Source organism: Streptomyces kaniharaensis (genome assembly GCF_009569385.1).
GTDB lineage: Bacteria > Actinomycetota > Actinomycetes > Streptomycetales > Streptomycetaceae > Kitasatospora > Kitasatospora kaniharaensis.
Genome location: NZ_WBOF01000001.1, coordinates 57,672 through 170,713, shown reverse-complemented (window position 1 = coordinate 170,713; position 113,042 = coordinate 57,672). Strand labels below are relative to the sequence as shown.

General features: G+C 73.2%; 101 protein-coding genes and 3 pseudogenes (1 of these 104 only partly in view). 45 read left to right on the top strand and 59 right to left on the bottom strand.

The window, feature by feature from the left end; all coding sequences use genetic code 11:
- Positions 1-4: 4 nt before the first annotated feature.
- The 3 genes from F7Q99_RS00730 to F7Q99_RS00720 form a co-directional block, all read right to left on the bottom strand.
- On the bottom strand, positions 5-1,381 hold the full coding sequence (locus tag F7Q99_RS00730; RefSeq protein WP_326846108.1) for a sensor histidine kinase: 1,377 nt from the start codon (positions 1,379-1,381) through the stop codon (positions 5-7).
- On the bottom strand, positions 1,378-2,058 hold the full coding sequence (locus tag F7Q99_RS00725; RefSeq protein WP_153459597.1) for a response regulator transcription factor: 681 nt from the start codon (positions 2,056-2,058) through the stop codon (positions 1,378-1,380). The genes F7Q99_RS00730 and F7Q99_RS00725 overlap by 4 nt, the downstream gene beginning before the upstream one ends.
- A gap of 104 nt (positions 2,059-2,162) precedes the next feature.
- Positions 2,163-3,119, bottom strand: a complete 957-nt coding sequence (locus F7Q99_RS00720) for a helix-turn-helix transcriptional regulator (protein ID WP_326846107.1) — start codon at positions 3,117-3,119, stop codon at positions 2,163-2,165.
- Positions 3,120-3,179: 60 nt separating this feature from the next.
- On the opposite strand from F7Q99_RS00720, the gene F7Q99_RS00715 reads away from it, so the two are divergent.
- Positions 3,180-3,656: a hypothetical protein gene (locus F7Q99_RS00715; RefSeq protein ID WP_153465651.1), complete on the top strand. Its 477-nt coding sequence runs from the start codon at positions 3,180-3,182 to the stop codon at positions 3,654-3,656.
- 104 nt (positions 3,657-3,760) lie between these two features.
- On the top strand, positions 3,761-5,230 hold the full coding sequence (locus F7Q99_RS00710; protein WP_153459596.1) for a glutamate synthase subunit beta: 1,470 nt from the start codon (positions 3,761-3,763) through the stop codon (positions 5,228-5,230).
- Positions 5,231-5,330: 100 nt separating this feature from the next.
- Here F7Q99_RS00710 and F7Q99_RS00705 read toward each other — a convergent pair whose 3' ends face one another.
- From F7Q99_RS00705 to murQ, 3 genes are all read right to left on the bottom strand, one after another.
- Positions 5,331-5,900 carry a hypothetical protein gene (locus F7Q99_RS00705; protein WP_153459595.1) on the bottom strand — a complete coding sequence of 190 codons (570 nt, stop codon included), beginning with the start codon at positions 5,898-5,900 and terminating at the stop codon, positions 5,331-5,333.
- 256 nt (positions 5,901-6,156) lie between these two features.
- Entirely contained in the window at positions 6,157-7,590 is a 1,434-nt protein-coding gene (locus tag F7Q99_RS00700; RefSeq protein WP_153459594.1) for a TolB-like translocation protein, read from the bottom strand.
- Positions 7,591-7,792: 202 nt separating this feature from the next.
- A complete protein-coding gene (gene murQ / locus F7Q99_RS00695; protein ID WP_153459593.1) occupies positions 7,793-8,692 on the bottom strand; it encodes an N-acetylmuramic acid 6-phosphate etherase in 900 nt (299 codons plus the stop codon).
- Positions 8,693-8,759: 67 nt separating this feature from the next.
- On the opposite strand from murQ, the gene F7Q99_RS00690 reads away from it, so the two are divergent.
- Positions 8,760-9,419 carry an endonuclease gene (locus tag F7Q99_RS00690; RefSeq protein ID WP_153459592.1) on the top strand — a complete coding sequence of 220 codons (660 nt, stop codon included), beginning with the start codon at positions 8,760-8,762 and terminating at the stop codon, positions 9,417-9,419.
- Between the two features lie 138 nt (positions 9,420-9,557).
- Here the strand turns inward: F7Q99_RS00690 and F7Q99_RS00685 are convergent, their stop codons facing one another.
- From F7Q99_RS00685 to F7Q99_RS00675, 3 genes are all read right to left on the bottom strand, one after another.
- Positions 9,558-10,604: an NAD(P)-dependent oxidoreductase gene (locus F7Q99_RS00685; protein WP_230210119.1), complete on the bottom strand. Its 1,047-nt coding sequence runs from the start codon at positions 10,602-10,604 to the stop codon at positions 9,558-9,560.
- 80 nt (positions 10,605-10,684) lie between these two features.
- Positions 10,685-11,365 carry a DUF6445 family protein gene (locus tag F7Q99_RS00680; RefSeq protein ID WP_153459590.1) on the bottom strand — a complete coding sequence of 227 codons (681 nt, stop codon included), beginning with the start codon at positions 11,363-11,365 and terminating at the stop codon, positions 10,685-10,687.
- Between the two features lie 178 nt (positions 11,366-11,543).
- Positions 11,544-12,188, bottom strand: coding sequence for a TetR/AcrR family transcriptional regulator (locus F7Q99_RS00675; protein WP_153459589.1), 645 nt, complete (start codon positions 12,186-12,188; stop codon positions 11,544-11,546).
- 178 nt (positions 12,189-12,366) lie between these two features.
- Here F7Q99_RS00675 and F7Q99_RS00670 point away from each other — a divergent pair, with 178 nt between their 5' ends.
- Entirely contained in the window at positions 12,367-13,788 is a 1,422-nt protein-coding gene (locus F7Q99_RS00670; RefSeq protein ID WP_326846106.1) for an MDR family MFS transporter, read from the top strand.
- A 71-nt stretch (positions 13,789-13,859) separates the two neighbouring features.
- A complete protein-coding gene (gene mca / locus F7Q99_RS00665) occupies positions 13,860-14,750 on the top strand; it encodes a mycothiol conjugate amidase Mca (RefSeq protein WP_153459588.1) in 891 nt (296 codons plus the stop codon).
- Positions 14,751-14,820: 70 nt separating this feature from the next.
- Here the strand turns inward: mca and F7Q99_RS00660 are convergent, their stop codons facing one another.
- The 3 genes and pseudogenes from F7Q99_RS00660 to F7Q99_RS40745 all read right to left on the bottom strand — a co-directional run bounded on the left by F7Q99_RS00660 (position 14,821) and on the right by F7Q99_RS40745 (position 16,729).
- The gene (locus F7Q99_RS00660) at positions 14,821-15,552 is read right to left on the bottom strand and encodes a YdcF family protein (RefSeq protein ID WP_153459587.1); all 732 of its coding nucleotides are present in this window, start codon (positions 15,550-15,552) and stop codon (positions 14,821-14,823) included.
- A 50-nt stretch (positions 15,553-15,602) separates the two neighbouring features.
- Positions 15,603-15,941, bottom strand: a pseudogene (locus tag F7Q99_RS40750) (hypothetical protein); the annotation flags it as partial.
- Positions 15,920-16,729: a TetR/AcrR family transcriptional regulator gene (locus F7Q99_RS40745; RefSeq protein ID WP_153459586.1), complete on the bottom strand. Its 810-nt coding sequence runs from the start codon at positions 16,727-16,729 to the stop codon at positions 15,920-15,922. The gene F7Q99_RS40745 and the pseudogene F7Q99_RS40750, both read right to left, overlap by 22 nt.
- Positions 16,730-16,917: 188 nt before the next feature.
- Between F7Q99_RS40745 and F7Q99_RS00645 the strand changes: the two genes are divergently transcribed.
- Positions 16,918-18,480, top strand: a complete 1,563-nt coding sequence (locus F7Q99_RS00645) for an MFS transporter (protein WP_153459585.1) — start codon at positions 16,918-16,920, stop codon at positions 18,478-18,480.
- 25 nt (positions 18,481-18,505) lie between these two features.
- On the opposite strand, the gene F7Q99_RS00640 is transcribed toward F7Q99_RS00645, so the two are convergent.
- From F7Q99_RS00640 to F7Q99_RS00600, 9 genes are all read right to left on the bottom strand, one after another.
- Complete coding sequence (locus tag F7Q99_RS00640; RefSeq protein WP_153459584.1) at positions 18,506-19,318, bottom strand: lysophospholipid acyltransferase family protein; 813 nt, start codon at positions 19,316-19,318, stop codon at positions 18,506-18,508.
- Positions 19,315-20,199, bottom strand: a complete 885-nt coding sequence (locus F7Q99_RS00635; RefSeq protein ID WP_153459583.1) for a GNAT family N-acetyltransferase — start codon at positions 20,197-20,199, stop codon at positions 19,315-19,317. Before F7Q99_RS00635 ends, F7Q99_RS00640 begins: the two co-directional genes overlap by 4 nt.
- A gap of 249 nt (positions 20,200-20,448) precedes the next feature.
- Positions 20,449-21,846, bottom strand: a complete 1,398-nt coding sequence (locus F7Q99_RS00630) for a serine hydrolase domain-containing protein (protein WP_407697724.1) — start codon at positions 21,844-21,846, stop codon at positions 20,449-20,451.
- A 42-nt stretch (positions 21,847-21,888) separates the two neighbouring features.
- Positions 21,889-23,253, bottom strand: a complete 1,365-nt coding sequence (locus tag F7Q99_RS00625; RefSeq protein ID WP_153465648.1) for a M1 family metallopeptidase — start codon at positions 23,251-23,253, stop codon at positions 21,889-21,891.
- Positions 23,250-27,140, bottom strand: a complete 3,891-nt coding sequence (locus F7Q99_RS00620) for a Pls/PosA family non-ribosomal peptide synthetase (RefSeq protein WP_153459582.1) — start codon at positions 27,138-27,140, stop codon at positions 23,250-23,252. The genes F7Q99_RS00625 and F7Q99_RS00620 overlap by 4 nt, the downstream gene beginning before the upstream one ends.
- A gap of 392 nt (positions 27,141-27,532) precedes the next feature.
- Entirely contained in the window at positions 27,533-28,399 is an 867-nt protein-coding gene (locus F7Q99_RS00615; RefSeq protein WP_326846105.1) for an NmrA family NAD(P)-binding protein, read from the bottom strand.
- Entirely contained in the window at positions 28,396-28,878 is a 483-nt protein-coding gene (locus tag F7Q99_RS00610; RefSeq protein ID WP_153459581.1) for a hypothetical protein, read from the bottom strand. Before F7Q99_RS00610 ends, F7Q99_RS00615 begins: the two co-directional genes overlap by 4 nt.
- A gap of 105 nt (positions 28,879-28,983) precedes the next feature.
- Entirely contained in the window at positions 28,984-29,505 is a 522-nt protein-coding gene (locus tag F7Q99_RS00605) for a MarR family winged helix-turn-helix transcriptional regulator (RefSeq protein ID WP_153459580.1), read from the bottom strand.
- A gap of 56 nt (positions 29,506-29,561) precedes the next feature.
- Positions 29,562-30,737: an FAD-dependent monooxygenase gene (locus tag F7Q99_RS00600; protein ID WP_153459579.1), complete on the bottom strand. Its 1,176-nt coding sequence runs from the start codon at positions 30,735-30,737 to the stop codon at positions 29,562-29,564.
- Positions 30,738-30,896: 159 nt separating this feature from the next.
- Here F7Q99_RS00600 and F7Q99_RS00595 point away from each other — a divergent pair, with 159 nt between their 5' ends.
- Both F7Q99_RS00595 and F7Q99_RS00590 read left to right on the top strand, forming a co-directional pair.
- Positions 30,897-31,514 (top strand): TetR/AcrR family transcriptional regulator, encoded by a 618-nt coding sequence (locus tag F7Q99_RS00595; RefSeq protein WP_153459578.1) that lies wholly within the window; start codon positions 30,897-30,899, stop codon positions 31,512-31,514.
- A gap of 122 nt (positions 31,515-31,636) precedes the next feature.
- Positions 31,637-33,013: an IS1380 family transposase gene (locus tag F7Q99_RS00590; protein ID WP_326846080.1), complete on the top strand. Its 1,377-nt coding sequence runs from the start codon at positions 31,637-31,639 to the stop codon at positions 33,011-33,013.
- Between the two features lie 292 nt (positions 33,014-33,305).
- Here the strand turns inward: F7Q99_RS00590 and F7Q99_RS00585 are convergent, their stop codons facing one another.
- The gene (locus F7Q99_RS00585) at positions 33,306-33,980 is read right to left on the bottom strand and encodes a TetR/AcrR family transcriptional regulator C-terminal domain-containing protein (RefSeq protein WP_153459577.1); all 675 of its coding nucleotides are present in this window, start codon (positions 33,978-33,980) and stop codon (positions 33,306-33,308) included.
- 136 nt (positions 33,981-34,116) lie between these two features.
- Here F7Q99_RS00585 and F7Q99_RS00580 point away from each other — a divergent pair, with 136 nt between their 5' ends.
- Positions 34,117-34,449 carry a hypothetical protein gene (locus F7Q99_RS00580; RefSeq protein ID WP_153459576.1) on the top strand — a complete coding sequence of 111 codons (333 nt, stop codon included), beginning with the start codon at positions 34,117-34,119 and terminating at the stop codon, positions 34,447-34,449.
- A 167-nt stretch (positions 34,450-34,616) separates the two neighbouring features.
- Positions 34,617-36,239, top strand: a complete 1,623-nt coding sequence (locus tag F7Q99_RS00575) for an alpha/beta hydrolase (RefSeq protein ID WP_230210118.1) — start codon at positions 34,617-34,619, stop codon at positions 36,237-36,239.
- Positions 36,240-36,424: 185 nt separating this feature from the next.
- On the opposite strand, the gene F7Q99_RS00570 is transcribed toward F7Q99_RS00575, so the two are convergent.
- A complete protein-coding gene (locus F7Q99_RS00570) occupies positions 36,425-36,808 on the bottom strand; it encodes a hypothetical protein (RefSeq protein WP_153459575.1) in 384 nt (127 codons plus the stop codon).
- 427 nt (positions 36,809-37,235) lie between these two features.
- Between F7Q99_RS00570 and F7Q99_RS00565 the strand changes: the two genes are divergently transcribed.
- The gene (locus F7Q99_RS00565; RefSeq protein WP_153459574.1) at positions 37,236-37,487 is read left to right on the top strand and encodes a hypothetical protein; all 252 of its coding nucleotides are present in this window, start codon (positions 37,236-37,238) and stop codon (positions 37,485-37,487) included.
- Between the two features lie 256 nt (positions 37,488-37,743).
- On the opposite strand, the gene F7Q99_RS00560 is transcribed toward F7Q99_RS00565, so the two are convergent.
- Complete coding sequence (locus F7Q99_RS00560) at positions 37,744-39,051, bottom strand: MFS transporter (RefSeq protein ID WP_326846104.1); 1,308 nt, start codon at positions 39,049-39,051, stop codon at positions 37,744-37,746.
- Between the two features lie 77 nt (positions 39,052-39,128).
- Here F7Q99_RS00560 and F7Q99_RS00555 point away from each other — a divergent pair, with 77 nt between their 5' ends.
- On the top strand, positions 39,129-39,680 hold the full coding sequence (locus tag F7Q99_RS00555) for a CGNR zinc finger domain-containing protein (protein WP_153459573.1): 552 nt from the start codon (positions 39,129-39,131) through the stop codon (positions 39,678-39,680).
- Positions 39,681-39,893: 213 nt separating this feature from the next.
- On the opposite strand, the gene cynS is transcribed toward F7Q99_RS00555, so the two are convergent.
- Together cynS and F7Q99_RS00545 are read right to left on the bottom strand one after the other, a co-directional pair.
- Complete coding sequence (gene cynS, locus F7Q99_RS00550; protein ID WP_326846103.1) at positions 39,894-40,364, bottom strand: cyanase; 471 nt, start codon at positions 40,362-40,364, stop codon at positions 39,894-39,896.
- A 108-nt stretch (positions 40,365-40,472) separates the two neighbouring features.
- On the bottom strand, positions 40,473-41,066 hold the full coding sequence (locus tag F7Q99_RS00545; protein ID WP_153459571.1) for a carbonic anhydrase: 594 nt from the start codon (positions 41,064-41,066) through the stop codon (positions 40,473-40,475).
- Positions 41,067-41,192: 126 nt separating this feature from the next.
- On the opposite strand from F7Q99_RS00545, the gene cynR reads away from it, so the two are divergent.
- On the top strand, positions 41,193-42,101 hold the full coding sequence (gene cynR, locus F7Q99_RS00540; RefSeq protein WP_153459570.1) for a transcriptional regulator CynR: 909 nt from the start codon (positions 41,193-41,195) through the stop codon (positions 42,099-42,101).
- 67 nt (positions 42,102-42,168) lie between these two features.
- Here cynR and F7Q99_RS00535 read toward each other — a convergent pair whose 3' ends face one another.
- Positions 42,169-42,630 carry an AAA domain-containing protein gene (locus tag F7Q99_RS00535; protein ID WP_326846102.1) on the bottom strand — a complete coding sequence of 154 codons (462 nt, stop codon included), beginning with the start codon at positions 42,628-42,630 and terminating at the stop codon, positions 42,169-42,171.
- Between the two features lie 137 nt (positions 42,631-42,767).
- Positions 42,768-43,652, bottom strand: coding sequence for a metallophosphoesterase family protein (locus F7Q99_RS00530; protein WP_153459569.1), 885 nt, complete (start codon positions 43,650-43,652; stop codon positions 42,768-42,770).
- Between the two features lie 319 nt (positions 43,653-43,971).
- Here F7Q99_RS00530 and F7Q99_RS00525 point away from each other — a divergent pair.
- Positions 43,972-44,328 (top strand): annotated as a pseudogene (locus F7Q99_RS00525) (phosphorothioated DNA-binding restriction endonuclease); the annotation flags it as partial.
- A gap of 163 nt (positions 44,329-44,491) precedes the next feature.
- On the opposite strand, the gene F7Q99_RS00520 reads toward F7Q99_RS00525, so the two are convergent.
- Entirely contained in the window at positions 44,492-45,523 is a 1,032-nt protein-coding gene (locus tag F7Q99_RS00520) for a medium chain dehydrogenase/reductase family protein (protein WP_153459568.1), read from the bottom strand.
- Between the two features lie 99 nt (positions 45,524-45,622).
- On the opposite strand from F7Q99_RS00520, the gene F7Q99_RS00515 reads away from it, so the two are divergent.
- The 3 genes from F7Q99_RS00515 to F7Q99_RS00505 all read left to right on the top strand — a co-directional run bounded on the left by F7Q99_RS00515 (position 45,623) and on the right by F7Q99_RS00505 (position 48,596).
- A complete protein-coding gene (locus F7Q99_RS00515; RefSeq protein WP_153459567.1) occupies positions 45,623-46,315 on the top strand; it encodes a TetR/AcrR family transcriptional regulator in 693 nt (230 codons plus the stop codon).
- 368 nt (positions 46,316-46,683) lie between these two features.
- Positions 46,684-48,249: an FAD-dependent oxidoreductase gene (locus F7Q99_RS00510; protein ID WP_326846100.1), complete on the top strand. Its 1,566-nt coding sequence runs from the start codon at positions 46,684-46,686 to the stop codon at positions 48,247-48,249.
- Between the two features lie 71 nt (positions 48,250-48,320).
- Positions 48,321-48,596 carry a hypothetical protein gene (locus F7Q99_RS00505; protein ID WP_153459565.1) on the top strand — a complete coding sequence of 92 codons (276 nt, stop codon included), beginning with the start codon at positions 48,321-48,323 and terminating at the stop codon, positions 48,594-48,596.
- A 28-nt stretch (positions 48,597-48,624) separates the two neighbouring features.
- On the opposite strand, the pseudogene F7Q99_RS00500 reads toward F7Q99_RS00505, so the two are convergent.
- Positions 48,625-48,857: pseudogene (locus F7Q99_RS00500) on the bottom strand (ABC transporter ATP-binding protein); the annotation flags it as partial.
- A gap of 68 nt (positions 48,858-48,925) precedes the next feature.
- Between F7Q99_RS00500 and F7Q99_RS00495 the strand changes: the two are divergent.
- Positions 48,926-49,120, top strand: a complete 195-nt coding sequence (locus F7Q99_RS00495; RefSeq protein WP_407697723.1) for a hypothetical protein — start codon at positions 48,926-48,928, stop codon at positions 49,118-49,120.
- Positions 49,121-49,128: 8 nt separating this feature from the next.
- On the opposite strand, the gene F7Q99_RS42410 is transcribed toward F7Q99_RS00495, so the two are convergent.
- Together F7Q99_RS42410 and F7Q99_RS00485 are read right to left on the bottom strand one after the other, a co-directional pair.
- Positions 49,129-49,305 (bottom strand): hypothetical protein, encoded by a 177-nt coding sequence (locus F7Q99_RS42410; RefSeq protein ID WP_153459564.1) that lies wholly within the window; start codon positions 49,303-49,305, stop codon positions 49,129-49,131.
- A 150-nt stretch (positions 49,306-49,455) separates the two neighbouring features.
- Positions 49,456-51,006 carry an AMP-binding protein gene (locus F7Q99_RS00485; protein WP_195910963.1) on the bottom strand — a complete coding sequence of 517 codons (1,551 nt, stop codon included), beginning with the start codon at positions 51,004-51,006 and terminating at the stop codon, positions 49,456-49,458.
- 124 nt (positions 51,007-51,130) lie between these two features.
- Here F7Q99_RS00485 and F7Q99_RS00480 point away from each other — a divergent pair, with 124 nt between their 5' ends.
- The 8 genes from F7Q99_RS00480 to F7Q99_RS00445 all read left to right on the top strand — a co-directional run bounded on the left by F7Q99_RS00480 (position 51,131) and on the right by F7Q99_RS00445 (position 59,275).
- A complete protein-coding gene (locus F7Q99_RS00480) occupies positions 51,131-51,775 on the top strand; it encodes an AAA family ATPase (RefSeq protein ID WP_230210117.1) in 645 nt (214 codons plus the stop codon).
- Between the two features lie 360 nt (positions 51,776-52,135).
- Positions 52,136-52,888, top strand: coding sequence for a thioesterase II family protein (locus F7Q99_RS00475; RefSeq protein ID WP_153459561.1), 753 nt, complete (start codon positions 52,136-52,138; stop codon positions 52,886-52,888).
- An 84-nt stretch (positions 52,889-52,972) separates the two neighbouring features.
- Positions 52,973-54,220, top strand: a complete 1,248-nt coding sequence (locus F7Q99_RS00470; RefSeq protein ID WP_153459560.1) for a styrene monooxygenase/indole monooxygenase family protein — start codon at positions 52,973-52,975, stop codon at positions 54,218-54,220.
- 141 nt (positions 54,221-54,361) lie between these two features.
- Positions 54,362-54,802: an archease gene (locus F7Q99_RS00465; protein ID WP_153459559.1), complete on the top strand. Its 441-nt coding sequence runs from the start codon at positions 54,362-54,364 to the stop codon at positions 54,800-54,802.
- A gap of 21 nt (positions 54,803-54,823) precedes the next feature.
- Positions 54,824-56,251 carry an RtcB family protein gene (locus F7Q99_RS00460; RefSeq protein WP_326846099.1) on the top strand — a complete coding sequence of 476 codons (1,428 nt, stop codon included), beginning with the start codon at positions 54,824-54,826 and terminating at the stop codon, positions 56,249-56,251.
- A 116-nt stretch (positions 56,252-56,367) separates the two neighbouring features.
- The gene (locus F7Q99_RS00455) at positions 56,368-57,285 is read left to right on the top strand and encodes an ABC transporter ATP-binding protein (protein WP_195910962.1); all 918 of its coding nucleotides are present in this window, start codon (positions 56,368-56,370) and stop codon (positions 57,283-57,285) included.
- Complete coding sequence (locus F7Q99_RS00450; RefSeq protein WP_153459557.1) at positions 57,282-58,115, top strand: ABC transporter permease subunit; 834 nt, start codon at positions 57,282-57,284, stop codon at positions 58,113-58,115. Before F7Q99_RS00455 ends, F7Q99_RS00450 begins: the two co-directional genes overlap by 4 nt.
- Positions 58,116-58,225: 110 nt before the next feature.
- Positions 58,226-59,275: a TIGR03617 family F420-dependent LLM class oxidoreductase gene (locus F7Q99_RS00445; protein ID WP_153459556.1), complete on the top strand. Its 1,050-nt coding sequence runs from the start codon at positions 58,226-58,228 to the stop codon at positions 59,273-59,275.
- Positions 59,276-59,323: 48 nt separating this feature from the next.
- On the opposite strand, the gene F7Q99_RS00440 is transcribed toward F7Q99_RS00445, so the two are convergent.
- The 3 genes from F7Q99_RS00440 to F7Q99_RS00430 form a co-directional block, all read right to left on the bottom strand.
- Positions 59,324-59,956, bottom strand: coding sequence for a phosphatase PAP2 family protein (locus F7Q99_RS00440; RefSeq protein ID WP_153459555.1), 633 nt, complete (start codon positions 59,954-59,956; stop codon positions 59,324-59,326).
- Positions 59,957-60,030: 74 nt separating this feature from the next.
- Complete coding sequence (locus F7Q99_RS00435; protein ID WP_153459554.1) at positions 60,031-60,912, bottom strand: class I SAM-dependent methyltransferase; 882 nt, start codon at positions 60,910-60,912, stop codon at positions 60,031-60,033.
- A gap of 224 nt (positions 60,913-61,136) precedes the next feature.
- Positions 61,137-61,679 carry a PadR family transcriptional regulator gene (locus F7Q99_RS00430; protein ID WP_326846097.1) on the bottom strand — a complete coding sequence of 181 codons (543 nt, stop codon included), beginning with the start codon at positions 61,677-61,679 and terminating at the stop codon, positions 61,137-61,139.
- A gap of 160 nt (positions 61,680-61,839) precedes the next feature.
- Between F7Q99_RS00430 and F7Q99_RS00425 the strand changes: the two genes are divergently transcribed.
- Positions 61,840-63,210, top strand: a complete 1,371-nt coding sequence (locus tag F7Q99_RS00425; RefSeq protein WP_153459553.1) for an MATE family efflux transporter — start codon at positions 61,840-61,842, stop codon at positions 63,208-63,210.
- Positions 63,211-63,321: 111 nt separating this feature from the next.
- Here the strand turns inward: F7Q99_RS00425 and murJ are convergent, their stop codons facing one another.
- The 7 genes from murJ to F7Q99_RS00390 all read right to left on the bottom strand — a co-directional run bounded on the left by murJ (position 63,322) and on the right by F7Q99_RS00390 (position 68,766).
- Entirely contained in the window at positions 63,322-64,101 is a 780-nt protein-coding gene (gene murJ, locus F7Q99_RS00420) for a murein biosynthesis integral membrane protein MurJ (protein WP_153459552.1), read from the bottom strand.
- 23 nt (positions 64,102-64,124) lie between these two features.
- On the bottom strand, positions 64,125-64,358 hold the full coding sequence (locus F7Q99_RS00415; RefSeq protein ID WP_153459551.1) for a hypothetical protein: 234 nt from the start codon (positions 64,356-64,358) through the stop codon (positions 64,125-64,127).
- A gap of 183 nt (positions 64,359-64,541) precedes the next feature.
- Entirely contained in the window at positions 64,542-65,390 is an 849-nt protein-coding gene (locus tag F7Q99_RS00410) for a PhzF family phenazine biosynthesis protein (RefSeq protein WP_153459550.1), read from the bottom strand.
- Positions 65,378-66,271, bottom strand: a complete 894-nt coding sequence (gene nadC, locus F7Q99_RS00405; protein ID WP_153459549.1) for a carboxylating nicotinate-nucleotide diphosphorylase — start codon at positions 66,269-66,271, stop codon at positions 65,378-65,380. The genes F7Q99_RS00410 and nadC overlap by 13 nt, the downstream gene beginning before the upstream one ends.
- A gap of 81 nt (positions 66,272-66,352) precedes the next feature.
- Positions 66,353-66,664: a winged helix-turn-helix transcriptional regulator gene (locus tag F7Q99_RS00400; RefSeq protein WP_153459548.1), complete on the bottom strand. Its 312-nt coding sequence runs from the start codon at positions 66,662-66,664 to the stop codon at positions 66,353-66,355.
- 81 nt (positions 66,665-66,745) lie between these two features.
- Positions 66,746-68,164 (bottom strand): MFS transporter, encoded by a 1,419-nt coding sequence (locus F7Q99_RS00395; RefSeq protein ID WP_153459547.1) that lies wholly within the window; start codon positions 68,162-68,164, stop codon positions 66,746-66,748.
- Entirely contained in the window at positions 68,161-68,766 is a 606-nt protein-coding gene (locus tag F7Q99_RS00390) for a TetR/AcrR family transcriptional regulator (protein WP_153459546.1), read from the bottom strand. The genes F7Q99_RS00395 and F7Q99_RS00390 overlap by 4 nt, the downstream gene beginning before the upstream one ends.
- A 74-nt stretch (positions 68,767-68,840) precedes the next feature.
- Here F7Q99_RS00390 and F7Q99_RS00385 point away from each other — a divergent pair, with 74 nt between their 5' ends.
- Entirely contained in the window at positions 68,841-68,981 is a 141-nt protein-coding gene (locus tag F7Q99_RS00385; protein WP_195910961.1) for a hypothetical protein, read from the top strand.
- A gap of 66 nt (positions 68,982-69,047) precedes the next feature.
- Here the strand turns inward: F7Q99_RS00385 and F7Q99_RS00380 are convergent, their stop codons facing one another.
- Positions 69,048-69,224 (bottom strand): antitoxin, encoded by a 177-nt coding sequence (locus tag F7Q99_RS00380; protein ID WP_153459545.1) that lies wholly within the window; start codon positions 69,222-69,224, stop codon positions 69,048-69,050.
- A gap of 497 nt (positions 69,225-69,721) precedes the next feature.
- Here F7Q99_RS00380 and lpdA point away from each other — a divergent pair, with 497 nt between their 5' ends.
- From lpdA to F7Q99_RS00340, 8 genes are all read left to right on the top strand, one after another.
- Positions 69,722-71,128, top strand: a complete 1,407-nt coding sequence (gene lpdA, locus F7Q99_RS00375; protein WP_153459544.1) for a dihydrolipoyl dehydrogenase — start codon at positions 69,722-69,724, stop codon at positions 71,126-71,128.
- 363 nt (positions 71,129-71,491) lie between these two features.
- Positions 71,492-72,901: a family 2B encapsulin nanocompartment shell protein gene (locus tag F7Q99_RS00370; protein ID WP_153459543.1), complete on the top strand. Its 1,410-nt coding sequence runs from the start codon at positions 71,492-71,494 to the stop codon at positions 72,899-72,901.
- Entirely contained in the window at positions 72,888-74,435 is a 1,548-nt protein-coding gene (locus F7Q99_RS00365; protein WP_407697722.1) for a SufS family cysteine desulfurase, read from the top strand. Before F7Q99_RS00370 ends, F7Q99_RS00365 begins: the two co-directional genes overlap by 14 nt.
- Positions 74,436-74,632: 197 nt before the next feature.
- The gene (locus tag F7Q99_RS00360) at positions 74,633-75,637 is read left to right on the top strand and encodes a DUF1702 family protein (protein WP_153459542.1); all 1,005 of its coding nucleotides are present in this window, start codon (positions 74,633-74,635) and stop codon (positions 75,635-75,637) included.
- Between the two features lie 118 nt (positions 75,638-75,755).
- Entirely contained in the window at positions 75,756-76,727 is a 972-nt protein-coding gene (locus tag F7Q99_RS00355) for a DUF1702 family protein (RefSeq protein ID WP_407697721.1), read from the top strand.
- 3 nt (positions 76,728-76,730) lie between these two features.
- The gene (locus F7Q99_RS00350) at positions 76,731-78,698 is read left to right on the top strand and encodes a CRTAC1 family protein (protein WP_153459541.1); all 1,968 of its coding nucleotides are present in this window, start codon (positions 76,731-76,733) and stop codon (positions 78,696-78,698) included.
- Positions 78,699-78,703: 5 nt separating this feature from the next.
- Complete coding sequence (locus F7Q99_RS00345) at positions 78,704-79,735, top strand: RnfABCDGE type electron transport complex subunit D (RefSeq protein WP_230210116.1); 1,032 nt, start codon at positions 78,704-78,706, stop codon at positions 79,733-79,735.
- Positions 79,732-81,099: a cytochrome P450 gene (locus F7Q99_RS00340; RefSeq protein ID WP_153459540.1), complete on the top strand. Its 1,368-nt coding sequence runs from the start codon at positions 79,732-79,734 to the stop codon at positions 81,097-81,099. Before F7Q99_RS00345 ends, F7Q99_RS00340 begins: the two co-directional genes overlap by 4 nt.
- Before the next feature lie 57 nt (positions 81,100-81,156).
- Here the strand turns inward: F7Q99_RS00340 and F7Q99_RS00335 are convergent, their stop codons facing one another.
- Entirely contained in the window at positions 81,157-81,879 is a 723-nt protein-coding gene (locus F7Q99_RS00335) for a helix-turn-helix transcriptional regulator (RefSeq protein ID WP_153465639.1), read from the bottom strand.
- A gap of 501 nt (positions 81,880-82,380) precedes the next feature.
- Here F7Q99_RS00335 and F7Q99_RS00330 point away from each other — a divergent pair.
- From F7Q99_RS00330 to F7Q99_RS00300, 7 genes are all read left to right on the top strand, one after another.
- The gene (locus F7Q99_RS00330; protein WP_153465638.1) at positions 82,381-82,911 is read left to right on the top strand and encodes a DUF5987 family protein; all 531 of its coding nucleotides are present in this window, start codon (positions 82,381-82,383) and stop codon (positions 82,909-82,911) included.
- Entirely contained in the window at positions 82,908-84,560 is a 1,653-nt protein-coding gene (locus tag F7Q99_RS00325) for an FAD-dependent oxidoreductase (protein ID WP_153459539.1), read from the top strand. Before F7Q99_RS00330 ends, F7Q99_RS00325 begins: the two co-directional genes overlap by 4 nt.
- Before the next feature lie 94 nt (positions 84,561-84,654).
- A complete protein-coding gene (locus F7Q99_RS00320; RefSeq protein WP_153459538.1) occupies positions 84,655-85,659 on the top strand; it encodes a carboxymuconolactone decarboxylase family protein in 1,005 nt (334 codons plus the stop codon).
- A 263-nt stretch (positions 85,660-85,922) separates the two neighbouring features.
- The gene (locus F7Q99_RS00315; RefSeq protein ID WP_326846096.1) at positions 85,923-91,724 is read left to right on the top strand and encodes a type I polyketide synthase; all 5,802 of its coding nucleotides are present in this window, start codon (positions 85,923-85,925) and stop codon (positions 91,722-91,724) included.
- Positions 91,724-92,185, top strand: coding sequence for an acyl-CoA thioesterase (locus tag F7Q99_RS00310; protein ID WP_153459536.1), 462 nt, complete (start codon positions 91,724-91,726; stop codon positions 92,183-92,185). Before F7Q99_RS00315 ends, F7Q99_RS00310 begins: the two co-directional genes overlap by 1 nt.
- Positions 92,182-92,733, top strand: coding sequence for a flavin reductase family protein (locus tag F7Q99_RS00305; protein ID WP_326846095.1), 552 nt, complete (start codon positions 92,182-92,184; stop codon positions 92,731-92,733). Before F7Q99_RS00310 ends, F7Q99_RS00305 begins: the two co-directional genes overlap by 4 nt.
- 65 nt (positions 92,734-92,798) lie before the next feature.
- Positions 92,799-93,164, top strand: a complete 366-nt coding sequence (locus tag F7Q99_RS00300; RefSeq protein WP_153459535.1) for an NAD(P)H-binding protein — start codon at positions 92,799-92,801, stop codon at positions 93,162-93,164.
- Positions 93,165-93,218: 54 nt separating this feature from the next.
- On the opposite strand, the gene F7Q99_RS00295 is transcribed toward F7Q99_RS00300, so the two are convergent.
- From F7Q99_RS00295 to F7Q99_RS40725, 8 genes are all read right to left on the bottom strand, one after another.
- Entirely contained in the window at positions 93,219-94,418 is a 1,200-nt protein-coding gene (locus F7Q99_RS00295; protein WP_326846094.1) for a M6 family metalloprotease domain-containing protein, read from the bottom strand.
- A gap of 120 nt (positions 94,419-94,538) precedes the next feature.
- Positions 94,539-95,732 (bottom strand): M6 family metalloprotease domain-containing protein, encoded by a 1,194-nt coding sequence (locus F7Q99_RS00290; protein WP_153459534.1) that lies wholly within the window; start codon positions 95,730-95,732, stop codon positions 94,539-94,541.
- 26 nt (positions 95,733-95,758) lie between these two features.
- Entirely contained in the window at positions 95,759-97,033 is a 1,275-nt protein-coding gene (locus F7Q99_RS00285; RefSeq protein ID WP_326847167.1) for an alpha/beta fold hydrolase, read from the bottom strand.
- Positions 97,033-98,067: an ABC transporter ATP-binding protein gene (locus tag F7Q99_RS00280; RefSeq protein ID WP_153459533.1), complete on the bottom strand. Its 1,035-nt coding sequence runs from the start codon at positions 98,065-98,067 to the stop codon at positions 97,033-97,035. The genes F7Q99_RS00285 and F7Q99_RS00280 overlap by 1 nt, the downstream gene beginning before the upstream one ends.
- Positions 98,064-98,879: an ABC transporter ATP-binding protein gene (locus F7Q99_RS00275; RefSeq protein WP_153459532.1), complete on the bottom strand. Its 816-nt coding sequence runs from the start codon at positions 98,877-98,879 to the stop codon at positions 98,064-98,066. Before F7Q99_RS00275 ends, F7Q99_RS00280 begins: the two co-directional genes overlap by 4 nt.
- On the bottom strand, positions 98,876-99,868 hold the full coding sequence (locus F7Q99_RS00270; RefSeq protein WP_153459531.1) for an ABC transporter permease: 993 nt from the start codon (positions 99,866-99,868) through the stop codon (positions 98,876-98,878). The genes F7Q99_RS00275 and F7Q99_RS00270 overlap by 4 nt, the downstream gene beginning before the upstream one ends.
- A complete protein-coding gene (locus F7Q99_RS40730; protein ID WP_326846093.1) occupies positions 99,865-100,746 on the bottom strand; it encodes an ABC transporter permease in 882 nt (293 codons plus the stop codon). Before F7Q99_RS40730 ends, F7Q99_RS00270 begins: the two co-directional genes overlap by 4 nt.
- Positions 100,743-102,428 (bottom strand): ABC transporter substrate-binding protein, encoded by a 1,686-nt coding sequence (locus tag F7Q99_RS40725; protein ID WP_230210115.1) that lies wholly within the window; start codon positions 102,426-102,428, stop codon positions 100,743-100,745. Before F7Q99_RS40725 ends, F7Q99_RS40730 begins: the two co-directional genes overlap by 4 nt.
- 98 nt (positions 102,429-102,526) lie before the next feature.
- On the opposite strand from F7Q99_RS40725, the gene F7Q99_RS00260 reads away from it, so the two are divergent.
- Positions 102,527-103,501 (top strand): LysR family transcriptional regulator, encoded by a 975-nt coding sequence (locus F7Q99_RS00260; protein ID WP_153459530.1) that lies wholly within the window; start codon positions 102,527-102,529, stop codon positions 103,499-103,501.
- 23 nt (positions 103,502-103,524) lie between these two features.
- On the opposite strand, the gene F7Q99_RS00255 is transcribed toward F7Q99_RS00260, so the two are convergent.
- The 3 genes from F7Q99_RS00255 to F7Q99_RS00245 all read right to left on the bottom strand — a co-directional run bounded on the left by F7Q99_RS00255 (position 103,525) and on the right by F7Q99_RS00245 (position 109,232).
- Positions 103,525-104,493: a hypothetical protein gene (locus F7Q99_RS00255; RefSeq protein ID WP_153459529.1), complete on the bottom strand. Its 969-nt coding sequence runs from the start codon at positions 104,491-104,493 to the stop codon at positions 103,525-103,527.
- Positions 104,494-104,507: 14 nt separating this feature from the next.
- A complete protein-coding gene (locus F7Q99_RS00250; RefSeq protein ID WP_326846092.1) occupies positions 104,508-105,320 on the bottom strand; it encodes a papain-like cysteine protease family protein in 813 nt (270 codons plus the stop codon).
- A 339-nt stretch (positions 105,321-105,659) separates the two neighbouring features.
- A complete protein-coding gene (locus F7Q99_RS00245) occupies positions 105,660-109,232 on the bottom strand; it encodes a hydantoinase B/oxoprolinase family protein (RefSeq protein ID WP_153459528.1) in 3,573 nt (1,190 codons plus the stop codon).
- A 110-nt stretch (positions 109,233-109,342) separates the two neighbouring features.
- On the opposite strand from F7Q99_RS00245, the gene F7Q99_RS00240 reads away from it, so the two are divergent.
- Complete coding sequence (locus tag F7Q99_RS00240) at positions 109,343-110,500, top strand: Rossmann-fold NAD(P)-binding domain-containing protein (protein ID WP_153459527.1); 1,158 nt, start codon at positions 109,343-109,345, stop codon at positions 110,498-110,500.
- A gap of 3 nt (positions 110,501-110,503) precedes the next feature.
- Here the strand turns inward: F7Q99_RS00240 and F7Q99_RS00235 are convergent, their stop codons facing one another.
- The 4 genes from F7Q99_RS00235 to F7Q99_RS00220 all read right to left on the bottom strand — a co-directional run.
- Positions 110,504-111,121 (bottom strand): hypothetical protein, encoded by a 618-nt coding sequence (locus tag F7Q99_RS00235; RefSeq protein WP_153459526.1) that lies wholly within the window; start codon positions 111,119-111,121, stop codon positions 110,504-110,506.
- Between the two features lie 105 nt (positions 111,122-111,226).
- Positions 111,227-111,955, bottom strand: coding sequence for a TetR/AcrR family transcriptional regulator (locus F7Q99_RS00230; protein ID WP_153459525.1), 729 nt, complete (start codon positions 111,953-111,955; stop codon positions 111,227-111,229).
- Positions 111,956-111,994: 39 nt separating this feature from the next.
- The gene (locus F7Q99_RS00225; RefSeq protein WP_153459524.1) at positions 111,995-112,627 is read right to left on the bottom strand and encodes a copper resistance CopC family protein; all 633 of its coding nucleotides are present in this window, start codon (positions 112,625-112,627) and stop codon (positions 111,995-111,997) included.
- Positions 112,624-113,042 carry the 3' portion of a hypothetical protein gene (locus F7Q99_RS00220; RefSeq protein ID WP_153459523.1) on the bottom strand. Its footprint extends 127 nt past the window's final position, so 419 of the gene's 546 nt are visible here — the last part of the coding sequence; the start codon falls outside the window, past its right edge; it ends in the stop codon at positions 112,624-112,626. Before F7Q99_RS00220 ends, F7Q99_RS00225 begins: the two co-directional genes overlap by 4 nt.

Genomic DNA, 113,042 nt, shown 5'->3' with positions numbered 1-113,042 from the left:
GTCATCAGTCGTCCAGCGTGAAGCCGATCACCGCGCCGCCGCCGTCCCGGTTGACGGCGAAGGCGGTGCCGCCGTGCGAGTGGGCGACCTCGTGCACGATGGCCAGGCCGAGCCCGGAACCGGGCAGGCTGCGCGCGGCGGTGGCCCGGTAGAAGCGGTCGAAGACGTGCTCCAGATCGGCCGGGTCGATCCCCGGGCCGCGGTCGCGCACCTCGACCCGGGGGCCGCGCACCACCACGTCGATCGGGGCGGCGCCCGCCGGGTCGAACTTGGCCGCGTTGTCCAACAGGTTGCCCACCGCGCGGGCCAGCGCGTCCGCGCGGGCGGTGACCACGGTGTCGTCGGCCTCGACGGTGATCTCCCGGCCGGTGCGCCGCCGGGCCTGGGCGGCGGCCTCGCGGACGATGTCGGCCAGCACCACGTCGACCGGCTCCTCGTTCGCCTTCTGCTCGGCGGCGAGCGCCACCAGCTCGTCCACGAGCGCGGTCAACTCCCGGGCCTCCTCCGCCAGATCGTCCATCAGCGCGATCCGTTCGGCGGGTGGCAGCCGGTCGAGGCTCGGGAGCACGGCGAGGTTGGTGCGCAGGCTGGTCAGCGGCGTGCGCAGTTCGTGCCCGGCGTCCTGGACGAGCCGGCGCTGGTTGTCCTTGGCCGTGGCGAGCCGGCCGAGCATCCGGTCGAAGGCCCGGCCGAGCCGGCCGACCTCGTCGTTCCCGGCGGCGGGCACCGGGACGTCCAACCGGCCGTTGGCGGCGACCAGTTCTGCCACGTCGGTGAGGCGCACCAGCCGTCCGGAGATCCGCCGGGCGAGCAGCCAGCCGGCCCCGCCCGCGGTCACCACGACGGCGGCCACCACGCCCGCCATCCGCTCCCGCAGGGTCGCCAACAGCTCCTCGACCTCGCCGAGTTGCTGCACGATCTGGACCGCGCCCCGGCCGCCGCCGAGCGAGATCACGGCCACCCGGTAGCTGTCGCCGTCGAGCCGGCGCAGGCCGATCAGCGTGCGGGCGGGGGTGCCGGACCGGGCGAGCTCGCGGTCGCCCGTCGTGGACGGGAGGTTGAACCGGGCGGTGGCCGGGAGCATGACGCCGTCGGGGTTGAGCGACTGCGCGGTGACCCGGATCGGGCGCAGCAACTCCTCGTTCAGCCCGCTCGGGCCGTTGAAGTCCCCCGGGAACAGCGTCTCCCGGCCGACCTGGTCGCGCACCGAATGGACGGCGGCGGTGAAGTCGGCCTTCTCGTCGTCGCGGATCAGCCGGGCGGCGGCGTGGTAGCCCAGCGCGCCGATCAGCACCGCCACCAGCGCGGCCATCGCGGCGAACGCCAGCGAGAGGGTGGTGCGCAGCCCCGGGCGTAGCCGGAACCGGCCCGGCCCGGTCACGACTCACGCAGCGTGTAGCCGACGCCGCGGACGGTGTGGATCAGCGGTGCCAGGCCGGGGCGGTCGAGCTTGCGGCGCAGGTAGCCGATGAAGACCGCGAGGTTCTTCGAGCCGGGGCCGAAGTCGTAGCCCCAGATCCGCTCGTACACCGTGGCCTGGTCGAGCACCGCGCCCGCGTTCCGGGTCAGCAGCTCCAGCAGGTCGAACTCGGTGCGGGACAGCTCCAGTTCCGCACCGGCGCGCCAGGCCCGGCGGGCGACCGGCTCGACCCGCAGGTCACCGACGGCGAGGACGTCCTCGGCGGGCTCCGGCGGGTGGCGGCGCAGCAGCGCCCGCAGGCGCGCGAACAGCTCGCCCACGTCGAAGGGCTTGACCAGGTAGTCGTCCGCCCCGGCGTCGAGCCCGGCGATCCGGTCCAGCACCTCGACCCGGGCGGTGAGCATGAGGACCGGCGTGCGGTCACCCGCCTCGCGCAGCCGGCGGCAGATCTCCAGGCCGTCCGGGGCAGGCATCATCACGTCCAGGACCAACAGGTCCGGGCGCTGTTCGGCGAGGGCGGCGAGCGTCTGGACGCCGTCCGCGGCGGTGCTCACGCGGTAGCCCTGCAGCTGCAGGGCGCGGGTGAGGGAGTCGCGGATGGCGCGGTCGTCCTCGGCGATCAGCACGGTGTGGGTCATGCGTCAGATTCTCCCTGGCGTGTGCACGGCGGCTTCAGGTGGGGCGGTGGTTGCGGGCGCGCTTGTGGTGGGTGGCCGGCGGTGGATTCGGGCGGGGTGAGGGGTCAGGTGCCGGTGTACCGGTGGGCGAGGGCGCGGGCGGTGTCGGCGAGGCGGGCGCGCAGCTCGGGCGGGGCGAGGACCTCGACGTCGGTGCCGAGCGCGAGGAACGCGGCGTGCGCCTGGTCGAGCGACTCGATCGGCAGCACCACCCTGGTCCGGCCGTCCGGCTCGGGCGTACCGGTGGCGCCGGCCGCCCGTGCGGCGGCGCCGCCCAGCCGGGCCGCCGCGCCGGGGGCGAGCAGCACCACGGCCTCGGCGCGGTGCAGACGGGCGTGGAAGTCGGCTTCGTAGCGGCGCCACCAGGCGGCCAGGAAGAAGTCGTCCGGTGGGGTGAACTCCTCTTCCAATTCGACGAGTTCGAGGATCTGGTCGACCCGGAAGGTGCGCGGCCCGGGCCCGGCGACGACGTACCAGCGGCCCGCCTTCAGCACCAGGCCGTACGGCTCCAGCCGGCGGTCGACATCGGTCGGCTCCTTCCAGCGGCGGTAGCGCACCTGGAGCACCCGGCCGCGCCACACCGCATCGGCGACCTGCGGCAGGTACGGGACGTCGTCGTCCTCCGCGTACCAGCCGGGCGCCTCCAGGTGGAACCGGGCGCGCATCCGGTCCGCGTCCGCCCGCAGTTCGGGCGGCAGCGCGGCCCGCAGCTTCAGCTGGGCGGCGGCGAGCGCGGGGCCGAGCCCGAGGGCGGCGGCCGGGCCGGGCAGCCCGGACAGGAAGAGCGCCTCCGCCTCGCCGGCGTTCAGCCCGGTCAGCCGGGTGCGGTAGCCGGCGAGCACCTGGTACCCGCCGCCGTGCCCGGCGTCCGCGTACACCGGCACCCCGGCGGCCTGGAGTGCCTCGACGTCCCGGTACACGGTGCGCACCGAGACCTCCAGCTCCTCGGCGAGCCGCTGGGCGGTCATCCGGCCGTTGGTCTGGAGCATGAGCAGGATCGACAGCAGGCGGCTGGACTTCACTGACACACGATGTCAGGGAAGCGGCCGTAGCGTCCAGCCATGGCACTTGAGACGCACACGATGAACGGGATCGACGACTTCGACTTCCTCGTCGGCGGCTGGGACGTGATCAACCGCCGTCGCGCCGACTTCCTCGACCCGCAGAGCCCGTGGGAGGAGTTCCCGGCCGTCACCCGGGGCTCGCGCCACTTCGGCGGGGCGGCGAACTTCGACGAGATCGAGTTCCCGACGAAGGGCTTCGCCGGGCTCACCCTGCGGCTGTACGACCCGGTGCGCGAGGAGTGGTCGCTGTACTGGTCCAGCAGCCGCACCGGCACGCTCTTCCCGCCGGTCACCGGCCGGTGGCGGGACGGCCGGGGCGAGTTCCACGGGGACGACACCCACGCGGGCACGCCGGTGCGGGCGCGCTTCGTCTGGTCGGGCGTCACGGCCGACTCCGCGCACTGGGAGCAGGCCTTCTCGACGGACGGCGGCGAGACCTGGCTGACCAACTGGACCATGGACTTCACCCGGCGGTCCGGAAGTCCGTCGCAATAGCCGCTTCCCCCGTGGTCCTTCGTGGGCGTACGGTGGCCACACGGTGGCGCGTCCCGCCGGGTGGGCCGCCGGGTCCGTGTCGGCACGCCCTGCCGGAGGCCGCGATGGCAGACCGGATGGCCTTCCTCACCACCCCGCGCGAGGAGCGGGCGCGGCGGGACGCACGGGAGCGCGTGGGGGACTGGCAAGAGGTGTACCGCCCGCGGGCGCTGCTCCCGGTGGTGGGCGGGCAGGCGGGCCGGTGCATGGACTGCGGCCTGCCGTTCTGCCACAGCGCCTGCCCGCTGGGGAACCTCATACCGGAGTGGAACCGGCTGGTGGCCGAGGACGACTGGCGGGCGGCGGCGGCACGGCTGTTGGCGACCAACAACTTCCCCGAGTTCACCGGGCGGCTCTGCCCGGCGCCCTGCGAGAGCGCGTGCGTGCTGGCGATCGACGGGGCGGCGGTGACGATCAAGAACGTGGAGCTGGCGATCGCCGACCGGGCGTGGGAGCGCGGCTGGGACCGGCCGCAGCCGCCGGAGCGGTCGAGCAGCCGGCGGGTGGCGGTGGTCGGTTCGGGCCCGGCCGGGCTGGCGGCGGCCCAGCAGCTGACCCGCGCCGGGCACGCCACGACGGTGTACGAGCGGGCGGACCGTCCCGGAGGGCTGCTGCGCTACGGCATCCCGCCGTTCCGGCTGGAGAAGCACCGGCTGGACCGGCGGCTCGACCAGATGCGGGCCGAGGGCACCCGCTTCCTGACCGGGGTGTGCGTCGGCCGGGACGTGCCGGCGGGCGAGCTGCGCGCCGGGTACGACGCGCTGGTCGTCGCGGTGGGCGCCACCGCCTGCCGGGACCTGCCGGTGGCGGGCCGCGGGCTGCCGGGCGTGCACCAGGCGATCGGCTATCTGACCTGGGCGAACCGGGTGGACGAGGGGGACTGCCCGGTCTCGCCGCTGTCCGCTGAGGGCCGGCACGTGGTGATCGTCGGCGGTGGGGACACCGCGGCCGACTGCCTGGGCACGGCGCTCCGGCAGCGGGCGGCGTCCGTCACCCAGTTCGACATCAACCCGCGCCCGCCCGCACGCCGGGCGGACGGGCAGCCGTGGCCGGTGCATCCGAAGGTGTACCGGGAGACCACCTCGCACGAGGAGAGCGGTGCGGCGGCGGCCGGGCCCCGGGTGTTCGCCGCGGTGACGGTCGCTTTCGAGGCGGGCCCGGACGGCCGGCTGGGGGCCGTTCGCTTCGCCGAGGCCGAGCCCGCCGACCGCAGCCCCCGGGCGGGCACCGAGCGAACCGTCCCGGCGGAGCTCGCGCTCCTCGCGCTGGGCTTCGCCGGGCCCGAGCCGGACCAGCCGCTGACGGCCCAACTCGGTCTCGCCACGAGCCCGGGCGGGACGCTGACCCGGGACGACGGCTTCGCGACGGGCGTGGACGGCGTGTTCGTCGCCGGGGACGCCGGGCGCGGGCAGTCGCTGATCGTCTGGGCCGTCGCCGAGGGCCGGGCGGCGGCCGCGGCGGTGGACCGGTACCTGCGGGGCGGCACCGACCTCCCGGCGCCGATCAGGGCCTCGGCGCGAGCGCTCACGCTGTGATGTGGGCGCTCACGCCGTGATTTGCGTGCTCACGCCGTGATGCGCGTGCTCACGCCGTGAGCCGGGGTGCGGCCGGCGGGCCGCACCCCCGCTCGGGCGGTCAGCCCAGGCCGAGCACCTGGAGCGCGGTCGTCCAGTCGGTGATGATCGCCTGCTGGGCGGGGACCAGGTCCACCTGGTGGTTGCAGACGGCCCGGTAGAGCTTGTATTCGACGGTGTCCTTGTCCTGGGCCGTGTGGTCGTTGGGGCCGGTCGCGTAGTGCGGCTGCGGCCAGAGGTTGCGCGGGTCGCGCGGGTGGCCGCCGAGGGACAGCGGGATGAAGTGGTCCTCCTCGTAGTCGGACGGGTCGGTGTCGGCGTAGCCGTACTCGGCGATCTGCTGGATCTTCAGCTTGCTGGTGTAGCTGGACGGCGGGCGGATCGAGGTGCTGTAGCCGGGGACGCAGATGGTGTCGTCGATGGTGGCCTGGGTGACGTCCGGGTTGGTGGCGCCCGGGGTGCAGGCCGGGTCGGGCAGCGGGAGGTAGGCCTGCGAGCAGGTCTGATCGAGGGTGGTGCGGGGTGCGTGGGGGGCGGGGGCGGCGGCGTGCGCGGTGCCGCCGGCGGTGAACGCGGCGGTGGCGAGCACGACGGCGGCCATGGCTGGGGCCGTGCGGTGGGAACGAAGCATGTGGGGATGCTTTCTGACGCGGGCTCGGCGTGGTCCGCCGAGCATGTGTGTCCATGTCACCATCGATCGATCTATGCGGGTAGACCTGAGATGGTTAACAGTTGACAAAGCATCAGTCAGCGAGCCTGCGACAAGTCTTCGTTTGACGTGGGCCGGGATGCGTGAACCGGGTGTGAGCACAACGTGGCGTGAAGCGGGCCGCCTGTCACGGGCGCAGTCGTGACAGGCCGGCGGTGGCTTGCGTCCTGCGGGTGGGTCAGGAGAGCGGCTTGCGGACGAACACGTCGGGGACCTTGTTGGTGTCACCGGGGACGAGCGTGCCGTCCTCCGAGGTGAACACCACTGTGCTGCCGTACGCGTCGATGAACGGACCGGTCGACGCCCCGGCCGTCTGTGAGCCGTCGGTGGCCACGCTGACCCGCTCGGTGCGGTTGTTCCAGAGGTCGAACCGGAACACGTCGGAGACCTTGTTGGTGTCACCGGGCACCAGGTTGTCCGCCGACGAGTCGAAGTAGACCCAGCGGTCGTCCGCCGTCATCCGTGCGCCGTAGGAGTCGCCGACGGTCTTCGTGCCCGGGAGCGCGACGACGACCGAGCGCTCGGTGCCCTCCTCCAGGTCGCGGACGTACACCTCCAAGTGGCGCGCCCACGGGCTGCCGCCGTGCGAGACGGGCGTCGAGTAGAGCGCGAACCGGCCGTCGGGGCTGAGGCCGGGGCTGACCGCGCCCCGGTAGCTGCCCTTCCCGTCGGGGCTGGCGAGACGGGTCTCCTCGTCGGCGAGGCTGCGGACGAAGTACGGGTAGTAGCGCGGCTTCAGGATCTCCTGCTGGTCGCCGGCCCGGGGCGAGAGGCTCGCGAAGTCGTTGTCGGCGGGGTCCTTGGCGCTGTCGGCGGCGTCCGGCGTGATGGCGCCGGGCTTGCCCTGGGCGACCAGGTTGGTCGCCTTGGAGACGAAGCCGACGGAGCCGCCGTCGGCGCTGATCACCGGCGAGGCCGACGAGTTGTTGGCCTCCTTGCCGTCCGCGCCGACGCTCACCAGGCGGGTCTCCCCGTTCCGGCGGTCGGTGACGTAGATGTTGCCGCCACCCCAGGTGACCGTGCCGGGGGCCAGATCCGTCCGGTTGGACTGGTAGGCGATGGACCGGCCGTCCCAGCTGATCGACGGGCTGCCGGAGGACCTGTTCTTCTGGGGCTTCGTCGGGTCGTCGCCGGTGGAGACGAGCTCGGTGGTGCCGGTCAGCCGGTCGTGGACGTAGACGTCCGAGAGGCCGAGGTTGGCTCCGGGCACGAGGTTGGTGGCGGAGGACGTGAAGGCCACGTAGCGGCCGTTGCCGCTGATGGCGGCCTCGAACGAGTCGCCGTTCGCCTGAGCGCCGTCCTCGCCGAGGTTCTCCCGCTCGATGGCGCCCGTCCACAGGTCGCGGACGAAGACGTCGGACTTGCCGTTGGTGTCGCCGGGCACGAGGTTCGAAGCCGTCGAGGTGAAGACGGCGAAGCGGCCGTCCGCGCTGAGGCCTTGAGCTTCCGAGGCGCCGTTGGGCTGGGCGCTGTCGAGGCCGACGGTCACCCGCTCGGTGGTGGCGCTCGGTTCGTCCGCGTGCGCGGGCGCCGCCGCGGTGACGGCCAGTGCGGCCGCGGCCAGCGTGCAGGCGACGCGCAGGGCGTGGCGGGTGGAGCGTGCTCGGTGCATGTGGTCCCTCCCCTGGGATCGGGCCGGGCCGCATCGAACTCCCCGGCGGCCGGCGCGTGGTGAGCCAACAGTCCGGCGGGGCGCGCGGTCAACGGTTGTACGGGACCGGCGACGTATTCGCGTCAAATGATCGACTGCCGGGAGGTCCGGCTGACTGGTTTCGACAGGCTCGGGTCACTGGGCTTGGCAGGCGGGGTTCTTGTCAGACGCGCTTCAGGGCCTCGCGCAGCCGGCCGCCGGAGCCCGCGAGCAGGCGGGCGGCGGTCGGTGCGTCGACGTCCGCGAGCAGGACCAGGATCGCGTCCTTGGCCCGGCCGTCGGTTGCGGCGAGCGCGCGGGCGACGGCGTCGTCGTCGGCGCCGGTGGCCTCGGCGACGATCCGGCGGGCCCGGTCGCGGAGCTTGGTGTTGGTGGCCCGGACGTCGACCATCAGATTTCCGTACGTCCGGCCGAGCCGGATCATGACGGCGGTCGAGATCAGGTTGAGGACGAGCTTCTGCGCCGTGCCCGCCTTCAGCCGGGTCGAGCCGGCCAGCGCCTCCGGGCCGACCACCACCTCGATACCCAGCTCGGCCGCCCGTACCAGCGCCGAGTTCGAGTTGCAGGCCAGGCCGACGGTCAGCGCCCCGGCCGCGCGGGCGTAGCGCACGGCGGCCACCGCGTAGGGCGTGCGGCCGGAGGCGGAGATGCCGATGACGGTGTCGGCGGGGGTGAGCGCGAGTGCCGCCAGGTCGGCGTCGGCGAGGTCGGGGCGGTCCTCGGCGCCCTCGGCCGCCTCGGTGACGGCGGTGGGGCCGCCCGCGATCAGCCCGATGACGAGGCCCGGCTCGGTGCCGAAGGTCGGCGGGCACTCGGCGGCGTCCAGGACCCCGAGCCGTCCCGCCGTCCCGGCCCCGGCGTAGACGATCCGCCCGCCGCTCGCCATCCGCGCCGCCACCGCCTCCACCACGGCGGCGATCCGCTCCAGCTGACCGGCGACGGCGCCGGGGACGGTCCGGTCCTCGGCGTTCATCAGCCGGAGGAGGTCGAGAGTGGGGAGCTCGTCGATCTCCGCCCACTCCGGCCGGATCGTTTCGGTGGGCGATGGCGCATCCTGATCCATGGGGACGAGCCTCCCCGGGTGTGACGGCCGCCAACCCGGGCAGGTGCCCGGCAGAGGGAGGCGGGCGATGAACGAGAAGACGATCGTCCCGGCGCTGCTGGACCGCTACGGCACCACGTACGCGGAGGAAGCGGGCATCACGCTGCGTGACACACCGGCGCCGCTGTACCGACTGCTCGTGCTGACCGTGCTGTGCTCGATCCGGATCAGCGCCGCCACGGCCACGGCGGCGGCTCGTGAGCTGTTCGGTGCAGGGCTGGGAACGCCGCAGCGGATGACCGGGGCGCAGCGGCGCGTGCTCATCGCGGCTTTCGCCCGCGCCCACTACGTGCGGTACGACGAGAGCACCGCCACCGCTCTCGGGCGGGGTGCCGAACTGCTGCTCGACCGTTGGCACGGCGACCTCCGGCGCCTGCGCGACGCCGCCGGGGGCCAGTCCGAGAGGATCGGCGAGCTGTTGCAGGAGTTCCCCCGGGTCGGGCCGGTCGGATCCGGGATCTTCCGGCGCGAGGCGCAGGCGGTCTGGCCCTCGCTGCGGCCGTTCTTCGACGAGCGGACGCTGGCGCAGGCGAGGCTGCTCGGGCTGCCGGGCAGCCCGGCGGGGCTGGCCGGGCTGGTCCCGCCGGAGGGCTTGGCCCGGCTGGCGGCGGCACTGACGCGGGCGAGCCTGGAGCACGTCGGGGCGGACGAACTGGAGGACGCCGTCGAACTCCGGCCTACCGGGTGACGGTCTGTCGGCGTTCGGCCGTTGGGGCGGCTCCATCTGCTACTTGTGATGCCGCAGCCCCGCGCGCGGGGCGGAGGTCAGTGCAGCCCCATGACGGCCAGCGAGGTGACGGACCGCAGCCCCGCGCGCGGGCGGAGGTCAGCCCGTGACCACGGGGATGCCGTCGGGGCGTCCGGCGAGCAGGGCCGCGAGGTGGTCGGCGCAGCGAACGGCGGCTTCGGCCATGGCGGTTCGGGTCATTCCGGCGACGTGCGAGGTGAGCAGGGCGTTGGGCAGGCCGAACAGGGGCGAGGCGAACTCGGCGTGCTCATGGGCGAACGTGTCTACGGCGGCCGCTGCCAGGGGGTGGGCCGGGTCGCGCAGGGCGTCGGCAAGTGCCTGCTCGTCGACGATGCCGCCGCGGGCGGTGTTGAGCAGGATCGATCCCGGGCGGAGCAGGGCGAGTTCGCGCCGGCCGATCAGTCCGCTGGTCTGCGGGGTGAGCGGCAGATGCAGGGAGACGACGTCGCTGGTGGCCAGGAGTGCGTCGAGCGTGGCGGCCTGGCGTATCGGCGGTGTCGCCGGGCGGCGCGAGTGCGCCTGGACGTCCATGCCGAGAGCGGACGCGCGGGTCGCGAGGGCCTGACCAATGCGGCCGAGGCCGGCGATGCCCAGGGTCAGTTCGGACAGCTCGGCCGGTGGAGTGGCCGGCGCGCCGAACCGGCCGTTGTGGGCGGCCTCGTTGTGAGTGGCCAGCTCCCTGGTGAGCGCGAGGAGTTGGGCGAGGGCGAACTCGGCGACGGCGTTGGCGTTGGATCCCGGGGTGTGGGTGACGGTGACGCCGTGGCGGGTGGCGGCGGCGAGGTCGACGTGGTCGGTGCCGGCTCCGGCACGGCCGATCACCCGTAGCACGTGGGGCAGTTCGGGGGCGGTGGCCGCCGTGAGGAAGGCCGCCCGCAACGGGACACCCGCCCGGGACTTGAGCGCGTGGAAGCCGTCACCATTGCGGAACTCGGCGATCAGGGCTGCCTCGTCGAACGGGTCGAAGTCGGCGAACTCGACCCGGTCGGACCAAGCGGCCCGGGCACCCGCCCGGTCGTCCACGCGCCGCAGGTTCAGCGTGACGGCCAGCCCGTGGCCGACCAGACGTTCCAGCTCGCGGTCAAGCAGGGCTCCGGGTGCTGCGTCGAGCAGCAGTACTCGCATGCGCTCCATGCTCGCATGCGTTCCGTCGTCCGTCGGGTTCGCCGTCAGGCCGTCCAGAACGGTCAGGTTGTCCAGAACGGTCAGGCCATCCAGAAGAAGACGGCCGTCATCCGGCGGTCCGCCAGCTCGGTGCCGTAGTAACTCGTGGCGCTGTGGATGAGGTTGGCGTGGTAGAGGAGCAGCTGGTTGTAGCGGTTGGGGACGCGGACGTCCTCGACGAAGTGGTCGGCGGGCACGTGCCGGGTGCCGAGTGCCTCGACCAGGTTGTTGTGCGGCGCGTTGACGAGGTTGCCGCCGAGCCGGCCGCCCGGGAACTGCTGCCGGTAGAAGCTCGTGCCCGTGTCCTTGGGTGCGCCGGGGCTCAGGTAGAGCACGGCGGCGTAGCGGCAGAGCGCGCGGGAGTCGGTGTGCGGGCGGGACTCCGACTCCCCGGCGCCGACGACCTGGACGCAGTTGTGGTTGAGCGTGCCGCCGCCCGGGGTGCTCTGGACCCAGAGCCGGGAGGCGCCGGTGGCCTTGCGGACCAGGGCCTCGACGCGGGCGAGTTCGCCGGGTTCCAGGCCGGGCAGGGTGCGCAGGCCCGGCCAGGTCTCCGGGCGGTAGGGGTAGCCCTCGGTCCAGTCGTTGCGGGCCAGGCAACGCTCACGGACGGCGTCCGGGTCGGGCAGGACGTTGTCCAGGACCCAGTAGTCCCGGCCGCGGGTGGGCTTGCGGTACGGGAGAACCGGCAGGGTCGTCGGCCTGATGGGCTGTGGGGGCATGGGCCGACGATAGGGGCGACGGTCCTCAACATTCTGCCGTGGGCAGGTCAACCTTTCGTCAAGTGCTCGGGGGCGTCAGGGTGTCGGGCCGCTGGGCGGCTTGAGGCGGGCACATGCTCTCCGGTCGGCGGCTCTCAGGTTGGCGGCGTAGGGCCGGCAGCTTTCGGGCCGGCGGCCTTCAGTCCCTGGGTCGGACGGCGAAGTCGCCGAGTGCTCCCTCCAGCCGGTCGAAGGCGCGGACGGCCGACGGGCGTACCGCCGCGGCAATGGCGTCGTGGTCCTCGCCGGCGACGGTGCGGCGGAACACCTCGGCGGACACCGCTCGGGGGACGGAGGCGAGCAACCCGGCGGCCACCCGGCTCTCGAAGTCGCCGGGTATCGCGTGGACGGCCTCGGCCAGGGCTGCCGCGAGCGCCGTCTCGCTCTGCTCGTGCAGCTCTCGCAGCCGGGCGGTCAGGGCGGGGCTCTCGGTGATCGTGCGCGCGAACGCCTCGCCGGAGAAGCCGAGCGCCGGATCGTGCCGGTCGATCTCGGCCAGGCAGGCGCGGCGCAGCGCGGCCAGGGCGGACTCGCCCGGGGCGCGCTCGGCGACCGCTCGCGCGAACCGGGCGACGATCTCCTCGTGCAGGTCGAGGAAGAGGTCCTCCTTGCGCGGGAAGTGGTTGGTGACGGTCATCTTGGCGACGCCGGCGGCGGTGGCGACCTCGGCGATGGTGGTCCGCTCGAAGCCCCGGTCGATGAACAGCCTGGTCGCGGCATGCGAGATGGCCTCGCGGGTGCGGCGCTTGTTGAGCTCGCGCAGGTTCGGGGTGGTCTCGGTCATGGGAGGAGCCTAGCGCAGCTCGCTGGGTCGAGCACAGAAATTAGGCTTGACCTAATTACTGGGTTGGACCTAAGTTCTCCTCGGGCGGTCGGAGAGGCCGCCGGACGGACGAACTCGGGAGGGGGCCATGACCGCAACGGTCTCTACGGCCGGCAGGGAACTGGCCGTACGTAAGGGCGTGAAGTCTCGTCATGCACCGGCTGGCTGGCGGGAGCCGCTGCCGCCGCGCCTGATGAAGACGGGGGCGGTGCTCGCACTGGGCCCGGTACTCGCCCTGCTGGACACCACGATCGTCAACGTCGGAATCGACCCCGTGGCCCGCGACCTGCACGGCTCGATGGCGGCGGTGCAGTGGGTGTCCACCGGGTACCTGCTGGCGATATCGCTGGTCATGCCGCTGTCCGGCTGGGCCGCCGGGCGGTTCGGCGCCCCGCGGGCGTGGCTAGCCTCGGTCGTCCTGTTCGTTCTCGGCTCGGCGCTGTGCGGGCTCTCCTGGTCGACGGGCAGCCTGGTCGCCTTCCGGGTTCTCCAGGGGATCGGTGGTGGGCTGATCCAGCCGCTCGGGCAGGCGATCATGGTGCAGGCAGCGGGGCCGTCCCGGATCGGGCGGGTGATGGGCACTCTGCTGCTCCCGATCAGCCTGGCGCCGGTTCTCGGGCCGATCCTCGGCGGAGTGGTGCTGGAGCATCTGAGCTGGCGCTGGATGTTCCTGCTGAACGTCCCGGTCGGGGTGCTCACGGTGCTGCTGGCCGTCAGGTGGGTCCCGGCGGACGGTGGGCCCGCGCAGCCGCGCCCCCGGCTGGACGCGACCGGGCTCGTACTGCTCTCGCCGGGCCTGGTGGCGCTGGTCTACGGGCTCTCCACGATCGCCGACGGTGGCTGGGAGGGCCTGGTGGCGACCGCGGCGGGGGCGCTCCTCCTGCTGGTGTACGGGTGGCACACGCTGACGTCGGCCCGCGTCGGGGCCCGCGCGCCGCTGATCGACCTGCGGCTGTTCGCCCACCGCGGGTTCTCGGTCGCGACGGCGAACTCCTTCCTGCAGGGGGCGGCCCTGTACAGCTCGATGTTCCTGGTGCCGCTGTACTACCAGCAGGTCCAGCACGCCGGAGCAGTGGAGGCCGGGCTGCTGCTGGCGCCGCAGGCGCTCGGCACGGCGGTCACCTCGCTGTTGGCCGGCCGGATCGCGGACCGCTTCGCACCCCGTCCGCTCATCCTGCTCGGCATCGCCTGCTCGCTGGCCGGCACGCTTGCCTTCACCCGGCTCGGCGCGGGCGACGGCCCGGCGGACTGGCTGCTGGCCGCCTCGCTGACGCTGCGCGGGGCGGGCATGGGGATCATCGTCATCCCCGGTATGGCGGCGGTGTACTCAAGCGTCGAGAAATCCCAGGTGCCGGCCGCCGCCGGTGCGGTCAACGTGCTCAACCGGCTCGGCGGGGCGCTCGGCACCGCCGTGCTGACGCTGGTCCTCCAGCGGGCTCGGACCGGCCACCCGGAGCACCCGGCCGCCGCCTTCGGCGACACCTTCTGGTGGGTGCTGGCCCTGTCCGTCCTCGCGATAGCGCCGGCCCTGCTCTACCCGCGTACCCGCAAGCCGGCCTGACGGTCCGACAGCACCCATTGGCACCATCCCCTCACCCACAACATCGGTTGATCATCACTCACGGAGGATTCATGTTCACCAAGCACGCCGGCGGTCTTCGCCTGCTCACCGTCCACGCCCACCCCGACGACGAATCCAGCAAGGGCGCGGCCACGCTCGCCCGGTACGCGGCCGAGGGGGTGGAAGTCCTGGTCGCCACCTGCACCGGCGGGGAGCGCGGCTCCGTGCTCAACCCGGCGATGGACCGCCCCGAGGTGTGGGCCGATCTCCCCCGGATCCGGCGGAAGGAGATGGCCGCGGCCCGCGAGATCCTCGGCGTGCGCCAGCAGTTCCTGGGCTTCACCGACTCCGGCATGCCGGGCCCCGGCGAGCCGCTGCCCGACGGCTGCTTCGCGGCGCAGGAGGTGGAGGTGGCCGCGGCCCCGCTGGTCGCCCTGATCCGCGAGTTCCGCCCGCACGTCGTGGTGACGTACGACGAGACCGGCGGGTACCCGCACCCCGACCATGTGATGACCCACCGGGTCGCGGTCGAGGCCTTCGAGGCCGCCGCCGACCCGGAGCGCCACCCCGAGGCGGGGGAGCCCTGGCAGGCGGCGAAGCTCTACTACCACCTGGCGCTCTCCCGGGCCTGGTTCCAGGCCCTGCACGACGCGATGACGGAGCGGGGGGTGCCCTCTGCCATGGGCGAGCTGCTCGCCGAGTGGCCGGACACGCCACCCGCTCTCGCCACCACCACCCGGATAGCGTGCGCCGAGCAGTTCGCGGTACGGGACGCCGCGATGCTCGCGCACGCGACCCAGGTGGAGCCCGGCGTCGCGTTCATGGCCCACCCTCGGGACATCGAACGCGAGGTGTGGCCGACCGAGGACTACCACCTCGCCCGGTGCCTGGTGCCCGGCGTCGGTGTCATGCCGCAGAACGACGCGGTCGAGACCGACCTGTTCGAGGGGCTTCGCTCGTGAGACTCATGCCGCGACCCGGTGTGGCCCCGGCGTGGCCTCGGCGCATGATCGCCTTGCTGAGGAGCAGGTTCTACTCGGTTGTGCGCGAGCGGTCCTCGCGCTCGATGTGCTCGGCAGGGAAGCCGCGTTCGACCAGGTAGTCGGCCATGGCGTGCGACTTCGGCAATTTTTCGTCCGGGCCCTGCCCGCCCGAGGTGATCAGCACCGGCGGGTTGCCCCGTGCGGCCTGCTGATCGGACACCTCGCGGCCCCGGTTGAGGCGGCTGGCCAGCAGCGGCGGCACCCGGTCGCCGCCGATCAGACCGGAGCCGAGGACGACGACGAAGTCCACGTCCCGGCGCGGCCGGTGGCGGCCGTAGAGGAACGCGTAGCCGACGAAGCAGACGAACAGGACGGAGACGTAGCCGACCACCAGCACGGCGGTGCCCGCCAGGATGCCCAACCGCCGCGAGCCGGTGGCCATCGCGACGACCAGCAGGCCGATGACGGTGAGGATGCCCAGACCGGCGAGCAGCGAGAGGAGGTTGGCGGGTCGCCTGCCCTCCTTGCGGATCATGGTCATGCCGTTGGCTATCAGGAACCAGACCAGAGCCACCGTGCCGAGGGCCGGCAGCAGGATGATCGCGACTGCCGTCAACTCCGCCACCAGGGTGGGAGCGTGCCGCAGTTCGAGGAGCAGTGCCAGCGAGAGGAAGGAGACGGCCATGCCAAGCAGGACGGCGTTGCTGAGCCGGCGGGGGTCGCGCAGTGCCCCGATTCCGAATAACAGGAAGAACAGGGCGGCTGGGGCATAGGCGATCATGCGTCGTATCGTAAAAGCCGTCCGTGGACCGGCCCGGACGGGCGAACGGATCAGGCGAACCGCTCGATGGCCGCGAAGACCGCCTCCGTCATCCTGGAGCTCCCGGTTTGGCTGGACTCGTCGATGACCGTGAGCTCGGCGTCCTGTCAGACCCGTGTCAGTTCCCATGCGGTGGTGAGCGGTCCGCCGAGGTCCAGCCGTCCGTGGATCAGCACGCCCGGGATTCCGGCCAGCCGGTGGGCGTCGCACAGGAGTTGACCATCCTCCAGGAAGGCGTGGTGCGAGAAGTAGTGAGCGCCGCGGTAGAGCCAGTCGGTCTCCTCGGGCCGGGTCATGGTGACGCCGCAGATCACGATCTCGGAGACGACTAACGGGTGCGGTCGGCTGTGGAGGACTCGTCAGACGAGACGGCAGTGGACTCCGTTGACTGTTCTTGCTGCGGCAGCAGGGCCGCGAGGCCGTCGAGGACGCGTTGGACGCAGAACTCGAAGCGGGCGTCCATGTCGGGCTCGGTGAGGTCGTCGGCCAGTTCGACCAGGTTGGGGAAGGTGTCGGTGGGCAGGGCGCGGAAGCGGTTGCCGGCGGCCGTCACGATCTCCCGGCGGCTGGTGCCGAGCGCCTCGGCGGCCGAGATCGGGGCCTGTTCCTGGAGCACGAACCCCTGGACGAAGGCGGCGAGCAGGTAGGACGCCATGGCGGCGTCCGCGTCGGAGAAGCCGGCCTCCCGGAGCCGGTCGAGCTGGTCCTCCAGCAGTCCGAGCAGGTTGGGGCCGGTGACGAGCCGCCCGGCGACGACCTTGGCGGCGTCGCGATTGTCGAGGAGCAGCCGCCGGTAGCGCCAGCAGTACGCGTGGAACTGCTCGCGCCAGCCGCCCTCGCGGGGCGGCGGTTCGGCCTCGGCCATGATCGCGTCGTTGAGCAGGTCGATCAGTTCCTGCTTGTTGCGGACGTGCCAGTACAGCGACGCGGCCTTGACGCCGACCTCGGCGGCGACCCTGCGCATGGACAGCCCCGCGAGGCCGTCCCGCTCCAGGACCTTCAGCGCGGCCTGGGCCAGCGCCTCCCTGGTCAGCGGCTGCGTCGTGGCGCCGCTCGCCGGCTTGTCGCTCCTTGCGCCGTCGCTCCGCAGCCCGTCGCTCTCCCGCTTGTCGCCTTCCGGCTTGTCGTTCTCCGGCATGGGTGTGCGGACGCCTCCTGTACTCCTGCTGTGCGCCTGGCCTGCGCTGCTGGCTTGTTCTTATGGCCTGCGCTTCTGCTCGGCTTCACGATATCCCGCTTGCAATCTAACACCGTTAGGGGCACTCTGTGCGTGCCATTACGCCACCTAACGCCGTTAGGGGCGAAACGAGACTGAAGGGGATTTCGATGGGGGAATCGAGCGCCCGGCGCAAGCGGCTCGCGCTCTTGACGCTCTGCGTCACCATGTTCATGTCCATGCTGGACAACGTCATCGTCAACAACGCCCTGCCCCGCATCGGGCAGGACCTGGACGCCGGCATCAGCGGCCTCCAGTGGGTCGCCGAGGGCTACAGCCTCGTCTACGCCGCCCTCGTCCTCACCGGCGGCGCACTCGGCGACCGGTACGGCCGCACCCGGGTGTTCCGCCTCGGTCTCGTGCTGTTCACGGCCGGCTCCGCCGTCGCCGCGCTCGCCGGCTCGATCGGCGTGCTGGTCGCCGCCCGGATGCTCCAGGGCGTCGGCGCCGCGCTGCTCACCCCGGGCAGCCTCGCCATCCTGCGGCACGTGTTCGCCGACGAGCGCGAGCGGGCCAGGGCCATCGGCCTCTGGTCCGGCGTCTCCGCCCTGGGCCTGTCCGTCGGCCCGGTGGTCGGCGGGCCGATGGTCGAACACCTCGGTTGGGCCAGCGTGTTCTGGATCAACGTCCCGATCGGAGCGGCCGGACTGCTGCTCGCCACGCGCGTGCTCCCCGACATCGGGCCGTGCCCCCGGCGGATCGACCTCGGCGGCCTCGCACTGTCCGCCGCCGGCCTCGGTTCGCTCGTCTACGCGCTGATCGAGGGCCCGTCCCGCGGCTGGACCGACACCCGCGTGCTGGCCTGCGGCGCCGCCGCGGCCGCCCTGCTGGCCGCCTTCCTCGTGCTCGAACTGCGCCTCGCCGAGCCGATGCTGGAGCTGCGGCTGTTCCGCGACGGGGCACTGTGCGGCGCGCTGCTCAGCGGCTTCATGGTCAGCTTCGGGATGTTCGGCGCGCTGTTCTTCCTGCCGCTGCTGATGCAGGGCGTGCTCGGCTGGGCCCCCTCCGACGCCGGCTACGCGGGCCTGCCGATGACCGCGATGATCGTCTTCGCCGCCCCGCTCTCCAGCCGCCTCACCAGCCGGTACGGGCCCCGGGTGCCGTTGGTGCTCGGCGTCGCGCTCTGCGCGGTGGGCCTCGGCGGGCTCTCGTTCCACGGTGAGGACGCCCGCTACCTCGACTACCTGTGGACGCTGTTCACGATGGGCCTCGGTATGGGGATGACGTTCACACCGGTCTCGATCGCGGTGCTCCAGCGGGTCCCCCCGGTCCAGACCGGGATGGCCTCGGCGACCATCAACACGCTCCGCGAACTCGGCGGTGTCCTCGGCATCGCCGTGCTCGGCGCGATCCTGACGAACCGGATGACCGATGTCCTGACCGCCTCCCTGCACCGGCTCGGCGTGCCGGCGGGTGCCGTCGGCCCGATCGCGGACGCGCCCACCGCGGCGGGACACGGCGCCGGGGCCGCCGCGTTGCCCGGCCCGGTCCAGGCCGCGGTGGACGGTGCCTTCGTCGACGGCGTCCACCTCGCGCTGCGCTGCGGCTCGGCCGCGCTCGCCGCCACCGCCGTCCTGGTCGCCCTGCTGCTGAGCCGGACCCGCCCGGCCGCCCCGGCCGCCGACGACGACCGGCCGCAGCCGGAGCCACGCGTCGAGGCGCACGCGCAGTAGCGGCGGGAGCGCGGCCTGACGAACCTCACCGGATTCCCTGGACCGCCGCCTGCGCCGCGCGGGCCAGCTCCCGCCGCGCCCCCCACCGGGTGGGCTGCGATGCGGGGGCCGGAACCGGCGGCAGGAACGTCACCTCGGCGACCAGCCCGCGCACCGCGACCACCCGGGCGAGCGAGGTGAGCAGTCCGTCCTCGCCGACGAAGGCGGGCGCGCTGGTCGGCCGCCCGTCCGCCAGCCGGTAACGGATCGTCACCGGCTGGACGAAGGCGCCCGTGTCCACCGCGGCCTGGAACAGCGCCGGCCGGAACCGGCCGCTCTCCCGCCCGCACCAGGTCGACCCCTCCGGGAAGACGATCACCGGATGGCCCGAGCGCAGCACCCGGGCGACCGCCTCGACCGTGTCCGGCAGGGTGCGCAGCCGGTCGCGGTCGAGGAAGACCGTGCCGCCCCAGGCGACCAGCGGCCCGAGCACCGGCCACCGCCGGACCTCGGTCTTGGCCAGCGAGCGCCCCGGCCGCCCGGCCGCGATCAGCGGGATGTCCAGCCAGGAGACGTGGTTGGCCGCCACGAGCATCCCGCCGCCGACGGCGTCACCGGGCTTGTCGAGGTGGACGGTGACCCCGAGCGTGCGCAGCAGAGTGCGGGCCCAGAGCCGGATCATCCGGTCCCGGGCGTCCTGCGGGAGGAACCGGACGGGCAGGCTGAGCAGGACGCCCGCCACCACCGCCGCGAGGCAGGCCGTCAGCCGCAGCGCCCGCCGGGGGTGCGACACCTCCGGCGCGGACTCGGCCAGGCACGTCTCGGGGCGGCAGGGCGCGGTCGGCAGCCAGACACTCATGACGTCGCGCCGGGCGACGATATGCCGAGTGACGTTGCGCCGAGCGACGTCGCGCCGAGCGGCTGGGCGGGCACTCCGGAGAGGAAGTGCCGCAGGTAGCGGGGGTCGGTGCGCTCCAGCGACAGCAGCACGTAGAGGTCGGCGCAGCCGAAGTCCGGGTCGTGGGCGGGCTCGCCGCAGACCCAGGCGCCGAGCCGCAGGTAGCCGCGCAGCAGGGCGGGCAGCGCGCCCCGCTCCGCGCGCGGCACGCCGGTGGCGTCCCAGCGGTGGTGCGGGGTGACCCGGTACTCGCCGGGGGCGAGGTACTTGGCGCTGACGGTGTCCCAGACCCGGGCCGCGGTGGCACCGCCGTCGTCCAGCGGGATCGAGCAGCAGCCGCCCACCCAGGTGTTCCCGGTGTCGGCGAGGTAGCGGGCGATGCCGCCCCACATCAGGTTGATGACGGCGCCGTTGCCGCGGTGGTCGGCGCGGATGCAGGAGCGGCCGAGCTCGACCAGGCCGGGCCGGACCGGGGCGAGCGCGGAGAGGTCGAACTCGCCGTCGGAGTAGAGCCGTCCGGCGCGGCGGGCGGCCTCGGGCCGCAGCAGCCGGTAGGTGCCGACGACGGCGCCGTGCTCGCCCTCGCGGACCAGCAGGTGGTCGCAGTGGTCGTCGAAGGGGTCGACGTCCAGGCCGGCGACCGGGCTGTGCAGGACGGCGCCGAGCTCCTCCGCGAACACCTGGTGGCGCAGCAACTGGGCGGCGCGGACGTCGTCCTCGTCGCGGGCGAGGGAGACGGTGTAGGCGGCCGCCGGCTGCCGGTCCTGGCGCGGGGCGGGCACCGCCGGGGAGTCGTGGGTGGGGGCGACTGCGGTCGGAGTGTAGGTGGGGACGGTGGTCATGGTGGACCCTCCAGGGCAGCACGGGCGTCGGCGCCGCGGATCGTCGTGGCACCGGCCCGGTTCGCACCCGCTGGGGACGGACGCGAACCGGTCTCCGTATGTCTCTCCGAGCCGGCTGGCATTCACGTTGCCGTTCGGGGGAGGGCAGATGTGCAGCTGCTGAATGGGACCACCTGCGGCCCGGCGGACGTCTGCCGGGCGGCTGCGGGTCGTCGGTCGTTCGTCTCGACGGAGTGGACAGGCGGGGCGTCAGCCCGCGCGCCACCCCTGCGGGTCGACGCCGCCCGGGACGGCCGCGGCCGGGCCGTACGGTTCGCGGGTCAGGACGAAGGAGCCGAGGTCCAGGTGGCTGACCGATCCGTCGGCGGCGTGGACCACCCGCAGCGTCTCGCCCGCGTAGTAGTTGTCGAGCCCGGTCCAGGTGCCGTCCGGCTCGGCGCGGAAGCGGGAACGGCGGCCGCCGTCGGCGAGCGGGCCGAGCTCCAGGCCGCGGTCGGCGGTCAGCCGCAGGGCGTGCGGTGCCGCGCCCCAGTACCAGGGGCCGGTGAGGGCCAGCAGTTCCTCGTCCACGTCGGGCAGTGGGCGCCAGGGCTCGGGCAGCCGCGGCTCGTGCTCGGCGGTGAGTGCGATCAACTGGGCTGCCAGTAGCGGGGTGTTGGCGCCGCTAGTGGCGTTGGACAGGGCGAGCGCCGCCAGCCCGTCCTGCTCGCTGACCCAGAGCCCGGCCGTGAAGCCCGGCATCGAGCCGGCGTGCCCGTACAGCACCCGGCATTCGTGGCGCAGCAGTTGCAGGCCGAGGCCGTAGGCGGCGGTCCAGTCCGCGTTGTCCGGGCCGACGGCGGGGCGGCGCATCTCGGCGAGCGTGGCGGCGGCGAGGACCTTCTCGTCGCCGCCGGCGAGGAAGGCGGCCCAGCGGGCCAGATCGGCGGCGGTGGACCAGAGTTGGCCGGCCGGTCCCATCAGGCCGGTGTCGGTGAGCGGCTCCGGCAGCATGACGTCGGCCCAGGGGTGGACGGCGAAGCCGCCGGCGTACGGGTGCTCGGGGAGCAGAGTGGTGCGGTCCATGCCGAGCGGGGCCAGCACCTCGCGCCGCAGCACCTCGCCCCAGGGTTCGCCGCGCAGCTTCTCCACCAGCGCGCCGAGCAGGGCGTAGCCGGGGTTGGAGTAGTGGTGGCGGCGCCCGGCCGGGTGCTTGAGGGCGGCCTCGGGCTCCAGCAGGTCGTCGAGGGCGGGCCGCAGGGTGCCGTCGGTGCGCTCCCACCAGGGCGCGGGCGTCTCGGCGGCGAGTCCGGCGGAGTGGGCGAGCAGCTGGGCGACGGTCGCGCCGTCGGCCGGGGTGCGGGGCAGGTGGCGGGCGAGCGGGTCGGCGAGGTCGAGGAGGCCCTCGTCGCGCAGCCGCAGGACGAGTACGGCGACGAAGGTCTTGGTGAGCGAGCCGATCCGGTACTGCACGTCGGGGGTCGGCGCGTGTCCGTCGATCATGCTGCGGGCCCCGGTCCAGACCAGCCGTCCGTCCCGGACCACCCCGGCGACCAGGGAGGGCGTTCGGCCCTCGGCCTGGGCCACCGCGACCCGGTGCAGGAGCGCGCGCCGGGTGGTGGGCAGCAGGTCGTCGGACCGGCCGGTCATCTGATCATCTGAGTCCATGGACGGACAGTAGCCCAGGCCGCGGGCCCGCCGATCAACGGCTCAGCCCGGCAGCGGCGGGAGCTCGGGCCGGTGCAGCCAGGCGTCGAAGAGCGGGACGAGAGAGGTCCCGGAGTAGTGGGAGGCGTGCCCGACCAGGTCGGCGGTGGCCACGACGCCGTGCCGGTGGATGCTCGTCCAGTCCTTCAGCAGTTGGAAGAACGCGTCGTCGCCGAGGGCACACCGCAGCGCGTGCACGGCGAGGCCGCCGCGCTGGTAGAGCCGGTCGTCGAACATCAGCTTCCGGCCCGGGTCGGCCAGGCACAGGTCCTGCGGGAGCCTGGCCAGCAGGGCGTGCGCGGCGGCGGCGTGGGTGGCCGCGGCGGGGCCGCCGGCGTGCTCGGACCACAGCCACTCCGCGTACTTGGCGAAGCCCTCGTTCAGCCAGATGTGCTGCCAGTTCGCGATGGTGACACTGTTGCCGAACCACTGGTGGGCGAGCTCGTGCGCGATCAGCCGCTCCCGCTCCCACCCGCCGCCGAGGTGGTTGGTGCCGAACGTGGCGACGCCCTGCGCCTCCACCGGGACGTCCAGCTCCTCGTCCGCCACGACCACCGCGTACTCGCCGAACGGGTACGGCCCGAACACCTCGGTGAAGTACGTCATCATCTCCGGCTGCCGCCCGAAGTCCGCGGCGAAGGAGGCCGTCAGCCGCTCGGGGACGTAGCCGGTCTGCGGGACGGCCGGACGCTCGGTCAGCGGCACCGGCCGGTACGGGCCGATCGACACCGTCACCAGGTAGGGAGAGGTCGGCGCGCTCTGCTCGTACACCCAGGTGGTGCTGGACGCCCGGGTCGTCCGGGTGAGCAGCCGCCCGCTCGCGACCACGGTGAACGGCGAGGGCGTGGTCACGGCTATCTGGTACGTCGCCTTGTCCGCCGGCCGGTCGTTGCACGGGAACCAGGACGGCGCGCCGACCGGCTGGCTGGCCACCAGCGCGCCCTCGGTCAGCTCCTCCCAGCCCAGGCCGCCCCACGGGCTGCGCACCGGCCGCGGGTTGCCGGTGTAGTGCACCTCGGCCGTGAACGCCGCGCCCGCGGCCAGCGCCTTGGCCGGACGGATCCGCAGCTTGCCGCCCCGGTGGGTGTAGCGGGCGGTCCTGCCGTCCACCAGCACCCGCCCGATCCGGAAGTCGGCCAGGTCGAGCGCGAACTCGGCGAGCGCGGTGTTCGCGACCGCGCTCAGCCGGGCCGAGCCGCCGAGCCGGTTGGGCCCGGGCCGGTAGTCCAGCGCGAGCTCGTAGCGGTGCACCCGGAAGCGGTGGTCGCCGCTCTGCGGGAAGTACGGGTCCGGGGTGCCGGCGGCCGCCGGGACGTGCTTGGGCTTCACGGGGTCGAGCGCTTCCTGCGGGCCGGGACGGGTGGTCATGACGTGGTCTGCCACGCCTCGATGGGGTTGCCCAGCCACCGCGTGTCCGCGGGGACGGACTCGGCGCGCATCACCAGCGAGGCCGGGCCCAGCGTGCTGCGCGCGCCCACCGTGCTGCCGGGCAGCACGATCCCGCCCGGGCCCAGGGTGGCGCCCTCGCGGAGGGTCACAGTATCCATCCGCATGATCCGGTCGTGGAAGAGGTGGGTCTGCACCACGCAGCCCCGGTTGATGCTGACGCCGTCCCCGAGCGTGACCAGGTCGGCTTCCGGCAGCCAGTAGCTCTCGCACCAGACGCCGCGCCCGATCCGGGCGCCGAGCGAGCGCAGCCACAGGTTCAGCACCGGTGTGCCCGGCACCGCGCCGACCAGCCACGGCACGGCCAGCACCTCGACGAAGGTGTCGGCGAGCTCGTTGCGCCACACGAAGCCGCTCCACAGCGGGTGCTCCACCGCCCGGAACCGTCCGACCAGCAGCCACTTCGCCGCCACCGCGACCAGGCAGGCCACCGCGCCGGCCGCCAGCAGCACCGGGCCCGACAGCAATGCGGCCGCGCCCGCCGACCAGGAGACGGCCAGGCAGGACAGCACCGCGACGGTCAGCATCCCGAGCGCCCCCGAGGCCAGCACCGGCAGCAGCCGGCCCAGCTCGACGATCCCGCGCGCCCACAGCAGTCGGGCCGGGGGTTCGTAGGTGACGCTCTGATCGGCCTCGTCCGCCGCGCGCGGCAGCCGCACCGGCGGCATGCCAAGGTAGGAGCTGCCCTTCTTGGCCTTCTCCGGCGTCGCCGACAGCACCCCCACCAGACCGTGCTTGGGGACGGCCCGCCCGGGCGCTGTCATCCCCGAGTTGCCGAGGAAGGCCCGCTCGCCGACCTTCGCCTCGCCGAGCCGCACCCAGCCGCCGCCCAGTTCGTACGGCGCGATCAGGGTGTCGTCGGCCAGGAACGCGCCGTCGCCGACCGTGGTCAGGCTGGGCAGTGCCAGCACCGTGGACACCTCGGCGCCCCGGCCGACCCGCATCCCGAGCGCCCGCAGCCACAGCGGCGTGACCAGGCCCGCGTACAGCGGGAACAGCACCTCGCGCGCCTGGTCCATCAGCTGGGTGACCGTCCACGCCTGCCAGCCGACCCGGCCGTGCACCGGGTGCACCCCGGGCACCAGGCCGATGCTCAGCAGCCGTACCGCCGCGACCAGCTTCGCCGCGTAGAGCAGGCCGTACGCCAGCGTGGCGGGCAGCAGGCCGAGCAGCGCCCCGCCGAGGGCCGCGCCGAGGCCGTCGCCGGGGCGGACGAAGTGGGAGAGCACCAGGACGGCGCCGAGCGCGGGCAGGACGGGCTGCAGGCTGACCGCGGCGCCGCTGGCGCCGTAGAGTGCGGCCCAGCGGGCCCGGCGCGGCGGGCGGTCCTTTGGCCAGCTCCGCTCCGCCCTGCCCAGCTTGACGGCGGGCGCACCGCCCCAGCGCTGGCCGGTCGGGACCTGCCCGGTGACGCTGGAACCGGCCACCACCTGGGCGCGTTTGCCGACCCTGGCGCCGGGCAGCAGCGTCGACCGGGTGCCGACCACGGCGCCGGAGCCGACCCTGACCTGGCCGACCTCCAGCCGGTCGCCGTCCAGCCAGTAGCCGCACAGGTCCACCTCGGCCTCGACCGCGCAGCCCCGGCCCAGCCTGAGCATCCCGGTGACCGGAGGCATCGAGTGCAGGTCCACCTCGGGCGCGACCTTCGCGCCCAGCGCCCGGGCGTAGCGCACCATCCAGGCGCCGGACAGCGAGGTCGCGCCGCTCGCCTCGGCGAGCCGTTCGGCGGCCCAGAGCCGCAGATGGGTGGCGCCGCCGCGCGGGTAGCTGCCTGGGCGCAGGCCGCGCAGCAGCAGTCGGGCGCCGCCGGCCGCGATCGCGAGTCGGCCCGCCGGGGTGTACAGCGCGAGCGCGCCCGCGCCGACCGCCCACCAGGAGGCCGTGGGCGCCCACGGGTAGTCGCCGAGGTGGCCGAGCACGTTGCCGGCGGCCAGCAGGGCGACCGTCCAGCGCAGGCCGACCACGGTGAACAGTGGGATCAGCAGGAGCAGCTGGAGCAGCTTGGCCCTGGTCGGCACCAGGGTGACCGTCCGGGCCTCGCTCCGTTCGGCGGCGGTGCGCTCCAGGTGGCGGGCGAGCTTGCGCAGCGTCGGCTGCTGGTAGATGTCCAGGACGGCCACGCTCGGGTATCGGGTGCGCAGCAGCGTGGTGAGCCGGGCGGCGGCCAGGCTGCCGCCGCCGATGGCGAAGAAGTCGTCGCGCGGGCCGGTGACCGTCACCCCGAGGATCTCGGACCACTGCTCGGCCAGCCAGGCCTCGGTGCCGTACAGCTGCTCGGCCGGTCCGGCGGTCTCCACCTCGGGCAGCGGCCAGGGCAGGGCGTTGCGGTCGACCTTGCCGGAGGTGCGGGTGGGCAGGGTGTCGACCGGCGCGAGCAGCGGGACGAGGGCGGCCGGCAGCTCGGCGCGCAGCCGCTCTACGGCCGCCTCGCGGTCGAAGCCGTCCTGGACGACCAGGTAGCCGACCAGCAGTTGGTTGCCGCCGCGCGCGGTGCGGACGGCCGCGGCCGCGCCCGCCACGCCGGGTAGGGCCTGGAGCGCCGCGTCGACCTCGCCGAGCTCGATCCGGCGCCCGCCGAGCTTGATCTGCTCGTCCGCGCGGCCGAGGAACAGCAGGCCGTCCGGGTCGGCCTGGACCAGGTCCCCGCTGCGGTAGGCGCGGTCCCAGCCGAGCGCCGGCAGCGGCGCGTACTTCTCGGCGTCCTTCTCCGGATCGAGGTAGCGGGCCAGGCCGACACCGCCGATCACCAGCTGGCCGGTACCACCGGGGGCGACCGGCTCACCGGCCTCGTCGACCACGGCGAGGTCCCAACCGTCCAGCGGCAGGCCGATCCGCACGGGTCCGTCGCCGGTCAGCAGGGCGGCGCAGGCGACCACGGTGGCCTCGGTGGGCCCGTAGGTGTTCCAGACCTCGCGGCCCTCGGTGACCAGCCGCTGCGCCAGCTCGGGCGGGCACGCCTCGCCGCCGAAGATCAGCAGCCGGACCTCGTTGAGCGCCTCGGCCGGCCAGAGCGCGGCCAGGGTGGGCACGGTGGAGACCACGGTGATCTCCTGGTCGGCCAGCCACGGGCCGAGGTCGGCGCCGCTGCGCACCTGGGAGCGGGGGACGGGCACCAGGCACGCGCCGTGGCGCCAGGCCAGCCACATCTCCTCGCAGGAGGCGTCGAAGGCGACGGACAGCCCGGCCATCACGCGGTCGCCCGGGCCGATCGGCTCGTCCCGGAGGAAGAGCGCGGCCTCGGCGTCGACGAAGGCGGCGGCGTTGCGGTGGGTTACGGCGACGCCCTTGGGGCGGCCGGTCGAACCCGAGGTGAAGATGATCCAGGCGTCGTCGGCGGGGGAGGGCCGGCGCCCGAGGGCGGGCTTGCGCTCGGTGACGGGTGTCAGTGCGCGCCCGGCGCCGAGCACGGCGGCGACGGCGGCCTCCTCGAACACCAGCCGGGCCCGCTCGTCCGGGTCCTCGGCGTCCACCGGGACGTAGGCGGCCCCGGCGGCGAGCACGGCGAGGATCGACACGTACAGGTCGTTGGTACCGGAGGGGACGCGTACGCCCACCCGGTCGCCGCGGCCGATCCCGGAGGCGGCGAGCCGGCGGCGCAGCTGCTCGACCTCGGCGGCGAGCGCGCGGTAGGTGAGCACCGTGCGCCCGTCGTCCAGGGCCGGCTCGTGGGGGTGGGCGCGCACGGTGGCGTCCAGCACGTCGACCAGGGTGCGCGGGGCGGCGGCCGGGCGGCCCGCCAGCAGGAATTGCCCGGGCAGGGCGCACGGCGGCGTGATGTTCTGCTCGGGCCGGCTCGGTTCAGCTGTCATGGCAGTGTGTGCGCTCCTCGTCCTGGCCCCGTTCCGACCGATGCCCGGCCCTTCGGGGCGGTGGGAGCACTCGCCTGACCGGGTGACCCCACTCCGGGGCCGGAGCGGACAACCCGACCGATGGTAGCCCCGCGTGACGGAGCCCGTACTGCCCGACACTCCACTCAACTCGGCCGGAACTGGCCTAATCTGACGTCTCATCACTCACTAACTGAGCATTCATGACGTGAATGTGACGATGCATCAGTCAACTTGACGGATCGTCAGGCCGGGTTTTCCGTCGTGAGCCTTGCCACACCGGATGTTGCTCCCTTCGGGTGGCGGACCCGGGTTTTCGGCCCGCATCAGTGGTGTTTCGGCCGTTGTCCGGGCCCGCCACGCCGTCGGAGGCGTCAGCGGAAGAGGTGCAAGTGCTCGTGCAGGAAGGCCTCCAGGGTGCGCGGAGTGCGTCCGGTCAGGCGGGTGGCGGTGTCGTCCGGCGCCTCCCGGCGGGCCGTCGCGAGGCGCTGGATCTCCACCACGTGGCTCGCCAGCCAGTCCGGCATCCCGGCCCGCTCGACCAGGTGTGCGTGCAACTGGTCGGGAGAGAGGTCGACGTAGCGGACCGGACGGCCGAGCAGTTCGCCCAGCAGTCCGGTGAGCTCCGGGTAGCTGTAGGCCCGTCCGCCGGTGAGCGGGTACGCGCCCCCGGCCAGCTCCGGGCGGGTGAGGATCTCGGCCGCGACGTCGCCGATGTCCCGGACGTCGATGTAGTTGCAGCGCGCCTGCCCCATCGCGCTGTGCAGCACTCCGGCCGCGGCGATGCCGGGCGCGAGGAGCAACAGCTTCTGCATGAACGCGTACGGGCGCAGCACGGTGGCGGTGACGGCGGAGGCGCGCAGGTGTTCCTCGATGCGGTGGTGGCCGCGCGAGACGGCGACGGGGGAGAGCGGCTCGGCCGCCGGGGCGGAGATCTTGACGATGTGCTCCACGCCGCTCTCCACGGCCAGGTCGATGGCGCGCAGCTCGTGCTCCACCTGGCGCGGGCCGTTGGCCATGGTGAGGAAGAGCTGATGGGCGCCCCGGAACGCGGCACGCAGCGAGTCGGGGTCGGCCGCGTCGGCGGGGACGGTCTCGGTCAGCGCCAGGGTCCGCGCGTCGAGCCCGGCGGCGAGGCGGGCGGGGTTGCGACTGAGGGCGCGGGTCGGTACGCCGAGCGCGGCGAGGCTGCGCAGGGTGGCGCCGCCGGTGGCGCCACCGCCGCCCATGATGACGATCACGAGGTCTGCCTTTCGGGCCGGGAGGTGATTCGGTGCTGCGGGTGCCGGGGCGGGCGGCTGGCCCGCCAGCGCCAGGTGATCAGGGCAGCGGCGATCGCCGAGGAGACCGGCAGGTCGACGGGGAGGCGGCCGGGCCAGGTGCTGCCGGCCAGCGCCGGGACGCGTGTCAGCCAGTGCGCGCCAGCGAGGCCGACGGCCAGGGCTGCGGTGGCGGCGCCGAGCGCGATGACCATCGCCGACAGGGCGCGCGGTGCCCGGGCCGTCCAGGCGTGGGCGGGGCGGTGGCGCAGTCGGGCGCCGAGCAGGGCCGCGACCAAGGCCGAGGTGCCGGCGATGGTCGTGACGGCGGCGATCGCCAGCTGCGGTTGGCGGGTCGCGAGGCCGCCGATGCCGGCCGTCACGGCAGGCATGGCGTAGGCGGCGAGAACCTCGCGCCACAGGACGAAGGGCGGGGGTGCGCCGGGTGCCTTCTTGCTCATGGTGCCTTCCCTCTCTGATGATTAGGTACCTAACTATTAGTGCTTAGGTGCCTAACTAGTCGGGTGTGAAAAACGGCGGGCGCCGGTGCGGGCCGCCCGCCGTGGTCAGTCGCTGGTCAGCGCGTCGATGCCCTGGACCACCCTGGCGAGGAGATCGAGGAAGGTGGCGCGCTCCTCGACGGAGAGCCCGCCGACCATCGCCTGCATCCGGGCGTAGTGCTCGGGCGCCAGGTCGCGCAGCCGCTGGGCGCCGCGCGCGGTGAGGATCACCACGTTGCCCCGGCCGTCCTCGGTGGACGGGCGGCGGGCCACCAGGCCCTCCCGTTCGAGCCCGTCGACCAGGCCGGTCACCGTCGCCCGCGAGACGCCGAGGCTCGCCGCGAGCCGGGAGGGCGACTTCTCGCCGCCGTGGTCCTCCAGATCGGCCAGCAGTCGGTAGCGGCCGGTGGAGAGCCCGAAGCGGGCGAAGTGCACCTCCCCGGCCTGGCCGAGCCGAGCGCCCGCCGCCATCAGTCGGGCCGCCACCAGGATCGCCTGCGGGTCGGCCGTGAGGCCGTACCGGGCGATCTGGCGTCGCGCCTGGTCGAGGGTGGGGGCGCCGCTGCCGGCGTCGCGATGCTGCGTCATGGGCATAATATGGCGCCTAATCAGTTGTCCGGTCAAGCCGCTGAGATGCGGTGTGCCTACGCGGCATGCCGGGCGATCCGGGGCGGGGTCCAGTCCGCGTGCTTCAGCACCGTCCGAACCATCGCCCCGGGCGGGGTGAGCCGGATCGCCGCGTTGCGCAGGCCCACCGCGAGCGGGTTGGTGAGCTGCTGACCCATCCGTCCGGCGCGGCGGGCGTCCCGCGCCACCGTCTGGCTGCGCGGACGGCGCGCCGCGTCGTAGCGGGTGAGCGCCGCCTTGACGGTCCGCTCCCCGGCCACGGCGGCGGCGAGTGTCACCGCGTCCTCCAGCGCCTGGCAGGCGCCCTGCCCGAGGTGCGGCACCATGGCGTGCGCCGCGTCGCCGAGCAGCGCGATCCGGCCGGCGGTGTAGGAGGGCAGCGGAGTGACCAGCTCGTTGACGTCGTGGTGCAGGACGGCCTCCGGGCGGGTCGCGGCCAGCAGGGCAGGGATCGGCTCGTGCCAGCCGGCGAACCGGCGGCGGACCTCGGACAGTGGGTCCCGGTAGCGCACCCCGGCCGGGGCGTTGAGGACCGCGTGCCACTCGGCCCGGCCGTCCGGGAAGGCGATGTGGCCGAACTCGGCGCCGTGGCCCCAGGTCAGCTCGAAGTCGGCGGTCAGCCCGTCGGCCGGCCGCTCGGTGATCGCCCGCAGCACCGTCGAACCGCTGTAGACCGGGCCGGGGTGGCTCGGGAACAGGCGGCGGCGCAGCCTGCTGTTGATGCCGTCGGCCGCCACCACCAGGTCGGCGTCGAGCGCGGTGTCGCCGTACGTCACCCGCACACGGGAGGGCGAGGACGTGGCCACGTCGGTGACCTCCGCGCCGATCACCAGCGACTCGGCCGGCAGCGCCTCGCGCAGGATCCGGTGCAGGTCGGCCCGTGGGATGCCGACGATCGGCGAGCCCAGCTCGCGCTCCAGCGCCGCGCCGTCCATCACGGCCAGCCGGCGTCCGTCCGGGGTGCGGGTGCCGCCGGTGTACTGGCGCCGCGCGGCCGCCTCCACCGCGTCGCCGACGCCGAGCGTGGCGAGCGCGCGCATCCCGTTGGCGTGCAGTGAGATGCCTGCGCCCGCGTCGTCCAGGACCGCGACCCGCTCGACCACGGTCACGTCCCATCCCGCCAGTCGGAGCCCGATCGCGGCGGCCAGCCCGCCGATTCCGCCCCCGACCACCACCGCGCTGTTGCCGCTCATGCTCGGTCCTTTCCCTGTCGCCGCTTGCTTTCTACATCTGTAGAAGGAGCGTACTACGGGCTTACGCCGGACTGGAGTTGGGCCGGGTGGACGGCCCGTCAGGGCGAGCGTGCGCAGGGATGGCGGCGCGGCGGCCCCGGAGCCCGGTAGAAAGGAGGGATGCGGCGAGATCAGGAGCAGAGGCAGGGCGAGGGGCGCGAGCCGGGACGGCCGGATCGGCGGACGGTGCTCGCGGACGCGGCGATCGGCGTGCTCGCCGACGCGGGCGTGCGCGGGCTCACCCACCGGGCGGTGGACGCCGCGGCCGGGCTGCCGGTCGGGACCACGTCTGCATATCTGCGCACCCGGCAGGCGCTGCTCACGGCTCTGGTGCGGCGGCTGGTCGAACTGGACCAGGGCGAGTTGCAGACCATGGGGGAGCAGACGCCGGTGCCCCGCTCGGCCGAGGAACTGGCCGAGGGCATTGGCGTGTTGATGCGACGGCGGCTCGCGGGAGAGGGACGCCGCCGTTCGCTCGCGCGCTACGCGTGCGCGGTGGAGAGCGTGCGCGATCCCGAGCTGCGGGAGATCCTCGTCCCGCGCGAGAACGCGGGCCGCGCCGTTGTCCGGGCCTTCCTCGCCGAGCAGGGCGTGGCCGACCCGGACGGGCGGACCACGACGCTCCTCGCCTGCATCGACGGGCTGGTCTTCGACCGGCTGGTGGGCGGCGGCGAGGTTCACACGGACGAGATCGAGGGCCTGGTGGCGGCGGCCCTGCGCGGGCCGCTCACCTGTTAGCCTCGCGCTTTCACGAAGTGGGCTGTCCGGCAGGTGATCAGCAAAGCAGAAAGTGCCTCTGACCTGCGAGAATAAGGATTGTCTAGGCCCTTGTTCCCGCACCAGCCGGAGGCACTTCCCAGGTGAGTAAGCGTATCGGGTCGTATCCGCGTGTGCGGGTGTCGGGTGGCGGTGGCGGGATTGTCTCGCAGGCCGGCGGGGTGCTGCTGGTGGAAACGACCCGAAGAACAGGGCTGGCTGATGCGCTGTCTGCGGCGCTCGCGCCGTGGCGCAAGCCCAGGGCGGTTCATGACCCCGGCAAGATCCTGTTGGATCTCGCGCTGACAGTGGCATTGGGCGGGGACTGCCTGGCGGACGTCGCGATGCTGCGGGCCGAGCCCGCCGTGTTCGGGCCGGTGGCATCGGATCCGACTGTTTCCCGCCTGGTCGACACCCTGGCGGCGGCTGGACCCAAGGCACTGACGGCAATCCGCCGTGCTCGGGCCGAAGTCCGCGAGCGGGTCTGGCGGTTGGCCCGCGAGGCGGCCCCGGACGCGGGCGGCGAGGTGATCGTGGACATCGACGGCGTGCTGGTCATGGCGCATTCCGAGAAGGAGCACGCCGCCAAGACCTGGAAGAAGACGTTCGGCCATCACCCGCTGTTCGCGTTCGTCGACCACGGCCGAGACGGGTCCGGGGAACCTGTCGCCGGCCTGCTCAGGCGCGGGAACGCGGGCAGCAACACCGCCGCCGACCACATCGAGGCCGCCCGAATGGCCCTGGGCCAGCTGCCGAAGAAGTACCGGCGTGGACGCCACACCCTGATCCGCGCCGACTCCGGCGGCGGCACCCACAAGTTCCTCAACTGGATCACTGCACGCGGAAGGTGGCTTTCCTACTCGGTGGGGATGACCATCACCGACGCCATCCACCAGACCGTCCTGCTCGTGCCGGCCTCGGCCTGGACGCCCGCGATCGGGCCGGACGGCGAGATCCGGGACGGCGCCTGGGTGGCCGAACTCGCCGGGGACGTCCTCACTGGCTGGCCGAAGGGCATGCGGCTGATCGTCCGCAAGGAACGGCCGCACCCCGGAGCCCAGTTGCGCTTCACCGACGCCGACGGAATGCGGCTGACCTGCTTCGCCACCAACACCGCCCACGTCCCGATCGCCCACCTGGAGCTGCGGCACCGCCAGCGCGCCCGCGCCGAGGACCGCATCCGCGCCGCCCGCGACACCGGCCTGCGCAACCTCCCCCTCCAAGCGGCCGCGCAGAACCAGGTCTGGCTCGAGATCATCCAGCTCGCGCTCGACCTGCTCGCCTGGATGCCCATGCTCGCCCTCACTGGGCCCGCCCGCCGGTGGGAACCCAAACGCCTGCGGCTACGGCTGTTCTCCGCCGCCGCCCAACTCGTCACCACCAGCCGCCGCCGCGTGCTCCGCCTCGCTCGACACTGGCCCTGGACCGATGTGATCACCAGCGCCTTCGAACGGCTACAAGCCCTGCCGAACCCGGGCTGACCAGCGTCGATGCCCTATCCCAGCCAGCAACTGACCCTCCCCGGAGACGTGGAACCCGGCGCCCACCCGACGCGACAGCCGGGCCACAGGCATCCTCGCCACCGCCAGAAAGCCGAAACGGCCCGCCGGATGAACCGACGGACCGTCACGAAAGATCGAGGTTAGAAGGCCACCACCTCGATCTCGTGGACCGCGTTCCTCGCGCAGGTCGGCGGTTGGACCCCGGCGGACCTTCGCCGGCAGGTCGTGCAGTGTGCTTCACAACGCCGCTCTCGGTTCTGCCGATTGTGCGTCAGTCGTGTTGGGCCGCAGTGCTGTCGATCTCGGCGGCGAAGCCGGCGAGGAGGATGCGCAGGGTGCGGTGGAAGCGGGCTTCGGCGTCGAGGCCGGTGCCGGTGGCGAAGGCCTGGGCGAGTTGGGGGTAGGTGTCCCGGTCCAGGGCCGAGAACTGGTTCGGGTCGGGCTCGGTGCCTTCGTGGTCCGGGGTTTCGCCGACCTCGGCCAGGGTGTGGCCGAGGGTGAAGGAGACGACGGCGTTGAGCACGTCGAGCGCGTCGCCGAGCGGGACGCCGTCCTCGCGCAGCACGGTGATGCCCCGCTCCAGGAGTGCGAGGGCGGCGGGGGTGGCGGCCGGGCGGGTGGCCAGCACGGTGAGCATGGCCGGGTGGTCGAGCAGCATCCGGCGTAGCGCGGCGGCGAACTCGCTGACCACGTCGGTCCATCGGCCGTCGGGTTCGGAAAACAGGTCGCCGGCCGACAGTTCCAGCAGGCGCTCCACCATGCCGTCGAGCAGTGAGGCCTTGCTGGGCACGTAGTAGTAGAGCGTCATGCCCTCGACGCCGAGGGCCGCGCCCAGCTTGCGGTTGGAGAGCGCGGCGAGGCCGTGCTCGTCGACGAAGGCGAGTGCCGCGTCGATGACCTTCTCGCGGGTCAGACCCGTTCTGGGGCGTGCGCGTCTGCTCGACATCCGCTGTTCCTCCGACTCCCGTGGGCCGGCCGGCCCGGGCGGGCCCGGGTGGCGGCCTTGACATCTCTTGCGGTGCAAGAAAACAATAGCGGACGTAGCGTTCTTGCACTGCAAGAAAACCCCTCTGGAGGACGTCATGCAGCTCGTCGGTGTCATGGTTCGCAAGCTCAACGACGGTGTGGAGTACGGGGAGTTCCGTCGGGGCTGGCTCCCGGACGAGGCCCTGCCGGACGACCCGCGCACCCGGGTGATCACCGCGGTCGGGTTGGAGGACGCGCGGGAGATCATCACCATCGCGCTCATCGAGGGCGACCACGAGCCCGCGGACGTCGAGGCCTGGGCGGAGCGGCTCGCCCCGATCGAGGAGCGCCGCTACGAGCGGATCAAGCACCTGGTCGGCCCGCCGACCCTGAACGCCGTCTACCGGGTGATCGCCGAGGACGACCTCTCCCGGCCCATCGCCGAGTAACAGGGGATGACGTCAGGTCAGATAAATCAACCGTCAACTTCGGTTATTCACAGAATAATCCGGTGCCGCGCCGGATGATTTTCGGAACATTTGCGAACCTTCAAAGTCTTCCCACGGGGATCTTCGGCTGACAGGCTGGGGCCGCCCTTGCATTCGGAGGAGGTTCCTTGTCCCGTATATCCACATTGGCCGGAGCGGTCACCTGTGCGCTCGCTCTCGTCACCGGAAGTGCCGTCGCGGCCTCGGCGGCGCCGGCTGACCAGGCGCCGGGAGCGGCGGCGGCCGAGGCGAAGGTCGACCCCGTCGCCTGGACGCCCTGCAACCCCGACCCGTCCAAGCCGGACCCGGGTGTCTACGACTGCGCCGTCTATCCGGTGCCGCTGGACTACGACAACCCGGACGGCGAGAAGGTCGGCATCGCCATGATGCGCCGCCGGGCGAGCGACCCGTCCAAGCGGATCGGCTCGCTCTTCATGAACCCCGGCGGTCCCGGCGGCAGCGGCTACATGTGGGCGACCACCACCCGCTTCGGCGCCGAGGTGCAGTCCCGCTTCGACCTGGTCGGCTTCGACCCGCGCGGTGTGGCCCGGAGCAACCCGCTCAAGTGCTTCAAGACCCAGGAGGAGGCCGACGCCGTCAGCGGCCGGATGGTCGGCGTGCCGATCACCAGGGCCGAGATCGACGCGACCCTGGACGCCGACCAGGACTACACCGACGCGTGCAGCAAGAACGCCGGCCCGCTGATCGAGCACATGTCGACCATCAACGTGGTCCGTGACCTCGACCGGATGCGCCGCGCCGTGGGCGACGCCCAGCTCACCTTCGCCGGGTTCTCCTACGGCACCCTGATCGGTTCGACGTACGCGAACATGTACCCGAGCAAGGTGCGCGCGATCATCATCGACGGCAACGTCGACCCGGCGCTGCGCCTGAGCGACGGCATGGAGTACGACCGCCAGCGGGCCGACGGCTTCGAACTCGCGCTGGACGAGTTCCTCAAGCGCTGCCAGGCCGCCGGCGCCCCGCGCTGCGCCTTCGGCGAGGGCGACACCCGCGCCAAGTTCGACGGGCTCCGCGACCACCTGCGGACCACCCCGGTCACCCTGCCGGGCGGCACCAAGGTGACCCTGAGCACCTTCACCGAGCAGGTCGCCAGCGCACTGTACTCGCAGGCCAAGCTGGCCGGCCTGGCCAAGCAGCTGCAGGCGCTGTACCAGGTGGTCGAGAAGCCGAGCGCGCCCGGCCTGATGGCCCCGAAGGCGACGGCCGCCGCGGACGACGCCAACCAGCTCGCGGTGAGCGTCCCGCGGGCGCTGCGGGAGGCCCCGGCCGACTCGCCGTACACCGGTGACGACTCCTACCTGGCCGTCAACTGCCAGGACAAGCCGTACCCGTCGAACGACCGGGCCTTCGCGAACGTCGCGCGGAAGTGGGAGAAGGCGGCCCCGACCTTCGGCCGGTACCAGGCCTTCGACGCGCCCGCGTGCGCGAGCTGGCCGGCCCCGGCGGTCGACGCCGAGCGCTTCACCGGCCCGTGGAACCGCAAGAGCGCCAACACCGTGATGGTGATCGGCAACCTCTACGACCCGGCCACCCAGTACAAGTTCGCCCAGCGGATGCAGGAGGAGCTGGGCAACGCCGTGCTGGTCAGCGTCGACTCGATCGAGCACTGCGCGGTCGGCCGGAGCAAGGCCCTGAACGAACTGGTCACCCGCTACCTCGTGGACCAGAAGGCCCCGGCCGCCGGCCAGCTGCTGAAGCCGGACCTGGACCCGTTCCCGGCGGTCTGACGGTTCGTCGCCGCGGACGCGGTGGCCGGCGGTTCTCTTCGCCGGCCACCGCATCCGCTTTTCGGAGAAATGGCCTACCGCCACACTGATTCGTCAACGGATCAGGCAAACGTAGCTGCAAAGCCAGCTTCTCCCGTGCGGGAAAGCGAGGGTCCGTGATGCGCCGTGCGCAGACTGCCCGGTCCTTATTGCTTGTCGTCCGGGCGGCGCAGTTCCTCGAAGAGAGGCGACTGGCCTGCCAGGAGGCTCTCCAGGAACTGACTGTGCTGCGGGGTCGTGCGGCTCTGGGTCTCCAGAGACCGGGTGCGCGTCTGCAGGACCATGGTCTGCTGGGCCTGGCCGGAGACCAGGACCCCGACGGCTTCGGCCAGGCGGGTCATCACCTGGCGCTGCTCGACCTGCTCCTCCCCGACCGCGTCCAGCACCCGGCGGCGGTCGCGCTGCGGCGTACGGACGTCCGCGCTGCTCCGGTCAGCCATCGTGGGCGTCGCCGCGGACTCCTTGCGGAGCCGGTCGACCTCCGATTCCAGCGCCGCCAGCCGTGCCCGCAGGTCGTACAGCTCGCTCACGGTCCCCCTCGTCCAGCACCCTTCCCAGCCCACCACGGTCATTGGCACGCTGCTTCAGCCTAGCCGGGCGATCCGGGGCTGCTGTCCCCCGGTCCGGTCGACAGCGCGCAGGCGAGTATGGCGAGATGGTGCGGCTGCCACGGCTCGTCAGCCGTCCCCGGCTCCGCTGGGACCGCACAGCGCTTGGCGGGACAGGGCCGTGAGCGCGGCGTCGATGGGGTGGCACGGCCCTGGACATCGAACTCATCGAACCCGGCGGCCTGTTGCGGGCCAGGCTCGCCCTCACCGCCTGGCGGCTGCTCGACGGCTGAGGGAGGCCCCGCCAGTATGCGTGCCGCGTTTGTTCCACCCGTTCAGCCGCTAAGAGGCTGGTCCTGCTCTGGATATGTATGGGCTGCTCGTACCGGTCCGACTCAGGGAGTACTTCATGGAGCAGGCTCAGCTGTCCCACCTCGAGCAGCGGGTTCACCACCTCATCACGATGACGAAAGCCATCGCGCACGATGAGTACGAGGAGCTGCTCGACATCATCCACAGGCCCGGCTGGACGACGCCGGCCGAGGCGGCTCTGGTCACGAGCCACCTCGAGATGCTCATCCGGCACACGGAGGTCGTGGCCGAGGCACGAAGAGGCCTGATGGAGGGTGCTCGGGCCGTGAAGCCCGGCCAGGGTGGCTGATAAGCCGTAGTCGTGCCTGATCGGCCGGCACACGGGGCCACCCGCACACCCGGAGTGCCGTCGTCGCCCTCGTGTCGGGCGTTGAAGAGCCCGCAGCACCACGGGGCCGGGCCGGGTCAGCTGGAAGCGACCGGGCCGGCGGGCAGGTCGACAGGGTTGGTGCAGCCGAGGGCCCTGTCCGCGGCGGGGTGGGCGAAGGCGACGGACAGTCACCTGGATCGCCCCTCGGGCGTGGCGGGGTCCAGGGCTGTCCCCGTCAGTACACGAACTTCTCATGGCCTGATGCACCCTCGCTTGAACGGGCCGCCATGGCGTCGTCCAGGACCGGTCCGGGCGCGGTGACGGCCTCGCGGGCGGCGTGTGGCAGCTGGTTGTCGCGTTGCGTCGACCGGGCCGACTCCGGTGTCACCCGGAGGTGCAGCGCGGCGAGCAGCAGGCAGAGGGCGGCCATGGCGGACCACAGCACGGTCGTCCCCGCGTGGGCGAGCAGCTGGGTGCCGAGGACGGGTGCGAGCGTGGCGGCGATGCCCCAGCTGGTCCCGAAGGCGGCCAGATAGCGGCCGCTTCCGCCGGGGGGTGCGAGGTCGGTGACGAGGGCGTAGGCGCGGCCCATGACCAGCAGGTCGCCGAGGCTCCACACGGCGGCCGAGGTGAGCAGCGCCGGCAGGGCGTGGGCGAGGGCGTAGCCGGTCAGCCCCGCGGCCAGGACGAGATGGGCGAGTGCCAGGGCGACGGGCGTGGTGAGCCGGGTCGCCCAGGGCAGCCGGACCAGCGGCTGGGCGAGGACGGTGGTGGCTGCGGCGGTGCTGAGCAGCAGCCCGGCGTCGGCGGCGGGCAGGCCCTTCCGCGCGAGTGCGAGCGGCAGGGTCATCACGGTCTGCTGGTTGATCAGGGCGTAGGCGGTGCCGGTGGCCAGGACGCTCAGCAGGGCTCGGTCGTGCAGCGGTCGTACGGCTGCGTCGTCCTGGTCCGCGACGGGTGGTTCTGGACGATCGCGGGGGAGGGCCAGCCGGATGAGCAGGGCGCAGGCCAGGCACGTCGCGGCGTCGGTGACGAAGAGCCAGCGCAGGTCCCAGCGGCCGAGCAGGGCGGCGAGCAGCCCGGCACCCATGCCGCCCGCCGCGAGCGCGGCACTGAACAGGCTGAACGCGCGCACCCGGTGCCGCTGTGGCACGGACTCGCCGATGATCGCCTGGCTCGGCGGCTCGTAGAGTTCGAAGGCCAGCCCGAGCAGCACCGCCCCGGTGACCGCCCAGGTGAGCGACGCGGAGGCCGCGATCGCCAGCTGTGCGGCGGCACAGCCGCAGAGCCCGAGCACGATGGTGGTGCGGCGCCCGATCCGGTCGGCCAGTCGCCCCCCGGCCAGCCGCGAGGGGATCGTCGCGAGCCCGAAGGCGGCGCTGACCAGCCCGGCGGTGGTCAGGCTTGCGCCGCGGTCGGTGCTGATCAGCGCGGTGAGGAAGGGCAGCGAGAAGGCCCCGAGTCGGTTGACGACCCGGGCGAGCAGCAGCAGACGGACGGTGCGGGGCAGCGGTTCGGAGCGCGGCACGACGTCTCCTGTCACTGGTGAATCGTCTAATGTCGGTGACGATCACCGTAGACAGGCGAAAGGTAACCGGTCAAGTGTTGTTCGACAGTCACATGCGTACCCTGCTCGATGCCTCGGTGGCGCTCGTCAACGCCCTGACCGACGGTGAGGCGCGCGGCCGTCGCTACCTCGCCCCCGAGGGCGCCGAGCGGGTCGGCGCGGTCCGTGCAGCGCTCTCCGCTGCGGCGGACCTGGGACCCGACGAGGCCGACCGGCTGGCCGACACCGCCCGCGCCCTGCGCACCGTGTTCGAGGCCGTGGCCGCCGACCGCCTCGACGACGCGGCCCCCGCCCTCAACGCACTGCTGCGCGAGACCGGCGCCCGCCCCCAGCTCGACCGGGCTCCCGGAGAGCCGTGGCAGGTCCACTTCCACGGCGCCGACGACTCCTACGCCGTCGGCTGGAGCGCGGGCTGCGCCACCGGCCTCGCCATGGCGCTCGGCGGCGACTACGCCGGACGCCTCGGGGTCTGCGCGGCCCCGCGCTGCGACCGGGTCTATGTGGACACCTCCCGCAACGCCGGTCGTCAGTTCTGCTCGACGGCCTGCCAGAACCGGGTCAAGGCAGCGGCGTTCCGTGCGCGGCGAGCGGGCGACGAGGCGTGAGCCTCGGCCAAGGCGTCGATGTCGACCATCGGTCGGCCGGTCATGCCCGTGCGATCGAGCATGACCCGGCCGCCCGCCGCCGAGGCTGAGCACCGGACGGCAGGGCCGACGGTGTTCACCTCGGTCATCAGGCAGCGGTCGGGGCTCCGGTCACGCGGCGCTCGCCGGGGGTGGGGTGGGCCCGACGCGGCCCGCCCCACGCGGGTGTGCGAATCAGAAGGGCTTGGTCGGCAGGTACTTGCCGTCCAGGGTGATGACGGCGCGCTCGCCGCCCTCGGGGTCGGCGACCTTCTTCACGTCGAGCTTGAAGTTGATCGCGGAGATGATGCCGTCGCCGAACTGCTCGTGGACCAGGGCCTTGAGGGTGGTGCCGTAGACCTGGAGCATCTCGTGGAAGCGGTAGATCGTCGGGTCGGTGGGGATGCCGCCGGGGACCGAGCCGCGGGTGGGGATGGTCTGGAGCAGCATCGCCGCCTCGTCGTCCAGGCCCAGCAGTTCGGCGACCGCCTTCGCGGAAACGTTCGGCAGGGGGTGCTGGCCGAGGACGGCGGCGGTGGTGAAGGCGACCGACAGGCCGGAGGCGTCGGCGATCTGCTGCCACGAGAGGTCCTTGCGCGTCTTGGCCTCCACGGCCCGGGCGGCCAGCGCCTGGCGGGCGGTGGGGTCGAACTGGGCGTGAACCACGGGTGGGTTCCTTTCACTGTGTGCCCATCGCGCATCGAGCGCACGGCGGGCGGGCGGGTTCGGGGGGGTCCCGGGTCGCGCCGACAGGGCCGGCCCGGGAAGCCGGGGTCAGGCCGCGAGCGGGGCGGTGGAGCCGGTGGCCTGGAGTTCCTCGACGCAGCCGGTGGCGATGTCGAAGACCCAGCCGCGCAGCGTGACCTTCTGCTCGGCCAGGGCGCGGGCGACCGACGGGTGGGTGGCCAGGTTCGCCAGCTGGGCCAGCACGTTCTGCCGCACCAGGGCCGGCACGTCCCCGGCGGTGGCGGTACTGGCCACCGAGGCGTCGGCGAGCCGCAGCCAGCCGGCGACCGCCGGGGCGTCGCTCAGGTCGTGACCGTGGGCGAGGGCGGTCATCGCGCCGCACGCGGAGTGCCCGCAGACGACGATGTCCCTCACTCCGAGTGCGGCGACGGCGTACTCGATGCTCGCCGCGACGCCGTCGGCGCCCGGGGTGTGGGCGGGGACGAGGTTGCCGGCGGTGCGGATGACGAACAGCTCACCGGGCTCGCACCCCGTGATCAGCTCGGGGACGACGCGGGCGTCGGAGCAGCCGATGAACAGCGTGTGGGGCGTGTGGTGGGCGGCCAGGTGGGCGAAGAGTTCCTTCTTGGCAGGGAAGACGTCCTGCTGGAAACGCGCGACGCCCTGGGCGAGGTCATGCATGGGGTCACTCCTTTCGTGGCGGCCCGGCCCGTGGGGCCCGGCGAGATCCACCCTGCATGACCTCGATCTATAGTGTCCAAGACCTAGTGTCCATGGAAATCATTGGTGACATCTATAGTTCTGGTCATGGCCCTGGAACTGCGTCACCTGCGCTACTTGCTCGCCGTCGCGGAGCACGGCAACTTCACCCGCGCAGCCGAAGACCTGCACGTCTCCCAGCCCACGCTGTCCCAGCAGATCAAGCAGCTCGAACGGACCCTGGGCACGCAACTGCTGGACCGAACCGGCCGCACCGTACGCCTCACCGACGCCGGCGAGGCGTACGCCCACCATGTCCGCAGCGCGCTGCGGGACCTGGCCGCCGCCGAGCGCGCCGTCCAAGACGTGCAGGACCTCTCCCGCGGGCAGCTACGACTGGCGGTCACCCCCACGTTCACGGCCTACCTCGTCGGCCCGCTCACCGCCGAACTCCACACCCGCCACCCCGCCATCACCCTGACCGTGCGGGAGACGACCCAGGACCGCATCGAAACCGGCCTGCTGGCCGACGAGTTCGACCTCGGCATCGCCTTTCAGGGCCCCCACCTGCCCGGCATCACCGCCACCGCCCTGTTCACCGAGACGCTCACCCTGGTCACCGGCACCCGCCAGCCCGCCGCCGACCCTGACGGCCCGCTACCGGTGCGAGAACTCGCCGATCGACAACTCGCCCTGCTCAGCTCCGACTTCGCCACCCGCGGCCACATCGACGCCTATCTCGAACAACACGGTGTCAGCCCGCGCATCACCGTCGAGGCCAACTCCATCCAGGCCCTCACCGAAGTCGTCCAGCGCACCCAGCTCGCCACCGTCCTGCCCGACGCCGTCACCCACGACCACCCCCACCTCACCCCCGTCCCGCTCGACCCCGCCCTCCCCACGCGCACCGTCACCCTCCTCCGGCGCACCGACGCCTACCAAAGCGCCGCCACCCGCGCCTTCACCCACCTCACCCACGACCTCGTGCGAACCCGCGGATACACGCCGGCCTCCTGAGGCGTGTCCGCTCACCCCCCCGGTGACCACGTCCGGCAGGCCCTGCGCGTGCGTGCCGCGCGGCGCGCTACTCGGGTTGGGGCACCGGCTCGGTGTCGCGGGGTGGCCAGGTGTCGCGGTCGCGGACGTGGTCGAAGGTGTCGAGTTCGTCGGCGAGGACGTCGAAGCGGAGGAGCGGGGCCCAGAGGTGGCGTTCACCGATGACGTAGAGGCGGCGTTTGGCGCGGCTGGCGGCGACGTTGAGGAGGTGGGGGGTGCGGGCAGCCCAGGCGCGGGCGCCCGGGCGGTTGCCGCCGAGGACCAGGATGACGACGTCGGCCTCCTTGCCCTGGGCCTTGTGGACGGTGGCGCAGCGTTCGTCGAGGAGTGCGTTGGTCCAGCCGTCGCGGTCGCGGCAGATCTTCTTGCACTCGGCGACGAGGGCGCGGAAGGGGGCGATGATGCGCAGGCGTTCGAGGTCGACGCCGTTCTGTTCCACGAGGTCGAGGACGAAGGTGAAGGCGCGGCGGTCGCGTTCGACCCGACCCACTGCTTGATCACGATACGGTTCCAAGGCCTCAGAGTCGGCTGGAGGGCGTCGTCGGTGGCCAACGTCTCGCATCCGGGGTCAGCAGAGGCTCGCCTGACATGATCTCCCCTGGCGAGCGAGCTCAGCCTGGGGCACTGTCATCGAGGGCAGGTCATCGCGGCGATCCGGGTCAGGTCGAGGTCGTCGCCGCTGATCTCGGCGAGCCAGTCGTCGTGGACGTACTCGAACGCATGGGTCCGGGTGTCGAGTACACCGATGCTGCCGGGCGTGATCCGCTGCTCCGGATTGATCGGCTCCGGCTGCCACCGGTCCCTCTTGGGGTCGACCAGCTGGGCGAGCGCGTGTGACACCGTCCGGCCGTAGTGGCGGGGTCCGTTCTCGTGGTGGTAGTGGCCGCCGACGTGTAGGCGCGGCTGGAGATGCTCGATGAGCCTGGACAGCCTTGCCGAGCCCTGGACGTCTCCTCGCCTGCTGCGGGACATGCCGTAGGGGCCGTCGTGGGTGACGAGCACGTCGACGCTGCCGGGTTCGGTGGCGAGCAGCCGTGCGTACGCGGCCTCGTCGAAGTCCATCTTTCCCGGCGCCTCGATCAGGCCGAGGAACGCCACCCGCTCCCCGGCGACCTCGGTGACGTGACCACAGGCGACGTGGTGGAAGGCGCCGAAAGGATCCACCGGCACGACATCAGCGCGTGCCGCGTCGTGCAGAGACCCGAGCCACTCGTGGTCCTCGTGATTGCCACTCAGGAACAGGATCCGGGGCAGCTGCCGGAGGGCGGCGACAACACCCGTAGCCACCCGCCCTGATGAATCCAGCAGCCGGAAGAAGTCACCCTGCGCCGGATTGTCCGCATGGAACCGACGGCTTGATTCATCGAACCGGTCGGGGGAGGGGTAGGCCCCGAGATCCCCGACCTGGATGACGGCGTCAAGCCGCAGTCCTCGCCGCGCTTGCAACATCAACACAGCGCCCAGCGCGTGCAGCACACGCCCGTGCACATCGCCGACAAAGGCAACCTTCATCGCTCACTATTCCCATGCTTGAGACAATTGTTCGTGTCCCAGGAGGTCGAGCGGCGCAACGGTGAGATGTCGACCACCGGTTCCCATGCCCGGTTGCCCACGACCCAGCGCTCCGCCGTCCTGTCGACCAACCGAGCCGACGCCAGTATCGGAACCAGCACAAACGGCCGTCAAGCCCCGAAGCGCGCCGCGGCCCGTCGCGGCCGGGCCTCATCGGCCCAGCGCTTGGCTCCGGTCAACGAGCCGGCCCACGCGCAACCGGTTGGTGCAGTTCGTTTTCTGACCCTGCAAAACGTTGACCTTGACTACTCTGGCGCTCATGGACTGGCTGGATCGGGTGGCGCGGCTGAGACGCTGGACGAACAACGGAGTTCGCGCTCCGCACAAGCCGTTGCTGCTGCTGTACGCCCTTGGCGGTTATCAGCAGGACGCCGATGGTGAACTGCGCTACAGCGCGGTTGAGGAGGAGCTCAGGCGGCTGCTCGCCGAGTACGGGCCGTCGCACCCGACAACTCCCGCTTACCCGTTCCACCACCTGGTCAGCGACGGCGTGTGGGAGGTCAGAACCGACCAGGGTCCGGGGAGCCCCGGAAGCGGAGTTCGGGTGCTTCGCTCAAGCGGTGCCACCGGCAGGCTCGCGCCGGGGCTGCGGGCCGCGCTCGCCCAGGAGCCGTCCTGCCCGGCTGCGGCCCGGCTCGGCCCGCGGCCGGGCAGGAGCAGGCACAGCGGAAGGGCGGCGGCGGTGAGCGCGACCGGCCACCAGACGGCGGTGTCGTAGCCTGCGGTCGTCCATGTGATGGTGTGCCGGGTCGCGGCTCCGGGCGGTGCGGCTGCCCGGGTCAGGGGGTCAGGACGATCTTCCCGGTGACGGTGCCGGACTCCGCCAGGCGCAGGGCCTCGGCGGCCCGGGTGAGCGGGAGACGGGCGGCGATGGGGGCGGAGACGTCGCCGCGGCGCAGGGCGGCGAGCACTTCGGTGAGGTCGGTGCGCAGGCGGGCCCGGAAGCGGTCCTTGCCGAGGGCGCGGCCGGCCCAGATGTTGTAGAAGAAGGCGCGGCGCCCGTTGGGCAGGGTGTTCCAGAGCCAGGTGCGGGCGAGGATCTTCAGGACGGGCCACTGCTTGGAGCCGGTGTCGTCGCGGGTGGAGGCGCTGCCGTAGGCGACGAGCGTGCCGCCGGCGGCCAGCAGGTGCCAGGAGTCGATGACGCTCCGGCCGCCGACGTGGTCGAAGACGGCGTTCACCCCGGCGGGTGCCAGGTCCCGGACCCGGGCCGCGACGTCGCCGGAGCGGTAGTCGACCGGGATGACGCCGAGGTCCCGCAGGGCGTCGTGGTGCCGGGCGGACGCCGTGCCGATCACCGTCGCGCCGGCCGCCCGGGCGAGCTGAGCCAGGACGGAGCCCACCCCGCCGCTCGCGCCGTGCACCAGGACGGTCTGCCCGGCCCGTACCCGTGCGCGGCGGTGCAGCATCTGCCAGGCGGTGATGCCGTTGACCACGACGGTCTCCGCCTCGTCCGCGGCGAGCCCGTCCGGGACCTCGACCGTGTCCGCCGCGTCGAGCACCACGTGGCTGGACCATCCGCCGGTCTTCACCAGTGCGGCCACCCGCCGCCCGGTCAGGCCCGGGTCGACGCCTGCGCCGGTGGCCAGCACCCGGCCCACGAGGTCGTAGCCGGGGACGAACGGGAAGGGCGGCTGGTCGTAGTACCGCCCCCGGCGCATCTGCTGTTCGGCGAACGAGACGCCGCTCGCCTCCACCGCGACGACGACCTGCCCGCGGCCTGCCTGCGGCACGCGGCCGTGCCGGATCTCCAGGCCCTCCGGCGCGACGATGCCGGGCAGAACGACCTGGAACATGCGGTCGGTCTCCATGACCGCCCCCTTTCCGTAGAGGATGTTGTGTTCGTTAGAAGTTATAACTCCCGGCTTCGGTGAGAGTCAAGAAGAAGAGTGATAACCTCTAACGCGAACATGGGTGCCGTCGTCAGAGGCCTGGAGGAGGCGGAAGTGACCGAGTCGGAGGCGAGGACTCCTCGGGAGCGCTACCGCGCCCAGGTGCGGGATGAGATCAAGCGGCACGCCTGGGAGCAGATCGCCACCGCCGGGGCCTCGGCCCTGTCCCTCAACGCCATCGCCAAGCAGATGGGCATGAGCGGGCCCGCCCTCTACCGGTACTTCGCCAACCGCGACGAACTGATCACCGAACTCGTCCGGGACGCCTACCGCAGCCTGGCCGACACCTTCCGGTCCCGCGCAAAGGCCGGCGCCGACCTGGCCGATCTGGCGCACGCCCTGCGCGGCTGGGCGCTCGAGGACCCCCAGCGGTACCTCCTCGTCTACGGCACGCCCGTGCCCGGCTACCAGGCCCCGGAGGACACCACCCGGATCACCGCCGAGATCATGGCCGTCCTCCTCGACGCCTGCACCGCCGCCGCGTCACCCCCGACCACCACGACACGCCTCGACGAACACCTCGCGGACCACCGCACATGGGCCGGGGAGCACCCCGCCCCGCCGTCGGCCCTCCGCCACGCCCTGACCGTCTGGACCCGCCTGCACGGCGTGCTGTCCCTGGAACTCGCCGGCCACTTCGCGGGCATGGGCTTCGACCCGGCCCGGCTCTACGCCGCCGAAACGGACGCCCTCGCGACACACTGCCGGTGATCGGGCCTCGTGCCCGATCCGCGCGACGGTCGCTGAGTTTCCGCCGACGCTCCGCTGGTCCGGGCCCGTGTGACCTCGCTCGGTTAGTCTGTGTGAGCCATCTTCTCGACTTCGGTCGCTTCGGTCGATGATTGGTGCTCACCAGTGCCCTGACCTGGCCTTTTTCGCCAGCGACTCAACGAGCGACCCGAGTGCGGGCAGCTACTGACCATGGGGAAGCGACCAGCCTGACGGCGCCGAAGGCCCGAGGGGAGTGACCGAACCCGCCGCCGAGCAGCTTCTCCTGCGCGGGAAAGTGAGGGTCGGTCATGCGTGGAGAGTTCTCTCGTCGGGGATTCCTGGGTGCCGCGTCGGCAGGTGCGGCGTCCGTGGGAGCGGCGACCATAAGTGCGGCGCCGCTGGCTGCGGCGGCGGCCCGGGAGCTGCCCAGGGGGCGGTCCGTCCTGCCGGGGGATCCCCGCTACCAGACGCTCAGTCAGGGCTTCAACCAGCGCTGGCGCAGCGACCCGGCCTACATCCGCCTGGTGGGCAACGAGGCCGACGCCGTGGCCGCGCTGAACCGTGCGCTCCACCGGGGGTTACGGCCGACCGTGCGGGGCGGCGGGCACTGCTACGAGGGGTTCGTCGACAACGACGGGGGTGTCATCCTCGACCTCAGCACCATGCGCGGCGTCGAGGCGTCGACCGACAAGTTCGGCGGGGAGACGTACTGCGTCGAGGGCGGCGCCACCAACTGGGACGTCTACACGACACTGTTCCGCGAGTACGCCCGCACCCTGCCCGCCGGCTCGTGCTACTCGGTCGGTGCGGGCGGGCACATCTGCGGCGGCGGGTACGGACTGCTCTCCCGGCGGCACGGGCTGACGGTCGACCACCTGGTGCAGGTCGACGTGGTCACCGTCCGGGGCGGCACCGGCGAGGTGACGAAGGCCCACCGCGACGACCCGGAGGACTCGCCCGAGCGGGACCTCTTCTGGGCCCACACCGGGGGTGGCGGCGGGAACTTCGGGGTCGTCCTGCGCTACCACTTCGCGGCGGACATCCCGCAGCCGCCGCCGCGGGTCTGGCTCAGCAGCGTCGCCTGGCCCTGGGACGACCTGCTCAAGCGCCCTGGGGACTTCGAGACGCTGCTGCGGAACTACGGCGCCTTCCTGATGGAGCACAGCGGGCCGGAGGAGCCGGTCTACCAGGGCCTGTTCACTCTCCTCCATCTCACCCACCGCTCCAACGGGAACGTGGTCCTGGTGAGCCAGTGGGACGGCGACGACCCCGGGCCGCTGGACGACTTCGTGGCGGCGGTGGAGGCCGGGATGGCGACCCGGTCGACGGTCCAGACCCACAGCGCCGGCGGGCTGTTCCTGCCGTACCCGGAGAAACGCCGGCAACTGCCGTGGTTCCAGGCCACCATGACGCTCAACGGCTCGGGCGACAACCAGCGCGGCAAGTACAAGTCGGCCTACCACCGCGAGCCCTTCAGTCAGGTCCAGATCGACGCCTTCTGGCGCTGGCTGGTGCGGGACGTGAAGGGCGCCGACCTGAAGAAGACGCTGGTCCAGATCGACTCCTACGGTTGCCGGGTCAACGCCCGCAAGCCCGGGGAGACCGCCGTCCCGCAGCGCGACTCGATCATGAAGCTCCAGTACCAGACGTACTGGACGGACCCGGCGGAGGACGCGGCCCACCTCGACTACCTCGCGGGGCTCTACCGGGACGCCTACCGCGAGACCGGGGGCGTCCCCGAGATCGACACCGGCACCGACGGCGCCTACGTCAACTATCCGGACGTCGACCTGGGCACCGCCGACCAGCCGGACGCGGCCTACCCGCGGCTCTACTACAAGGGGAACTACGCGCGGCTGCAGAGCGCCAAGAAGTACTGGGACGGCGAGGGGGTGTTCCACCACGCGCAGTCGATCACCGTGCCCGAGGACTGACGCCCGCCCACCCGGGCTCGGCTGACCACCGCCGGGATGCGGGAGCCGGGGGCGGGGCGCAGGGTCGAGGTATGAGCGGTGTGATCGTGCTGGTCGAGCTGGAGCCGTCCACGGAGGTGCTGGACGTGGGCGAGGTCGACGTGAGCGCCCGGGTGCGGTGGGTGCACGCGGCGGCGCCGGACCCGGACGCGCCGGAGGACCCGGGGCCGGTCACGTTCTGCGGGCTCGACACCGCCGACCTGGATCGGGAGCCGTACCGGCCCGCCGGGCCCGGCGCGCCCTGGTACCCGCCGTCCCAGCGGACCCGGCGTTGCCCGGTCTGCGAGGCGACGCTCCAGGCGCGCTGACGGCGCCCGGAGGCGGCCCCTCGTGCCGCTAGGAAGCCGGGACCGGCTCCGCTTCGACGATGCGTCCGTCACGGAGTTCGATCACGCGGTCGGCGAGCTCCATCAGCGTCGGGTCGTGGGTGGCGACCAGCACGGTGACCCCTCGCTGCGGACGACGGCGCGCAGGAGCTGCATGATCGCGCGGCCGGTCTCCGAGTCGAGCTGGCCGGTCGGCTCGTCGGCGATGATCAGGGCGGGGTCGTTGGCGAGCGCACGGGCGACGGTTCAACCGGAGCGTTGGTGAGGTCCGCCGCACCGTCGCCATCCGCGACGGCCGCACCAGCAGCGAGGTGCTGCGCCGCACCGTGACGGACGAGCACGGCGAGGAGTCGGTCAACGAGCGCGAGTGCGTCGTACTGGACCGCTCCGGGCGGGTCCAGCTGCCCGTCAAGTTCCTGGAGGCGCTCGGCATGGAGCACCGGGTCGCGGTCGACCTCGCGGCCGACCACATCGAGGTCCGGCCGGACGACCTGGCCGGGCACTGAGGGTGCTGTCAGCTCCCTCCGCCCAGGTGCTGGAAGAGCCCGCTGCGCTCGGCCTCCTCGCGGAGGTCGGGAGCGTCGGCCGCGCGTTCGCCGTGGGCGGCGGCGGTGCAGAGGGCGAAGACGAGCAGGGCACTGGCCGCCACGGCGAGGATGCCGACTGCGGTCAGGACGCGTAGCCAGGTCACGGAGGTGCCTCCTGGGGACGGTGCGAGGGAACGCCGCGGGGATGTATCGGCAGTTCGACGCGCACGGTCGAGTGTCCACAGGCGGTTCTTCCCGCCGGCTGCCGCGCGAGCGGTCGCCCGCGCGGGCGCTCGAAGCATCGAAGGGGCGCGCTACGCCCCTTCGCGCGCCCCCGGGGCGGCGGACGCGTACCCTGACGGGCCGTCCACCAGCGCCCGCAGCACCCCGAGATCCGGCTTCCCGGTGTCCCCGAGAGGGATCCCCGGCAGGAGCAGAATCGACGACGGCGCGCAGAGCGGACCACTCCGCTCCCTCACCCAGCGGTGCAGCTGCTCCTCCGTCACCCGTGCGCCGGGCGCGGTCGTCACCGCCGCGTGCACCCGCTCCAGCCGGTCCGGCCCCGCCGTCGCGAACATCACCGCCTCCCGGACCTCCGGGTGCGCGAGCAGCGGCCCCTCGACGTCCCGCGGGAACACGTTGTGCGCGTCCACGATCGCCATCGGCTCGCGCCGCCCGACCACCGTCAGGTAGCCCGCCGCGTCCAGGCTGCCCAGATCCCCGGTGTGCAGCCAGCCGTCGCGCAGCACCCGCGCGGTCAGCTCCGGATCGCGCCAGTAGCCCCGCATCACGGCCGGGGAGCGCACACAGATCTCCCCGGTCCGGCCCGGCGGCAGCGGGGTGCCGGCCTCGTCCAGGATCCGCACCTCCGTGTCCGGGAACGGGCGCCCGGCGGTGGTCAGCAGCCGCGGGTCCAGATGCTCGTCGGGCGCCAGCCGGCTGACCGGCCCGCACTCCGTCAGGCTGTACGTCTGGTGCAGCACCCGGCCCAGCCGGCGGGTCGCCTCCGCCAGCCGCCGCGGAGACGCCGGGCAGCCCGTGTACGTCACGCGGCGCAGGCTGCCCAGATTCGTCCGCGACAGCATCGGATGGTCCAGCACCCGGTACAGCAGATGCGGCGGCAGATACACCCGGGACACCCCGAACCGCTCCACCGCCGCCAGCACCGCACCGGCGGCGAACCCCTCCTGCAGCACCACCGTGCCGCCCGCCGCCAGCGCCAGATCCGCCGTCGTCCCGCCGCCGTGGCACAGCGCGGTGCAGAGCAGGAACACGGACGCGGCCTCCAACTCCGGCCTCGGCGGCCGGGCGAACCGGCGCAGCACCCCCTTCGGCCGCCCGGTCGTCCCGCCCGTGAACCGCACCGCCATCACGTCCTCCGGCCGGTACCGGGGCAGGATCGGCACGGGGGAGAGCGGCGCCGCCAGCTCCAGGAGGTCCGTCCCGAGGGCCGTCTGGCCGAGCGCGAACAGTGCGGCCGACGGGAGCGCCCGGGCGAGGTGCCCGGCGGTGGCTTCGAGTCCGGCCGGGTCGAACACCAGCGCCGCCGTCCCGGCGTCCTCCGCCATCGCGACCTGCTCGGCCACCGGGCGGTCCGGGTACAGCATCGCCACCCGGCAGCCCAGCAGGTTCGCGGCCAGCCGCGCCAGCACCGTCTCCGGCCGGTTCCCCGCCAGCACCGTCACCCCGTCCCCGCGCGCGAGGCCGGCCCCGTCCAGCGCCCGGGCCAGCCGGTACACGGCGTCCAGGCAGTCCTGCGCGGTCAGCGCCCGCTCGCCGGACCGGATCGCCACCCGGCCCGGATCGCGCGCCAGCCCTGCCAGCACCAGCCCGGTGTGCGTCGCGGTGTCGGGGGCTCCGGTCACGTTCAACTCTCATCCGTATCAGACGACATCTGACGACCCATCATGTCGTCCGTTGCCTCATGGCACGCAGGCGGGGTTGCTATCGTTCCCGGTCGAGCACGAACGGGGGCGGATGAACAGCGCGATGAACAGCAGGACGGACAGAACCGAGACGGTGCCGCGCGGTGTCGTCGACCTGCGGGGCGCGGCCGGGCCGGCGTTCACCGTGCGGTATCCGGCAGGCGCGGTGGTGGTCGTCTCCGGCCTCCCCGGCGCCGGGAAGAGCACGCTGCTGCGCCGCTGGTCCGGACCGGGCGGTGGCGGCCTCGCCACGGTCGACCCGCGGACCGTGCACGAGGCCTGCGAAGCCGTCATGCCCGCGAGCCTGCCGTACGCGGTCTACCGGCCGTGGGCCCGCCTGGAGCACGGCCGCCTGCTGCGCACCTCCGTCCGGCACGGCGGCCCGCTGCTCGTGCACGACTGCGGCAGCCGTGCCTGGATGCGCCGCTGGCTCGCCCGCGAGGCCGCCCGGCAGGGCCGTGAGCTGCACCTGGTCCTGCTCGACGTCGGCTCCGCGGCGGCCCTGGACGGCCAACGCACCCGCGGCCGCCATGTCCCACCCCGTACCTTCGCCCGCCACCACCGCGGCCTGGTACGCCTGTTCGCCGCCCTCACCGGTCACCTGGAGGCGGGCGCTCCGATGCCGATACCGGAGGCGGCGTCCGTGCTGCTCCTCGACGCCACTTCGCGCTCCCGCGCGGAGGCGGTCCGCTTCGGGCCCGGGAGTTGAGGTCGCGGTCATCTCGTGCAGGGGTAGGCTCAAGGCCTTCGCGGGGAGGGAGCCGGGGATGCTCGGCCATGCGCAACGGGCCGTCCCACCAAGGGTGGTGGCCGCTGAACGAATCGCTGCCGCGTGCGGGTTCCGGCAGAGCTGTACCCCCGAGGTGGGTCGGGTGCTCGCGCTGGCGGCGGCTTCCAAACCCGGCGGGGTCGTCGCGGAGAGCGGTACCGGGGCGGGCGTGGGGGCGGCGTGGCTGTCGTTCTGGGCGTGAAACGGGAGCGCGCCGCCTGGTGACGACTGCGGGGGAGGCCCGGGCAGTGCTGGAAGACTGGGAGCGGCAGAGTCCGTTCCGGAGAGAGGTCACCCCGCATGCCCAGCAGTGCCGCCGTCGACAGCCCGTGGTTCCGACGCTTCCGCCCGGCCGACTCCGCGCCCGCCCGGATCGTCTTCTTCCCGCACGCGGGCGGCGCCGCGAGCTTCTTCGTCGACTACGCGACCGCGCTGTCCCCGTACGCCGACGTGCTCGCCGTCCAGTACCCGGGCCGGCAGAACCGCTTCGTCGAGCCGGCGGTCGACTCGGTGGAGGAACTCGCCGAGCAGGTGTACCGGGAGCTGCGGCCCTGGGCGGACCGCCCGCTGACCCTGTTCGGGCACAGCCTCGGCTCGGCGGTCTGCTTCGAGGTCGCCCGCCGCTTCGCCCGGGACGGCGTGGCCGGGCCGGAGCACCTGTTCGTCTCGGCCGGCCGGGCGCCATCCCGGCCCCGGGACACCGAGGTGCACCTGCTGTCCGACGACGGGCTGATCGCCGAGATCGGCCGGCTCGGCGGCACCGACGAACGCCTCCTTGCCGACCCGGAGCTGCGCGCCCTGATCCTCCCGGCGCTGCGGGCCGACTACACCGCCATCGAGACCTACCGTTGCGCGCCGGACGCGACCGTGCCGCAGCCGATCACCGCCCTGGTCGGGGACTCCGACGACCGGGCGACCGTCGACGACGCCTCCCCGTGGGCCGGGCACACGACTGGCGGCTTCGACCTGCGGGTGTTCCGCGGCGGGCACTTCTACCTGACCGAGCAGGCCCCGGCCGTGCTGGAGCTGCTCACCGCGCACCTGCGCGGCTGAGGCCGGGAAGCCCTGGTGACCGGCTCCGACCGCTCGGCTAGTGTGCCGAATTGACGTCACGTCAGTTTGCCGTTGGAGGGTGCCATGCGCCGGATCGCCGTCGTCGGAGCGGGCCAGGCCGGCCTGCAACTCGCCCTGGGGCTGGTGGCGGCCGGGTACGAGGTGACGCTGGTCGCCGAGCGCACGGCCGAGCAGGTCCGGGGCGGGCGGGTGCTGTCCACGCAGGCGATGTTCGGCCCGGCGCTGCGGATCGAGGCCGAAGCCGGACTCGATCTGTGGGCGGACGCGGCGCCGGCCGTCTCCTCGATACGCATGGTGGTCGCGGCGGCGCCCGCGGTGCGGGCGCTGGAGATCACCGCGATGCTGGACGAGCCCGCGCAGTCCGTGGACCAGCGGCTCAAGCTGGCGCGCTGGCTGGAGCTGCTGGCCGAGCACGGCGGCCGGGTCGAGTACCGCAGGCTGGGCCGTGCCGGGCTGCGTGAGCTGGCCGCTCGGCACGACCTGACGGTCGTCGCGGCCGGGCGCGGCGAGCTGGCCGGGATCTTCGAACGGGACCCGGCCCGCTCGCCGTTCGACCGGCCGCAGCGGGTGCTGTCCTGCCTGTACGCGCACGGCGTCGGCTCGCCCGATCCGGCCACCGAGCCGCGTGCCCGGATGCACGCCCTGCCCGGTCTCGGGGAGCTGTACCTCCAGCCCGCCCTGACGCTCTCCGGGCCGTGCTCGATCCTGCTGTGGGAGGCGCTGCCCGGCGGGCCGCTGGACCGCTTCGGCGACCGGCCCGGTACGGGCGCCCAACTGGCCAGGATCCGCGAGCTGTTGGGGGAGTACCTGCCCTGGGAGGCGGAGCTGTGGACGCAGGCCGAGCCGACCGACGCGGGCGCCGGCCTGTTCGGGGCGGTCACACCGACGGTGCGGCGGCCGGTGGCCCGGCTCGGCGGCGCCGACGACGTCCACGTGCTCGGCATCGGCGACGCGGTCGTGCTGAACGACCCGATCACCGGCCAGGGCGCCAACAGCGCGGCGTGGGCCGCGGACGCCTGCCTTAAGGCGATCACCGCCCACGGCGACGCCCCGTTCACGCCCGCCTGGATGGCGGCGACCGCCGAGCGCTTCTGGCAGCAACATGCCCGGCACACCGTCGAGTTCACGGCCGCGATGCTCACCGTGCCGGAGCACCTGCGGGGCGTCTTCGGCGCCGCGGCCCGGTACGAGGCGGTGGCCAGGCGGCTGGCCAACACGTACCCGGAGCCGAGCGACTACGCGAACTGGCTGGCGACGCCGGAGCTGACGGCCGCGTACCTGGCGTCGGTGGCCGGTCACGGCGGGCCGTGACCGGACGGCGGGCGGGCAGCCCGCACGGTCACACGCGGTGACCGCCCGCCCGGCCTTGCCCCGGCCGGGGCGCGGGGCGAGGCTGGAGGGGGACGGCAACGGGTGCGGGAGGCGTCGCTCGTGGACGGTCGGGAGCCCGCGATGCCGCCGCGTGCCGGCAGCGGCCACCAGACCGTGCCGCACACGGCGGACCTGCGGGTCGAGGCGTGGTCGCCGACGGCCGAGGGCTGCATCGGCGAGCTGGTCCGCGCCGTCGTCGACAGCTTCGCCGACGTCTCCGCGGCCCGCATCGTCGGCGAGCGCACCTGCACCGTCATCGCGTCGAGCGACGCCGACCTGCTCGCGGGCGTCCTGGAGGAGGTCATCTACCGGATGGACGCCGACGGCGAACTCCCGGCCGCCCTCGCCCTCGGCGCGATCCGGGACGCGGACGGCGCGCGGGCCCTGGAGATCCGTTTCCGGATGGCCGACACCGCCACCGCCACCCTGGTCGGAGCCGTGCCGAAGGCCGTCTCGCTGCACGACCTGGACCTGCGCGCCGGCCCCGGCGGCTGGACCGGCCGGGTGACCGTCGACGTCTGAACGCGGAGCGGGGTGAGCGCCGTGGAGATCGCACTGGCCGAGGAGAGCCGCTACCGCTGGCGGATCGAACCGCACGCACCCATGCGCGTACCCGGCGTGGTGTTCGCGACCCGGGAGCTGCTCCCGCAGGCCGCCGGGGACAAGGCGCTGGAGCAGGTGGCGAACGTCGCCACCCTGCCGGGGATCGTGCGCGCCTCCTACGCGATGCCCGACGTGCACTGGGGCTACGGCTTCCCGATCGGCGGGGTGGCCGCGACCGACGTCGACGGGGGCGGCGTCATCTCGCCGGGCGGGGTGGGCTTCGACATCTCCTGCGGGGTCCGGCTGCTGGCGGCGGGCGTGGCCCGGGACGAGCTCGACCCCGAGCGGATCCGGCGGGTGATGGACCTGCTCGACCGGACCGTCCCGCGCGGCCTCGGGCGCGGCGGCCTGTGGCGGCTGTCCGGCCCGGAGGAACTGGACGACCTGCTGATCGGCGGCGCCCGCTACGCGGTCGAGCACGGCCACGGCGTACCGCGCGACCTGGAGCGCTGCGAGGACCGCGGGGTACTGGACGGCGCGGCCCCGGGCGAGGTGAGCACCCGGGCCGTCGAACGCGGCCTCCAGCAGGTCGGCAGCCTCGGCTCGGCCAACCACTTCCTGGAGGTGCAGGCGGTCGACAAGGTGCACGACCCGGAGACGGCGGCGGCCTTCGGCCTGCGGCAGGGCCAGGTCTGCGTCATGATCCACTGCGGTTCGCGGGGCCTCGGCCACCAGATCTGCACCGACCACGTCCGCGCCATGGACCGCGAACTCCAGCGCTACCGGATCGACATCCCGGACCGTCAGCTCGCCTGCACCCCCGTCGACTCGCCGCGCGGCCGCGCCTACATCGGCGCGATGATCGCCGCGGCCAACTACGGCCGGGCCAACCGGCAGCTGCTCTCCGAGGCGGCCCGCCGTGCCTTCGCGACCGCGCTCGGTGTCGGGCTGGAGCTGGTCTACGACGTCTCGCACAACCTCGCCAAACTGGAGACGCACGAGATCGACGGCGTCGCCCGGCACCTGTGCGTCCACCGCAAGGGCGCCACCCGGGCCCTGCCGCCCGGCGACCCGAGCCTGCCCGCCGACCTCACCGAGGCCGGCCAGCCGGTGCTCGTCCCCGGCACGATGGGCACCGCCTCCTACGTGATGGTCGGCCTGCCCGGCAACGACGCCTTCCACTCGGCCTGCCACGGCGCCGGGCGGGTGTGGAGCCGGCACCAGGCGCTGCGGATGGTGCGCGGCGAACGGCTGCACAGCGAACTGGAGGCGCGCGGCATCGCCGTCCGGCCCGCCTCGTACCGGGCCCTGGCGGAGGAGACGCCGGACGCGTACAAGGACGTCGACGCGGTGGCCGCCGTCACCGAGGGCGCGGGCCTGGCCCGGCAGGTCGCCCGGCTGGTGCCGCTGGGCGTCTGCAAGGGGTGACCGGCAGGGCCCGGCCCCGGCGTGCTACTCGACACGCCCCGTGGGTGGCCGCTTTGATGTCCTTGGGCCGGTTCGGCCCGGTGGGGGAGAGCGGGAGCCGCCACGGGAGGTGGGCCATGCCCAGCAGCACACCGATGATCGAACTGCGCTCGCTTACCAAGCGGTACGGCGCCACCGTCGGCATCGACCGGCTGGACGTCACCGTCGCCGCCGGCGAGGTGTTCGGCCTGCTCGGGCCGAACGGCGCAGGCAAGACCACCACCCTGCGCTGCCTGGTCGGGCTGCTGCAGCCGAGCGAAGGGCAGGTGCGGGTGCTCGGCCTCGACCCGGTGGCCGACCACCGGCGGCTCGCCCCGAAATTCGGGTACCTGCCCGGCGAACTGCGGCTCTACCCCGAACTCACCGGCCAGCAGACGCTCGACCTGCTCGCCGCCCTCCAGGGCGCCCCGGTCCCGCGCCAGCGCGAACTCTGCGACCGGCTCGCCCTCACCCGCGCCGACCTCGCCCGGGCCGTCGGGGAGTACTCGCGGGGGATGAAGCAGAAGCTCGGGCTTGTCCAGTCGCTCCAGCACCGACCCGAGGTCGTGGTCCTCGACGAACCGACCGAGGGGCTCGACCCGCTCGTCCAGGAGACCTTCTTCGAACTGCTCGCCGAGGAGACCGCCGCCGGGCGGACCGTCCTGCTCTCCAGCCACGTCCTGCCCGAGGTGCAGCGGGCCTGCGGGCGGGTGGCGATCGTGCGGCAGGGGCGCCTGGTGACCGTCCGCTCGGTCGCCGAGCTGCGCGGGGCCCGGGCCCGGCGGGTGCGGCTCGTCCTCGCCGACGGGCGGGGCGCCCGGCCGCTCGGGGCCGCCGAGCGGTGGTCGCCGCGCTGGGACGGCCCCCGGGTGGAGCTGCTGGTGCCGCCGGACGAACTCGTCCCCGCCGTCCGCACGATGCTCGCCGAGCTGCCGGTGGCCGACCTGACCGTCGAGGAGGCGGGCCTCGACGAGGCGTTCCTCGACCTCTACCGCAACTCCGAGGAGCGGCCGTGATCGCGCCCACCGTCAGCCGCCGCCTGCCCCTGGTCTGGCTCGCCCTGCACCGGCGGCGCCGGATGCTGCTCGGGCTGCTGCTGGGCATCGTCGTCTTCGAGACCCTGATCGTGGTCATCACCAGCACCGTCCCGCCCGGGCAGCTGTTCGGCGCCCGCCGCACCCCGCCCGGCGCGTTCAAGGCCTTCAGCGGCTCCAACGGCGACGTCTCCATCGCCAGCTATCCCGGGCTGCTCGGCGCCGGGCTCACCCACCCGTTCTGGATCGCCCTCCAGCTGACCGTCATCGGCTCGCTCGGCGCCGCCGCCGTCGCGGCCGACGTCGAGTCCGGCACCATCGAGCTGCTGATGACCCGCCCGGTCTCGCGCCGCCGACTGCTCGCCGAACGGGCCGGCGCCCTGATGGCGGCATCGGTGCTGATGAACGCCGCGGCCACGCTGACGATCGCGCTCGGCGTGGCGCTCTCGTCGGAGCTGCGTGCCGCCGTGCCGGAGGGCGGGGTGTTCGCCGCCGGACTGCTGGGCTGCGCCCTGACGTTCAGCCTGGCCGGGCCGGTGCTGGCGGTCTCGGCGTTCACCCGGCGCCGCGCGTACGTGGTCGGCGCGGCGGTGACGCTCGGCGCGGTCGGCTTCGCGCTCAACTTCATCGCCCTGGCGTGGTCCCCGGTCGCGTCGCTGCGGTACGTCAGCCCGTTCCACTACTACACGCCCGGCGACGCGCTGGCCCACGGGGGCGTGCCGTGGGCGTCGTTGGGGGTCCTGGTGGCGGTGGGTGCGGTGGGGCTGCTGGTGGCGTTCCGGCTGCTGGAGCGGCGGGACCTGGCGATCTGAGCGGTGCGTCGGACCGGCTTCGGCCAGGTCGGGGGCGCGGCACGGCTCGGCGTGTGAGGGCATGGGAGGCTACCCGGGTACGACCGCAGCCTGTGACCCGGAGCCCCGCCATGGACCGTCCGCCCGCCACCTTCCGTCTCGACGCCACCGCCTCCGGCCACCCGGCGGGGATCCTCGACGCCGCCGCCCAGGCCGAGCGGCGCGGCATGGACCGGCTGACGGTCGCCGAGACCGCGTACGACCCGTTCCTCCAACTGGCCCGTGCGGCCGACCGGACCGAGTCGATCGAGCTGGCCACCGGGATCGCGGTCGCCTTCGCCCGCACCCCGATGACCCTCGCCTACCAGGCCTGGGGGCTGCACGCGGCCTCCGGCGGACGGGCCGTCATCGGGCTGGGATCGCAGGTCAAGCCGCACATCGAGAAGCGCTTCGGGATGCCCTGGGACCGGCCGGCCGCGCGGATGCGCGAGTACGTGCACGCCGTGCGGGCGATCTGGCACAGCTGGCAGACCGGCGAACGGCTGCGCTTCCGCGGCGAGTTCTACACGCACACGATGATGACGCCGGTCTTCTCGCCCGACCCGATCGCCGCCGGGGTGCCCCGGATCCTGCTGGCCGGGGTCGGGCCGCTGATGACCCGGACCGCGGGTGCCGTCGCCGATGGCTTCCTCAGCCACCCCTTCTCCTCGCCCGCCTACCTGGCCGAGCAGGTGCTGCCCGGCCTGGCCGAGGCCCGGGCGCAGGCCGAGGCCGACGGCGCTCCGTGGACGGCGCGGCCGTTCGAGATCGCGGGGAGCGTGCTCACCGCCGCCGGCCGGACGAAGGAGGAGCTGGCGGCCAACCGCGCCGGGGTGCGCGAGCGGCTGGCGTTCTACGCGTCCACGCCCGCCTACCGGCCGGTGCTGGCCCAGCACGGGTGGGAGGACCTCCAGGAGCGGCTGCACCCGCTGTCGGTGCGCGGGCGGTGGCAGGAGATGGCGGAGCTGATCGACGACGAGGTGTTCGACACCTTCGCGGTGGCGGGCTCCGTGGCGGACGTCGCACGGGAGATCCGCCGCCGGTACGCGGGCCTGGTCACCCGGCTGTCCGTGAGCCTGCCCGAGGACGCGGACCCGGCGCTGGGGCTGGACGTCCTGGAGGCGGTCCGCGCGCTGGACTGAGCCCTCACGCGCCGGACTGAGCCTTCAGAAGGTCAGCATGTCCGGAAGTCAGCGCAGCAGCGCGAACACCAGGGCAGAGACCCCGCCGAGCGCCGTCCCGGCGAGCACCTGGGCGCGGGTGTGTGCGCGCAGGGCCAGCCGCGACCAGCCGACCGCGACCGGAACCGCCGCCGCGAACGGCAGCAGCCCCGGGCCGAACGCCAGCGCCAGGATCATCGCGGCGCCCCCGGCGACCGCGTTGTGGATCGAGATCTGCCACCCCACCGTGACGGCCAGCGCGGAGAGCAGCCCGACCAGCATCGCGACCACCAGTGCCCGCACGTCCGCCGGGGCGCCCAGCCCGTACAGCAGGCCCAGCCCGGCGGCGACGGAGACCAGGCTGAGCGCCATCGGCAGCACGCGCTGGCGGCGGATCCGGATGTGCTTGTCGGTGAGCGCGCCGCGCCGTACCCCGAGGGCGATCACGCCGATCGGCAGCACGCCGCAGAACAGCGCCGCGAACAGGCCCCAGCCGGCGCCCGCCCACCCGCCGGTGCTGTGGGCTCCGACGACCAGGAGCAGGCCGATGACGAGGTTCGCCGGCGCCAGCACGTCGGTGACGAGGCGGGCGGCCCGCTGGCGCGGCGAGGCGACCGCGTAGGCCGGCGGCTCGGGCGGGACGAAGGTGCCGGTGCCGCTCATGCGGCGGTGGAGGGGTAGGCGGGCGCGGTCAGGACGGTTCGGCGTTGCACGCGGACGAGCGTACCCGCGGGGTCTCAGGCACCTTGCACCGGCCGGACGGCGCGGCGCTCCCGCAGCGTCCGGAGCACCCGCCGGGTGGCGCGGGTGGCGACCGGGGGAAGCAGCTCCAGCGCCAGCCGGCGGGGAGTGGACTGCTGGACCGGCGCCTTCACCTGGTAGTTGAGGCGCAGCACGCGTGTCCCGGCGATGGTGTCCTCGTCCACGGTGTAGCCGTCCGCGCGCCAGTCCCGGCCGAGCAGCACCTCCCGGGCGGCCGCGGCGTCGCCCCAGGTGCCGTAGAACTTCATCGGGGTGAGCAGCACCGGCCGGAGCCCGCCGGTGAAGACCGCCTCCCAGACCGCCGCGGAGACGCCCGGGGTGTGCTCGGAACGGTAGTCGTCGAGCGCGACGAGGCCGTGCTCGCCGAGCGCGGCCCGGGCGACGGCGATGTCCCCGGCGACGTGCTCGTACAGGTGCGAGGCGTCGACGTGGACGAACCGGCAGCTGCCGGCCGGGATCCGGCCGTCGGCCAGCACCGAGGTGGGGGCCTGCACGATCTCCGGCAACTCGGTGTGGAAGGCGAGGTAGTTCGCCTCGAACGCGCTGCGGGTGAGGGTCTTCCGGTAGGACATCGCCATCTCGGCGGCGTTGTCCGCGTCGCCCGCGTCGGAGTCGAACAGGTCGCAGACGGTCAGCCGCTCGCCGGGGCGGAGGTGGTCACCGAGCAGGACGGCGCTGCGGCCGAGGTAGCTGCCGAGTTCGAGGATGTCGCCGGTGACGCCGGCCGCGCTCTGGGCGCAGAGCAGGTGGGCGAAGGCCGCCCGGTCGAGCCGGAAGAACCAGCCGGGGATGTCGTCCCGGTTCAGCGGCGCGGGGTGGGCGGCTGCGGTTTCGATCGTGGGCACGGCGGCCTCCATCGGTGCGGGCGGGGCCCGGTGGTGGGGTCACGCCGCGGTGGTGCCGTGGACGTGAGGCCGATCATCATAACGACGGCAGGGGCCGGTTGGACCAGATGTCGGACGGCATAATTCCGCTGCATCGCTCTGCCGTTCGGCAGGGGGCGTGCGGTCCGTTCGCGAGGGCCCCCGGCTCGGCCCCACGCCCTACGACCCGGCTCGACACGCCCTACGATCTGATCCGCCTACGACCCGGCCGCGTCCGCCTCCAACTGCTCGATCGTCTCCGCCAGCCAGGCTCGCTCCGCCGCCCCGGAGGCCCGGGCGACCAGGAGCATGCCCCGGCGGAACGGGTTCGGCTCCCCCTCGGCGGAGACCGGCTGCCCGTCCCCGTCGTAGAAGAAGCTGCTGGGCGCCTCCAGGAAGGCCAGCCGCCGGCGGAGCACCGCGGCCTGCCGGGCCGGGTCGCCCAGGTGGTGGAGGAAGGCGGCGAGGGCGAAGAAGCGGATCTGGTCGGTGATCTCCGCCTGCTCCGGATCGGCCAGCCGGCGCCGGAGTTCGGCCCGCCCCTCGTCGGTGAGTTCCAGCATCTGCCGCGGCGCTGCGCCGCTGCCGGGCTCGGTCCGGCGCAGCAGCAGTCCGGCCTTCTCCAGCCGGGTGATGGCGGGGTAGAGCGCGCCGTCGCTGACCGGCCGGACGTGCCCGGTCAGGCCGGTGATCCGGGACTTGAGCTCGTAGCCGTGCAGCGGCCGGTCGTACAGGAATCCGAGGATCGCGAGCGTCAGCACGGTCGTAGCCCTTTCGTCGGAGTGCGCCCGGTGTGTGCGCCGCCATGCTACCTCTTGTCGATGCGCATCGATTAGTTGTATCTCTATTAGAGGTAGCTACCTGGCCGAGGCCGTCGAGGCCGTTGCGTGCCGCCCTGGGGCGGCGGAGTGGGGAGAGGGCATGCGGGGAGAGAACATGCGCGGACACCTGACACGACTGACCGCCCTGGCCGGACCGGTCTACGCCGAACTCCTGTCGGGCGTGATCGCCTCGGTCATCGGCACCTTCTGGGTGGCCGGCCTCGGCGGGGCGGCCGTCGCCGCCGTCACCCTCGCGGGCACCGTGGAGAACCTGCTGCTCGGCCTCGTCCTCGTGGTCGGATCCGGCACCAGTCTGCGGCTCTCCCGCGCCCTCGGCGCCGCCGACGACACCGACGCCGCCCGCACCACCCGCGCGGCATGGCGGCTCTGCGCACTGGGCACCCTCGCACTCGCCGTCCCCGGCTTCCTGCTGCGCGAACGGCTGGCGGGCGCCTTCCTGGACGGCCCGGCGGCCGGGCTCGCCGCCGGCTACCTCGCCGTCGCGTTCCCCGCGTTCGGCCTGTTCTTCGGCCAGCGCGTCGCCGACGAGCTGTTCAAGGGCGCGGGCGACACCCGCACCCCGATGCGGATCGCGCTGCTGTCCAACGCGCTGCTGCTCGCCCTCGACCCGCTGCTCGTCCTCGGCGCGGGCCCGCTGCCGGGCCTCGGCGTGACCGGCGCGGCGCTGGCGCTGACGGTCTCCCGGGCGATGGCGTTCGCGGTCACGCTCCGGCTCCGGCCGCGAACGTCTGCTCCGGCCGCGGGGGTTGGAGTAGCCATGGGCCGGATCGTCCGGGCCGGATCACCGTTCGGCCTCGACTTCACCGCCCGGATGGCCGCCGGGACGGCCCAACTCGCTCTGGTCGCCGGCTTCGGTGTGGCGGCCGTCGCCGGCTACGGGGTCGGCTACCGCGTGCTGCTCGTCGTCACCATGGCGTTCTACGCGCTGCGGCAGGCCGCCGCGATCGAGGCCGCCCGCCTCACCGGCGCGGGCGAGAGCGCCGCGCTGCGCTCGCTGGGCCGCGCCACCGGGCGGCTCGCGGCCGTCCTCGGCGCGGGTGCGGCGGTGCTGACCGCCGTGGTGGCGGTCCCGGTGAGCGCGTTGTTCACCGACGACCCGGCCGTCGCCGGGCAGTCCGCCGGCTTCCTGCGCATGGCGGCGCTCTACCTGCTCCCGTACGCGCTCGTCGTGGCCCTCGGCGGCGTGCACCAGGCGGCGGGTGCCGGACGGTCGCTGGTGGTCGCCGTCGCCGTCGGCCTGGGTGCCCAACTCGCCTCCGCGACCGCCCTGTCGGGCCCGCTCGGGGTGACCGGCGTGTGGGCCGGCCTGACCGTCGGCGCGGCCGTCCAGCTCGCACTGCTGCTGGCGCTCACCCGCCGCCGGCCGGTCCCGCTCGCCGAGCCGTGCGACAGCGGTCGGCACGAGTCTCACACCGGACGGGCGGCCCACCCCACCCCCGCCCGCAGCTGAACGCTCCGCCCGGGAAAGCCGGTTGGACGTCCACGGCCCTGCCGACGACGGCGGCGCCCCGGCTTCCCGCCCGAGCCGGTGGGAAACCGAACGGCGTTTCAGGGACCGTGCTCAGCGCACCCCGGGAACGGCGCGCAGTTCCCCGATCCTGAGGAGCCGGGCGAGGAGAACGAACAGCAGGGCCATGGTGAGACCTCCCGCCGCCAGCGAAAGGATCGGCGCCCGGAAGTGGGCCGCCAGGCCGTTGGTACAGCCGGCGGCGACGAGCCAGCCCGCCGCCCCCGCGAGTGCCGCCGCCGCGGTCAGCTTGCCGTAGGTGCGGCAGATTCGGCGCCCGTCCAGCAGTCCCTGGGTGCGGCGCCGCAGCCGGAGCACGGTCAGTATCAGGCCGATGCCGTAGGAGAGCGCGTATGCGGCGGCCATCCCGGTGACCGCCCAGCGCGGCGGGAGCAGCAGGTGGCAGGCGGTGGCGAGGGCGATGTTCGTGCCACTGATCCACAGGGACAGGTGGAACGGGGTGCGGGTGTCGTCGAAGGCGTAGAAGCCGCGCAGGAAGAGGTACTGGGCGGAGAAGGGAATCAGTCCGAGCCCGAAGGCCTGCAGCATGTGCCCCAGGGGGAGGACGGCGGCGACGTCGGTGGTGCCGTGGGCGAACAGGAGTCGGGCGATCCGGGGGCCGAAGGCGAGGAAGGCGAAGGCGGCCGGGACGATGACGACGCCGCTGACCCGAAGTGCTCGCGAGAGGTCGGCGCGCAGGTCGCTGATGCGCTGTTCGATGACCGCCCGACTCATGTGCGGCAGCAGGGCCGTGACCAGGGTGACGGTGACGATCGCCTGGGGCAGTGTCGTGACCCTGGTCGCCCTGGTCGAAGAGCAGCTACCGCACCTCAAGCGCGACGCGCTCGGTCACACGTTCATGAAGAGCCTCCGCCGCGGATCAGCCGCAGCGAAGGCCTCGCGCTCTTGGGCTCATGCTCAGCCTCCTGCTCGGCCACCAGGTCGGCCGCCACTCGGGCGCCCATCGCGCGCAGTTGGGCCTTGTACTCCTCGTCGGCCTCCTCGTCGCCCGGGTAGGCGGCCACGTAGCGGATCCCGTGCTCGTCCTCCCAGGCGTAGCTGCGGTACTGCGTCAGTGCCTCATCCGTCACGGGGAACCTCCGGTCCTCGCCTGCGGGGTGACCCTCCGTAGGCAACCAGCCTGCACCGGGACCACGGCCACGACGCAGGTGCCTCACGGACGGCACGGTACTGACTCCGGCGGTCCGCGCAAGCGGAAGCGTTGGATCAGCACCGGAAAGGAGGACCGATCGCGCTCCGGAGTTGCCGGCGGGTCAGCGCACGACTGTTCGGACGATCGTGGCTCGGCCGCCGACTCGGACGTGGTGTTCCGGGCGGCTGCGGTCGATGGTCGCGGTGATGGTGGACGGGTTGCCGAGGTGATCGCCCATGTCGACGGTGAGGCGGTCCGTACCGGATCGGGCCGCGTGCGCGGCCAGGCAGGCCGTGCTGTTGGCGTTGGCGATGTCCTCGGGGACGCCGATCGACGGGGCGAACATCCGGGCTTCCGCCCGGCCGTGCCGGTCGGGGACCGAGTAGACGTAGCAGCCCAGCAGGCCGAAGCGGTCGCTGGCTGAGCGCAGCAGGGCGAAGTCCGGAGCGAGGCGGCCCAGTTCGGCGCGTGACCGGACGGGAAGCAGAAGCCTCGGCCGTCCGTTCGACGCCACACAGGCCTCTCCGGCGACGGCGAGTCCGAGGCTTGCCGCGATCGCCTCCAGCTCGGGTGCCCGGGCGTCGCGCAGGCTCACCGGGCCCAGGCCGAACGACGCTGTCACGCCGCCGCCCCCGACTCGGGTGGCCCGGCCTTCGAAACGGCGGCTCGCCGTGTGCAGGACGGCGTGGTAGTCGGGGGCGCCGTCACGTTCGGCGAGCAGCGCCAAGGCGGCGACGGTGCCGTGGCCGCAGGCGGGCAGTTCGCCCTCGGCGGTGAAGAACCGGAGCGTGTGGGACGGACGGCCGTGCTCGATTCCGGTCGCGCGGATGAAGACGGCGTGCGAGGTTCCCAACTCCTCGGGAATGCGGGCTCGTTCGTCATCGCCGAACGGTGCGTCGTCGAGAACCGCGGTCGGACTGCCGCCCCTGCCGTCTCGCTGGCAGGCGTCGACGATCGCTACCTCGGGCATGGCACCGGGCCGGTCGTGAGCAGCATCGTCAGGTCCAGTGCGGGCGCGCTGTGCGTCAACGCGCCGACGGAGATGAGGTCGACGCCCGTCTCGGCGATGGCGTGGACGCCGTCCAGGCGGACGGTGCCCGAGGCCTCCAGCAGGATCCGGGAGGCGTCCGGGCGCTCGGCCCGGATCTTCACGACCTGCTCGATCTCGGCCACCGGCATGTTGTCGAGCATGATCCAGCGGGCCCCGGCATCGAGGGCTTCGACGGCCTGGCCGACGGTCTGCACCTCGACATCGATCTCCACGGTCCGCCCGGTGCGCGCCATCCCGCGGCGGACCGCCTCGATCGCCGCGGTGACCCCGCCTGCGGCGGCGATGTGGTTCTCCTTGAGCAGCACCATCGCCGACAGGTCGAGCCGGTGGTTGCGGCCGCCGCCGGCGGTCACCGCGTACTTGTCCAGGGCACGCAGGCCAGGTGCCGTCTTGCGGGTGTCCAGAACGCGTGCGCCCGTCCCGGCCACGGCCTGGACGAAGTGGTCGGTCAACGTGGCGATGCCGCACATGCGCTGCAGGAAGTTCAGCGCCGTGCGCTCCCCGGTGACCAGGCTGCGCGCCGAACCGGAGAGGCGCACGAGGACGTCGCCGTCGGCCACCCGGGCACCGTCGGCGACGGCGGCCACGACCTTGACCTCGGGGTCGACCTGGGCGAAGACCTCGGCGACGATGGGGAGTCCGGCGGCTGTCCCGCTCTGCCGGGAGCGGATCTCGGCCACGGCCGCCAGGCCTTCCGGAACGCTCCACGTGGTGGTGATGTCCTGCCCGGCCGCGTCCTCGGCCAGGGCGGCGGCAACGGCGTTCCGCGCCGCCTCCCAGGGGAACTCTGTCGTGGTCATCTGGTCTCCAGCTTGAAGTGATGGAGGTGAGGTGTCCGCGCGTGAGGTGGCGCCTGCGCGCGGACGGCGGTCAGGGACCGATCACGGCTGGCTCTGTCCGTCGCCGCAACAGGGCGGCGCGTCCTCAAGCTCGTCCGCCCACCGCCGTGACCACTCGGCGAGCGGACGCAGCGCCTCGCGCGCGTCGTGACCGAGGGGGGTGAGGGCGTAACTGCCGTTGGACAGCCGTTCGGTGAGCCGGGCCTCCTGGAGCTCGGTGAGTCGCTGCCGAAGGACACTTGACGACATGTCGTCGCAGCGTTGCTGCAGGAGCCGGAATCCGAGTGGCTCGTGCCGCAGCTCCCAGAGGATGCGCAGACTCCAGCGGCGTCCGAACAGGTCGAGTGCAGCCATCACCGGTCGGCCCGTGGTGGAGCCACGGACCGGTTGGCTCGGCCTGGGTGTCGACGACACGCTCGGATCCCCCCGTCAGCCCTACTGCTTCGGATTTCGAAACGGTAGCATCGCGCATCGCGGCCATGCTTCGATTTTCGAAGCGCGAGCGGTGCGCCCGCCGCCGGGGAGCCGGGTGGCGAGGAGGGCCCCGAGGGCGGCGATGGCCGCCAGGGCGAGGGCTCCGGGGGCCAGGGCCGCGCCGAGTGCCGCGTGGCCGGCGACGGTGGTGGCGAGGGCGACCCCGAGGGTGGGCCCGATGTTCATCGCGGTCTGCTGGAGGCCGCCCGCCACGCCGGCGTCGGCGGTGGACGCGCCGCGGACGACGATCGCCGTGGCGGTGGCCATCACCGCGCCGAACCCGGTGCCGAGCAGCAGGAAGCCCGCGCCGATCTCGACCGCCCCCGACGACCGGTCGAGCCGCGAGATCAGCAGCACTCCGGCGGTGATCAGGATCATCGCCAACAGAACGGTTGCACGGGTGCTCTGACGTTTCGTCAGCCATGCCGAGGCGGGCGCCGCGAGCACCATCGTCACGGCGAGCGGCACTCCCCGCAGGGCGCTCTGCAACGGGTCGAGCGCGAGCACGTCCTGAAGGAAGTACGTGGCCAGGAAGAGCGTCCCGAAGATCGCCGCCGACGCCGTGAGCAGCACGCCCAACGCCGGTGCCACCTCGGGCGAGCGCAGGACGGCGGGCGGCAGGAGCGGACGGGCGGCGCGCTGCTCGTGCCGGGCGAAGGCGAGGCCGAGGGCGACGGCCGCGGCCAGGCCGAGCATGCTGCCGGGCGACCAGCCGCGGGCCGGCAGGCCGACCAGGGTGTGCACCAGGCAGGCCAGGGTGAGCGCGAGCAGTGCCGCGCCCGGCAGGTCGAGCCCGGCGGCGCCTTCGGCGGGGCCGGGCCCCGGCATCGGGACGGCGAGTGCGAGCAGCCCGGCGGCCGCGGCGGGCAGGATGGTCAGGAAGAACACCGCCCGCCAGCCGAGGTGGGCGGTGAGCGCGCCGCCCACCAGCGGTCCGGCGGCCGCCGAGAGACCGATGGCGCCGGTGCGCACCGCGATCGGTGTGGCGATCCTGTCGGCGGGCCAGACGGCGCGCAGCATGCCGAGAGTGGCGGGCTGCAGGAGCGCGCCTGCGACGCCCTGGACGACCCGCAGGGCGATCACCCAGTCGATGCCGGGTGCCAGGCCGATGCCGACCGAGGCGGTGGCGAAGCCTGCCACGCCGATGGCGAACACGCGCCGGTGGCCGTACCGGTCGCCGAGGCGGCCGGCGAAGACGAGCAGGGCGGCGACGGCGATGAGGTAGCCGGTGCTGGTCCACTGGACGGCGTTGGCGGAGGCGTGCAGGTCGCGCTGGAGGCTGGGCTGGGCGACGGTGAGCACGGTGCCGTCGAGGGCGACGACGACGGCGCCGGTGATGCTGGCGGCGAGGGTGAGGCGTTGCCGCCGGGCGGGGCTCATCGCCGCTCCGGGCCGAGGTGGGCGTCCAGGGCGGCGCGCAGCAGCGGTTCGACGTCGTCCCCGCCGGTGACGAGGCGCAGACTGCCCCAGGCGCGCAGCTGGGCGAGGCCGTGCAGGTTCGCCCAGAGCGCGGCGGTGACGACGTCGCTGGGTGTGTCGTCGGAGGTGCCGGGCAGAGGGCGGACCTCGGCGACCAGGCGGGCGAAGGTGCGGAACAGCGGCAGGGTGGTCTGCCGCAGTTCGGCTCCGCTGCCCTCCAGCAGGTCGTGACGGAACATCAGCTCGAACATGCCGGGATTGGCGGCGGCGAACCGGAGGTAGGCGCGGGCGAGCCCGGCGATCCGGGCGCGGGCGTCGGCGCCGCTCACGGCGGCCACCGCATCGGTGCCGGCCAGGGCGTCGGTGAGCTTCCCGAAGCCGTGCTGGGCGATGGCGGCGAGCAGTTCACGGTGGGTGGGGAAGTAGCGGCGCGGCGCTCCGTGCGAGACCCCGGCCTGCCGGGCGATCTCCCGCAGGCCCAATGCCTGGACGCCGTCCCGGGTCACCAGCTCGACTCCGGCGGCCACCAGGCGGGCGCGCAGGTCTCTCTCCTGTTCGGTCATAGACACTGTCTACCAGAGGTGGGTAGACAGTGTCTACTCGCAGGTGTGCGGAGTGGCCGGGCACAATCGGCCGTATGGACGAAGGCGGAGAACCGGCCTGCTGGCTGGACCAGGTGTGCCCGGAGTGCGGGTTGCTGCACGAGCGGCCCGGGCCCGGAGCGTGCGAGCGCTGCGGCGCCGAGCCGGACTCGGACCCGCCGGGCGAGGACGGCTGAGACGACTGAGCCCCGGCCCGGCGCGTCGGCCGGACCGGGGCGTCGAAAGCGTCGACCGGTGGCCGGCTACTGCGGCGGCTGGTCGCGGAACTGGTCCTTGACCTGTTCCTGGCCGGTGTCCACCTGGCTGCTGAACTTGCCCTGGGTGTGCTCGTCGACGGCGTCCCCGGTCCTGTCGACGGACTTCTCGGCCTGCTCCTCGTGGCCCTTCAGCAGGCCCTTGAGCTTATCCAACACGGACATGGTCACACTCCCTGGAGAGACGGCCCCACCATTCCAGGATCACCGCGCGACCGGATGTCCGCATCCCGCCGCCGTCATGCCGTCACCGTCCCGTCATGCTCCCGACGGACGTGGCGGTCTTGGCAGGATGGTGGCGGTCATGTCAAATCGAGAGTCCGCGGACCGAGGACCATGCCCGCAATGCCGCGGTCTGACGGCCGGGCGGGCCCGCTGCCGTCCTCGGGCGGCGGGCCCACCCGGCCGTCAGATCCGCTCGTCCGGTCCGGTCGAAGGGGCGAGCTCCCACCCGGGCTTCGAACATGCTGCGCTCCTCGTGGACGTCGCCCCAGGTGGGTGCGGTGCGAGCACCGTAGCGGAGGCCACTGACAAGTCGGCCCCGGGCGGGTACGGTGCCGCGCGGAGCGCATCCGCCGAGACCCGGGGGGTGCGCCGGGTCCGGTCCTGCCACCATGGGACCGAGATCACGACACCGTGACACCCTCGGAGGAGTCAGCAACATGAGCACGCACTACGACGTCGTCGTTCTCGGCGCGGGCCCGGGCGGCTACACCGCCGCCGTCCGCTCCGCCCAGCTGGGCCTGAAGACCGCCGTCATCGAGGCCAAGTACTGGGGTGGCGTCTGCCTGAACGTCGGCTGCATCCCCTCCAAGGCCCTGCTGCGCAACGCCGAGCTGGCCCACATCTTCACCAAGGAGGCCAAGACCTTCGGCATCAAGGTCGAGGGCCAGGTCACCTTCGACTTCGGCGACGCCTTCCGCCGCAGCCGCTCGGTCGCCGACGGCCGGGTCAAGGGCGTCCACTACCTGATGAAGAAGAACGGCATCACCGAGTACGACGGGTGGGGCACGTTCGTCGACGACCACACCATCCAGGTCGCGCTCAGCGGTGGCGGCTTCGACGTCGTCACCTTCGACCACTGCATCATCGCCTCCGGCGCCACCACCCGCCTGCTGCCCGGCACCAGCCTGAGCGACCGCGTGGTCACCTACGAGGAGCAGATCCTCACCGAGCAGCTGCCGGAGAGCATCATCATCGCGGGCGCCGGCGCGATCGGCGTCGAGTTCGCGTACGTGCTGCACAACTACGGCGTGAAGGTCACCATCGTCGAGTTCCTGGACCGGATGGTGCCGCTGGAGGACGTCGAGGTCTCCACCGAACTCGCCAAGCAGTACCGCAAGCTGGGCATCGAGGTGCTGACCTCCACCCGGGTCGAGTCGATCGACGACAGCGACCCGAACGCCAAGGTGAAGGTCACCGTCACCAAGGACGGGCAGCAGCAGGTCCTGGAGGCCGACAAGGTGCTCCAGGCGATCGGCTTCGCGCCGCGCGTCAACGGCTACGGCCTGGAGAACACCGGCGTCAAGCTCACCGACCGCAATGCCATCGCGGTGGACGGGCGCGGCCGCACCAGCGTCGACCACATCTTCGCGATCGGCGACGTCACCGCGAAGCTGATGCTCGCCCACGCTGCCGAGACGATGGCCGTGATCGCCGCCGAGACCATCGGCGGGGCGGAGACCATGGAGGTCGACTTCGTCATGATCCCGCGCGCCACCTACTGCCAGCCGCAGATCGCGTCCTTCGGCTACACCGAGGCGCAGGCCCGCGAGCTGGGCTACGACGTCAAGGTCGCCAAGTTCCCGTTCACCGCGAACGGCAAGGCGCACGGCCTCGGCCACCCGATCGGCTTCGTCAAGGTCATCAGCGACCAGAAGTACGGCGAGCTGCTCGGCGCCCACCTGATCGGCCCCGAGGTCACCGAGCTGCTCCCCGAGCTGACGCTGGCCCAGCAGTGGGACCTCACCGTCCACGAGGTCGCCCGCAACGTCCACGCCCACCCGACCCTTGGCGAGGCCGTCAAGGAGGCCGTCCACGGCCTGGCCGGTCACATGATCAACATGTGACGAATCGTTCCTGCGCAGGGCCGACACAGGGCCGGCCGCCCTGTCGCTTCGCCCCGCCGAGTCGCTGCTCGGCGGGGCGAACCGCGTTTTGGTGAGCGGCACTTCAAAGATTCGCTTTCGAACATATCGATGCCGGTTATGGCAAAACTCATTCGTTCGAGTGAGTTTGCAGGCTTTGCTCCCCGTGCGCGCTGGGATGACGCAATCCGGTGGAATCGAACGTTCTCACGTCAACGCAATGCGGGGGTAACAATCTCCGGTGCGGGCTGGGGATCGGCAGATCCATCGGACCCCGCAGGACGTGCGCGCCGTATGGCGATCTGACGCCACGTCGGATCATCGATTCCGGATAGGGGACCAGCCATGACCACCGAGGCCGTTCAGCAGAACCAGCAGAGCCTCAGTACCTCCGCCGCGCGGAACCTCGCCACCACCACCAAGACAGTGCCGCAGATGCTCGGGATCACCCCCCGGTACCTGCTGCGCGCCCTGCCCTGGGTGGACCTGGAGGCGGGCGTCTACCGGGTCAACCGCCGCCGGGGCTTCATCCTCGGCGACGGGCTGATCAGCACCTACGTCGACGGCGACGGCGCCACCCGGGTGATCGCCGAGGACCTGCGCGAGCTGGGCTTCCTCAGCCAGGTCGACAGCCCGCTGCTCACCGCGCTCGCGAACGGGTTCGTCGAGCGCGAGGTCGCGCCCGGCGACATGATCGTCGACTCCGGCGCCCCGGCTGAGCAGCTGCACATCATCGCCTTCGGCCGCGCCGAGAAGCGCGCCACCGGCGAGTACGGCGAGGACGCCCTGCTGTCCGTCCTCGGCGAGGGGGACTACTTCGACGCCTCCGCCTGGGCCACCGGGGCCGAGACGTCCTACCGGGTCAAGGCCGTCACCGCGTGTACGGTGCTCTCGCTCGACCGCCGGATGCTCGCCGAACTCGCCGACCGGGAGCCCTCGTTGCGCGCGCGGATGGACGAGTTCGCCGCCGCCGGCCACGGCTCGGCCGACCCCGAGCACCCGATCGACCTCCACTCGGGCCACACCGGCGAGCCGTACCTGCCGGAGACCTTCGTGGACTACGAGGAGAGCCCGCGCGAGTACGAGCTGAGCATCGCGCAGACCGTCCTGCGGGTGCACACCCGCGTCTCGGACATCTACAACTCCTCCATCGACCAGGTCCAGGCCCAGCTGCGGCTGACCGTCGAGGCGCTGCGCGAGCGCCAGGAGTGGGAGATGCTCAACCACGCCGAGTACGGCCTGCTGAACAACGTCGTACCGAGCCAGCGCGTCCGCACCCGCAAGGGCGCGCCCACCCCGGACGACCTGGACGAACTGCTCGCCAGGGTCTGGAAGCAGCCCGCGTTCTTCCTGGCCCACCCGAGGGCGATCGCCGCGTTCGGGCGCGAGTGCACCCGGCGCGGGGTGCCGCCGCAGATCGTCGAGCTGTTCGGCAGCCCGTTCCTGACCTGGCGCGGCGTGCCGCTGCTGCCCTCCGACAAGCTCGACCTCAAGGGCTCGGCGAGTTCGGCGCCCGGCACCACCAACATCCTGCTGATGCGTGTGGGCGAGGACCGGCAGGGCGTGGTGGGCCTGCGTCCGTCGAAGGTCCCGGACGAGGCCGAGCCGGGTCTGTCGGTGCGGCCGATGGGCGTCGACCGGCAGGCCATCACCTCCTACCTGGTGACCAGCTACTTCTCGACCGCAGCGCTGGTGGACGACGCCATCGCGGTGCTCCAGAACGTCGAGGTGTCGAACTACCATGACTACTCCTGACGGATTCGGGCGCGGCTCCGGGATCCACGGAATGGCCCAACGTCCCTCAGGCGGAGCAGACTTGACGAACGCCTACCCGGGCCAGGCCGCCTCGCCGGCGGCAGCCACCCCGTCGACGGCAACGGCCCTGCCCACGGCAGCCACCCCGTCCACGGCAACCGCCCTGCCCGGCGCGGCCGTTGCGGCGCCCCCGGTCCCGCTCCCCGAGGCGCTCGCCCACGCCGCGGGCGGCCCCCTGTACTGGATGCCGACCCAGGACACCCCGCCCACCCCGACGACTCCTCTGGTACCACCCGCCGCACCCACCAGCGGGTTCGACGTCGAGGCCATCCGCCGCGAATTCCCGCAGCTGCACCGGGAGGTGAACGGCCGCCCGCTGGTCTGGCTGGACAACGGGGCCACCACCCTCAAGCCCCGCCAGGTGGTCGAGGCGATCGCCGAGCACTACGCGACCGGCACCTCCAATGTCCACCGCGGTGCGCACACCCTCGCCAAGCAGGCCACCCAGATCTACGAGGAGGGCCGCGCCGAGGCCGCCAAGCTGCTCGGCACCCCGGACCCGGACGAGATCGTCTTCGTCCGGGGCACCACCGAGGCGGTCAACCTGGTGGCGCAGAGCTGGGGCCGGGCCAACCTCGGGCTCGGCGACGAGATCCTGGTCTCGGCGGCCGAGCACCACTCCAACCTGGTGCCCTGGCAGCTGATCGCCAAGGAGCGCCGGGCCCGGGTCGTCCCGATCCCGCTGCTCCCCGACGGGCAGCTGGACCAGGACGCGTACCGGGACCTGCTCGGCTTCCGGACCAAGCTGGTGGCGCTCACCCACGCGTCGAACGTGCTGGGGACGGTCCCCCCGGTGGCCGAGATGACCGCGCTCGCCCACCGGTACGGCGCCAAGGTGCTGGTCGACGGCGCGCAGGCGGTGAGCCACTTCCCGGTGGACGTCACCGCGCTGGACGCCGACTTCTACACCTTCTCGGGGCACAAGATCTTCGCCCCGACCGGAATCGGCGTGCTCTACGGCAAGCGGGACCTGCTGGAGGCCATGCCTCCGTACCAGGGCGGCGGCAACATGATCGACTCGGTGAGCTTCGACGAGACGACCTACGCCCCCGTCCCGCACCGGCTGGAGGCGGGCACCGGCCACATCGCCGGAGTCGCCGGCCTGCGCGCGGCCCTGCGGTACCTGTCCGGGCTGGACCGGCAGGCCGCCACCGCGCACGAGGAGCAGCTCACCGCGTACGCCATGGCCGCGCTGGCCACCGTGCCGGGGCTGCAGCTGATCGGCAACGCGCCGGGGAAGATCGGGGTGCTGACCTTCCTGCTCGCCGGGACCGACCCGATCGACCTCGCCGGCGCGCTCGACCAGCAGGGCATCGCGGTGCGCGCCGGCCACCACTGCGCGCAGCCGGCACTCGCCGCCTTCGGGCTGCAGAGCGCCGTCCGGGCCTCGCTGGCCCTGTACAACACCGTCCAGGACGTCGACGACCTGGTGGCCGCCCTCCAGGGCATCCAGGCGGCCACCGCCGCTTCGTAACCGACGGACGACGGACGACGGACGACGGACGGGAGGGCGGGCACCGGCTTTGGTGCCCGCCCACTCCCTTGCGCCCGACGCCCCCGTGGGGGTGCGCTGCTCGGTAGGCCGCAACCCCGAAGATGCCCGGGACGGGGCGGGCCGACCAGCATGGGACCGTGCCGCCGTGTGGGACGGCGGCGGGGCGGAGGGGAAACATGCCGACGGTCCTCGGTTCGCTTCGTCGGCTGGTGCTGGCGCCCTCGCCGGCGGAGGTGACGTTCGCCCGGCGCGGGTTCCCGGTGGCCCCGTCGCCGGTGACGCGGCGGCTGGAGGCGGTGCCGCAGGCGGTGGTGTGCGGGTTCGAGTGGGGGATCGAGGCCGGCGATCCGCGGGAGATCGAGGGGCGGCTGGGCCTGGTCGACCCGGAGCAGCGCGGGTTCGCGTTCGAGGGGGCGACGATGGCCTTCACCGTGCTGGACGCGATGGGGCGCGGCCGGCGCACCCGGGACCTGCTGACGGGGGCCGGGCAGCCGCACATCTTCCTCGCCTACATCGGGATCGGCTTCGCAATGGCGCGGCTGCCCCGGCGCCTGTGGCCCAAGGTGCTGCCGGATCTGACGGGTACTGCGTACCACCCGACGATGAGCTGGCTGGCGGTCGACGGGTACGGCTTCGACCTCGCGTACTTCCACACCCGGCGCTGGGTGGACGAGCAACAGGTGCCCCGCCCGTACCCGTGGCAGGGGGCGCCGGAGTACTTCCCCCGCGCGGTGGACCAGGGGATCGGGCGGGCGCTGTGGTTCATCCACGGCGCGCAGCACCGTCAAGTCGCGGCCGCGGTGAGGAAGTTCGCCGAGCACCGGCAGGCCGACCTGTGGAGCGGGGTGGGCCTGGCCGCGACGTTCGCGGGCGGGTGCGGCGCCGAGGCGCTCGCGGAGCTGTGCGACGAGGCGGGGGAGCACCGGGCGGAGCTGGCGCAGGGGTCGGTGTTCGCGTCCAAGGCGCGGGTGTACGCGGGCTTCGTTCCCGGGCACGGTGAGGTCGCCTCGGCGGCGCTGACCGGCCTGTCGGCCGCGGACGCGGCGGCGCTCGGCGACGAGTGCGCCGTCCACTCCGATCCGGCGACGGCGCCCACCGGCCTTCCGGCGTACGAGTTGTGGCGCCGGAATGTGCGTGTGCGGCTCGCCCAGGACGGTCGGGCGGCGACGGTCACGGAATAGCCTTCCGGGCGTCCTGAATTCCACGAAGCAGAGCATTCGCGAAGAAGCTTCCATCCGCCAGAACGGGAATTATTGGGGTAAAGGCTCGTCAATCTCCGTGTCATGAAAGGAGAGCAGAGTGCCAAGCCCGTTGCGGATGTTGCGTCGGCGCATCCTGACCCCGAACGTCGCCGAGACCCAGCTGGCCCGACGTGGTTTCCACGTGAAGACACCGGACGCCCGGGAGCTCCTGGAGACCGTCGGGAGCCGCTTTCTCGAAGGCTATGCGTACGCGATGGAGGCCGGTACGCCCGCCGAGGCGGAGACCCGGCTGGAAACCGTCCCCGCCCGGTTCCGCGGTTTCGCCTACGAGGGGGCCGGCATGGGTTTCGCCATGCTGGACGGACTGCCGCTGCCGGGTCGTGGAAGGGTGGGGGAATTCCTCGCCGGGCGGGGGGCCCGCCACAACTACATGGTCTACGTGGGAATCGGCTGGGCGATGGCGCGACTGCCCCGGTTCCGCTGGCCCGACATCACCGGACTGGACCCGCTGCTGCGCTGGCTGGTGCTGGACGGCTACGGGTTCCACCAGGCGTACTTCCGCACCGAGCAGTACGTGCACGGGCGGCACCGGGAGCGGTCGTTCCCCTGGCCGGCCGACGACTCGCCCGGGTACGTGAGCCGCGCGATCGACCAGGGCGTCGGCCGCGCGCTGTGGTTCGTCGGCGGCACCGACCCCGACGTCGTCGCCACGCTGATCGAGAAGTTCCCCGAGCGGCGGCACTCCGACCTGTACGGCGGGGCGGGCCTGGCCGCGGCCTACGCGGGCGGCGTGGACGAGGCGGAGCTGAGGGCCTTCCAGGACCGGGCGGGCATCCACCGCGCCATCGTCGCCCAGGGGGCCGCCTTCGCCTGCGAGGCCCGCATCCGGGCCGGGCTGCTCGGCCCGCACACCGAGCTCGCCGCGCAGGTCCTCTGCGGGACGGACGCCGCCGCGGCCGCCAAGGTCACCCAGGACCTGCGCCCCACCGGGCGGTCGACCGGCCCGGTGCCGTCCTACGAGACCTGGCGCCAGGCCATCGCCGACACGTTCACCGCCGCGAGGAGCTGACCGATGCCCACCGTCCTTGGCCGGATCCGCCTGCAACTGCCCGGCATCATCGCCGTGCTCGCCATCGTGACCGGCTACTTCCTGGTCCTCCCGCCGACCACGTCCGCCGCCGAGCAGGACCGGATGGCGAGCCGCTTCCACTTCACGGCGCTGCCCATCGAACTGCCGCCCGCGAGCAAGCACCAGACCATCCGCACCGTCAACCAGGACTACGAGCACATCCGCGCGTGGATCTCCTCGGTCGGCGCGGCCATCACCATGACGGACCTGCGCGGCACCGGCAAGTCCGGGGACCTCTGCCTCGTCGACACCCGGACCGACCAGGTCGTGGTCACCCCGGTCCCCGGCTCGGACGGCACCCGCTACGCGCCGTTCGCGCTCGACGCGGCACCCCTGCCGATGAACGAGTACATCGCCCCGATGGGCTGCGTGGCGGGCGACTTCAACGAGGACGGCCGCACCGACCTGCTGGTCTACTACTGGGGCCGCACGCCGGTCCTCTTCCTCGGCAGGCCCGACGCCACCACGCTCGACGCACACGCCTTCCAGCCGGTCGAGCTGGTCCCCGGACCCAACGAGACCGACGGCAAGTACACCGGCGCGCAGTGGAACACCAACACCGCCACCGTCGCCGACTTCGACGGCGACGGCCACCAGGACATCTTCATCGGCAACTACTTCCCCAACGGCCCGGTCCTCAACGACCAGGTCAGCGGCGGCGTGGTGATGAACCACTCGATGTCCCACGCGCAGAACAGCGGCGGCAAGTACATCCTGCGCCGGACCGGCGGCAACGTCGGCGACAAGCTGTCCGCCGGCTTCGAGTGCTCCGACGACGCCTTCCCCGACGAGGCGAAGCACGGCTGGTCGCTCGCCTCCAGCGCGATCGACCTGGACGGCGACCAGCTGCCCGAGCTCTACGTCGCCAACGACTTCGGCAACGACCGGATGCTCCACAACGTCTCCAGCCCCGGCCACCCGAAGTTCGTCACCGTCACCGGCCCGCGCGACGCCACCACGCCCAAGTCCAAGATCCTCGGCAACGACTCCTTCAAGGGCATGGGCGTCGACTTCGGCGACCTCGACCGCAAGGGCCTCTACGACCTGTTCGTCAGCAACATCACCGCCTCCTTCGGCATCGAGGAGAGCAACTTCCAGTTCATGAACACCGCGCGGGACAAGGCCGACCTGCGCGCCCAAATGGACGACGGCACCGCCCCGTTCGAGGACCGCAGCGCCGCGGCCGGCACCGCCTGGTCCGGCTGGGGCTGGGACGTGAAGATGGGCGACTTCGACAACAGCGGACAGCTGGCGATCGTCCAGGCGACCGGCTTCGTCAAGGGCGGGACCAACCGCTGGCCCCAGCTCCAGGAACTCGCCACCGCCAACGACGCCCTGCTCGACAACCCGTGGTGGTGGCCCAACGTCAAGGCGGGCGACGATCTCGCCGGCGACCAGACGCTGCGCTTCTTCGTCAAGGGCACGGACGGCCACTACAGCAACCTGGCCGGCCGGCTCGGCCTCGCCGTCCCGGTGCCGACCCGCGGCATCGCCACCGGCGACGCGTACGGCAACGGACGGCTCGACTTCGCGGTGGCCCGCCAGTGGGACGCCCCGGTCTTCTACCGCAACGACAGCCCCGACCCCGGCGCCTACCTCGGCCTGCGGCTCACCTACGACACCCCGGACGCGGCCGGCCCGCTGCCCGCCCCCGGATCCCCCGTGATCGGCGCCCAGATCGAGGTCACCACACCCGACGGGCGCAAGCTCATCGACCGGGTGGACGGCGGCAGCGGCCACTCCGGCAAGCGCAGCCACTACGTGCACATCGGACTCGGCCAGGGAGTCTCCGGCCCGCTGCCGGTGAAGCTGCAGTGGCGGGACCGCACCGGCCAGGTGCACACGCAGACCGTGACGCTCAGCCCCGGGTGGCACTCGCTCCAACTCGGCAGCCAGGCCAAGGAGAAGTGACGGACATGGCAGACAAGGCCCCGACCACGAAGCAGACGGCCCACCAACCAGCGCCGCCCGAAGCGGCCGCCAGGCCGGCCACCGCCTCCCGGCACGAGCCGAAGGTCGTCATCGCGCTGCGCCGCTTCGCGATCTCGATCACCGTCTTCAACATCCTCGGCTACACGGTGCTCGGCTTCGAACAGCCGTGGACCTGGCCGCTGATCGCCCTCGCCACCGCCTACACCACCGAGACCGCGCTGGAACTGGTCGGCGCCAAGGTGGAGGGCCGCCGCCCGCGCTTCCTCGGCAACGGCCTGCCCGGGATGCTGGAGTTCCTCTACCCGTCGCACATCACCGGCCTGGCCCTCAACATGCTGACCTACGTCAACGACCGGCTCCCCGTGATGATGTTCGGCGTGGTCTTCGCGGTGAGCGCCAAGTGGGTGCTGCGGGTGCCGGTGCGCGGCAGGCTGCGGCACTACATGAACCCGTCGAACTTCGGCATCGCCGCGATCCTGGTGCTCTTCCCGTGGGCCAGCATCGCGCCGCCGTACCACTTCACCGAGCACGTCAACACCCCGTTCGGCTGGCTGATCGTGCTGGGCATCCTGATGTCGGGCACCATCCTCAACGCGAAGCTCACCGGCCGGATGTGGCTGATCGCCGGGTGGCTCGGCACGTTCGCCCTCCAGGCCGTGCTGCGCGGGCTGGTCTTCGGCACGTCGATCCCCGCTGCGCTCGGCATGATGACCGGCGTGGCGTTCGTGCTCTTCACCAACTACATGATCACGGACCCCGGTACGACGCCCTCGAAGCCCGCCAACCAGGTCGCCTTCGGCGCCGGGGTCGCGCTGCTGTACGCCCTCTTCATGATCGCGCACATCGCGTACGGCATCTTCTTCGCCACCGCCCTCACGTGCCTGATCCGGGGTCTCTACCTCTGGTACGTGCACTTCCGGGACCGCGGGCACGACGAGCGGCAGGCCACCGTGCTGCGGGCGGCCGCAGCGAGCGCCCCGGCGGCCGAGGCGAGCGGCAAGGTCGCGGCGGTATGACCGCCCCCGCCTCCCGCCGGGTGCCGCCCGGCCCGCCGCGCCGGGCCGCCCCCACCCTGCTGCGCCGACTCGCCGGGGACCGGCTCGCCCTGATGCGGGCGGCCGCCACCGAGTACGGCGACGCCGTCCGGATCTCCGTCGGACCCAAGACGCTCCACTTCTTCAACCACCCCGACCACGCCAAGCACGTCCTGGCCGACAACGCCGCCAACTACCACAAGGGCATCGGGCTGATCCAGGCCCGCCGCGCCCTCGGGGACGGCCTGCTCACCAGCGAGGGCGAACTCTGGCGCAAGCAGCGGCGGATGATCCAGCCGGTCTTCCAGCACAAGCGGATCAGCCGCCTGGCCGGTGCCGTCGCGGAGGAGGCGGCCAAACTGGTCGCCCGCCTCCGGGCCTGCGAGGGCGGCCCGCCGGTCGACCTGGTCAGGGAGCTGACCGGGCTGACGCTCGGCGTGCTCGGCCGCACCCTGCTCGACGCGGACCTCGGGGCGTACGAGACCATCGGGCACGAGTTCGAGGCGGTCCAGGACCAGGCCATGTTCGACATGGTGACCCTGGGCGCGGTGCCCGGGTGGCTGCCGCTGCCCACCCAACGGCGGTTCCGGCAGGCCCGCGAGGAACTCCAACGGGTGGTCGACGCGCTGGTCGCCGAGCGCACCGCCCGCACCGGCGGGGCCGGCGACGACGCGCTCACCCTCCTGATCGCCTCCACCCGCGAGGAGCCCGACCCCCGCGTCGGCCGGCAGCGGCTGCGCGACGAACTGGTCACCCTCCTGCTCGCCGGGCACGAGACCACGGCCAGCACCCTCGGCTGGACGTTCTACCTGGTGGACCGTCACCCCGAGGTGTTCGACCGCCTTCACGCGGAGGCCGTCGAGGTGCTCGGTGACCGCCAGCCGGAGTACGAGGACCTGCACCGGCTGCGGTACACCACGATGGTGGTGGAGGAGGTGATGCGCCTCTACCCGCCGGTGTGGATCCTGCCCCGGCAGGCCCAGGCGGCGGACGAGGTCGGCGGCTACCACGTACCCGCCGGAGCGGACGTGCTGATCTGCCCCTACACCCTGCACCGCCACCCGGCGTTCTGGGACGCCCCGGAGCAGTTCGACCCGGACCGCTTCGACCCGGACCGGACGTCGGACCGGCCGCGCTACGCCTACCTGCCCTTCGGTGCGGGCCCGCGGTTCTGCGTGGGCAACCACCTGGGGCTGCTGGAGGCGACGTTCACGATCGCCATGGTCGTCCGCGAGCTGCGGCTGGCGAAGCCGCCCGGCCACCGCGTGGTGCCCGAGCCGATGCTGTCGCTGCGGGTGCGCGGCGGCCTGCCGATGACGGTGCACGGCGCCCGCTCGCGGGCGTGAACGAAGAGGGGCCCATCGCTCGATGGGCCCCTCTGCCGTCCGCGGTCGTCTCGTGCATCAGCCGGTGCCGGTGCGGGCGAGACCGACGCGAACGGCCGCCGACCGGACGTCCATCAGGGCCAGCAGCACCGGCGGGTCCACGGCGTGCCTCGTCCGCATCACCACGTCGGCGGGAATCAGCGGGACGTCGGGGCGGACCTCGATCGGCCCGACCGAGCCCACGAAGACCTCCTGGTCGCCGAGCAGCACCTCGTCGAAGGCGACGGGCACGGAGTGCGCCAGCAGGTACCACGTACCGGGCGGAACGCCGTCGATGAGGTAGCGCCCCGGGCGGGGGAGGACGGCACAGCCGGCCGGACGTCCCTGGGGGATGCGGGTGGGGAAGAGGCCGACGAAGACCTGGCCGAGTTCTCCGGCGACCGCGCTGCGCACCTCACCGCGGACGGAGGAGGTGTGACCGGCCGTCCGGCCGGCCACTCCGATCCGGGTGGTGTACCCGCCGAGTTGGCGGTACATCGTCGGGGAGACGCCGACACTGGCCGCGAACCGGGAGCTGAACGTCCCGACGCTGTTGTATCCGACGTGGTGGCTGATCTCGGTGACGGTGAATGTCGTTTGCAGGAGGAGACGCTTGGCCTCCTGTATCCGGATGGCCGAGAGGAAACGCCGGGGCGAGACCCCGGTGACGCGCTGGAATTCTCGGGAGAAGTGGAATTTGCTGTACATCGCGGCGCGGGCCATGTCGTCAATGGTGAGAATCTCACCGATGTTTTCCTGCATGGTCTCGATGGCGCGCGTCACGGCCTGTTCGATAGCCGGCTTCATCGCTACCCCAGTTTCTAGGAGCCGCTCTCGGATCGACAGTGCTGATGCCCTGGCGCCGGCCGGACCAGCAGTAATCGCAGCTCCCTGGTCCCCCCCTTGGCAGCACCAGTGCCCATGAACCACACACCCCCTCGCCCCGGTCACAGCTGTCCGTGACAGCTCTTGATCGAAAGTTGTGCGTCTGTGATGAATGAAGACCGTAGCAGCGCGTGTCAGGCGCAACAAGAGTCCGTCATATTCATGGCGCAGGCTTGGTCGGCGGAAGAATGTCCGCACCCGAGGTATTAGCGTCGAGGCAGCAACACCGAAGATGCGCGGGTGCGTGGATCGGTCGCACGATACTGCGGTCACGCCTGCGAAACGGGGGGCGGCGGTGCCGGCCCCCGGCTTTCCCACCCACGACCCGAGGAGACGCCAGTGCGCTCCGACATATCGGATGAGTACCGGGCCCGAACGATGACCCTGGAGGCATTCGCGGACACCATCGTGCCGGGCGAGAAGAGGTCGCCGGACGACCGGGCGGTGGCCGGTGTCTCGGCCGGTGGCGGCGCGGTGGCGGCCGGTGCCATCGAACTGCTGGAGACGCCCGCGACGGGGATCTCCGCCGCCCTGGACGACTACGCCGAGGCGCTGAACCGGAACGCGCGGGAGTACGCGGAGGGCCGGGGACTGCCGCTGGACGACGCGGTGCCGCCGTTCGTCGCCCTGCCCTTCGAGGACAGAACCGCCCTGGTCCAGGAGTTGACGTCGCCCCGGCACCGCGAGAAGGAACTGTGGGTGCTACTGGCCCTGTTCAGCAACATGGCCTTCGACACCGCCGCGCATCTGCACACCACCGACGCCATCGCGGCCGGCCACCCGGGCCTGGCGGCGATGGGGTTCCTCGGACCGGGCGAGGACGGCCTCTGGCGCTTCCCCGACTTCTCCTACGGCCGCCCGCTGGCCGAACCCCACCCGGACACCACCGCCTCAGGGAGCCCGGCATGACAACGACCGAGAGCACCGACGTCCTGATCGTCGGCAGCGGCTTCGGCGGCGCGATCGCCGCCTACCACCTGGCCGCGGGCGGGGCGAAGGTCACCGTGCTGGAGCGCGGCCCGTGGCTGAAGGCCGCCGACTTCGACCACGACTTCCTGCTCGGCTCCTCCTACACGCGGATCTTCGACTTCGTCGTCGGCGACGGCATGAGCCTGCTCGGCGGCAACTGCGTCGGCGGCGGCAGCGTCGTCTACTTCGCCGCGATGCCGCGCGCGCCGCGCTTCGTCTTCGACCGGGTGTCCGCCACCGGACAGCGGATCTGGCCCGAGTCGATCAGCCGTGACGTCCTGGAGCCGTGGTACGACCGGGTGGCCGAGGCGCTGCCGATCACCCAACAGGACTGGAACGACGTCACGTTCGCCGGCGGCCTGTTCGCCGCCGCCTGCGCGCACGCCGGCCGCACCGCCAACCCGGTGCCGGCCGCCGTCGACCGCACGAAGTGCACCAACTGCAACTGGATGATGTCCGGTTGCCGGTTCGACGCGAAGCGCTCGCTGCTGCTGAACTACCTGCCCGCCGCGCTCGCCCACGGGGCCGAGATCCGGCCGCTGCACGAGGTGCAGAAGCTGACCCGCACCGAAGGCGGCTACCGCGTCCACTACAAGGTCGTCGACGACGTCGACTACCGGGTGTACGCGGGCGAGGGCGAGATCGACGCGAAGATCGTCGTCCTGGCGGCGGGCGCCGGCGCCACCCCGGTCATCCTCCAGCGCTCGGAGCCGGAGCTCGGACCGATGCCGCGCGCCGTGGGCCGCTACTTCTCCGGCAACGGCGAGCGTCTCAACACGGCGGTGGTGGACGAGGACAGGGCGCGCGAACTGCTCGGCCTCAAGCGCGGCGACGGCCCGGCGTTCCGGGCGAACCAGATCGGCAAGGGCCCGGTCGTGGCCAGTTGGGACACCCTCGACGCGTCCCGGCCGACACACTCGCGCTACTCGCTGGAGCAGCTCTACTTCCCGCCCGGCTTCGGCACCATCCTGGCCCAGGTGCCGGACGCGACCGGCCCGAGCTGGTTCGGGAAGGAGAAGAAGGAACTCGTCCGGCAGTGGCAGTCCTGGCTGACCGTCTTCACCATGGTCGAGGACGACAACGAGGGCGTCTTCGGCCCGCCGCCGCCCACCGGGAACGCCGTCCGCATCTCCCAGCAGATGCTCGGCCGCGGGCCGATCCGCTACGAGCCGAGCGCCAACACCCTGCGGGGCTGGGCCGAGTCCGACGCCGCGGTCCGGGACATCCTCGAACGCGACGGACTGGCCCGGGTGATGCCGTGGACCAACGACGTGGTCGGCGCGTACACCGTGCACCCGCTGGCGTCCTGCCGGATCGGCGACGACCCGCAGACCTCGGCGCTCGACGACGGGCAGGAACTCCGCGGCCACCCCGGCATCTTCGTCACCGACGGATCCGCCGTCCCGGCGGCCCTGACGGTGAACCCGGCCCTGACCATCTCGGCGCTCGCAGAGCGGGCGGTGCCGGGCATCGTGAAGGCGGCCCGGGACCGCGGGGTGAACGTGAGCTACGGGGCCCCGGCGCCCGGCGGGGAGACTGCCGGACGACGCGGGGTGCAGGCCCAACTGCCCGGACTGACGGGCCTTTAGGCGTGCGGGCAGTCGTGCCGACCGTCGTGCCGGTGGTCGTGCGGGTCGTTGTGCGGCAAGTCGTGCGGGAAGTCGTGCGGAGGAGGGGGAGGACATGGCGGGACCGCTGTTGCGAACCGCGTTGAGGGGATCCCTGGCCCGGATCCGGCACGTCGCTCCCGTCCGCCCGGGCCGGGCGGGGGCCGAGGTGGCGGGTGTCTACGCCGAGGTGGAGCGGGAGTTCGGGATGCTCGCGCCACCGGTCGCCCTGCACGCGCCGGCCCCGCCAGTGCTGGCGGCGACCTGGGTGATGCTGCGCGAGACGCTCGTCGCCGCCGGACGGGTCGACCGGGCGGCCAAGGAGTCGGTGGCGGCCGCCGTCTCGCGGGCCAACACCTGCCCCTACTGCGTGGAGGTGCACACGACGGCGGTCGGGGCGCTCGGCCCGGCCGTGGCGCCCGCGGACCGGAGCCGGCTCGCGGCCTGGGCCGCGGGAGAGGGCGCGGCGCCGTTTCCGGCGGAACACGCCCCGGAACTGGTGGGGGTGGCGGTCACCTTCCACTACCTGAACCGCATGGTGAGCGTCTTCCTGGAGGACAGCCCGCTGCCGCCCGGCGCTCCGCCGCCCGCCCGGCGCGCGGCCCGCGCCCTGCTCGGGCGGTTCGTCCGGCAGAGCGCGCTCGCCGCGCCCTCGCCCGGGGCCTCGCTCGACCTGCTCCCCGGCTCGCGGCTGCCGGCCGACCTGTCGTGGGCGGCGGGCACCCCGAGCGTCGCGGGCGCCTTCGCGAGGGCGGCGGTGGCGATGGAGACGGCCGGCGAACGCTCGGTGCCCGAGCCGGTCCGAAATCTGGTCGTCGCCGAACTGGCCGACTGGGACGGCCGGCCCCCCGGGCTCGGCCGCGGCTGGGGCGAGACCGCGGTGGCGACCCTGCCGGCCGACAGCCGACCCGCCGGACGCCTGGCCCTGCTGACCGCGAAGGCGGCCTACCAGGTCGACGACGGCGTCGTCGCCGACTTCCGCCGAACCGCCCCGGGCGACCGGGCCCTGGTCGAACTGACCGCCTGGGCCTCGCTCACCGCCGCCCGCCGCCTCGGGACCCGGCTCGCGGGGGAGACCTGACACCCCGTCGCCGACCCGCGAAGCCCTCGACCGGACGCTCCCCCGTCCCGGTCGAGGGCTTCGCCGTTCCAGGGGAATTGATGACGCCGTTATGGATCGAATCGATGACGCTGTTATGGGAAAAAGGGCCCCGGAGCAGCCGGAAAGCACGCTCGAAGAAGACAACCGGCCCGGCCGAGAGCACGCTTGATTCGAATACGGCAGGCCGTGCCCCGCTCCGGGGCCGACCGGCCGTCAATTCGCGTTCAAGGGGCGGTGAATACGTGAGCGGTCAGCGGGTCGCCATCGTGGGAATAGGGCTCCGATACCCGGACGCCAATTCCCCGATCGAACTCTGGGAGAACGTACTGAGCGGCCGGCGGGCCTTCCGGCGGCTGCCCGACGAGCGGATGAACCACGCCGACTACTGGTCGCCCGACCGGGCGGCACCGGACCGGTTCTACGCCACCAAGGCCGCCGTGCTGCGGGACTTCGAGTTCGACAGGATCGCCTACAGCGTGGCCGGAAGCACCTACCGCTCGACCGACCTGACCCACTGGCTGGCGCTCGACACGGCCGCCCGCGCGCTCGCCGACGCCGGATTCCCGGGCGGTTCCGGACTGCCCGGACAAACCACCGGTGTGGTCGTCGGAAACAGCCTCACCGGGGAATTCTCGCGGGCCAACATCATGCGCCTGCGGTGGCCCTACGTGCGCCGGACGGTGGCCGCCGCACTCGCCGGAAAAGGCTGGTCCGAGAGCGCCGCCGCAGAGTTTCTCGAAGAACTCGAACAGGCCTACAAAGCGCCTTTCCCGCCCATCGACGAGGACTCGCTGGCCGGCGGCCTCGCCAACACCATCGCCGGGCGGATCTGCAACCACTTCGACCTCCGCGGCGGCGGATACACCGTGGACGGCGCCTGCTCCTCCTCCCTGCTGTCCGTCATCACCGCCGCCCGCTCCCTCGCCGACGGCGACCTCGACGTCGCCCTCGCCGGAGGCGTCGACCTGTCCATCGACCCGTTCGAGGTGATCGGCTTCGCCAAGACCGGCGCGCTGGCCACCGGCGAGATGAAGGTCTACGACCGCGACTCCAACGGCTTCTGGCCCGGCGAGGGCTCCGGCATGCTCGTGCTCATGCGCGAGGAGGACGCGCTGGCGGCCAGCCGGCGGATCTACGCCAGCATCGCCGGCTGGGGCGTCTCCTCCGACGGCAAGGGCGGGATCACCCGCCCGGAGGCGGGCGGTCACCGCCTCGCCCTGGCCCGCGCCTACCGGCAGGCCGGCTACGGCGTCGAGACCGTCTCCTACTTCGAGGGGCACGGCACCGGCACCGCGCTGGGCGACGCCACCGAGATCGAGGCGCTGTCCTCCGCCCGCCGGGCCGCCGATCCGGTCGCCCGGCCCGCCGCGCTCGGCACCGTCAAGGGCAACTTCGGGCACACCAAGGCCGCGGCGGGCGTCGCCGGCCTGATCAAGGCCGCCCTCGCGGTGCACCATCAGGTGATCCCGCCGGGCACCGGCCACCACGACCCGCACCCCGGTCTGCTCGGCGACGACGCCGCGCTGTACGTGCCCGGCCGGGCCGAACTCTGGCCCGCCGACTCTCCCGTCCGGGCCGGCGTCTCGGCCATGGGCTTCGGCGGCATCAACACCCACGTCGCCGTCACCGCGGCCCCCGCGGCGCCGCGTCGCACCGCCCTCGACGCCGACACCGGACGGCTCGTCGCCGGGCGCCAGGACGCCGAGCTCCTGCTGCTGGAGGCCCGGGACCGCGACGGCCTGCGCGCCGAGGCCGCCCGGCTGCTCGACCTCGTGCCCCGGCTCGCCCAGGCCGAACTGGCCGACCTGGCAGCCGGGTTGGCCGCCGGGTTGGCCGACGGGTTGACCGGGGCGCCGGTCCGCGCGGCTGTCGTCGCGACGTCCCCCGACGACGCCGCCCGCGCCCTGGAACGGCTGCTCGGCCTGCTCGCGTCCGGCGCCACCCGGGCGCTCTGCTCCGGCGAGGGCGTCTTCCTCGGCACCGGCCGCACCGAACCCACGATCGCCTACCTCTTCCCCGGCCAGGGCTCCGGCCGCGGCGCGGTCGGTGCGATCCGCCGCCGCTTCGCCCAGGCCGACGAGGTGTACCGCCGAGCCGGCCTGCCGACGGGGGCCGACCAGGTCGACACCCGCGTCGCCCAGCCGCGCATCGTCACCGGCTCGCTCGCCGCCCTGCGCGTCCTCGACGGGCTCGGCATCCGGGCCGCGGCCGCCGTCGGCCACAGCCTCGGTGAGCTCACCGCGCTGCACTGGGCCGGCGCGCTGACCGAGGACCAGGTGCTGCGCCTGGCCACCGTCCGCGGCCAGGTGATGGCCGAGGTCGGTAGCGGCGGCGGCGCGATGGCCGGCCTCGCCGCGACGCCCGAGGACGGCACCCGGCTCTGCGCGGGCCTGGACGTCGTCATCGCCGGCTACAACGGCCCCCGGCAGACGGTCGTCTCCGGCCCCGCCGCCGCCGTCGACGAGGTCTGCCGCCGGGCCGTCGCCGAGGGCGTCACCGCCACCCGGCTCAACGTCTCGCACGCCTTCCACTCCCCGCTGGTCGCACCCGCCGCCCACGCGATGGCCGAGCGGCTCGGGGAGTTCGACTTCGCCCGCCCCGTCCGCCCGGTCGCCTCCACCGTCACCGGCGCCCTGCTCGATCCGGCCGCCGACCTGCGGACCCTGCTGCGCGACCAGGTGGCCCGGCCGGTCCGCTTCCACGAGGCCGCGGCCGCCGCCACCGCCGACGCCGACCTGGTCGTCGAGGTCGGCCCCGGCCGGGTGCTCTCCGGCCTGCTCGCCGAGATCGCACCCGACCGGCCGGCTCTGGCCGTCGACACCGACAGCTCCTCCCTCGGCCCGCTGCTGCGCGTCGCCGCCGCCGCCTTCGTGCTCGGCTCGCCTGTCCGCGCCGCCGGTCTGTTCGAGGGACGGCTGGTCCGGCCGCTGCCGGCGGACGGCGCGATGACCTTCCTCGCCAGCCCGTGCGAGTCCGCCCCGGCCATCGACGCCGCCCGGCTCACGCCGGCCCGGCCCGCTGTCGAAGCCGCGACCGGGACCGCGACCGCGCCGGCCGAGGCGGGCGGCGAGTCCACCCTGGACCTGCTGCGCCGCCTCGCCGCCGAACGCGTCGAACTGCCGCTGGAGTCCGTCACCGCCGCCACCCACCCGATGGACGACCTGCACCTCAGCTCCATCACCGTCGGCCAGATCGTCAACGACGTCACCCGGGCCCTGGGCCTGCCCGCCCTGGAGGCCACCACCAGCTTCGCCACCGTCGGCCTCGGCGAACTGGCCGAGCTGATCGACCGGTTGGCGCAGACCGCCGAGGACGGCCCCGCCCCGGCGTCGGAGGTGCCCGGAGTCGCCCCCTGGGTCCGCCCGTTCGCCGTCGAGCACGTCGAGGCGGCCCTCCCCGCGCGAACCGCCGCCCCGGCCGCCGCCACCGGCAGCTGGACGGTGTACAGCACCCCCGGCCACCCGCTGGCCGAACCGCTGCGCACCGCTCTCGCCGAGGCCGGCATCGGCGACGGCGTCCTGCTCTGCCTTCCTGCCGAGTGCGGCGCGGGCGACACCGAGCTGTTCCTCGCCGCCGGACGCGCCGCGGCCACCGCCCCGGGCGGCACCCGGCTGGTCGTGGTCCAGCACCGCCTCGGCGCGACCGGCCTCGCCAAGACCCTCCACCTGGAACACCCGTCCGTCCCCACCACCGTCGTCGAACTGCCCGACCCGCTCGCCCCCGAGGCCGTCGGCCTGGTCGTCGCCGAGGCCGCGGCCACCACCGGCTTCACCGAGGTCCGCTACGGGCCCGACGGCCGCCGGACAGTACCAGTGCTGCGCCCGCTGACGCCCACGGAGGCCCCGGCGGGTGCGTCCCCGCTGGACGAGGCGGACGTCCTGCTGGTCACCGGCGGCGGCAAGGGCATCACCGCCGAGTGCGCCCTGGCCATGGCCCGGGACTCCGGCGCCGCCCTCGCCCTGATCGGCCGCGCGGACCCGGCCGAGGACGCCGAACTCGCCGCCAACCTCGCCCGGATGACCGCCGCCGGACTGCGCCTGCGCTACGAGCGCGCCGACGTCACCTCCGCGGCGCAGACCGCCGAGGCCGTCGAACGACTGGAGCACGCCCTCGGCCCGGTCACCGCCGTGCTCCACGGCGCCGGCCGCAACGAGCCCGCGGCCGTGACCTCACTGACCCCCGACGACTTCCGGCGCACCCTCGCCCCGAAGACCGACGGCCTGGCCGCCGTCCTCGACGCCGTCGCACCGGAGCGCCTCAAGCTCCTGATCACCTTCGGCTCCATCATCGGCCGCGCCGGCCTGCGCGGGGAGGCGCACTACGCCACCGCCAACGACTGGATGACCGAACTCACCCTCCGCTTCGCGGAGAAGCACCCGCAGGCCAGGGTGCTGGCGATCGAATGGTCCGTCTGGTCCGGCGCCGGCATGGGCGAACGGCTCGGTGTCGTCGAGGCGCTGATGCGCGAGGGCATCACCCCGATCTCCACCGAGGAGGGCATCCGGGTGCTCCGCGAGCTGCTCGCCGACCCCTCCGCCGGGCCCGTCCTGGTCGTCAGCGGACGCGCCGCGGGCCTGCCCACCCTCGCCCTGGAACAGCGCGACCTGCCCCTCGCCCGCTTCCTCGAACGCGTGGTCACGCACTACCCGGGCGTCGAACTGGTCACCGAGGCCGAGCTGAGCGAGGGCAGCGACCCGTACCTGACCGACCACCAGCTCGACGGCGACCTGCTCTTCCCCGCCGTCCTCGGCATGGAGGCGATGGCCCAGGCCGCGGCCGCCGTCAGCGGGCACCAGGGGCCGCCGATGCTGGAGGCCGTCGAGTTCCTGCGGCCCATCGCCGTCCGGCCCGGAGGCTCGACCACCCTGCGCACCGCCGCCCTCGTCCAGGACACCGGCACCGTCGACGTCGTCCTGCGCACCTCGGACACCGGCTTCGCCGCCGACCACTTCCGGGCCCGCCTGCGCTACCTCCGCCCCGCCCTGCCCGACAGCCCCCGGCCCGCCGCCCTCGACCTGCCCGCCGTCCCCGTCGACCCGGTGACCGAGCTGTACGGCAGCGTCCTGTTCCAGGGCAAGCGCTTCCAGCGCCTGCTCGACTACCGCAGGGCCGGCGCCCGGCACGCCGTCGCCGAGGTCTCCACCACCACGCCCGCCCCCTGGTTCGCGGCCTACCTCCCGCAGGAGCAGCTGCTCGCCGACCCGGGCACCCGCGACACGATGATGCACGCCATCCAGTGCTGCGTCCCCGACGCCACCCTGCTGCCGCGCGGCATCGAGCGGCTCCACCTCGCCGAACGGGCCGACCAGGACTCCGAGTTCATCGTCCTCGACGCCCGCGAACGCTCCCAGGACGGCGACACCTACGTCTACGACGTCGACGTCCGCACCCCGGACGGCCGGGTCGTCGAACGCTGGGAGGGGCTGGCCCTGGTCGCCGTCCGCAAGCGCGACGGCGCCGGGCCGTGGGTCCCCGCGATGCTCGGCTCCTACCTGGAACGCGGCCTGGAGCGCGTCCTCGGCGGCAGCCGCGCCGTCGTGGTCGAGGCCGCGGGCGCCGAAGCCGACCGGCGGGCCCGCACCGCCGACGCCGTCGCCCGGGCCCTCGGCGCACCCGCCGAACTGCGCCACCGCCCGGACGGTCGGCCCGAACTCGACGGCCACACCGTCTCCGCCGCGCACAGCGACGGGCTGACCCTCGCCGTGGTCGGGCAGGGCCGTCTCGCCTGCGACGCCGAGACGGTCCGCCCGCGCCGGGCCGAGGACTGGGCCGCACTCCTCGGCGAGGCCCAACTCCCCGTCCGCGACCTGCTGGTGGCCGAGGCCGGCGACGACCCGGCGGTGGCGGCCACCCGGGTCTGGTGCGCCCTGGAGTGCCTGCGCAAGTCCGCCGCCACCGGCCAGGCCCTCGCCCTCGACCGGGTCGACGGCTCCGGCTGGGCGGTGCTCTCCGCCGGCGACGCGGCGATCGCCACCTGGGTGACCACCGTCACCGACCGCGAGGACCCGGTGGTCTTCGCCTTCCTCGCCGGCAAGGAGCGGTGATGGCCGGCTACTACGAGATCCGGCACACCGTCGGCTTCGAGGAGACCAACCTCGTCGGCAACGTCTACTACGTCAACTACCTACGCTGGCAAGGTCGTTGCCGGGAGATGTTCCTCAAGGAGAAGGCGCCCGGGGTGCTCGCCGAACTGCGGGACGACCTGAAGCTGTTCACCCTCCGGGTGGACTGCGAGTTCTTCGCCGAGATCACCGCGTTCGACGAACTCGCCGTCCGGATGCGGCTGGAGGAGATCGCCCAGACGCAGCTCCAGTTCAGCTTCGACTACCTGCGCCTCGACGGCGCCGGCGAGCACCTCGTCGCCCGCGGGCGGCAGCGGATCGCCTGCATGCGCGGCCCCAACACCGACACCGTGCCGGCCCGGGTGCCCGAGGAACTGCGGCGGGCCCTGGCTCCGTACGCGACGGGGCCGGTCGGGGCGGCCGCGGCCGGGAGGCCCCGGTGATCGGCGGCTCCAGCGACCTGCGCGCCACCATGGCCGGCTTCGCGACCGGTGTCACCGTCCTCACCACGGGCGGCGGGAGCGTCCACGGCATGACCGCCAACTCCTTCAGCTCGGTGTCGCTGGAGCCGCCGATGGTTCTGTGCTGCGTCGCCCGGACGGCGGTGATGCACCAGGCGATCACCGCCGTCCGCTCCTTCGCGGTCTCCGTGCTGAGCGCCGAACAGGAGCACCTGGCACGGTACTTCGCGAACCGCGCCCGCCCGCTCGGGGCCGCCCAGTTCCACGACGTCGACTGGCGGCCGGGCCCGTTCACCGGCGCGCCGCTGCTGGCGGGCTCGCTCGCCTGGCTGGAGTGCAAGCTCGCCGAGGTCTACGACGGCGGCGACCACTCCATCTTCCTCGGCGAGGTGCTCTCCACCGACCACGCCCCTGACCGCCGGGCGCTGCTGTTCTACGGCGGCGGCTTCCACCGGGTGGGCTGCCATCCGCCCGGCCCGGCCGCCCGCGCGCCACTGCGCGGCACCGTCCGCACCGAAGAGACCGACTGAAGAGACCGACCGCAGAGACCGACCGCAGAGACCGACCGCAGAGACCGACCGAGAGGGGCAGGCCCATGCTGGTGAGCGTGACCGGCGGCACGGGGTTCGTCGGCGTCCACTCCGTGGCGGAGATCGTCCGGCGCGGCCACCGGGTCCGGATGCTCGTCCGCGACCCGGCCGCCGCCGAACGCGTCCTGGCCACGCTCGCCGTCGACCCCGCCGCCGTCGACCTGCTGGCCAGCGACGTCACCGAGGAGCGCGACGTCCGCCGGGCGGTCGCCGGCGCCGACGCCGTCCTGCACGCCGCCTCCGTCTACTCCTTCGACAGCCGTCGCCACGCAGCCATGCGGGCCACCAACGCACCGGCGGTCTGTCCGCCCGGCCGACGGCCGAGACGATGGCGGACACCGTCCGCTGGCTGCACGGCACCGGCCTGCTGACTGATCGTCAGGCAGGGCTGGCCGCAGGGCTGCGGTGACGCGAGGCCGACGCCGTCACCAGCTGCTGATCTGCACCGTGTCGCCGTACGGGCCGCCGCTGCGCACGGAGACCTGCACCCGGGCGGACCAGTCGGTGAAGGACTGGCCGGGGTGGAAGGCGGCCAGGTCGAGCGGAGTGCAGCCGGTCGGCGGGGTGTCGGCGGGGTTGCCGTTGACCACCCGGACCGGGCCGTAGCCGGTCTGGACGGAGGTGTCGACCCGGTAGACCAGCACCCCGGTGGAGCACGGGTACCGGTCGGTGTACGCGGCCCGGCGGGACTCGACGACGTACGCGGTGGTGTCGCCGGTGCGGATCACCGCGATCTTGGTGCCGCCGACGTACTCCACCGCGGTGAGCTGGACGGTGGTCCAGCCCGGGGAGGGCAGGCACGCCACCTGGCCGTCGTCGATCCAGCCGAGTTTCCAGGTCTCCCAGCCGACGTACTGCGGGGCGGGCCCGCCGATCCTGCCCATGACGTCCCAGCCGCCGACGTACCGGTGCTGCTCGGAGCCGGTGAAGGCGTACAGGTCGGGCAGGCCGAAGGTGTGGCCGGTCTCGTGGTCGGCGATCTTCGGGCCCCAGTACCACATGTCCTGGCCGAAGGTGACGGCCCACTTGATCCGGGTGCCGGCCACGGTGACGCCCGCCGTGGCGGGGTCGTAGACGTAGGTGGGTGTGAAGGTGATGGCGGAGGCGGTCCTGGGCGGGACGACGTAGACCAGGTCGTACCGGGAGAAGTCCGCGTAGGGCGCGGCGGCCCGGACGGCGTCCCGCACGTAGGCCTCGTGCTGCTCGAAGCTGATGCCGCGCTGGAAGCCGTAGGCGGTGGAGGCCTGCGGCATGCGGAGCCAGCGGTCGAGCGGGGTGATCGCCAGCCAGGTGCGGCCGTAGGACGCCTGCCACATCCAGTCGGCGGCGGGGGTCAGTTGGGCGGTGTAGGGGGTGGTGGGGCCGTCGGCAGGGGCGTCGGGGAAGTCGACGAAGAGGGTGAGCACACGCTTGGTGCCGAGCGGCTGCTGGAAGCGGATGCGGTCGGTGTCGTGGCCCTCGTCGGTCCAGCCGGTGGCGCCGGCCAGGGCGCAGCCGGAGGCCGGTGAGGTGGGGGCCGGTGAGGCGGCGGCGGTGGCGTCCGGGGCGGGGGCGATGAGCAGGACGAGGGCGCCGACGAGGGCCAGCAGAGCGGCGAGTGGGGCATGCGTGGCGGGGGATCGCACGGGTGTGCCTCCTGGGGCGTGGGGGAGGCCCGGCCAGGGCCAGCCACCCTGGCCGGGCAGGGGCGCGCCGTGGCCCCGGGGGTGGGGCCGCCGAGTGGCCACGGCGCGGTCCGGGAGCCGTCAACCGGAGGTGGTGACAGTCGACTTGGTGAGGGTGATGGTATCGGAGAGCGATCCGCTCCGGACGACGTCGATCCGGACCCCGGTCGCGGGGTCGGTGAAGGACTGGCCGGGGCGGAAGGCGGCCATGTCGAGCGGTGTGCAGCCGGCCGGCGGGGTGTCGGCGGGGTTGCCGTTGACCACCCGGACCGGGCCGGAGCCGGTCGGGGCGGCGGTGTCGACCCGGTAGACGAGCACGCCGGTGGAGCAGGCGGACGCGTCGCCGCTGACGGCCCGGCGGGACTCGGCGACGTAGGCGGTGGTCTCGCCGGTGCGGATCACCGCGATCTTGGTGCCGCCGGGGCGTTCGATCGCGTGCAGGCGGACGGTACGGCTGCCGGCGGTGGGCAGGCAGGCGACCTGGCGGTCGTCGATCCAGCCGAACTTCCAGCGCTCCCAGCCCAGATGCTGCGGCGACGGGCCGGAGATGAGGCCCATCAGGTCCCAGCCGCCGACGTGGCGGTGGGTGCCGGTGCCGTCGAAGGCGTACAGGTCGGGCAGGCCGAAGATGTGCGAGGTCTCGTGGTCGGCGACCTTCGGGCCCCAGCGGTAGCGGTCCTGGCCGAAGGTGACCGCCCACTTGATCCGGGTGCCGCCGGCCACGATGCCGGGGGCGGCCGGATCGTAGAGGTAGGTGGGGGAGAACGTGATGGCGGAGGCGGAGCTGGTCGGGACGACGTAGAGCAGGTCGTAGCGGGAGAAGTCCACGTCCGGTCCGGCGGCTTCGACGGCCTGGCGCACGTACGCCTCGTGCTGCTCGAAGGTGATGCCGCGCTGGAAGCCGTAGGAGGTGGACGCCTGCGGCATGTGGAGCCAGCGATCGAGCGGGGTGATGTCGAGGCGGGTCCGTCCGTAGGAGTCCTGTCTCATCCAGTCGGCGGCCGGGGCGAGTTCGTCGTAGTAGTCGCCGGGGTCACCGGTGGCGGGAGCGTCGGGGAAGTCGACGAAGAGCATCAGCACGTGCTTGGTGCCGAGCGGTTGCAGGAACTGTTTGCGGTCGGTGTCGTGCCCCTCGTCGGTCCAGCCGGTGCGGCCGGGCAGGGCGCAGTCGGCGGCGGGTGCGGCGGAGGCGGCGCTTTCGGCGGGGTCGGGAGATGCGGCGACGATCAGCGGGAGGGCCAGCGCCAGGGCGCCGGCGAGGATTCGGGGGGTCAACGTCTGCTCCTTTCGGGTGCGGCGGATCAGGCCCGGCCGGAGGCCAGGTCCATCAGGCGGGCGAGGACACGGCCGCCACCGGCGGTGACACCGTCGTGTTCCCACTCGTTGGTGACCCAGGCGCGCAGGCCGCCGACGGCGCGGGCGGTGCGCAGTGACAGTCCGGCGTCCACGTACATGTCGTCGTGGTAGACGGCGGCGGCCACCGGGACCCGGTTGGCGGCGAGCCGGGCCGGGTCGTACAGCTCGGGCCAGTCGGTGCGGGCGGCGAGCACGTCGGCGGCCTCGGCGAACGGGCGCAGGCCGGCGATCTCCCGGAACATCCAGGGGTAGATCATCTCGCCGGTGAGCAGCAGCGGGTCGGCGTGCTCGGCGAACTCCGGGTGGGCGGCCAGGGCGCGGTGGGCGGCCCAGCCGGTGGCGGTGCCGCCCTGGCCGTAGATGGACTCCTGGAGGACGGCGAAGAGCGGGTTGTCGGTGAAGCCGGTCAGCTGCATGACCTGGTTCAGGAATGTGGCGGTGGGTTCGTCGTCGGGGCCGAGGGCCTCGTCGAGCAGCCAGTGCAGGCGGGCGGAGCCGTCGCCCATGCCGAGCATCAGGCCGAGGGTGCGCAGGCGCCGTACGGTGAGCCGGTCGCCGTCCGGGAGGTGGACGGGGCGGCGGTCGAGCAGGTCGGCGAGGCGTCGGAGCAGCACGCGGTCGCCGGGGTGGCGGGTGCAGTGGGCGTCGAACCGCTCGCGGACGCGGGGGTAGGTGGCGGCGTACACATCGTCGGCGGTGGCGTCGAGACCGGGCAGGCCGCCGGTGATGTAGCAGGCGCGCAGGCCCTGGGGCGCGAAGGAGAGGTAGCTGAGGGTGACGAAGCCGCCGTAGCTCTGGCCGAGCGTCTCCCACGGTTCGTCGCCGCAGAGTTGACGCCGGATCAGTTCTGCGTCGGCGACGATCGCGTCGGCCCGGTGCAGCGCGAGGTGGTCGGCCAGCCGGGCCGGGCCGAGGGCGGCTGCCGCGCGGGCGGTGACGGGGGTGGAGCGGCCGGTGCCGCGCTGGTCGAGCAGCAGCACCCGGTGGGTCCTGAGCGCGCGGTCGAGCCAGCCGCCGGTGTTCAGTGGACGCGGCGACTTGCCGCCCGGGCCGCCCTGCAGGTAGAGCAGCCAGGGCAGCCGCTCTCCCGGGCGGCCCGGGTCGGCCAGTTCCCGGGCGAAGACCTCGATGCTCGCGCCGCCGGGGTCGGCGTGGTCGAGCGGGACGGTGAAGACGTGGTCGGTCACCGCGAGCCCGGGCAGGCGGTAGCTGGTACGGATCACGGGGTCCTCCCGGCGCGGTGTTGATCGTTCCCCTCGTCCCGCTCGGGGCGGTGTCCGTCGTTCCGCTCGCTACGCTCAGCGAAGTGACAGGCGACGTCGTGCCCGGGGGCGATCGTCCGCAGGGCGGGCCGCTCGGCGGCGCAGCGGTCGGCCGCCTTCGGACAGCGGGTGCGGAACCGACAGCCGCTGGGCGGGTTCAGGGGGCTGGGCAGGTCGCCGTGGAGCACGATCCGCTCGCGGTCGCGTTCGGCGTCCGGGTCGGGCAGTGGCACGGCGGACAGCAGGGCGCGGGTGTAGGGGTGGGCGGGGGTGTCGAAGAGGGTGTCGCGGTCGGTGGTCTCGACGACGGCGCCGAGGTACATGACGGCGATCCGGGTGCTGATCTGCCGGACGGCGCCGAGGTCGTGGGCGATGAACAGGTAGGCGAGGCCGTACTCGTCCTGGAGGTCCCTGAGCAGGTTGAGGATCTGCGCCTGCACCGAGACGTCGAGGGCGGAGACCGGTTCGTCGCACACCACCAGCTTCGGCCGCAGCGCCAACGCCCGGGCGATGCCGATGCGTTGGGCCTGGCCGCCGGAGAACTCGTGCGGGTGGCGGTCGGCGTGTTCGGGCCGCAGGCCGACCCGTTCCAGCAGTCGCTCCACCGGTTCGTCGGGCTCCAGCCCCTGGTAGGCGAAGGGCGAGGCGAGGATCCGGCGGACGGTCTGGCGCGGGTTGAGGGAGGAGAACGGGTCCTGGAAGACCATCTGGAGCTCGCGGCGGACGGGCCGCAGCCCGTTCTCGTCCAGGTCGGCGAGGTCCCGGCCGGCGAACCGGACGGTGCCGGAGGTCGGGTGTTCCAGCCGGGTGAGCAGGCGGGCCACGGTGGACTTGCCGCAGCCGGACTCGCCGACCAGGCCGAGGGTTTCGCCCGCCTCGACCCGCAGCGAGACGCCGTCGACGGCGGTGACGTGTCCGGCGAGGCGCCGGGTGAGGCCGTGGCGGACGGGGAAGCGCTTGACCAGGTGGTGGGTTTCGAGCAGTGCGGTCATGCCGTCTCCGTCAGGGTGGGCAGCCGGTGCGGCAGCGGCCCGTCGACGCGGGGGACGCAGGCGAGCAGGCCGCGGGTGTAGGGCTGTTGCGGGCGGTGGAAGACGTCGCGGACGGAGCCGTGCTCGACCGCGCGGCCGTCGTGCATGACGACGACCTGGTCGGCGAGTCCGGCGACCACGCCCATGTCGTGGGTGATCAGCATGATCGCGGTGCCGGCCTCCTGCCGGAGTTCGCGCAGCAGGCCGAGGATCTGGGCCTGGACGGTGACGTCGAGCGCGGTGGTCGGCTCGTCGGCGATCAGCAGGTCGGGTTCCAGGCAGAGCGCCATCGCGATCATCACCCGCTGCCGCATCCCGCCGGAGAACTCGTGCGGGTAGGAGCGGGCGCGCCGTTCGGGCTCGGGGATGCCGACCCGCTCCAGCATCCGGACGGCGACGCGGTGGGCCTCCTTCCGTCCGGCGCGGTGGTGCGCGCGGTAGGCCTCGGCGATCTGGAAGGCCACCGGGTAGTACGGGTTGAGGCAGGACAGCGGGTCCTGGAAGACCATGGCGATCCGGTTGCCGCGCAGCCGGCGCAGGGAGCGCTGGTCCATTCCGGTCAACTCGCGTCCGTCGAACCGGATTTCGCCGCCGATCCGGGCGTCGCGGGGCAGCAGCCCGAGGACGGCGAGGCTGGTGACGGACTTGCCGCTGCCGGACTCCCCGACCACACCCAGCACCTGCCCGGCCGCCAGGTCGAGGTCGAGCCCGGCGACGGCGCGGGTGCCGGAGGCGAAGTCGACGGTGAGGTCCCGTACGGTCAGCAGGGTCATCCCACGGCCCTCACTCTCGGGTCGAGCACGGCGTAGACGAGGTCGACCACCAGGTTGGCGAGGACCACGAAGGAGGCGGCGAACAGCGTCACGCCGAGGATCACCGGCTGGTCGGCGCCAGCGATCGCGTCGGCGGCGAGCTTGCCGACGCCGGGCAGGCCGAAGACCGACTCGGTGATCAGCGCGCCGCCGAGCAGCGCGCCGAGGTCCATCCCGAAGATCGTCACGATCGGCATCAGCGCGGGCCGCAGCGCGTGCCGGCGCACCACGGTGACTTCGGCCAGCCCCTTGGCGCGCGCCGTGCGGACGTAGTTCTGGCCGAGGCTCTCCAGCATCTCGCTGCGGGTGATCCGGGCGTACACCCCGGCGTAGAGCATGGCCAGGGTGATCCAGGGCATGGCCATGGACTCCGCCCAGCCGGCCGGGTCCTCGGTGAGGGGGACGGCCGTCGGGTAGGGCAGCACGTTCAACTCGACCACCAGCAGGTACTGGAGCACCAGCGCGGTGAAGTAGATCGGCAGCGAGACCCCGCCGAGGGCGGCCGTCATGGCGGCGCGGTCCCACAGGCTCCCGTGCCGCAGCGCCGACACCACGCCCGCCGCCACGCCGACCGCCAGCCACAGCACCGCCGCACCGACGGCGATGGAGACGCTGACGGGCAGCCGGCTGGTCAGCAGCTCCCAGACCGGCCGGTCCGTCTGGAAGCTGAAGCCCAGGCAGGGGAACGGGCACTGGACGGCCTGCGCGCCGGTGCCGTAGGTGCGGCCGGAGAGGATGCCGCCGAGGTAGTCCCCGAACTGGGCGATCGGGGAGCGGTCCAGCCCGAGGGTGGCGCGGATCGCGGCGAGCCGTTCGGGGCTGCAGGCCTTGCCGCAGGCGCCCTGGGCTGGGTCGGCGGGCATCAGGTAGAAGATCGCGAAGGTGGCGGCGCAGATCACCAGCAGGATGAGCGCGGTGACGGCCAGTCTTCGCAGCAGGTAGAGGATCATCGTCGCTTGCTCCGGGGGTCGAGCGCGTCGCGCACGGCGTCGCCCAGCACGTTGAAGGCGAGCACGGTGACGAACAGGAGGACGCCGGGGATGAGGAAGTAGGCCGGGTCGGAGGCGTACCAGGGCACGGCGGTGGCGATCATCTGCCCCCAGGAGGGTGTCGGCGGCTGCACGCCCACGCCGAGGAAGGACAGCCCGGCCTCGGTGGCGATGCAGGCCGGGATCGACATCGTCGCCACCACCAGCACCGGTCCGGTCAGGTTGGGCAGGACTTCGCGCAGCAGCAGCGTCCGCCGGGACGCACCGAGCACCCGGGCCGCCGCCACGAACTCGCCGCGGGCGAGCACCATCGCCTGACCGCGGACGATCCGCCCGACGTACGGCCAGCCGAAGAAGCCGAGCACCACGACCAGCAGCAGCCGGCGGTCGGCCCCGGGCGCGGCCGAGATCAGCGCGATCATGAAGATCAGGCTGGGGAAGGACATCAGCAGGTCCATCAGCCGGCCGATCACGGTGTCGGCCCAGCCGCCGAGGAAGCCGGCGAGCAGGCCGAGCGTGGTGCCGAGGACCACGGACACGGCGGTGGCCAGCACGGCGATCAGCAGCGAGACCCGCGCGCCGTACACGACCCGGGCGAGCACGTCCCGGCCGTTGACGGGTTCGACGCCCAGCCAGTGCTCGCTGCCGATCCCGCCCGCGGCGCCGCGCGGCAGGCCGCCGAGCGCCGGGTCCACGGCCTCGCCGTGGAAGGCCGTCGGGGAGCTGCCGGCCAGCCAGGTGATCAGCGGGGCGGCGAGCGCGACGAGCACCAGCAGCGCCACCGAGGCCAGCGCGAGCAGGGCCGAACGCTGGGCGAGCAGCTTGCGCAGGACGGTCACTTCCGCAGCCCCAGCGAGACGAGGTCGAGCCGGCCGACGAAGGCGGTGTGGCCGTACGCGCCGGCCACGTTCGGCCCGACCAGGACGGCGGCGCGGTCCCAGAGGAACGGGACGACCGGGGCGTCCCGCATGATCCGCTTCGCGAGCTCGCCGTACGCGCGCTGGGCGGCGGCCGGGTCGCCGGTGGCGGCGATCTCGTCCAGCCGGGTGTCGACCTCGGGGGAGTCGTACTGGGCGCGGTTGTTGTTGCCCTCGGCGGTGACGAGCCGGCCGTCGAACAGGATCGGCAGGTAGGTGGAGGCGCCCGGCCAGTCCGGTGTCCAGCCGTCGATCACCAGGTCGTGCTGGCGGGCCGGGCTGCCGACCGTGCTGTAGAACGCCGAGGAGCTGATCTCGTTGATCTTCACGGTGATGCCGGCCCGGGCGAGCGAGGCCTGCACCGCCTCGCCCTGCGCCTTGCCGCCCGCGGTGGCCGGGGTGTCGAGGGTGAGCTCCAGGCCGGAGGCGTGGCCGGCCTCGGCGAGCAGGGCCTTGGCCTTGTCCGGGTCGCCCTTGCCGTCCTGGCTCGGGTACGGGTCCTCGGGCGCCGCGCCGGGCAGGGTGGGCGGCAGCAGCGTGGTGGCGAGGTCGCCGGCGATCGGGCCGCCGCGGGTGGTGCGCAGCGCGTCCTTGTCGAGCGCGTACGCGATCGCCTGCCGCACCCGGACGTCGTCCAGCGGCTGGTGCCTGGTGTTGACGGCGAGGAACCGGGTGTTGATGGACTCGCCGGTGACCAGGCGCTTCTTCAGCTGCGGGTCGTTGACCACCCGCCCGACGGAGGCCGGGCCGATCGGCTCCAGGGCGACGGCGTTCGCGTCCTCGCCCTGACCGGCGATCAGCCGCTGGTCGACCACGGCCGGGTCGAGGTTGAGGTCGATGACGACCTTGTCGGGCAGGCCCTTGCGAACGGTGTCGGTCGCCGGGTCCCACGAGGGGTTGCGGACGAGCGTGAGCCGCTTCTTGGGCTCGAAGGCGTCGATCCGGTACGGACCGGAGGAGAACGGGCGGTTGTCGTAGCCGACGCCGGTGTCCTTGTCCTGCGGCACCGGGGCGAACATCGGCAGCGACACGGCGGAGCCGAAGTCGGCCACCGGCCGGTTGAGGTGGAAGACGACGGTCCGCTCGTCCGGGGTCTCGATCGACGCGAGGCCCGCCCGGTCCGGGTACGGGCCCTTGTAGGTGTCGCCGCCCGCCAGCCAGAGCCGGGCGTACGGCGGGCCCTCGGGCAGCTCGGCGGCGAAGGTGCGCTCGACGCCGTACTTGACGTCCTTGCTGGTGACGGGCCGGCCGTCCTCGAACTTCACGCCGTCCCTGAGGGTGAAGGTCCAGGTCCGCGAGCCGTCGGTGGGGCGCCCGGTGTCGGTGGCCAGGTCCGGGACGATCTGCCCGCCGGCCGGCCCGGGGGCGGGGGCGAAGGTGGTCAGCGTCCGGTAGATCAGCCGGCCCACGTCCTGGGTGGAGGTGACGTAGGCGCGGGCCGGGTCCAGGTGCTCCAGGTCGATGCTGGACAGGACGTGCAGGGTGCCGCCCTTCGTCGGGGCGGCGTCCCCGGCGGCGCCGGCCCCGTTCGGTCCGCCGCAGGCCGCCGCGGACAGCAGACCGAGGGCCGCGGTCAGGGCGAGTGCGGCTCTTCGTGTCCTCATGTGTACCCCTTGGTGCGATATGACATTTCACATGTGGGGACAAGATTGGGCCGTCGCAGGGCCTTCCGGGAGCTCTCAGCTGCTCATAACATCCGGTTATGGAGCTGGAGATACGGCATCTGCGGATGATCTGCGCCATCGCCGAGACCGGCAGCCTCACCCGGGCCGCCGCCTCGCTCCGGCTCACGCAGCCCGGTCTCAGCGCCCAACTGCGCCGCATCGAGGGCATGTTGGGTGGTCCGCTGTTCGACCGCCGGCCCACCGGGGCGGTGCCGACCGCGTTCGGCGAGACCGTGCTCACCCGCGCCCGCGCCGTGCTGCCGACCGTCGACGAGCTGCTGAGCGCCTCCGCCCTGGCGGCCGCCTCCACCGGCAGCCCGACCCCCCGCTTCCGGCTCGGGTCCGTCAACGCCCCGCTGCTCGGCGGGCTGATCGCCGCGCTGCGCACCCACCACCCCGAGGCTCGGATCGTCTCCCGCGCCCAGGGCTCGTCCGTCCCCCTGGTCGACGACCTCGCGCACGGGCGCCTCGAAGCCGCCGTGGTCGGCGACTGCCCCGGGTACGAGCTGCCCGCGAGGCCCGGCGTCGTCCTGCGGCCGGTGGTCACCGAGCCGGTCTTCGTCGCCCTGCCGGCCGGCCACCGCCTCGCCGGGCGGCCGGCGGTCGGGCTGGACGAACTCGCCGACGAGGACTGGGTCTCGCCCCGGCCGGACGACGACCGGGTGCGGGAGTACTGGGCCACCACCTTCCACGCGACCGGCCACCGGATGCGGACCGTCCATGAGGCGGAGGGGCGACTGCTGCTCGAACTGGTCCGCGGTGGGCACGCGGTGAGCCTGTGCCAGGCCACCTTCGAGGAGGTGCCGGGCATCGCGGTACGGCCCATCGCCGGCGACCCGCTCTGGTACCGGCACCTGATCGCGTGGCACGAGGCGGGTCCGCTGGCCGCCCTGGACGCGGCGCTGGTCGAGCACGCGCGCGCGGCCCACCGGGTCGCGGCCGGGCGCAGCCCGGCGTACCGGCGGTGGCTGCGCGCGGCCGGTGAACGGAGAGGGGCGGCGGGCGCGGGGTGACCGCGACCGCCGCCCCGGGGACGTCAGTCCGTTGCCGCCGCGTGGCGGCGACGGCGCAGGTAGAGTCCTGCGGCGCCGGCCGCCAGCACCGCGGCCGCGGCCCCGGCCGCCGGCAACTGCCAGGACGCCGGGGACGGTTCGGCCGATGCCTGCGACACGGGCGTTGTCTGCGGCTCGGCCTGTGCCTGTGACGCGGGTTGTGCCGGCGGCTCGGCCTGAGCCCCGGCCTGTGCCTCGGCCGAGGCTCCCGTGCCGTCGAACAGCCCGAACCCGCCGGCGAGCCCCTTCTTGTCGTAGCCGGAGCCCGGGAGCTTGTCCGCGTACCGGCCGGTCACCATCTTCTGGTAGGCGGCCAGGGGGACGCTCTGCTTGCCGCCGAGGCCGGTGGTGGCCTCGGAGTTGAGCGGTTCGACGTTGCCGCTCTCGGTGAGCCGGTACCAGGCGTGGATCTGCGGCTCGGTGAAGGTGCGGGCGCCGGCGGTCGCGCGTTCGGCCAGCTTGAGCTCGTTGTCGCCGTCCCGGATGCCGGCGAGCTGCCAGCCGCCGCCCTTGGCCGGCGGAGCGAGCAGGACGGCGGCCTGGTGGCCGTCGGCCGCGCTCACCCGTGAGGCGAGGTAGGAGAGCTTGAGCGCGCCCTGCGGTGTCGGCTGGGCCTTCCCGGTGACGAAGTCCGCCGACAGCTCGTACAGCGGGACCGGGTCCTTGAGATCGAACGACGGCGCGGCGGCCGCGTTCGGGCTGTTCGGCCGGCCGCCCGCGCCGCCGTCGGCTCCGGTCCCGGTCCCGCCGCCGGGCGCGGCCGCGGTCTTCGCGGCGCCGAGGAAGCGGGAGACGGTGTCGTGCGTCGTGCCGGAGCGCAGCACCTTCTGGGCGCCGCCGTAGTCGGGCACGTCCGTGCCGCCGTCGGCCCACGCCGTCGTCGTGGCGGCACCCGCGGCCACGAGGGCGGCGGCGGTGAGGGCGACGGCCTTCAGTGTCCGCGTAGTCCGCATAGTCGGTTGTCTCCTCATGCGTGGATGCCGATCCGCGAGTGGGTCCACTGGAACGAACCGTTGTTGACGTAGGTGTTGAAGTTCCACCAGGTGTACGTCTGCGTGCTGGGCCACGGATCGCCGACGGCGATCATGTTGCTGGTGCTGTCGTAGCCGTAGATGACGTTCATGTGGCCGCCGCCGGAGGTCCAGCCGATGCGCACCGCGAACGGGCGCCCGCTGGCTATCTCGTTGGCGACCTCGTTGAACGACGCGTTGCGGTTCAGGTCGTAGCCGCTGTTGTGGAAGCCCATGCTGTTCAGGGCGTTGGCCATGTCGTCCAGCGTGGCGGGCCGGTCGTTGCAGTCCACCCAGCGGCCCTGCTGGGCGAGCCGGCAGAAGTCGTACTGGTTGTACTGGTTGTAGCCCCAGTAGTTGGCGATGGTGAGCCCGGAGGCGTCCCAGCACCACTGGTCCTGGACCTGCTTCTGCATGGTGATGTCGAGCGCCGTCCAGCTGGTGGGCCGGGTGGAGCTGCAGACCGGCAGGTTGCCGGTGTTCTCGCGGATGAAGGCGTCGGCGATGTAGAACGCGCCGGACCAGATCCAGCGGTTGTTGTTCTCGACCGTGTCCCCCGTGGTCCGACAGACCATCGGAATGCGGTCGTTCGGCAGCGCGCGGCCGGTGATCCTGGCCGAGAGCGAGGCCAGTACGCGTTCGTTGATGGTGCTGTAGTTGCCCTGCCCTCCTATGACGGTTCCCTTGACCAGCCCGGCCTCGGCCTCGGCCTCGATGCCCAGTGCGACGGCTCCGGCCAGCACGGTGGCGGCCGCCGCAACCACGGCCACCCGACGTGTCTTTCTACGGTGTCTGCTCATGCGTCAGATCTCACTCCCCGTTAACGGTGAAAACTGAATGCGGGGGAGTCTGGCAGAGCTGCCACCGGAAGCGGAACGTCAACGTCCGATCAGATTTCGGGTTGCGCGCATAGAGGGCGGGCGCGAGGGCTTCAACGAGGGGCGCCCATCGGGCACTTGATGAACTGCGGTTTAAACCGGTCTAGTCCAAAGTTATCTGATCGTTATCTTTGGCCGGGCATGCTTCATTTGTGAAATTTCACAGAGTGAGTGCAATGTTACTGACGATGAGGGTCTCAGAAGTGGATATTGGGGAGCCTCAAGCGGAGCTTATGCATGGCCGTAGCCGCCACCGCCCGGGGTGCGGACCTCCAGGGCGTCGCCGGCCGCCAGGTCGGCGTTGGCGCAGCCGGGGAGGGTCTCGGTGCTGCCGTCGTGGCGCAGGACGCGGTTGCTGCCGAGGGTGCCCGGCGAGCCGCCGGCCAGGCCGTACGGCGGGACGCGGCGGTGGCCGGACAGGATGCTGATCGTCACCGGTTCGCGGAAGCGCAGCCGGCGCAGGGCGCCGTTGCCGCCGGGCCAGCGGCCGGTGCCGCCGCTGTCGGGGCGGACGGCGAACTCCTCGACGAGGACGGGCAGGCGCCATTCGAGGACTTCGGGGTCGGTGAGCCGGGAGTTGGTCATGTGGGTCTGGACGGCGTCGGCGCCGGGGAAGCCCGGGCCGGCGCCGGAGCCGGAGGCGATGGTCTCGTAGTACTGGTGGCGTTCGTTGCCGAAACTGAGGTTGTTCATCGTGCCGGAGCCCTCGGCCTGGACGCCGAGAGCGGCGTAGAGCGCGCCGGTGATGGCCTGTGAGGTCTCGACGTTGCCGGCGGCGACGGCGGCGGGGTACACCGGGGCGAGCATCGAGCCGGGCGGGACGACGATCCGCAGGGGGCGCAGGCAGCCGTCGTTGAGCGGGATGTCGTCGGCGACGAGGGTGCGGAACACGTACAGGACGGCCGCGGTGACGACGGCGGAGGGCGCGTTGAGGTTGCCGTCGAGCTGGGGCGAGGTGCCGGTGAAGTCGATGGTCGCGGTGCGGTGTTCGCGGTCGACCCGGACCTCGACGGCGATCACGGCGCCGGAGTCCGTCTCGTAGCGGTAGGCGCCGTCGGACAGGCCGTCGACGGCCCTGCGCACCGCCTGCTCGGCGTTGTCCTGGACGTGCCGCATGTAGGCCTGGACGACGTCGAGGCCGAAGTGCTCGATCATCGCCTTCACTTCGTCGACGCCCTTGCGGTTGGCGGCGATCTGGGCGCGCAGGTCGGCGAGGTTGGTGGCCGGGTCGCGGGACGGGAACGGGGCCTCGGTGAGCAGCCGCAGGGTCTCGGCCTCGCGGAGCCGGCCGTCCGTCACCAGCAGCCAGTTGTCGAGGAGCACGCCCTCCTCGTGGATTTCCCGGCTGGCGGCGGGCATCGAGCCGGGGCTGATGCCGCCGATCTCGGCGTGGTGGCCGCGGGAGGCGACGAAGAACAGCAGTTCGCGGCCGGCCGGGTCGAAGACCGGCGTCACCACGGTGATGTCGGGCAGGTGGGTGCCGCCGTGGTACGGGTCGTTGACGGCGTAGGCGTCGCCGGGGCGCAGGCGCGGGCCGCGGCGGCGGAGCACCTCCTTGACGGTGGTGCCCATCGAACCGAGGTGGACCGGGATGTGCGGCGCGTTGGCGACGAGGTTGCCGTCCGGGTCGAAGAGGGCGCAGGAGAAGTCGAGCCGCTCCTTGATGTTGACCGACTGCGCGGTGGATTCCAGCCGGGCGCCCATCTGTTGGGCGATCGCCATGAAGAGGTTGTTGAAGATCTCCAGCAGTACGGGGTCGGCCCGGGTCGACACCCCGGCTTCGGCGCGGGCCTCGACCTGCTCGACCAGCAGGTGGCCGGCCGGCGTCACGGTGGCTCGCCAGCCGTCGTCCACGACGGTGGTGGCGTTGGCCTCGGCGATGACGGCCGGACCGGTCACGGTGTCGTCCGGTCGCATCGACTCGCGCTCCAGCAGCGGGACTTGGCGCCAGGCGCCACCCGTGTAGAGCGGCACCTCGGTAGGCTCGGGCGACTCGGCCGGGGCGGGGGAGAGCGCGTCGAGTCCGGGCTGCTCGGTGAGGCCGGTGGCCTCGACGGCGAGCGCCTCGATCACCAGCGGACGGTCCATCAGGAAGGAGTAGGTGGCGCGGTGCCGCTCCTCGAACTCGGCGGCCATGACGTCGGGTTGGCCCAGCGTGACGCCGATGGTGGTGTCGGTGCCCTGGTAGCGCAGCCGGGCCCGGTAGACCAGTCGGATCCGGTCCGGCGGGGTGCCCTGGTCGAGCAGTTCGGCGGTGGAGGCCGCCGCCAGCTCGTCGGCCAGCGCACGGACACCGGCCATCTCCTGGGCGGCCAGCGGGCGTTCGACGGCGTGCTCGCGCAGGACGGTGGTGTCGGCCAGGCCGATGCCGAGGGCGGACAGCACCCCGGCCATCGGCGGGACCAGCACGGTGCGGACGCCCAGCGCCTCGGCGACCGCGCAGGCGTGCTGGCCGCCCGCGCCGCCGAAGGTGGTCAGCGCGTACCGGGTCACGTCGTGGCCCTGCTGGACGGAGATCCGCTTGATCGCGTTGGCGATGTTTCCGACCGCGATCCGCAGGAAGCCCTCGGCGGCCTCCTCCGCCGAGCAGTCGCCGATCTCCCTGACCAGTTCGGAGAAGCGGTGTCGCGTCAGGTCGAGGTCGAGTCCCTCGTCGCCGTCGGGCCCGAAGACGCGGGGGAAGTGGTCGGCCTGGATCCGGCCGAGCAGCAGATTGGCGTCGGTCACGGTCAGCGGCCCGCCGCCCCGGTAGCAGGCCGGGCCGGGGTCGGCGCCCGCCGAGTCCGGCCCGACCCGCAGCCGGCCGCCGTCGAAGCGCAGCACCGAGCCGCCGCCGGCCGCGACGGTGTGGATCGCCAGCATCGGCGCCCGCAGCCGCACCCCGGAGACCTGGGTGGTCACCACCCGCTCGTACTCGCCCGCGAAGTGCGAGACGTCGGTGGACGTGCCGCCCATGTCGAAGCCGATCACGCGGTCGTAGCCGGCCAGTCGGGACATCCGCACCATGCCGACGATGCCGCCGGCCGGGCCGGAGAGGATCGCGTCCTTGCCGCGGAAGTGCCCGGCCTCGGCCAGGCCGCCGTTGGACTGCATGAACATCAGCCGGACACCGGCCAGTTCGTCGGCCACCTGCCGGACGTAGCGGCGCAGGCCGGGGGAGAGGTAGGCGTCGACCACGGCGGTGTCCCCGCGCGGCACCAGCTTCATCAGCGGGCTCGCCTCGCTGGACAACGACACCTGGGCGAAGCCGAGTTGTGCGGCGAGGCGGCCGATCGCCTGCTCGTGCGCGGGGTGCAGGTAGCTGTGCAGGCAGACCACGGCGACGGACCGGATGTCGTCCCGCAGGCAGCGGCGCAGGTCCTCGGCGAGCCGGTCGAGATCGGGCGACCGCAGCACCGTGCCGTCGGCGGCGATCCGCTCGTCCACCTCGACGACCCGGGCGTACAGCGGCTCGGGCAGCACGATCTCACGGGCGAAGATGTGCGGCCGGTTCTGGTAGCCGATCCGCAGCGCGTCCGCGAACCCGCGCGTGATGACCAGGGCGGTCGGCTCTCCGGTGCGCTCCAGCAGGGCGTTGGTGGCCACCGTGGTGCCCATCCGTACGGTGTCGATGCCCGCGCCGGGTGGAAGCAGGGCCCGGATGCCGGCCACGGCCGGGTCCCGGTAGCGGGCGGGGTCGTGCGAGAGCAGCTTGTGGGTCAGCAGGCGGCCGTCCGGCGCGAGCGCGACGACGTCGGTGAAGGTTCCGCCCCGGTCCACCCAGAACTGCCAGCCCCTGGACTGCGCCCCTTCGGATCGGGCCATGCCCGGCTCCCTCCGCCGTGCCCCGGTAACCCCTGGACGAGTATCCGACCGGGCGAACCAGCCGGGCAAACGGGACATACTGGGCATGCGGACCGACCCGGGAGGCAGTGATGACGACCACGACGGTGGGGGTGCTCCGGGAGACCGCCCCGGGCGAGCGCCGGGTGGCCCTCGTGCCCGACCTCGTGCCGGCCGTCGGCCGCCTCGGCGCGAAGGTTCTCGTCGAGCCCGGCGCCGGCGCCCTCGCCGGCCACCACGACGCCGACTACCGGGCCGCGGGCGCCGCCCTCGCCGGGCGCGCCGAACTGCTGCGCCGAGCGGACGTGCTGCTCGGCGTCCACCCGCCGGCCGTCGACCCGGCGCACGACCTGCACCCCGGGCAGGTGCTGGCCGCGATGCTGCGCCCGCACCGGATCCCGTACCTGGTCCGGCAGTGGGCGGACCGGGGAGTCACGGCGATCGGCCTCGACCTGGCGCCATCCGTCCTGCCCGCCGGCTACCCGCTGGACGCCGAGGCCTCCCAGGCCAGGGTCGCCGGCTACCGGGCGGTGCTGCTCGCGGCCGCCCGGCTCGACCGCTGCCTGCCGCCCTGGGGCACGGCAGACGCGCTGTTCGACCCGGTCCGGGTCCTGGTGGTCGGGGCCGGTCACGCCGGCCTCCAGGCGACCGACACGGCCCGCCGGCTCGGCGCACAGGTCGGCGCGGTCGAGCTGCGCCGCCACGAGCGGGCCGCCGTGGCCGCGCTGGGGGTCGGCCTGCTGGACCTCCCCGGTCTTCACCCCGTCGCCGACGACCGGGAACTGCGGCGCACCCTCGACCACGAGCGCTCCGCCTGGACGGCGGGACTCGGCGAGGCCGCCGCGCACCACGACCTCGTGGTCACCGACCTCGGGCTGCCCGGCCGGATGCCCCCTGTGCTGCTCACCACGGCCGCGGTGGCGGCGATGCGGCCCGGCTCGGTGCTGGTGGACCTGGCGGCCGGCCCCGAGGGCGGCAACATCGAGGGCGTCCGGCCGGACACCACGATGCTGGTCGGCGACGGGGTCACGGTGATCGGCGCCGGGGACCTCGCCGCGCAGGTGCCCGGCACGGCGTCGCGTGCCTACGCCCACAACGTGGTCGCGCTGCTCGCCCGCCTGCCGCACGACGGATCGCTCGTGGCCGACCCTGTCCTGGGCCCGATGCTGGTGACCCACCGGGGGACCGTGCTGCACGAACCCACCGGACGGCTGCTCCTGGAGGCGACCGCCGCGGCCGGCCTGCCATAGCTCTCAGACCGAGGCCCCGGCGTGCGAGAACAGCACGGCGTGGCGGGCGATCGATCCGGCGTGTGCCGCGCACTGCTGGTAGCAGCAGGCCAGCAGCACGAGGTCTGCGGTGTCGACGGGATCCGCCTCCTCGGCACGGATCAGCCGCTCGTAGAGAAGCCGCTGGCGCCGGCCGGCCTCGTGCAGCTCCGTCAGGACGTCCGCGACGCCCTCGGGCGCACCGGACTCCAGGACGTCGGCCGCCCGCGCGACCAGGTCCAGGGCCGCGTCCGCGATCCCGTCCAGCGGGGCCCGCAACGGCTCGTCGAACGGCTCCCGCTCCTGTCGCGCCCACGCCGCCTCCAGCAGCCGCTGGGCGAGCTGCCCGAGCGCCTCCGCCTCGGTGCCCACATGGACGCCGACGACCACCCCGGCCGGCCCGTCGAGCAGGCCGGCCGCGTCCTCCTCGATCCGGGCCCGCAGCTCCGCCAGGGCCTTCTCGGCGGCCGGCACGCCCTCGACCTCGTCGGCCGGACTCGTCAGCGCGGCCGTCGCCCCGCTCAGCGCGGTGTGCGCCAGCCGGACCAGACCGGCCAGCTCCGCGATCAGCGCGCGGTACGTGCCGTCTCCGTCCTCAGGCATCGGTCCACTCCCGTCCTCGGCCCACCTCTGCCGAACGCCCGCCCGTTGCGCCCCGCCCCGACCAGTGTCGCCCCGCCCACCGTGACCGGCCGCCCGGAGCCCGAATCAGCCCACCGCGTCCCGCGTGCCCGGCCGGGCGTCATGAGCGGCGTCAGGCTCCGGTGCGCGGCTGTCGTCGTGGGCCATGACCTCGCCCGGCATCCGCAGGAGGGCGGAGGCCACCGAGGCGGCGGCGTTGGACGGGGTGTCGCCGAGACCGACCATCAGGGCCGTCAGTTGCGCGAGCAGGCAGCTCTCGGCGTTCCAGGGCGGCAGGAGGTAGCCGCCCAGTTCGAGGGTGACCAGGCCGTGCACGGCGGACCACATCTGGTGGGCCACCAGGGCCGGGTCCGACGCGCGGAAGCGGCCCGCCTCGATGCAACGGGCGGCGCACTGCACCACCCCGGTCAGCGTGTACCGGCCGTGCTGGCGATCCTCCTCGCCGATCGAGAACCCGCCCAGCAGCGCCCCGCCGAACATCACCCCGTACAGGTGCGGGTTGTCGAGCGCGTTGCAGCGGTAGGCGAAGCCCAGGACGGTGAGGTCGGCGACCGGGTCGGTCGTGCGGCGGACCCGGTCGAAGTGCCGCTGGAGCCGGGTGAACCCCTCGTGCACGGTGGCGCGCACCAGGCCGTTCATCCCGCCGAAGTGGGTGTAGAGGGCCATCGTCGAGCTGCCCGCCTCGGCGGCGATCCGCCGTGCGGAGAGCGCTCTGGGCCCCTCCTCAGTGAGCAGCCGGGCGGCGATGTCGAGCAGGGCCGGGCGGGCGGCGGGATCGCGGCGACGGGGACTCATACCGGTGTGGTCTCCAGAGATCGGTCGCAGGGGGCGTGCTCAGGGGTCGGAGCGGGCCTTTGGGCGGGCGCGGCCGCGACGCACCCGAGGGCGGCGGATCATCAGCAGGACGGCCCCGGGCAGGAGCAGGGCGTCCAGGCAGAGCAGCGCGATGTTCCACGGGCCGTCGACGCCGTGGTCGTGGGCGCCGTGGCCGGAGGGCCCGGAGACGGCTCCGGTGTCGCCCTGCGGCCCGGCGGCGCCGGAGCCCACCGAGAAGCCGGTCACCCCCGAGACCTCCCCGCCGCCGGCGAGGGCGAGCCGGTAGGTGACCAGGTAGGCGCCCGTCCGGGAGATCGACACCGGGGTGATCACCCGTTGCCCGTCCACCCGGGGGGCGCTGCCGTCGACCGCGACGCCGTTCTCGCCGGTCACCCGGACGAAGACGCTCCTCGGCCGGAGCTCACCGGTGAACGCCAGCGCCACCTCGGCGGGCGGCGACTGCACCGAGCCGCCGTCGGCCGGCGTGGCCGCCTTCAGCCGGACCGGCTCCGAGGAGCTGAGCCAGCCGACCGCGACGAGCAGCACCACCAGCGCGGCGACGCCGGTGGCCATCCGCCGCTGGAAGGAGCGCACGGCGGGTGGCGCGCTCCCCCCGGCACGGCGGGCGGGGCGGGCCGGAGCGAGCGTCATGCGCCCGTCGCGGCCAGCGGCCTGTGCTCGACGGCCTGGCAGCTGCACGTCATCTGCTCGGCCTCGGCCGCGCTGGGCCGCAGGTGGAGGTACATCGCGACAACCATCGGGAGGAAGACGATCGTGTTGTAGAAGAGGTGCAACTCGACCCGGGCGAACACCAGTTGCAGGATGCTGGTCGGTACCGGCCTGCCGAACAGGTTGTGGCCGGTCTGCGCCTGGAGCAGGAGCAGCAGGTGCTCGATGTGGTGCCAGAACTGGATGCCCAGCGCGATGTTCCACCACGTCCGCGCGCGTCCGACGAAGCCGGGGCGCAACAGGAACAGGCCGATCAGCATGACGATCGCGTAGCCGTAGTGCAGCCACTCGGAGGTGACCAGCCACGGGTAGGCGTACCCGAGCACGCCTCTGGCCT

Bases quoted from the DNA above. Each gene is read 5' to 3' on its own strand.
- F7Q99_RS00725 (WP_153459597.1), bottom strand. From the start codon at position 2,058: ATGACCCACACCGTGCTGATCGCCGAGGACGACCGCGCCATCCGCGAC.
- F7Q99_RS00715 (WP_153465651.1), top strand. From the start codon at position 3,180: ATGAACGGGATCGACGACTTCGACTTCCTCGTCGGCGGCTGGGACGTG.
- F7Q99_RS00710 (WP_153459596.1), top strand. From the start codon at position 3,761: ATGGCAGACCGGATGGCCTTCCTCACCACCCCGCGCGAGGAGCGGGCG.
- F7Q99_RS00705 (WP_153459595.1), bottom strand. From the start codon at position 5,900: ATGCTTCGTTCCCACCGCACGGCCCCAGCCATGGCCGCCGTCGTGCTC.
- F7Q99_RS00700 (WP_153459594.1), bottom strand. From the start codon at position 7,590: ATGCACCGAGCACGCTCCACCCGCCACGCCCTGCGCGTCGCCTGCACG.
- murQ (WP_153459593.1), bottom strand. From the start codon at position 8,692: ATGGATCAGGATGCGCCATCGCCCACCGAAACGATCCGGCCGGAGTGG.
- F7Q99_RS00690 (WP_153459592.1), top strand. From the start codon at position 8,760: ATGAACGAGAAGACGATCGTCCCGGCGCTGCTGGACCGCTACGGCACC.
- F7Q99_RS00685 (WP_230210119.1), bottom strand. From the start codon at position 10,604: ATGCGAGTACTGCTGCTCGACGCAGCACCCGGAGCCCTGCTTGACCGC.
- F7Q99_RS00680 (WP_153459590.1), bottom strand. From the start codon at position 11,365: ATGCCCCCACAGCCCATCAGGCCGACGACCCTGCCGGTTCTCCCGTAC.
- F7Q99_RS00675 (WP_153459589.1), bottom strand. From the start codon at position 12,188: ATGACCGAGACCACCCCGAACCTGCGCGAGCTCAACAAGCGCCGCACC.
- mca (WP_153459588.1), top strand. From the start codon at position 13,860: ATGTTCACCAAGCACGCCGGCGGTCTTCGCCTGCTCACCGTCCACGCC.
- F7Q99_RS00660 (WP_153459587.1), bottom strand. From the start codon at position 15,552: ATGATCGCCTATGCCCCAGCCGCCCTGTTCTTCCTGTTATTCGGAATC.
- F7Q99_RS40745 (WP_153459586.1), bottom strand. From the start codon at position 16,729: ATGCCGGAGAACGACAAGCCGGAAGGCGACAAGCGGGAGAGCGACGGG.
- F7Q99_RS00645 (WP_153459585.1), top strand. From the start codon at position 16,918: ATGGGGGAATCGAGCGCCCGGCGCAAGCGGCTCGCGCTCTTGACGCTC.
- F7Q99_RS00640 (WP_153459584.1), bottom strand. From the start codon at position 19,318: ATGAGTGTCTGGCTGCCGACCGCGCCCTGCCGCCCCGAGACGTGCCTG.
- F7Q99_RS00635 (WP_153459583.1), bottom strand. From the start codon at position 20,199: ATGACCACCGTCCCCACCTACACTCCGACCGCAGTCGCCCCCACCCAC.
- F7Q99_RS00630 (WP_407697724.1), bottom strand. From the start codon at position 21,846: ATGGACTCAGATGATCAGATGACCGGCCGGTCCGACGACCTGCTGCCC.
- F7Q99_RS00625 (WP_153465648.1), bottom strand. From the start codon at position 23,253: ATGACCACCCGTCCCGGCCCGCAGGAAGCGCTCGACCCCGTGAAGCCC.
- F7Q99_RS00620 (WP_153459582.1), bottom strand. From the start codon at position 27,140: ATGACAGCTGAACCGAGCCGGCCCGAGCAGAACATCACGCCGCCGTGC.
- F7Q99_RS00610 (WP_153459581.1), bottom strand. From the start codon at position 28,878: ATGAGCAAGAAGGCACCCGGCGCACCCCCGCCCTTCGTCCTGTGGCGC.
- F7Q99_RS00605 (WP_153459580.1), bottom strand. From the start codon at position 29,505: ATGACGCAGCATCGCGACGCCGGCAGCGGCGCCCCCACCCTCGACCAG.
- F7Q99_RS00600 (WP_153459579.1), bottom strand. From the start codon at position 30,737: ATGAGCGGCAACAGCGCGGTGGTGGTCGGGGGCGGAATCGGCGGGCTG.
- F7Q99_RS00595 (WP_153459578.1), top strand. From the start codon at position 30,897: ATGCGGCGAGATCAGGAGCAGAGGCAGGGCGAGGGGCGCGAGCCGGGA.
- F7Q99_RS00585 (WP_153459577.1), bottom strand. From the start codon at position 33,980: ATGTCGAGCAGACGCGCACGCCCCAGAACGGGTCTGACCCGCGAGAAG.
- F7Q99_RS00580 (WP_153459576.1), top strand. From the start codon at position 34,117: ATGCAGCTCGTCGGTGTCATGGTTCGCAAGCTCAACGACGGTGTGGAG.
- F7Q99_RS00565 (WP_153459574.1), top strand. From the start codon at position 37,236: ATGGAGCAGGCTCAGCTGTCCCACCTCGAGCAGCGGGTTCACCACCTC.
- F7Q99_RS00555 (WP_153459573.1), top strand. From the start codon at position 39,129: ATGCGTACCCTGCTCGATGCCTCGGTGGCGCTCGTCAACGCCCTGACC.
- F7Q99_RS00545 (WP_153459571.1), bottom strand. From the start codon at position 41,066: ATGCATGACCTCGCCCAGGGCGTCGCGCGTTTCCAGCAGGACGTCTTC.
- cynR (WP_153459570.1), top strand. From the start codon at position 41,193: ATGGCCCTGGAACTGCGTCACCTGCGCTACTTGCTCGCCGTCGCGGAG.
- F7Q99_RS00530 (WP_153459569.1), bottom strand. From the start codon at position 43,652: ATGAAGGTTGCCTTTGTCGGCGATGTGCACGGGCGTGTGCTGCACGCG.
- F7Q99_RS00520 (WP_153459568.1), bottom strand. From the start codon at position 45,523: ATGGAGACCGACCGCATGTTCCAGGTCGTTCTGCCCGGCATCGTCGCG.
- F7Q99_RS00515 (WP_153459567.1), top strand. From the start codon at position 45,623: ATGGGTGCCGTCGTCAGAGGCCTGGAGGAGGCGGAAGTGACCGAGTCG.
- F7Q99_RS00505 (WP_153459565.1), top strand. From the start codon at position 48,321: ATGAGCGGTGTGATCGTGCTGGTCGAGCTGGAGCCGTCCACGGAGGTG.
- F7Q99_RS00480 (WP_230210117.1), top strand. From the start codon at position 51,131: ATGAACAGCAGGACGGACAGAACCGAGACGGTGCCGCGCGGTGTCGTC.
- F7Q99_RS00475 (WP_153459561.1), top strand. From the start codon at position 52,136: ATGCCCAGCAGTGCCGCCGTCGACAGCCCGTGGTTCCGACGCTTCCGC.
- F7Q99_RS00470 (WP_153459560.1), top strand. From the start codon at position 52,973: ATGCGCCGGATCGCCGTCGTCGGAGCGGGCCAGGCCGGCCTGCAACTC.
- F7Q99_RS00465 (WP_153459559.1), top strand. From the start codon at position 54,362: ATGCCGCCGCGTGCCGGCAGCGGCCACCAGACCGTGCCGCACACGGCG.
- F7Q99_RS00455 (WP_195910962.1), top strand. From the start codon at position 56,368: ATGCCCAGCAGCACACCGATGATCGAACTGCGCTCGCTTACCAAGCGG.
- F7Q99_RS00445 (WP_153459556.1), top strand. From the start codon at position 58,226: ATGGACCGTCCGCCCGCCACCTTCCGTCTCGACGCCACCGCCTCCGGC.
- F7Q99_RS00440 (WP_153459555.1), bottom strand. From the start codon at position 59,956: ATGAGCGGCACCGGCACCTTCGTCCCGCCCGAGCCGCCGGCCTACGCG.
- F7Q99_RS00435 (WP_153459554.1), bottom strand. From the start codon at position 60,912: ATGGAGGCCGCCGTGCCCACGATCGAAACCGCAGCCGCCCACCCCGCG.
- F7Q99_RS00425 (WP_153459553.1), top strand. From the start codon at position 61,840: ATGCGGGGAGAGAACATGCGCGGACACCTGACACGACTGACCGCCCTG.
- F7Q99_RS00410 (WP_153459550.1), bottom strand. From the start codon at position 65,390: ATGCCCGAGGTAGCGATCGTCGACGCCTGCCAGCGAGACGGCAGGGGC.
- nadC (WP_153459549.1), bottom strand. From the start codon at position 66,271: ATGACCACGACAGAGTTCCCCTGGGAGGCGGCGCGGAACGCCGTTGCC.
- F7Q99_RS00400 (WP_153459548.1), bottom strand. From the start codon at position 66,664: ATGGCTGCACTCGACCTGTTCGGACGCCGCTGGAGTCTGCGCATCCTC.
- F7Q99_RS00395 (WP_153459547.1), bottom strand. From the start codon at position 68,164: ATGAGCCCCGCCCGGCGGCAACGCCTCACCCTCGCCGCCAGCATCACC.
- F7Q99_RS00390 (WP_153459546.1), bottom strand. From the start codon at position 68,766: ATGACCGAACAGGAGAGAGACCTGCGCGCCCGCCTGGTGGCCGCCGGA.
- F7Q99_RS00385 (WP_195910961.1), top strand. From the start codon at position 68,841: ATGGACGAAGGCGGAGAACCGGCCTGCTGGCTGGACCAGGTGTGCCCG.
- F7Q99_RS00380 (WP_153459545.1), bottom strand. From the start codon at position 69,224: ATGTCCGTGTTGGATAAGCTCAAGGGCCTGCTGAAGGGCCACGAGGAG.
- lpdA (WP_153459544.1), top strand. From the start codon at position 69,722: ATGAGCACGCACTACGACGTCGTCGTTCTCGGCGCGGGCCCGGGCGGC.
- F7Q99_RS00370 (WP_153459543.1), top strand. From the start codon at position 71,492: ATGACCACCGAGGCCGTTCAGCAGAACCAGCAGAGCCTCAGTACCTCC.
- F7Q99_RS00365 (WP_407697722.1), top strand. From the start codon at position 72,888: ATGACTACTCCTGACGGATTCGGGCGCGGCTCCGGGATCCACGGAATG.
- F7Q99_RS00360 (WP_153459542.1), top strand. From the start codon at position 74,633: ATGCCGACGGTCCTCGGTTCGCTTCGTCGGCTGGTGCTGGCGCCCTCG.
- F7Q99_RS00350 (WP_153459541.1), top strand. From the start codon at position 76,731: ATGCCCACCGTCCTTGGCCGGATCCGCCTGCAACTGCCCGGCATCATC.
- F7Q99_RS00345 (WP_230210116.1), top strand. From the start codon at position 78,704: ATGGCAGACAAGGCCCCGACCACGAAGCAGACGGCCCACCAACCAGCG.
- F7Q99_RS00340 (WP_153459540.1), top strand. From the start codon at position 79,732: ATGACCGCCCCCGCCTCCCGCCGGGTGCCGCCCGGCCCGCCGCGCCGG.
- F7Q99_RS00335 (WP_153465639.1), bottom strand. From the start codon at position 81,879: ATGCAGGAAAACATCGGTGAGATTCTCACCATTGACGACATGGCCCGC.
- F7Q99_RS00330 (WP_153465638.1), top strand. From the start codon at position 82,381: ATGACCCTGGAGGCATTCGCGGACACCATCGTGCCGGGCGAGAAGAGG.
- F7Q99_RS00325 (WP_153459539.1), top strand. From the start codon at position 82,908: ATGACAACGACCGAGAGCACCGACGTCCTGATCGTCGGCAGCGGCTTC.
- F7Q99_RS00320 (WP_153459538.1), top strand. From the start codon at position 84,655: ATGGCGGGACCGCTGTTGCGAACCGCGTTGAGGGGATCCCTGGCCCGG.
- F7Q99_RS00310 (WP_153459536.1), top strand. From the start codon at position 91,724: ATGGCCGGCTACTACGAGATCCGGCACACCGTCGGCTTCGAGGAGACC.
- F7Q99_RS00300 (WP_153459535.1), top strand. From the start codon at position 92,799: ATGCTGGTGAGCGTGACCGGCGGCACGGGGTTCGTCGGCGTCCACTCC.
- F7Q99_RS00280 (WP_153459533.1), bottom strand. From the start codon at position 98,067: ATGACCGCACTGCTCGAAACCCACCACCTGGTCAAGCGCTTCCCCGTC.
- F7Q99_RS00275 (WP_153459532.1), bottom strand. From the start codon at position 98,879: ATGACCCTGCTGACCGTACGGGACCTCACCGTCGACTTCGCCTCCGGC.
- F7Q99_RS00270 (WP_153459531.1), bottom strand. From the start codon at position 99,868: ATGATCCTCTACCTGCTGCGAAGACTGGCCGTCACCGCGCTCATCCTG.
- F7Q99_RS40725 (WP_230210115.1), bottom strand. From the start codon at position 102,428: ATGAGGACACGAAGAGCCGCACTCGCCCTGACCGCGGCCCTCGGTCTG.
- F7Q99_RS00260 (WP_153459530.1), top strand. From the start codon at position 102,527: ATGGAGCTGGAGATACGGCATCTGCGGATGATCTGCGCCATCGCCGAG.
- F7Q99_RS00255 (WP_153459529.1), bottom strand. From the start codon at position 104,493: ATGCGGACTACGCGGACACTGAAGGCCGTCGCCCTCACCGCCGCCGCC.
- F7Q99_RS00245 (WP_153459528.1), bottom strand. From the start codon at position 109,232: ATGGCCCGATCCGAAGGGGCGCAGTCCAGGGGCTGGCAGTTCTGGGTG.
- F7Q99_RS00240 (WP_153459527.1), top strand. From the start codon at position 109,343: ATGACGACCACGACGGTGGGGGTGCTCCGGGAGACCGCCCCGGGCGAG.
- F7Q99_RS00235 (WP_153459526.1), bottom strand. From the start codon at position 111,121: ATGCCTGAGGACGGAGACGGCACGTACCGCGCGCTGATCGCGGAGCTG.
- F7Q99_RS00230 (WP_153459525.1), bottom strand. From the start codon at position 111,955: ATGAGTCCCCGTCGCCGCGATCCCGCCGCCCGCCCGGCCCTGCTCGAC.
- F7Q99_RS00225 (WP_153459524.1), bottom strand. From the start codon at position 112,627: ATGACGCTCGCTCCGGCCCGCCCCGCCCGCCGTGCCGGGGGGAGCGCG.